General features: G+C 69.9%; 92 protein-coding genes and 6 pseudogenes (2 of these 98 cut by a window edge). 43 read left to right on the top strand and 55 right to left on the bottom strand.

Features of this window, described 5'->3' with window-relative positions:
- Window positions 1–1,141: the 3' portion of a glycoside hydrolase family 1 protein gene (locus ACWBNA_RS08930; protein ID WP_482703695.1), read on the top strand. It extends 62 nt beyond the left edge of the window; the window shows 1,141 of its 1,203 coding nt (coding positions 63–1,203); its start codon lies beyond the left edge, outside the window; its stop codon occupies window positions 1,139–1,141.
- Window positions 1,142–1,329: 188 nt separating this feature from the next.
- On the opposite strand, the gene ACWBNA_RS08925 is transcribed toward ACWBNA_RS08930, so the two are convergent.
- Window positions 1,330–1,977: an NAD(P)H-binding protein gene (locus tag ACWBNA_RS08925; protein ID WP_482703765.1), complete on the bottom strand. Its 648-nt coding sequence runs from the start codon at window positions 1,975–1,977 to the stop codon at window positions 1,330–1,332.
- A 51-nt stretch (window positions 1,978–2,028) separates the two neighbouring features.
- On the bottom strand, window positions 2,029–2,460 hold the full coding sequence (locus ACWBNA_RS08920; protein WP_482703694.1) for a VOC family protein: 432 nt from the start codon (window positions 2,458–2,460) through the stop codon (window positions 2,029–2,031).
- A gap of 127 nt (window positions 2,461–2,587) precedes the next feature.
- Between ACWBNA_RS08920 and ACWBNA_RS08915 the strand changes: the two genes are divergently transcribed.
- Together ACWBNA_RS08915 and ACWBNA_RS08910 are read left to right on the top strand one after the other, a co-directional pair.
- Window positions 2,588–3,256 (top strand): GntR family transcriptional regulator, encoded by a 669-nt coding sequence (locus ACWBNA_RS08915; protein WP_482703693.1) that lies wholly within the window; start codon window positions 2,588–2,590, stop codon window positions 3,254–3,256.
- An 82-nt stretch (window positions 3,257–3,338) separates the two neighbouring features.
- On the top strand, window positions 3,339–4,184 hold the full coding sequence (locus tag ACWBNA_RS08910; protein WP_482703692.1) for a phosphotransferase: 846 nt from the start codon (window positions 3,339–3,341) through the stop codon (window positions 4,182–4,184).
- Window positions 4,185–4,214: 30 nt separating this feature from the next.
- Here the strand turns inward: ACWBNA_RS08910 and ACWBNA_RS08905 are convergent, their stop codons facing one another.
- Window positions 4,215–4,481 carry a hypothetical protein gene (locus tag ACWBNA_RS08905; protein ID WP_482703691.1) on the bottom strand — a complete coding sequence of 89 codons (267 nt, stop codon included), beginning with the start codon at window positions 4,479–4,481 and terminating at the stop codon, window positions 4,215–4,217.
- A gap of 333 nt (window positions 4,482–4,814) precedes the next feature.
- Between ACWBNA_RS08905 and ACWBNA_RS08900 the strand changes: the two genes are divergently transcribed.
- Entirely contained in the window at window positions 4,815–5,726 is a 912-nt protein-coding gene (locus ACWBNA_RS08900) for an NAD-dependent protein deacetylase (protein WP_482703690.1), read from the top strand.
- Window positions 5,727–5,879: 153 nt separating this feature from the next.
- Here the strand turns inward: ACWBNA_RS08900 and ACWBNA_RS08895 are convergent, their stop codons facing one another.
- The 4 genes from ACWBNA_RS08895 to ACWBNA_RS08880 all read right to left on the bottom strand — a co-directional run bounded on the left by ACWBNA_RS08895 (window position 5,880) and on the right by ACWBNA_RS08880 (window position 9,443).
- On the bottom strand, window positions 5,880–6,665 hold the full coding sequence (locus tag ACWBNA_RS08895; RefSeq protein WP_482703689.1) for a sulfite exporter TauE/SafE family protein: 786 nt from the start codon (window positions 6,663–6,665) through the stop codon (window positions 5,880–5,882).
- 196 nt (window positions 6,666–6,861) lie between these two features.
- Complete coding sequence (locus tag ACWBNA_RS08890; protein ID WP_482703688.1) at window positions 6,862–7,314, bottom strand: GNAT family N-acetyltransferase; 453 nt, start codon at window positions 7,312–7,314, stop codon at window positions 6,862–6,864.
- A 54-nt stretch (window positions 7,315–7,368) separates the two neighbouring features.
- Window positions 7,369–7,899 carry an aspartate carbamoyltransferase gene (locus ACWBNA_RS08885; RefSeq protein WP_482703687.1) on the bottom strand — a complete coding sequence of 177 codons (531 nt, stop codon included), beginning with the start codon at window positions 7,897–7,899 and terminating at the stop codon, window positions 7,369–7,371.
- A 146-nt stretch (window positions 7,900–8,045) separates the two neighbouring features.
- Entirely contained in the window at window positions 8,046–9,443 is a 1,398-nt protein-coding gene (locus tag ACWBNA_RS08880; protein ID WP_482703686.1) for an MFS transporter, read from the bottom strand.
- A gap of 102 nt (window positions 9,444–9,545) precedes the next feature.
- On the opposite strand from ACWBNA_RS08880, the gene ACWBNA_RS08875 reads away from it, so the two are divergent.
- A complete protein-coding gene (locus ACWBNA_RS08875; protein WP_482703685.1) occupies window positions 9,546–10,154 on the top strand; it encodes a TetR/AcrR family transcriptional regulator in 609 nt (202 codons plus the stop codon).
- Between the two features lie 1,353 nt (window positions 10,155–11,507).
- On the opposite strand, the gene ACWBNA_RS08870 is transcribed toward ACWBNA_RS08875, so the two are convergent.
- Window positions 11,508–11,933 (bottom strand): peptidoglycan-binding domain-containing protein, encoded by a 426-nt coding sequence (locus ACWBNA_RS08870; RefSeq protein ID WP_482703684.1) that lies wholly within the window; start codon window positions 11,931–11,933, stop codon window positions 11,508–11,510.
- Window positions 11,934–12,867: 934 nt separating this feature from the next.
- Here ACWBNA_RS08870 and ctaC point away from each other — a divergent pair.
- Window positions 12,868–13,842, top strand: coding sequence for an aa3-type cytochrome oxidase subunit II (gene ctaC, locus ACWBNA_RS08865; RefSeq protein ID WP_482703683.1), 975 nt, complete (start codon window positions 12,868–12,870; stop codon window positions 13,840–13,842).
- A 183-nt stretch (window positions 13,843–14,025) separates the two neighbouring features.
- On the opposite strand, the gene ACWBNA_RS08860 is transcribed toward ctaC, so the two are convergent.
- Entirely contained in the window at window positions 14,026–14,364 is a 339-nt protein-coding gene (locus ACWBNA_RS08860; RefSeq protein ID WP_482703682.1) for a MerR family transcriptional regulator, read from the bottom strand.
- Between the two features lie 1,350 nt (window positions 14,365–15,714).
- Between ACWBNA_RS08860 and ACWBNA_RS08855 the strand changes: the two genes are divergently transcribed.
- The 3 genes from ACWBNA_RS08855 to ACWBNA_RS08845 are packed head-to-tail and all read left to right on the top strand — an operon-like array spanning window position 15,715 to window position 16,596.
- Window positions 15,715–15,861, top strand: a complete 147-nt coding sequence (locus ACWBNA_RS08855; protein ID WP_482703681.1) for a hypothetical protein — start codon at window positions 15,715–15,717, stop codon at window positions 15,859–15,861.
- A 19-nt stretch (window positions 15,862–15,880) separates the two neighbouring features.
- Window positions 15,881–16,165: an NAD(P)-binding domain-containing protein gene (locus tag ACWBNA_RS08850; protein ID WP_482703680.1), complete on the top strand. Its 285-nt coding sequence runs from the start codon at window positions 15,881–15,883 to the stop codon at window positions 16,163–16,165.
- Window positions 16,072–16,596, top strand: coding sequence for an NADPH-dependent F420 reductase (locus ACWBNA_RS08845; RefSeq protein ID WP_482703679.1), 525 nt, complete (start codon window positions 16,072–16,074; stop codon window positions 16,594–16,596). The genes ACWBNA_RS08850 and ACWBNA_RS08845 overlap by 94 nt, the downstream gene beginning before the upstream one ends.
- 180 nt (window positions 16,597–16,776) lie before the next feature.
- Here ACWBNA_RS08845 and hpaD read toward each other — a convergent pair whose 3' ends face one another.
- The 5 genes from hpaD to ACWBNA_RS08820 form a co-directional block, all read right to left on the bottom strand.
- Window positions 16,777–17,772 carry a 3,4-dihydroxyphenylacetate 2,3-dioxygenase gene (gene hpaD / locus ACWBNA_RS08840; RefSeq protein WP_482703678.1) on the bottom strand — a complete coding sequence of 332 codons (996 nt, stop codon included), beginning with the start codon at window positions 17,770–17,772 and terminating at the stop codon, window positions 16,777–16,779.
- Window positions 17,769–19,250 (bottom strand): 5-carboxymethyl-2-hydroxymuconate semialdehyde dehydrogenase, encoded by a 1,482-nt coding sequence (gene hpaE, locus ACWBNA_RS08835; protein ID WP_482703677.1) that lies wholly within the window; start codon window positions 19,248–19,250, stop codon window positions 17,769–17,771. The genes hpaD and hpaE overlap by 4 nt, the downstream gene beginning before the upstream one ends.
- 86 nt (window positions 19,251–19,336) lie before the next feature.
- On the bottom strand, window positions 19,337–20,269 hold the full coding sequence (gene dapA / locus ACWBNA_RS08830; protein ID WP_482703676.1) for a 4-hydroxy-tetrahydrodipicolinate synthase: 933 nt from the start codon (window positions 20,267–20,269) through the stop codon (window positions 19,337–19,339).
- Window positions 20,266–21,762, bottom strand: coding sequence for a fumarylacetoacetate hydrolase family protein (locus tag ACWBNA_RS08825; RefSeq protein WP_482703675.1), 1,497 nt, complete (start codon window positions 21,760–21,762; stop codon window positions 20,266–20,268). Before ACWBNA_RS08825 ends, dapA begins: the two co-directional genes overlap by 4 nt.
- Before the next feature lie 10 nt (window positions 21,763–21,772).
- Window positions 21,773–22,777, bottom strand: a complete 1,005-nt coding sequence (locus ACWBNA_RS08820; protein WP_482703674.1) for a ketopantoate reductase family protein — start codon at window positions 22,775–22,777, stop codon at window positions 21,773–21,775.
- Window positions 22,778–23,029: 252 nt separating this feature from the next.
- Between ACWBNA_RS08820 and ACWBNA_RS08815 the strand changes: the two genes are divergently transcribed.
- The 4 genes and pseudogenes from ACWBNA_RS08815 to ACWBNA_RS08800 all read left to right on the top strand — a co-directional run bounded on the left by ACWBNA_RS08815 (window position 23,030) and on the right by ACWBNA_RS08800 (window position 28,125).
- Window positions 23,030–24,667, top strand: coding sequence for a PucR family transcriptional regulator (locus ACWBNA_RS08815; protein ID WP_482703673.1), 1,638 nt, complete (start codon window positions 23,030–23,032; stop codon window positions 24,665–24,667).
- A 186-nt stretch (window positions 24,668–24,853) separates the two neighbouring features.
- Window positions 24,854–25,633, top strand: a complete 780-nt coding sequence (locus ACWBNA_RS08810; RefSeq protein WP_482703672.1) for a class II aldolase/adducin family protein — start codon at window positions 24,854–24,856, stop codon at window positions 25,631–25,633.
- Window positions 25,634–25,689: 56 nt separating this feature from the next.
- Window positions 25,690–26,940, top strand: a pseudogene (locus ACWBNA_RS08805) (MFS transporter); the annotation flags it as partial.
- Window positions 26,926–28,125 (top strand): MBL fold metallo-hydrolase, encoded by a 1,200-nt coding sequence (locus tag ACWBNA_RS08800; RefSeq protein WP_482703764.1) that lies wholly within the window; start codon window positions 26,926–26,928, stop codon window positions 28,123–28,125. The pseudogene ACWBNA_RS08805 and the gene ACWBNA_RS08800, both read left to right, overlap by 15 nt.
- A 190-nt stretch (window positions 28,126–28,315) precedes the next feature.
- Here the strand turns inward: ACWBNA_RS08800 and ACWBNA_RS08795 are convergent.
- Window positions 28,316–28,753: pseudogene (locus ACWBNA_RS08795) on the bottom strand (pirin-like C-terminal cupin domain-containing protein); the annotation flags it as partial.
- A gap of 124 nt (window positions 28,754–28,877) precedes the next feature.
- On the opposite strand from ACWBNA_RS08795, the gene ACWBNA_RS08790 reads away from it, so the two are divergent.
- Window positions 28,878–29,327: a carboxymuconolactone decarboxylase family protein gene (locus tag ACWBNA_RS08790; protein WP_482703671.1), complete on the top strand. Its 450-nt coding sequence runs from the start codon at window positions 28,878–28,880 to the stop codon at window positions 29,325–29,327.
- Window positions 29,328–29,408: 81 nt separating this feature from the next.
- Here ACWBNA_RS08790 and ACWBNA_RS08785 read toward each other — a convergent pair whose 3' ends face one another.
- Together ACWBNA_RS08785 and ACWBNA_RS08780 are read right to left on the bottom strand one after the other, a co-directional pair.
- Entirely contained in the window at window positions 29,409–30,137 is a 729-nt protein-coding gene (locus ACWBNA_RS08785) for a hypothetical protein (protein WP_482703670.1), read from the bottom strand.
- 318 nt (window positions 30,138–30,455) lie between these two features.
- Window positions 30,456–31,514 (bottom strand): vWA domain-containing protein, encoded by a 1,059-nt coding sequence (locus ACWBNA_RS08780; RefSeq protein WP_482703669.1) that lies wholly within the window; start codon window positions 31,512–31,514, stop codon window positions 30,456–30,458.
- A gap of 494 nt (window positions 31,515–32,008) precedes the next feature.
- Here ACWBNA_RS08780 and ACWBNA_RS08775 point away from each other — a divergent pair, with 494 nt between their 5' ends.
- Window positions 32,009–33,295 (top strand): MFS transporter, encoded by a 1,287-nt coding sequence (locus tag ACWBNA_RS08775; protein ID WP_482703668.1) that lies wholly within the window; start codon window positions 32,009–32,011, stop codon window positions 33,293–33,295.
- Entirely contained in the window at window positions 33,255–44,282 is an 11,028-nt protein-coding gene (locus ACWBNA_RS08770; protein WP_482703667.1) for an amino acid adenylation domain-containing protein, read from the top strand. The genes ACWBNA_RS08775 and ACWBNA_RS08770 overlap by 41 nt, the downstream gene beginning before the upstream one ends.
- Before the next feature lie 52 nt (window positions 44,283–44,334).
- Here the strand turns inward: ACWBNA_RS08770 and ACWBNA_RS08765 are convergent, their stop codons facing one another.
- Complete coding sequence (locus tag ACWBNA_RS08765; protein WP_482703666.1) at window positions 44,335–45,195, bottom strand: DUF1963 domain-containing protein; 861 nt, start codon at window positions 45,193–45,195, stop codon at window positions 44,335–44,337.
- Between the two features lie 134 nt (window positions 45,196–45,329).
- Window positions 45,330–45,779, bottom strand: coding sequence for a ribosomal maturation YjgA family protein (locus tag ACWBNA_RS08760; RefSeq protein WP_482703665.1), 450 nt, complete (start codon window positions 45,777–45,779; stop codon window positions 45,330–45,332).
- Window positions 45,780–46,201: 422 nt separating this feature from the next.
- Between ACWBNA_RS08760 and ACWBNA_RS08755 the strand changes: the two genes are divergently transcribed.
- Complete coding sequence (locus ACWBNA_RS08755) at window positions 46,202–48,178, top strand: M20/M25/M40 family metallo-hydrolase (protein ID WP_482703664.1); 1,977 nt, start codon at window positions 46,202–46,204, stop codon at window positions 48,176–48,178.
- Window positions 48,179–48,373: 195 nt separating this feature from the next.
- Here the strand turns inward: ACWBNA_RS08755 and ACWBNA_RS08750 are convergent, their stop codons facing one another.
- Entirely contained in the window at window positions 48,374–49,606 is a 1,233-nt protein-coding gene (locus tag ACWBNA_RS08750) for an MFS transporter (RefSeq protein ID WP_482703663.1), read from the bottom strand.
- A gap of 136 nt (window positions 49,607–49,742) precedes the next feature.
- On the opposite strand from ACWBNA_RS08750, the gene ACWBNA_RS08745 reads away from it, so the two are divergent.
- The 3 genes from ACWBNA_RS08745 (at window position 49,743) to ACWBNA_RS08735 (ending at window position 51,726) form a co-directional block, all read left to right on the top strand.
- Window positions 49,743–49,994, top strand: coding sequence for a hypothetical protein (locus ACWBNA_RS08745; RefSeq protein WP_482703662.1), 252 nt, complete (start codon window positions 49,743–49,745; stop codon window positions 49,992–49,994).
- Window positions 49,991–50,437, top strand: a complete 447-nt coding sequence (locus tag ACWBNA_RS08740; protein WP_482703660.1) for a DUF6086 family protein — start codon at window positions 49,991–49,993, stop codon at window positions 50,435–50,437. The genes ACWBNA_RS08745 and ACWBNA_RS08740 overlap by 4 nt, the downstream gene beginning before the upstream one ends.
- Before the next feature lie 824 nt (window positions 50,438–51,261).
- Entirely contained in the window at window positions 51,262–51,726 is a 465-nt protein-coding gene (locus ACWBNA_RS08735; protein ID WP_482703659.1) for an ATP-binding protein, read from the top strand.
- Window positions 51,727–52,187: 461 nt separating this feature from the next.
- Here the strand turns inward: ACWBNA_RS08735 and ACWBNA_RS08730 are convergent, their stop codons facing one another.
- The 3 genes from ACWBNA_RS08730 to ACWBNA_RS08720 form a co-directional block, all read right to left on the bottom strand.
- Window positions 52,188–52,577 (bottom strand): hypothetical protein, encoded by a 390-nt coding sequence (locus ACWBNA_RS08730; protein ID WP_482703658.1) that lies wholly within the window; start codon window positions 52,575–52,577, stop codon window positions 52,188–52,190.
- A 1,077-nt stretch (window positions 52,578–53,654) separates the two neighbouring features.
- Window positions 53,655–54,530 (bottom strand): PhzF family phenazine biosynthesis protein, encoded by an 876-nt coding sequence (locus ACWBNA_RS08725; RefSeq protein WP_482703657.1) that lies wholly within the window; start codon window positions 54,528–54,530, stop codon window positions 53,655–53,657.
- 364 nt (window positions 54,531–54,894) lie between these two features.
- The gene (locus ACWBNA_RS08720; RefSeq protein WP_482703656.1) at window positions 54,895–55,569 is read right to left on the bottom strand and encodes a hypothetical protein; all 675 of its coding nucleotides are present in this window, start codon (window positions 55,567–55,569) and stop codon (window positions 54,895–54,897) included.
- A 491-nt stretch (window positions 55,570–56,060) separates the two neighbouring features.
- Here ACWBNA_RS08720 and ACWBNA_RS08715 point away from each other — a divergent pair, with 491 nt between their 5' ends.
- Window positions 56,061–56,975, top strand: coding sequence for an oxidoreductase (locus ACWBNA_RS08715; protein ID WP_482703655.1), 915 nt, complete (start codon window positions 56,061–56,063; stop codon window positions 56,973–56,975).
- 91 nt (window positions 56,976–57,066) lie between these two features.
- Here ACWBNA_RS08715 and sigJ read toward each other — a convergent pair whose 3' ends face one another.
- Window positions 57,067–57,984, bottom strand: coding sequence for an RNA polymerase sigma factor SigJ (gene sigJ / locus ACWBNA_RS08710; protein WP_482703654.1), 918 nt, complete (start codon window positions 57,982–57,984; stop codon window positions 57,067–57,069).
- Window positions 57,985–58,085: 101 nt separating this feature from the next.
- Between sigJ and ACWBNA_RS08705 the strand changes: the two genes are divergently transcribed.
- The gene (locus tag ACWBNA_RS08705; RefSeq protein ID WP_482703653.1) at window positions 58,086–58,460 is read left to right on the top strand and encodes a hypothetical protein; all 375 of its coding nucleotides are present in this window, start codon (window positions 58,086–58,088) and stop codon (window positions 58,458–58,460) included.
- A 396-nt stretch (window positions 58,461–58,856) separates the two neighbouring features.
- Here ACWBNA_RS08705 and ACWBNA_RS08700 read toward each other — a convergent pair whose 3' ends face one another.
- On the bottom strand, window positions 58,857–59,345 hold the full coding sequence (locus ACWBNA_RS08700; RefSeq protein ID WP_482703763.1) for an ATP-binding protein: 489 nt from the start codon (window positions 59,343–59,345) through the stop codon (window positions 58,857–58,859).
- On the opposite strand from ACWBNA_RS08700, the pseudogene ACWBNA_RS08695 reads away from it, so the two are divergent.
- Window positions 59,245–59,793: pseudogene (locus ACWBNA_RS08695) on the top strand (STAS domain-containing protein); the annotation flags it as partial. The gene ACWBNA_RS08700 and the pseudogene ACWBNA_RS08695 overlap by 101 nt on opposite strands.
- Before the next feature lie 378 nt (window positions 59,794–60,171).
- Here the strand turns inward: ACWBNA_RS08695 and ACWBNA_RS08690 are convergent.
- Window positions 60,172–61,386: a PP2C family protein-serine/threonine phosphatase gene (locus tag ACWBNA_RS08690; RefSeq protein WP_482703652.1), complete on the bottom strand. Its 1,215-nt coding sequence runs from the start codon at window positions 61,384–61,386 to the stop codon at window positions 60,172–60,174.
- 917 nt (window positions 61,387–62,303) lie between these two features.
- On the opposite strand from ACWBNA_RS08690, the gene ACWBNA_RS08685 reads away from it, so the two are divergent.
- Window positions 62,304–63,227, top strand: coding sequence for a hypothetical protein (locus ACWBNA_RS08685; RefSeq protein WP_482703651.1), 924 nt, complete (start codon window positions 62,304–62,306; stop codon window positions 63,225–63,227).
- Window positions 63,228–63,466: 239 nt separating this feature from the next.
- Window positions 63,467–63,946 carry an HIT family protein gene (locus ACWBNA_RS08680; RefSeq protein WP_482703650.1) on the top strand — a complete coding sequence of 160 codons (480 nt, stop codon included), beginning with the start codon at window positions 63,467–63,469 and terminating at the stop codon, window positions 63,944–63,946.
- A 414-nt stretch (window positions 63,947–64,360) separates the two neighbouring features.
- Here the strand turns inward: ACWBNA_RS08680 and ACWBNA_RS08675 are convergent, their stop codons facing one another.
- The 4 genes from ACWBNA_RS08675 to ACWBNA_RS08660 form a co-directional block, all read right to left on the bottom strand.
- Window positions 64,361–65,038 carry a class I SAM-dependent methyltransferase gene (locus ACWBNA_RS08675; protein ID WP_482703649.1) on the bottom strand — a complete coding sequence of 226 codons (678 nt, stop codon included), beginning with the start codon at window positions 65,036–65,038 and terminating at the stop codon, window positions 64,361–64,363.
- Between the two features lie 323 nt (window positions 65,039–65,361).
- Window positions 65,362–65,817 (bottom strand): carboxypeptidase regulatory-like domain-containing protein, encoded by a 456-nt coding sequence (locus ACWBNA_RS08670; RefSeq protein WP_482703648.1) that lies wholly within the window; start codon window positions 65,815–65,817, stop codon window positions 65,362–65,364.
- 325 nt (window positions 65,818–66,142) lie between these two features.
- Window positions 66,143–66,814, bottom strand: coding sequence for a class I SAM-dependent methyltransferase (locus ACWBNA_RS08665; protein ID WP_482703647.1), 672 nt, complete (start codon window positions 66,812–66,814; stop codon window positions 66,143–66,145).
- 196 nt (window positions 66,815–67,010) lie between these two features.
- Complete coding sequence (locus ACWBNA_RS08660) at window positions 67,011–67,868, bottom strand: caspase family protein (protein WP_482703646.1); 858 nt, start codon at window positions 67,866–67,868, stop codon at window positions 67,011–67,013.
- A 345-nt stretch (window positions 67,869–68,213) separates the two neighbouring features.
- Here ACWBNA_RS08660 and ACWBNA_RS08655 point away from each other — a divergent pair, with 345 nt between their 5' ends.
- The 3 genes from ACWBNA_RS08655 (at window position 68,214) to ACWBNA_RS08645 (ending at window position 73,312) form a co-directional block, all read left to right on the top strand.
- A complete protein-coding gene (locus ACWBNA_RS08655) occupies window positions 68,214–69,077 on the top strand; it encodes a leishmanolysin-related zinc metalloendopeptidase (protein WP_482703645.1) in 864 nt (287 codons plus the stop codon).
- A gap of 346 nt (window positions 69,078–69,423) precedes the next feature.
- A complete protein-coding gene (locus ACWBNA_RS08650) occupies window positions 69,424–71,277 on the top strand; it encodes a peroxidase family protein (protein ID WP_482703644.1) in 1,854 nt (617 codons plus the stop codon).
- 1 nt (window position 71,278) lies between these two features.
- Window positions 71,279–73,312: a trypsin-like serine peptidase gene (locus ACWBNA_RS08645; protein ID WP_482703643.1), complete on the top strand. Its 2,034-nt coding sequence runs from the start codon at window positions 71,279–71,281 to the stop codon at window positions 73,310–73,312.
- 195 nt (window positions 73,313–73,507) lie between these two features.
- Here ACWBNA_RS08645 and ACWBNA_RS08640 read toward each other — a convergent pair whose 3' ends face one another.
- On the bottom strand, window positions 73,508–74,215 hold the full coding sequence (locus tag ACWBNA_RS08640; RefSeq protein ID WP_482703642.1) for a DNA alkylation repair protein: 708 nt from the start codon (window positions 74,213–74,215) through the stop codon (window positions 73,508–73,510).
- 140 nt (window positions 74,216–74,355) lie between these two features.
- On the bottom strand, window positions 74,356–75,351 hold the full coding sequence (locus ACWBNA_RS08635) for a helix-turn-helix domain-containing protein (protein ID WP_482703641.1): 996 nt from the start codon (window positions 75,349–75,351) through the stop codon (window positions 74,356–74,358).
- 255 nt (window positions 75,352–75,606) lie between these two features.
- Here ACWBNA_RS08635 and ACWBNA_RS08630 point away from each other — a divergent pair, with 255 nt between their 5' ends.
- Together ACWBNA_RS08630 and ACWBNA_RS08625 are read left to right on the top strand one after the other, a co-directional pair.
- Window positions 75,607–76,749, top strand: coding sequence for a sulfite oxidase (locus tag ACWBNA_RS08630; RefSeq protein WP_482703640.1), 1,143 nt, complete (start codon window positions 75,607–75,609; stop codon window positions 76,747–76,749).
- 514 nt (window positions 76,750–77,263) lie between these two features.
- The gene (locus ACWBNA_RS08625) at window positions 77,264–78,814 is read left to right on the top strand and encodes a pectate lyase family protein (protein ID WP_482703639.1); all 1,551 of its coding nucleotides are present in this window, start codon (window positions 77,264–77,266) and stop codon (window positions 78,812–78,814) included.
- Between the two features lie 312 nt (window positions 78,815–79,126).
- Here ACWBNA_RS08625 and ACWBNA_RS08620 read toward each other — a convergent pair whose 3' ends face one another.
- The 3 genes from ACWBNA_RS08620 to ACWBNA_RS08610 form a co-directional block, all read right to left on the bottom strand.
- Window positions 79,127–79,849 (bottom strand): DUF4232 domain-containing protein, encoded by a 723-nt coding sequence (locus ACWBNA_RS08620; protein ID WP_482703638.1) that lies wholly within the window; start codon window positions 79,847–79,849, stop codon window positions 79,127–79,129.
- Between the two features lie 345 nt (window positions 79,850–80,194).
- Window positions 80,195–80,653 (bottom strand): nuclear transport factor 2 family protein, encoded by a 459-nt coding sequence (locus ACWBNA_RS08615; protein ID WP_482703637.1) that lies wholly within the window; start codon window positions 80,651–80,653, stop codon window positions 80,195–80,197.
- A 218-nt stretch (window positions 80,654–80,871) separates the two neighbouring features.
- Window positions 80,872–81,702 (bottom strand): transglutaminase-like domain-containing protein, encoded by an 831-nt coding sequence (locus tag ACWBNA_RS08610; protein ID WP_482703636.1) that lies wholly within the window; start codon window positions 81,700–81,702, stop codon window positions 80,872–80,874.
- Window positions 81,703–81,772: 70 nt separating this feature from the next.
- Here ACWBNA_RS08610 and ACWBNA_RS08605 point away from each other — a divergent pair, with 70 nt between their 5' ends.
- The 4 genes from ACWBNA_RS08605 (at window position 81,773) to ACWBNA_RS08590 (ending at window position 86,508) form a co-directional block, all read left to right on the top strand.
- Window positions 81,773–82,561, top strand: coding sequence for an N-acetyltransferase (locus ACWBNA_RS08605; protein WP_482703635.1), 789 nt, complete (start codon window positions 81,773–81,775; stop codon window positions 82,559–82,561).
- A gap of 419 nt (window positions 82,562–82,980) precedes the next feature.
- The gene (locus tag ACWBNA_RS08600; protein ID WP_482703634.1) at window positions 82,981–83,691 is read left to right on the top strand and encodes a ThuA domain-containing protein; all 711 of its coding nucleotides are present in this window, start codon (window positions 82,981–82,983) and stop codon (window positions 83,689–83,691) included.
- Window positions 83,661–84,779 (top strand): Gfo/Idh/MocA family protein, encoded by a 1,119-nt coding sequence (locus tag ACWBNA_RS08595; RefSeq protein ID WP_482703633.1) that lies wholly within the window; start codon window positions 83,661–83,663, stop codon window positions 84,777–84,779. Before ACWBNA_RS08600 ends, ACWBNA_RS08595 begins: the two co-directional genes overlap by 31 nt.
- 199 nt (window positions 84,780–84,978) lie before the next feature.
- Window positions 84,979–86,508: an APC family permease gene (locus ACWBNA_RS08590; RefSeq protein ID WP_482703632.1), complete on the top strand. Its 1,530-nt coding sequence runs from the start codon at window positions 84,979–84,981 to the stop codon at window positions 86,506–86,508.
- Between the two features lie 87 nt (window positions 86,509–86,595).
- On the opposite strand, the gene ACWBNA_RS08585 is transcribed toward ACWBNA_RS08590, so the two are convergent.
- The 4 genes from ACWBNA_RS08585 to ACWBNA_RS08570 form a co-directional block, all read right to left on the bottom strand.
- Complete coding sequence (locus tag ACWBNA_RS08585) at window positions 86,596–88,056, bottom strand: GH1 family beta-glucosidase (RefSeq protein ID WP_482703631.1); 1,461 nt, start codon at window positions 88,054–88,056, stop codon at window positions 86,596–86,598.
- A 91-nt stretch (window positions 88,057–88,147) separates the two neighbouring features.
- Complete coding sequence (locus ACWBNA_RS08580; protein WP_482703630.1) at window positions 88,148–89,089, bottom strand: carbohydrate ABC transporter permease; 942 nt, start codon at window positions 89,087–89,089, stop codon at window positions 88,148–88,150.
- Between the two features lie 13 nt (window positions 89,090–89,102).
- Window positions 89,103–90,098 (bottom strand): carbohydrate ABC transporter permease, encoded by a 996-nt coding sequence (locus ACWBNA_RS08575; RefSeq protein WP_482703628.1) that lies wholly within the window; start codon window positions 90,096–90,098, stop codon window positions 89,103–89,105.
- A 110-nt stretch (window positions 90,099–90,208) separates the two neighbouring features.
- Window positions 90,209–91,519, bottom strand: a complete 1,311-nt coding sequence (locus tag ACWBNA_RS08570) for an extracellular solute-binding protein (RefSeq protein WP_482703627.1) — start codon at window positions 91,517–91,519, stop codon at window positions 90,209–90,211.
- Window positions 91,520–91,804: 285 nt separating this feature from the next.
- On the opposite strand from ACWBNA_RS08570, the gene ACWBNA_RS08565 reads away from it, so the two are divergent.
- A complete protein-coding gene (locus ACWBNA_RS08565) occupies window positions 91,805–92,821 on the top strand; it encodes a LacI family DNA-binding transcriptional regulator (RefSeq protein ID WP_482703626.1) in 1,017 nt (338 codons plus the stop codon).
- 90 nt (window positions 92,822–92,911) lie between these two features.
- Here the strand turns inward: ACWBNA_RS08565 and ACWBNA_RS08560 are convergent, their stop codons facing one another.
- Window positions 92,912–93,451 carry an HAD domain-containing protein gene (locus ACWBNA_RS08560; RefSeq protein ID WP_482703762.1) on the bottom strand — a complete coding sequence of 180 codons (540 nt, stop codon included), beginning with the start codon at window positions 93,449–93,451 and terminating at the stop codon, window positions 92,912–92,914.
- A gap of 284 nt (window positions 93,452–93,735) precedes the next feature.
- Here ACWBNA_RS08560 and ACWBNA_RS08555 point away from each other — a divergent pair.
- Window positions 93,736–94,417: pseudogene (locus tag ACWBNA_RS08555) on the top strand (HAD-IA family hydrolase).
- Between the two features lie 156 nt (window positions 94,418–94,573).
- Here ACWBNA_RS08555 and ACWBNA_RS08550 read toward each other — a convergent pair.
- A complete protein-coding gene (locus ACWBNA_RS08550) occupies window positions 94,574–95,719 on the bottom strand; it encodes an RNA polymerase sigma factor (RefSeq protein WP_482703761.1) in 1,146 nt (381 codons plus the stop codon).
- Between the two features lie 17 nt (window positions 95,720–95,736).
- Entirely contained in the window at window positions 95,737–96,144 is a 408-nt protein-coding gene (locus tag ACWBNA_RS08545) for a YciI family protein (protein WP_482703625.1), read from the bottom strand.
- A gap of 273 nt (window positions 96,145–96,417) precedes the next feature.
- Between ACWBNA_RS08545 and ACWBNA_RS08540 the strand changes: the two genes are divergently transcribed.
- Window positions 96,418–96,768, top strand: coding sequence for a hypothetical protein (locus ACWBNA_RS08540; protein WP_482703624.1), 351 nt, complete (start codon window positions 96,418–96,420; stop codon window positions 96,766–96,768).
- A 106-nt stretch (window positions 96,769–96,874) separates the two neighbouring features.
- Here the strand turns inward: ACWBNA_RS08540 and ACWBNA_RS08535 are convergent, their stop codons facing one another.
- From ACWBNA_RS08535 to ACWBNA_RS08520, 4 genes are all read right to left on the bottom strand, one after another.
- Window positions 96,875–97,459: a DUF488 domain-containing protein gene (locus ACWBNA_RS08535; protein ID WP_482703623.1), complete on the bottom strand. Its 585-nt coding sequence runs from the start codon at window positions 97,457–97,459 to the stop codon at window positions 96,875–96,877.
- A gap of 74 nt (window positions 97,460–97,533) precedes the next feature.
- Entirely contained in the window at window positions 97,534–98,085 is a 552-nt protein-coding gene (gene folE / locus ACWBNA_RS08530) for a GTP cyclohydrolase I FolE (protein ID WP_482703760.1), read from the bottom strand.
- Window positions 98,086–98,191: 106 nt separating this feature from the next.
- The gene (locus ACWBNA_RS08525; protein ID WP_482703622.1) at window positions 98,192–98,614 is read right to left on the bottom strand and encodes a hypothetical protein; all 423 of its coding nucleotides are present in this window, start codon (window positions 98,612–98,614) and stop codon (window positions 98,192–98,194) included.
- A gap of 61 nt (window positions 98,615–98,675) precedes the next feature.
- Window positions 98,676–99,215 carry a DUF2231 domain-containing protein gene (locus ACWBNA_RS08520; RefSeq protein WP_482703621.1) on the bottom strand — a complete coding sequence of 180 codons (540 nt, stop codon included), beginning with the start codon at window positions 99,213–99,215 and terminating at the stop codon, window positions 98,676–98,678.
- Window positions 99,216–99,341: 126 nt separating this feature from the next.
- Here ACWBNA_RS08520 and ACWBNA_RS08515 point away from each other — a divergent pair, with 126 nt between their 5' ends.
- The 3 genes from ACWBNA_RS08515 to ACWBNA_RS08505 all read left to right on the top strand — a co-directional run bounded on the left by ACWBNA_RS08515 (window position 99,342) and on the right by ACWBNA_RS08505 (window position 102,663).
- The gene (locus ACWBNA_RS08515; protein WP_482703620.1) at window positions 99,342–100,151 is read left to right on the top strand and encodes a helix-turn-helix transcriptional regulator; all 810 of its coding nucleotides are present in this window, start codon (window positions 99,342–99,344) and stop codon (window positions 100,149–100,151) included.
- 35 nt (window positions 100,152–100,186) lie between these two features.
- A complete protein-coding gene (tal, locus tag ACWBNA_RS08510; RefSeq protein WP_482703619.1) occupies window positions 100,187–101,302 on the top strand; it encodes a transaldolase in 1,116 nt (371 codons plus the stop codon).
- A gap of 110 nt (window positions 101,303–101,412) precedes the next feature.
- The gene (locus tag ACWBNA_RS08505) at window positions 101,413–102,663 is read left to right on the top strand and encodes an NAD(P)/FAD-dependent oxidoreductase (RefSeq protein WP_482703618.1); all 1,251 of its coding nucleotides are present in this window, start codon (window positions 101,413–101,415) and stop codon (window positions 102,661–102,663) included.
- A gap of 7 nt (window positions 102,664–102,670) precedes the next feature.
- On the opposite strand, the pseudogene ACWBNA_RS08500 reads toward ACWBNA_RS08505, so the two are convergent.
- The 3 genes and pseudogenes from ACWBNA_RS08500 to ACWBNA_RS08490 form a co-directional block, all read right to left on the bottom strand.
- A pseudogene (locus tag ACWBNA_RS08500) lies at window positions 102,671–103,006 on the bottom strand (hypothetical protein); the annotation flags it as partial.
- Window positions 103,007–103,041: 35 nt separating this feature from the next.
- Window positions 103,042–103,629: pseudogene (locus ACWBNA_RS08495) on the bottom strand (fumarylacetoacetate hydrolase family protein); the annotation flags it as partial.
- Window positions 103,630–103,961: 332 nt separating this feature from the next.
- Complete coding sequence (locus ACWBNA_RS08490; protein WP_482703617.1) at window positions 103,962–104,876, bottom strand: VOC family protein; 915 nt, start codon at window positions 104,874–104,876, stop codon at window positions 103,962–103,964.
- Window positions 104,877–105,098: 222 nt separating this feature from the next.
- On the opposite strand from ACWBNA_RS08490, the gene ACWBNA_RS08485 reads away from it, so the two are divergent.
- Both ACWBNA_RS08485 and ACWBNA_RS08480 read left to right on the top strand, forming a co-directional pair.
- The gene (locus ACWBNA_RS08485) at window positions 105,099–105,989 is read left to right on the top strand and encodes a fumarylacetoacetate hydrolase family protein (protein ID WP_482703616.1); all 891 of its coding nucleotides are present in this window, start codon (window positions 105,099–105,101) and stop codon (window positions 105,987–105,989) included.
- The gene (locus tag ACWBNA_RS08480; protein ID WP_482703615.1) at window positions 105,986–107,101 is read left to right on the top strand and encodes a zinc-binding dehydrogenase; all 1,116 of its coding nucleotides are present in this window, start codon (window positions 105,986–105,988) and stop codon (window positions 107,099–107,101) included. Before ACWBNA_RS08485 ends, ACWBNA_RS08480 begins: the two co-directional genes overlap by 4 nt.
- 118 nt (window positions 107,102–107,219) lie before the next feature.
- Here the strand turns inward: ACWBNA_RS08480 and ACWBNA_RS08475 are convergent, their stop codons facing one another.
- From ACWBNA_RS08475 to ACWBNA_RS08460, 4 genes are all read right to left on the bottom strand, one after another.
- On the bottom strand, window positions 107,220–108,020 hold the full coding sequence (locus ACWBNA_RS08475; protein ID WP_482703614.1) for a GntR family transcriptional regulator: 801 nt from the start codon (window positions 108,018–108,020) through the stop codon (window positions 107,220–107,222).
- A gap of 176 nt (window positions 108,021–108,196) precedes the next feature.
- Complete coding sequence (locus ACWBNA_RS08470; protein WP_482703613.1) at window positions 108,197–109,438, bottom strand: FAD-dependent monooxygenase; 1,242 nt, start codon at window positions 109,436–109,438, stop codon at window positions 108,197–108,199.
- Window positions 109,435–110,385: a dioxygenase family protein gene (locus tag ACWBNA_RS08465; RefSeq protein WP_482703612.1), complete on the bottom strand. Its 951-nt coding sequence runs from the start codon at window positions 110,383–110,385 to the stop codon at window positions 109,435–109,437. The genes ACWBNA_RS08470 and ACWBNA_RS08465 overlap by 4 nt, the downstream gene beginning before the upstream one ends.
- Window position 110,386: 1 nt before the next feature.
- Complete coding sequence (locus ACWBNA_RS08460; RefSeq protein ID WP_482703759.1) at window positions 110,387–111,466, bottom strand: maleylacetate reductase; 1,080 nt, start codon at window positions 111,464–111,466, stop codon at window positions 110,387–110,389.
- A gap of 228 nt (window positions 111,467–111,694) precedes the next feature.
- Between ACWBNA_RS08460 and ACWBNA_RS08455 the strand changes: the two genes are divergently transcribed.
- Window positions 111,695–112,498: an IclR family transcriptional regulator gene (locus ACWBNA_RS08455; RefSeq protein ID WP_482703611.1), complete on the top strand. Its 804-nt coding sequence runs from the start codon at window positions 111,695–111,697 to the stop codon at window positions 112,496–112,498.
- Between the two features lie 115 nt (window positions 112,499–112,613).
- Here ACWBNA_RS08455 and ACWBNA_RS08450 read toward each other — a convergent pair whose 3' ends face one another.
- Both ACWBNA_RS08450 and ACWBNA_RS08445 read right to left on the bottom strand, forming a co-directional pair.
- On the bottom strand, window positions 112,614–113,999 hold the full coding sequence (locus ACWBNA_RS08450) for an MFS transporter (protein ID WP_482703610.1): 1,386 nt from the start codon (window positions 113,997–113,999) through the stop codon (window positions 112,614–112,616).
- A gap of 166 nt (window positions 114,000–114,165) precedes the next feature.
- A protein-coding gene (locus ACWBNA_RS08445) for an ABC transporter substrate-binding protein (RefSeq protein WP_482703609.1) crosses the window boundary here: on the bottom strand, window positions 114,166–114,457 show its 3' end. Its footprint extends 548 nt past the window's final position; 292 of the gene's 840 nt are visible here — the last part of the coding sequence; the start codon falls outside the window, past its right edge; its stop codon occupies window positions 114,166–114,168.

Genomic DNA, 114,457 nt, shown 5'->3' with positions numbered 1-114,457 from the left:
CGCCCACCAGATCGAGGGCAACAACGTCAACAGCGACTGGTGGCACATGGAACACAGCGGCGGCTCCATCGCCGAGCCCAGCGGGGATGCGGCCGACAGCTATCACCGGTGGCGCGAGGACATGGACCTGCTCGCCGAACTCGGCTTCACCGACTACCGCTTCAGCATCGAATGGGCTCGCATCGAACCCGCACCCGGCCACTTCTCCCGGGCCGAGATCGCCCACTACCGGCGCATGGTCGACGGCGCCCTCGAACGCGGCCTGCGTCCGATGGTCACCCTGCACCACTTCACCGTGCCGCGCTGGTTCGCCGACCGGGGAGGCTGGACCGCTGACGGCGCCGCCGGCCTGTTCGAGCGGTACGTGCGGGCGACCGCGCCGATCATCGGCACCGGCGTGCGGCATGTGTGCACCATCAACGAGCCCAACATGATCGCGGTGGCCGGAGCCATCCGTGAACTGGGCACCGAAGCGCCTCCTGCCGCGGGACTCGTGCTGCCCGACAAGGCCACCACCGACGCCCTGATCCAGGCGCACCACCGTGCGACAGCCGCCGTCAAGGCGATCTCCGCCGACATCCTGGCCGGCTGGTCCATCGCCAACCAGGTCTACCAGGCCCTGCCCGGCGCCGAAGCCGCCACCGCCGCCTACAGCCACCCCCGCGAAGACGTCTTCATCGAGGCCGCCCGCGACGACGACTGGATCGGCGTCCAGTCCTACACCCGCACCAGGATCACCACCGACGGTCCCATCTCCGCCCCCGACGACGCCGAACTCACCCTCACCGGCTGGGAGTACTACCCGCGAGCCATCGGACACGCCCTGCGCCGCACCGCCGAGATCGTCGGCGACGTCCCCCTGATCGTCACCGAGAACGGCATCGCCACCGACAACGACAGCCGCCGCATCGACTACACCACCGGAGCACTCCAGGAAGTCGCCGCCGCCCTCGAGGACGGCCTCGACGTCCGCGGCTACCTCCATTGGAGCGCGCTCGACAACTACGAATGGGGCTCCTACAAACCCACCTTCGGCCTCATCGCCGTCGACCCCGAGACCTTCGAACGCACCCCCAAGCCCTCCGCGGCCTGGCTCGGCGGCCTCGCACGCGGGGGCGTACTGCCCCGGGCCACCTCCTGACGGACTCGTGCGGCTCTGCCCCGCAAAGGGACGGCCCTGTACGCCACGCGCCCGGCTGAGGCCCCTGTCGTCCGGCCGCGGCATCTTCATCGACGGCTCGCTGACCACGGGAACCGGGGTCGAGCCCCTCACCTCACTAGGGACCCACCGTCATCTTCGCTGCGGGGACCGTATCGCCGGGCGGGGACTCAGGCGGCCGCGAGGCGGGCGACAGCGTCCGAGACCGGGGTTTCGCCGGAGGTGAGCTCGACAATCACGCGGCTCAGGCGCGGCTCGTGGAGGGCGGCGTCGAGGAAAGCGGCGACGTCGTCGCGGTGCACATCGCCGTATTCGACGGCGGCGCCCGCCGTGACACGGCCGGTGCCGGGGGTGTCCAGGAGCGTGCCGGGGCGGACGATCAGCCAGTCGAGATCCGTTCGCGTCAGGTACACGTCGGCGGTCTTCTTGACCTTGATGTAGTGCTCGAAGCCCTCGCCTGCCTCGCCACCGCGCAGCGCGTCCGGGAACACGGAGACGAGCACGAACCGCGGTACCCCGGCGAGCGCAGCCGCGGCGGCGGCCTTCCGAAGGCCCTCGCCGTCGATGAGGGTCGTCTTGTCGACGCCGGTGCCGTGCGCGCCGGCCGAGAAGACGACGGCGTCGTGGCCGCGCATCTTCCGGGCCAGGTCGTCGACCGAGTCGGCGATGAGATCACCGACCACCGGGAGCCCGCCGGCCTCCCGTACGGTCCCGCCTTGCGCGGGTCCTCGGTGCATGCCGGTGACCGAGTCTCCGCGGGTGGTGAGGAGTTGCGTGAGGCGGCGACCGACTCCTCCGGCGGCGCCGATCTGGAACACCTTCAAGATCTCGTCCTGTCTTTCGTGTGAGCGGAGGGTGGTGTCCGCCGGTCAGGCGACGAACACCTGGGAGTCGTCGGCGAACGCCTTGAACTCCAGTGCGTTGCCTGCCGGGTCGAGGAGGAACATCGTCCGCTGTTCGCCCTGCTGGCCCTCGAAGCGCACGTAGGGCTCGATGACGAACTCGACGCCTGCCTCGCGCAGCCGCTCGGCGAGCGTGCGGAATTCCGCGATGGTCAGGATCAGCCCGAAATGCGGCACCGGGACGTCGTGCCCGTCGACCGGGTTGTGGATGCGCTGCGCGCGCTCCGGTGCGAGATGGGTGACGAACTGGTGGCCGTGCAGGTTCCAGTCCACCCAGGTGTCCGCACTGCGGCCCTCCTGCAGGCCCAGCACGCCGCCGTAGAAGCGTCGCGCGGCGGTCAGGTCGTCCACCGGCATGGCCAGGTGGAATCGCGGGATCGGAGAGTCGAGGACGGTCATGACACTGCCTTCCGGTCGGGAACAGAGCGGGTTCGGGGGCGGTCCCGCACCATTGTCCTAATGTAGACATCAAGGCAACGATGGAATGTTAACATCAGGACATTGCGTGAGGAGGAAGCACCCGGACATGAAAGACCAAGGCAAGGTGTCCCCGGCTCGCCGTCGAGGCCTGGCCGACGAGGTCGCGGACCGTATCCGCGAAGCCATCTTCAACGGGGCCTACGCCCCCGGCGAGCAGCTGCGTGAGGTGGAGCTCTCCGGCGAGATGGACGTCAGCCGCGGCCCGGTGCGCGAAGCGCTGCGGCTGCTGGAACGCGAAGGCCTGGTCCACTGTGCGTGGCACCGGGGCACGACGGTGACGACCCTGTCCGCCGAGGACGTGGCTGAGCTCGACAGTCTGCGCGGCGCCCTGGAAGACCTCGCCGTCCGCCAGGTGATCGCTCGCGCTTCGGACGAGGACCTCGCGTCCGTCGCGAAGACCGCCGACATGATGGAGCGGGCCGTGGACGCGCACGAGATGGTGCGCTGCGACATCGCCTTCCACGACACGGTGTTCGCCGCCGCGGGGCACCAGCGCCTCGTTGACGCGTGGGACGGCATCCGGTGCCAGGTCCACCTGTTCCTGCTGACCCGGATCGGCCTCACCACCGAGGGCTATCTCGACCGCATCCCGCACGAACACCGTGAGCTCGTCGCCGCGCTGCGCGCCCGCGACACCGAGGCCGCCCTGGAACTGTTCGCCGCGCACCGCCGCCACGCCGTCGACGTGGTCACCCGTACCACCGGCCCGAGCTGACCGTGAGGCTGTCGCGAGGACATCAGAGGCCTCGGTGTTGTCCTCAGGCGTGTAGGTGAACTCATCAACGAGGAAGGACGGCATGGAGCCGTTGGAACTCCGTCGCGCGGTGGAGGCAGGACGGGCGACCGCTTCACAGCTGGGCCTTCAGGTCGACGAGGTGGTGGTCATCCACGACTCGGATCGCGTCGCGTTGCGCCTGCTCCCTTGCGATGTTCTGGCTCGGGTCGCGCCTCTGGGGCATCTGGCCGCTTCCGAGTTCGAAGTGGAGGTTGCTCGCCGCCTCGCCGACGTCGACGCTCCGGTGGCCGAACTCGACCCTCGGGTCGCCCCCCGAGTCTCTTCTAGCGATGCAACCTTCGCCATCTCGCTCTGGACCTACTACGAACCTGCGAAATCAGAGATCCCGCCGGCCGACTACGCAGACGCGCTCCAGCGGCACCATGCCGCCCTGCGTCAGATCGATCTGGCCGCGCCGCACTTCAGCGATCGAGTCGCCGCGGCACTCAGCGAGGTGAACGACCGGGAGCAGTCCCCCGAGCTGCCCGATGCCGACCGGGACCTTCTCAGCGGCACACTCGGCGGACTGAGCGCCGCGATCACCCGCGAGAAACCCAGCGAGCAGCTGTTGCACGGCGAGCCTCATCCGGGCAACCTCCTCAACACGAGGAGAGGGCCGCTTTTCGTAGACCTCGCCACGTGCTGCCGCGGGCCGATCGAGTTCGACCTCGCCCATGCGCCCGAAGAAGTGGCACAGCACTATGCGGGGGCCGACCCCGCCCTGATTCACCGGTGCCGCGCCCTGAACTGGGCGATGTTCTCGGCCTGGCGCTGGCGCCGAAACGATCAAATGCCTGACCGGGACTACTGGAGAAGGGCGGGGCTGAACCGGGTTCGTGCTGCACTCGATCGCTGCGGCCTGGGCTGAACTTGAGACAGGTGACGCGATGCGACGTCGTCAGCCGCGCCGGACGGCGAACAGGCGCGCCGCTACAGCCAGCACCAGCCCGGCCGCGATGAGATACAGGCCAAGACGTTCTTGGGGCACTGCCTGTGACCACACCCGCCAGGCCGACGGGGTGTAGCTGTCGGCCGCCAAGAAGGCTGCGTAGGTCCTGGGGGGCGCGCTGGTCTCGCCGCGCACCCACAGCAGGGCACCTATGGCGGCGCAGGTCGCGGACACCGCATACAGGACCGTGGCACTGCGCGGGGTCGTGCTCTTCACGGGTTCTCCCCCATCGTCCGTCATTGGTCTGTGGATTCTCCCTGCCCGTGCCGATCGCCTCCGAGCCGGGGGCATCGATGCGACTGCCCGTGCGTAGTCGACCCGGTCGTCCCGGTCGTCGGAGCCAGGCGGCGGCCGCGCCTCTGGCTCGACCCGCAACAACGCCGCACCCTCCTGTTCCTGCACGGCACAGCCGGCACACCGGAGAAAGCGCTGCCGCACGGTCCGCAGAGCACCGCTCCCCCACCGCAGGTCGGGCACGTCAAGATCCGGGCCGACGACGCCATCGCCGCGGAAACGCGTGGCGGCAGCCTGTTCCGTACCCTGGCGTGCATGCGCATGCGCCCCACCCTGAGCTGGACCCCTACTGCGGACCTGCCGCCGGGCACCACGGATCTGGAGCCGGTCGCCGGTGTGCTGAGCACTGGTGGTGTGCTGGTGCTCAGCGGGGCGGGCATCTCCACGGAGTCGGGCATCCCCGACTACCGGGGCCAGGGCGGGAGCCTGAGCCGGCACACCCCGATGACCTACCAGGACTTCACCGCCAGCGCCCAGGCCCGTCGCCGGTACTGGGCGCGCAGCCACCTCGGCTGGCGCACCTTCGGCCGTGCCCGCCCCAACGCCGGGCACCGGGCCGTTGCCGCGTTCACACGGCACGGCCTGCTCTCGGGCGTGATCACCCAGAACGTCGACGGCCTGCACCAGGCCGCCGGCAGCGAGGGCGTCGTGGAACTCCACGGAAGCCTGGCTCAGGTCGTCTGCCTTTCCTGCGGCGCCTTCAGTCCGCGCCGCGAACTCGCCCGGCGGCTCGAAGAGGCCAACGCGGGTTTCGAACCGGTGGCCACCGCGATCAACCCAGACGGTGACGCCGACCTCACCGACGAACAGGTCGGGGACTTTCGCGTGGTCCCCTGCACGGTCTGCGGGGGCATCCTCAAACCGGACGTGGTGTTCTTCGGCGAAGCAGTTCCGCCGCCACGGGTCGAGCAGTGCCGCAAACTGGTCGGTGAGGCGGCTTCGCTGCTGGTCCTGGGCTCCTCACTGACGGTGATGTCCGGGCTCCGGTTCGTCCGCCAGGCCGCCGAGGCCGGGAAGCCGGTGCTGATCGTCAACCGGGACCCGACCCGGGGCGACCGCCACGCCATCACCCGGGTCGCACTACCCCTGGGCACAGCCCTCACCACCGTGGCCGGCCGACTGGGCATCCCCGTCGATGACGAGACGACGGCCACGGCGCACGAGTGACCATGACGGGGCGTCACCCGAGTGCGTTCCGTCAACCCTTGATCCAAACCCCGGAAACGAGGGAGAGAGCGGCGCGCCGCCTTTCCTCGACAAGGCCGAGAGCCGCGCGGGAACTTGATGGTCTCCGTCGTAGGTCCCTCGACCGGCATGCGTTCAGTCAAGGGTCTGGGCGGTGTACAGGGCGCCCAGGGCTGCGGCGAGGGTGCCGAGCAGGAGCCGTAGGGCTCGTTCGGGCAGGCGGGGTTGGAGGCGGGCGCCGAGGTAGCCGCCGACCAGTCCGCCGGCGCCGCAGGCGAGCCCGAGCCACCAGTGAGGAGCGACGTCTTCGGAGCTCACGAGCGACAACAGCGCGTAGGCGGCGGCGCCGACGAGAGAGGTGGCGAACGTGGCGGCGAGCGCGGCCGGGGCGACGCGTGCGACGGGCAGGCCGCGTCCGGCGAGGATCGGTCCGAGGAGGGAGCCGCCGCCGATGCCGTAGATGCCGCCGAGCACTCCGACCGCCAGGGCGAGGCCGGTGAGCGTACGTGGGGTCAACTCGCCTGCGGGCGGCGGACGGTGGCGTGCCGGGACGAGGGTACGAAGGCTCAGCCACAGGCCGAGCGGCAGTAGCAGGGCGGCGATCAGAAGCCGGAAGACGCTCGGGCCCGGGAGTGCGAAGACCCGGATGGCGGCCCCGAGCACGACACCAGGCAGGGTGCCCAGTACCAGGCGCCGGGCGAGGTCTCCGCGCAGGGCGCCGTCGCGGCGGTAGCGCCACAGGGCTCCGGGTCCGGCGACGACGTTGAACAGCAGGTTGGTCGGGGTGACCGCGGGGTTGGGCACACCGAAGACGCTCACCTGGACCGGAAGGAGGAACACCGCACCGGACACACCCACGGGGGCGGTCACGGTCGCGATCAGCAGGCCGACGGCCAGCCCTCCCGCCAGTGTCCAGTCCACCGCTGCCCCCGCTTGCCGATCGCCTGGTCAGTATCGGCGCCATGGCGGTGGTGAGGGCGGCCTGCAACGAGATGTTCATGAGCAGCGGGCACGGCCGGGCCCCCGACCCCCACGCGTCCGCGTCGTCGTTCACCGGGGCGTTCGTGGGTGCGGCGTCATGAGCAGCCGCCCTTCGCAGCCGCGTCGCGGCAGCCGCCTACCGCGCCGCCCGCCGGCCGCCGGCCCCGCCCAACACGCGGTACATACCGATCGATTCGTGCGCGGCGGTGTCGGCGAAGCCGAACTTCTCGTACAGGAAGCGCGCGGGGCCGTCCGCGATCAGCGAGACGTAGGCGGTCGCGGGCGCCCGGCGCTCCAGTTCCTCGGTGAGTGCGGCCATGATGCGTGTGCCGAGGCCGCGTCCCTGGTGTGCGGGATGTACGCACAGGTCGACGATCTGGAACGCGGTACCGCCGTCCCCGATGACGCGGCCCATGCCAATCGGCTCACCTTGGTGGTGGACGACCACCCCGTGCCAGGTGTTGGGCAGGGCGAGGGCAACCGCCTCGGGGGTCTTGTCGGAGAGGGCGGCATCGGTGCGCAAGCGGCGGAAGACCTCGACGGAGGGTACGCCTGCGCTCAACTCGTAAGGATCGCTCAAGTCATCCACTTCCGATCGTGCGATGTACGCGGTGATGGGCCTGCGTGCTGCCCGGCTCGTTGGTCAGTGGCCGGTTTCGGCGTGGTCCCCGTGGTCACTGAGCTGCGCCTCGAACCAGTTGTGCAGCGCGTCGACCAGCGCGGGTTCGGCGGTGGCGTAGGTGAGGGTGGCTCCCTCGGGCCGTTCCCGGTAGCGCACGTCGATGCGTTTGTAGCCTTCTTGCAGTCCCTTCAGGCCCGGCATGCTGTCGCCGTGTATCTGGGCGGGGTCGCCGAAGTCTCCCCGGCTGAACGCTTTGGCTTCCTGCTGGAGATGGGTGCGTATGAGGCCGATCTGATTGGTGTCGTCGGGCTGGTCGGCGACGACGTCCTGGACTCCGCCCGTCTCGGTGGGCGTGAAGTGGTGGGTGGTCTGTTCGAGGTCGAAGGGCATCACGGTCCGACCGCGTTCGGCCACCCTTTCCTGCCGGTCGGTCCGCCGGTCGTCACCATCCGGCTGCGCATTCCCGATCAACAGGACTGCGGCCAGGGCCGCGCCGACACCCCCCGCGGTGATGCCGGCCATCAAGAGTCGGCGCTTGCTGTTGTTGGGCATTCAGTGCCTCCGTGAGCGGTTCGAGCGCGTGCGCTACGCCCGCTCGTTCCGGGGCGGCGGCGCCGGTGGGTGCTTCAGGATCAGCGGATCGCTTCGCTCGCGTGGCCAACGCCTGGCGGCCGGCACGGGCCTACTGCGGCACGGGCCTACTCGTTCTTGGCCGGGATCAGCCCCACGGCGATGACGGCGGAAAGTGCGGCCACGCCCGTGGCTACGCCGAACGCGTCGTCGAAGCCCGAGTCGGCCTGGGCGTCGGTGCGGGCGGCGATACTCGCGGCTGCGGCGCTGGAGACGACCGCGGCGCCGACCGAGGCACCGAACTCGTGGAAAGTGCTGACGATTCCGGAGGCCACACCCGCCTCCTGAGGGGCGACGCTGCTGAGCGCGGTGGCCGCGGCGACGACGAACAGCGCGCCCATCCCTGCCGCGGCAATGCTCACGCCGGTGACCATGGCGGCCGTTCCGGACCAGAGCACGGGCACGAGGAATCCGGCGGCTGCGACTGCCAGGGCGACCACAGCCAGCAACCGTGCCCCCAGACGGCCGATCACGCGGCCGGCGGCAGTGGCGGCGGCCATGGTCAGCAGTGCCACCGGCAGGAACAGCACGCCGGTCATCAGGGCACCGTGGCCCTGCTGGTTCTGGAGGTAGAAAGAGCCGAGGAAGAAGGCCCCCACCATCAGCGCCGTGGTGACGGCGATCACGAAGATGCCCGCCACCACCGGGCGCCGGCCGAGCAGGTGAAGGTCCATCAGCGGAGCGACCGCCCGGCGCTGCCACGCGGCGAAGGCGGCGTAGGCCGCTGCCGAGGCCGCGACCAGGACGACGGTGACGGCGTCGAACCAGCCGTGGTCGCCGGCACGGATCAGGGCGTAGATGAGAGTGCCGGTCGCCGCGGCCACCAGAGCGGCGCCCGGCGCGTCGAGGGAGCCGGTCGCCACGCGGGGCAGGCGGGGCAGGATCCGGGCCAGGGAGACGAGGACGATCAGGCCGACGGGGACGTTGACGAAGAAGACCCAGGACCAACCCGGACCTGCCGTGATCAGCCCGCCCAGCAGGACACCGAGAGCGGCACCCCCGCCGCCGAGCGCCGACCAGATGCCCAGCGCGCGGTTGCGCTCGTCACCGTCGAAGAGCCGCACCACCACGGACAGAGCGGCAGGCGAGAGCATCGCGGCGCCCACCCCCTGGGCGATCCGGGCACCGAGCAGCAGCGGGGCGCCGGTGGCGAGCCCGGCAGCCAGCGAAGCGGCGGTGAACACGGCGAGCCCGGCGAGGACGACCCGCTTGGCGCCGAACAGGTCCGCGGCCCGACCGCCGAGCAGCATCAGACTGCCGAAGGTGAGGGCGTATCCGCTGACCACCCAGGTCAGTGCGGCGCGGTCCAGGTCCAGTTCGGCGCCCATGTGGGGCAGTGCGATCGCCACCACGGTGATGTCGAGGATCAGCATCAGCTGGGCCAGCCCCAGCAGTCCGAGGACCGGCCAGCGCAGCGGATGAGGTGCACCCGGTGCGTGTGTGGTCGTGGTTCCCGCATCGCTCATGACGCTCACCCCTCACGTGAAGTCGTACAGGTGTGTTCACGTTATACGCCATCGACGTATAACGCGAACATCGCTGTACGCTTTATCGGGTACTGTGGGCGCATGGGCAGTAAGAACACCACCAAGCGCGCCGACGCCCTGCGGAGCATCGAGGCGATCGAGCACGCAGCGGCCAAGTGTCTCGGACGCAACCCTGAGGCGAGCATGAGCGAGATCGCGCGCGCCGCGGGTGTGGGCCGGGTGACGCTGTATGCGCACTTCACCTCCCGGGCGGAGGTCGTCGACGCGGCGATGAGCCGCGCCATCGACCGGGGCAACGAGGCACTGGACACCGTCGACCTGACCGGTGATCCGCTGTTCGCCCTGGCGCGTTATGTCGAGGCCGGCTGGCATCTGGTGGACCAGGCACGGGCACTGCTCGTCGCCGCCCAGAAGGAACTCTCCGCGGGACGCATCCGAGAGCTGCACAGCGGGCCCGCCGCCCGGGTCGAGACACTGATCGCCCGAGGTCGCGCCGAGGGCGTCTTCCGTACCGACCTGCCGATCACGTGGCTGATCAATGTCCTGCACACGATCATGCACAGCGCCGCGGAGGAGATCCGCGCCGGGCGTCTCACCTCCGACCGCGCCGCCGACCACATCACGGCCACGGTCCTCGCCGCCTTCACGCCACCGGGCAAGGCGGTACCGGAAACCGGCGGCGCAACCTGACACCGACGGCTCTCGAGAAGGACGCAGCGCAGCCAAGGCCGCGCTGCACGCCTTACTGCTCAACGGCTCCCCCGGCGAGGACAGCCCTTTTGTCCGTCACCACGGCCCGCCGATCTGCCGGGAGTCGGGGTGGAAGACGCGGACACCCCTCACCGCCGAGCGAGGCGGATGACGCGCTCGCCGCGGGAGGCGGGGACAGCGGCGTGGCCGCCCGCGGGGTTCGCCGGCCCGGAGGAAGTACTCCAGTCCCACCTCGTCGGCCGGCGTGCCGACCTCAATCACCTCGCGGATGGCCTGTGCGGTGGCCCGCGGCGGCTGTCGGGCAGGCGCGGGGTGGTGCCGAGGAGGAGACACCGAGTTCGAAGGCCATGGCGGGGTTCTGGCTCAGTTGCTGATGGCGGGCATGGCTCGCCGGTAGCGGGTGTCCGTGAACTGGGAGACGAGGAAGGCGGCGATGTCGGCGCGGCTCATGGCGGACCCGACCTTTCGCGGCCGAGGAAGCCGGAGCGGACACTGCCGTTGGCAGGCTTGTCGGTGGGGTTGGTGATGCGGGCGATGGTGTAGTCAAGGCCGGAACCGGTCGGTCATGCCCTTCAGTTCGGCCAGCGCGGTGGGGAACATCAGCCCCGGCGACGCCGCCCCCGACACCGGGCGTCGCCTCGTCGCCTCGTCGCCCACATGATCCGCTCCTACGCCGCACCCGGCGCGCCGATCCCCCCGAAGCGCCGCCGCCCTCCGCCCTCTACCGCGCCATGGTCCGTCTCGCCCGGGGCAGCAGCGTTTGAGCCTCAGAGCCACGGCCCACCGGGCATACCGGTTGGCCGTGGGTGGTGGGATACCTGCACGTCTGCTGCATGTCTGGTCGTTGACCTGATCGCGGGAAAGGCAGTCGCGGCCCGTGCGCCATACAGCGAGCAACGGACGTTGCCCTGATCTGGTGTCAGCCTGCCTCTGCGTACAGCAACTACGCACCGGCTACGCGCCGGAGTCCGCCGTCGGACAGTAGCGTGACGGTGCCGGCGGCACCGCGTTCTGGTTGACGCCGGGACAGCTACGGCACCGTGGACAGCGCGATGCGGAGAGGGGACGGACCGTCACTTGTGAGTGCTGAGGTCGACTCGGCCGGCGAGTGTGGTGGCCCATGGCGTTGTCGATGCTGCCGTTCCAACGTGTCGAGGTATTCCTGGGGTACCTCGCTGCCGGCCGGCGCCAAGGGCGCAGGCGAATTTCGGCGGCGGCTGCGCGGGCGGGTGCGGCCCGCGGAGCCAGAGCCCGAGTTGCCCAGCCGTGAGACGCCGAAACAGGCCCCGACACCGACATCACGCCCTGGTACGGGAGTTGAGCCCGGGCCCGTCAGCAGAAGGGAGCGCCTGGCGCATTGGCCCAGAAGGAAAGGAACGACCAAGTCTGGGCTCCGATGCGCCCGTCGACGACGATGCCCGCACACCGCTGGAAGTCCCGTGTTGCGGATTGTGTGACCCGGCCGAAGTCTCCGTCCTCTTCCAGGCCGGCGTTTATGGCTTGATTCAGGTAGCACTGGGCTTGTTGGGCTGCGGGCCCGGAGGCCCCTAGGCTAAGGCTCGGTCGACTATCGGTGTAGTTGCATACGTCGTCCGGTCCTTGGGTCACGAAGTTTGTTGGACTCTTCAACTTGTGTGCGGGCTGAGTGCTGGTCACTGCAGCGGTCACGGAATTGCTGGGCGATGCCGCTACAGCCGGTGCTCCTGCCAGGGAAATGGGAAGAGCCAGTGCCGCCGCAGCGGTGAGCAGACGTCGCATCCTGATCACCTCCAGGGAGGGTGCCCTTTTCTCATCGTGCGCTTCCCTCGCCCGGGCTGCATCTCGGGGAGGTCGGCGAGGTCGCCGTGCGAGCCCACGGGATTCGGATGCGGCCCAACTCGTGTCCGAGGCAATGGTGTTGAGAGCTGCTCAAGCTTTGATGCGGTGCGGTGTACCGACGCGCTCTGGCCAGGACGACCCAGCGGAGGGCGGAGGGCGGAGGGTGGCGGTGCATACCGCTCCAGATGACGCCCCCGAGGCTCCTCCACGCGCCGCAGCAGCGTGGGCAACTGATCCAGGAGCAGGAAGAACCGGTTGACCGTCTGAGGGCCGGCTCCCAACGGACTACTCGGGCACGAGCGGGCCTTGCTCCTGATGCTCCCGCTTGGCCTGCTCTGCTTGGCGTTCAGCGGTGACGGCCTGCTCCCCGGACGCGAGGGGCCCTGGTCGACGGCGAAGCGTCATGCGGTTGCCGACCGGCTGTGTCACTGGAGAGAGTCACTTCGAGCCGACTCCTGCCGCCGCTGGTACTGCGCATTCCAGAGGTCGGCGAGCTCCCCAAGTGCGCTTTGGCACGACCGCGTTCCCAGAGCAGGTAGACGCTGGTTCCGGCGAACGGGATCCACTCGCCCTCGATGAACGGAACCGTCCCACCCCTCCCTTCCGTGCTCGGCCATCAACTCGTTCACCAGTCCCAGTGCCGCCAGCTCTCGCCCTCACCGTCCTGGACGTACTGGGCGGCGCAGCCCGAAGAAGACTTCCGCGCCCGGGACATCGGCGGCGCGTTGGGCACTCTCCCGGTGTGAGCTTCAGTAGTGTTTTGTCCGCATAAAGGAGCCAATCTCAATCTCCGGCCCGCGTCAGGCAGTGACCGACCGATGAGGCGGCCTCGCCGACCTCCGACCCGCGGGCCATACCCTCAGGAAGGCGCTACGTGAGTCCCAACGGCCGTGACCGCTCCCCGCGGCGTTCGATCCGGCAAAGGCTGCTGCAGGCGATGACTGCGGGCCTCGTCCTGGCGACCGCTTCCGGTTGCACGTACACCTGGGAGGACTTCCCCCGCCTCGGGATGCCCACCCCGGTCACGGAAGAGGCGCCGAGGATCCTTTCCCTGTGGCAGGGCTCGTGGGCCGCGGCACTCACCGTGGGCGCGCTGGTGTGGGGGCTGATCCTGTGGGCGGCCATCTTTCACCGGCGCACCCGGACCAAGGTCGAGGTTCCCCCGCAGACCCGGTACAACATGCCCATCGAGGCCCTGTACACCGTCGTTCCGCTGATCATCGTGTCGGTGCTCTTCTACTTCACCGCCCGAGACGAGGCCAAGCTCCTCGACCTCGCAGAAAAGCCCGCCCACACCATCGGTGTGGTCGGCTTCCAGTGGAGTTGGGGGTTCAACTACATCGAGGACGTGGACGGCAGAAGCGGCACCGGTGACGCGAAAGCCGATCCGGACCTGGGAATCGTTCCGGACCGGTACAGCAGGGCCTTCCCCGCGGGCGCCGAGGGCGTCTACGACGTCGGCACCCCCGCCACCCGCAACCCTCAGACCGGCAACCCGGGCCCGACACTCTGGCTGCCCAAGGGGGAAAAGGTCCGCTTCGTTTTGTCCTCCCGGGACGTCATCCACTCCTTCTGGGTACTGCCGTTCCTGATGAAGCAGGATGTCTTCCCGGGCCACAACGTCAACGCCTTCGACGTCACCCCCAGTCGTGAGGGCACCTTCCGGGGAAAGTGCGCCGAACTCTGCGGCGTCGACCACGCCCGAATGCTGTTCAACGTCAAGGTCGTCTCCCCAGGCCGCTACCAGCAGCACCTGAAGGAACTGGCCGCGAAGGGGCAGACCGGCTTCATCCCGGCGGGCATCGAGATCACCGACCCGGCCAGAAACTCCGAGCCACGCAAACTGTGAGGGCATGTCGCCCGGCGTCCCCTCCCTGCCGTTGCGCGAGCCCTCGGGACGGGCGAGGCATGCGCCCGCCCCGCCATGCCCATGCACCACAACACGCCGGCTGCCCGGGACGCGTTGCGTCCCGGGCAGCCGGCGTGGGCGGAAGCCACGAAGCTCTGGGAGGTGTTGTGGGTCTCAGCCGTCTCAGGCCGCGGCCGTCGGGTTCGCCGATTGGGCGGCGTGGCGGTACTCGGCGTTGATGCGCTGGGCTTCTTCGAGTTGGTCTTCGAGAATGATGATCCGGCAGGCTGCCTCGATGGGGGTGCCGTGGTCGACGAGTTCCCGGGCGCGGGCGGCGATGCGCAGCTGGTAGCGGGAGTAGCGGCGGTGTCCGCCCGCGGATCGCAGCGGGGTGATGAGGCGGGCCTCGCCGATGGCACGCAGGAAGCCCTGGGTGGTGCCGAGCATGTCGGCGGCGCGGCCCATGGTGTAGGCGGGGTAGTCGTCGTCGTCGAGTCGGCCGTAGGAGTCGTCTGCTGTCATCTGCACCTCTGTGTGGAACGAGTGGAGGGGCCCCGGTGCCATTGGCACCAGGGCCCCGAAGGAACTGCTACACCATCTGCCGGCCCCGGTACTGCGCCGGCCTTCTGTTTCCGCAGACCCGACCGGAATGCTGTCGGGGCTGCCGGGATCGCGGTTGCTTGACCGGAGACCACCTCACTATCGATGTCCTGCGGTACCCGGGCTCAAGGCTTCCGCCCGGGCGATCCTGATGGCGCTCGGCTCCTCCGTTCTTCCCTCGGTGATCAACTGCTTGCCAAACGGGGGGATTGCGTACTGCTGGTACTGCTCTACTGCGTACTGCTGGTGATGCGAACTGCTGAGCGACCTGTGACAGCGCCACTCTCCGGCAGCCAGCCCCGTCGCCCGTCCTGCGTCTGCTCTGGCTTGGAACCCCACTGCCGAACCTCCCGGAACGCGCGCCCGCAGCCGACGCCTTCACCGAGGTACTGCTCACTGACTTCACTGCTGGATCCTGCGAACTGCACTTGCGGGTACTGCCACTGCGTCAATCGCAGTCCTGCTCACGGCGGCCCCTGATCACTGCGGGCCACCCGGTCCGGTCGTCAGTCCCGTCGCCGTCCTGCAATCGCTCTGGCTTCGCAACTCCACCACCGCACCGTCCTGCGCACTGCAACTTCCCATACTGCTGACCGGCAGTTCGTGTCTGCCAGGCCCTGCTGTCTCTCTGGCTACGAGGGAAACCATAACCACACCACCACCCAATGTCTACTTCAGCCAACACAGATTTCTGCGTGTTCGGTGGTGAAGTTATCGGCCCCGAGCAGGAATGAAGGCGGCGCCGGACCGAGTCCCCACTACGACCACCAGGCGGAAACGCTCGCCGAGTCAGGCCATGGACAAGAGGCTGTTGAGCTCAACGTCAGGATGATGGCCCACCTCACGGCCAAGATGGAGATACCGGTCATCCTGGGCACGCCGGGCCAACGGCGGCGCGCTCGGCCTGTGGGCCTGAATCCGCCCGACCTCGGGGTGTTGGCCGGAGACCTGAGGCCCCAAGACGACGTTGATCGCGGACTACCGGTTCTGTCATCGGAGGCAGCCCGGAACGCTTCGCGCCCTACCTCGACCTCTACCAGCGCGCCACCGACAAGTTCGGCACCACCGCCCACCCCGTGGGCATGCACTCGCCGGGCTTTCATCGCCGACACGGACGAGGAGGCCCGGGAGCTGCACTGGCCGCACTACAAGGTCATCCGTGACCGCATCGGCGCGCTGCGCGGCTGGCAGCCGATCCCCAGGGAGGAGTACGAGAACGAGATCGAGCACGGCTCCCTGTATATCGGCTCCCCCCAGACGGTGGCCCGCAAGATGACCCGCGCCATCAAGGCGCTCGGCGTCGGCCGGTTCGACCTCATCTACACCACCGGGGCGCAGCCGATCAGCGCCCGGCTGCGTGCCGTCGAGCTGTACGGCACCAAGGTCCTCCCGATGGTCCGCGACCTCCTCGCCGACTGACACCCCGAACGGAGCAGGCATGGCCACCACCGGCATAGAAACCGTCGGCATCCTGGGCGCGGGGAAGGTCGGCACCGTGCTCGCGCGACTGGCCCGCACGGCCGGCCACCGCGTGCTCATCGCCGGTTCGGGCGATCCCGCCGAGATCGCCCTCACCGTCGAGGTCCTCACCCCGGCAGGGTCCCGGTCACCGCGGCTCAGGCGGCCGCGGTGGCGGATGTCGTCGTCCTGGCCCTCCCCCTCGGCAAGTACCGGAGCATTCCGGCGAAGGCTCTGGAGGGCAAACTCGTCATCGACGCGATGAACTACTGGTGGGAGGTCGACGGCATTCGGGCGGACCTCACCGACCCGCGCACCTCCTCCAGCGAGATCGTGCAGGAGTTCCTGTCCGGCGCACGCGTGGTCAAACCCTTCAACCACATGGGCTACCACGACTTCGAGGACGGGGCCCGGCCCGCCGGAATCCCTGGCCGCAAGGCCATCGCCATCGCCGGTGACGACCCCGAGGACCTCCTCACCGTCTCCCGCCTCGTCGACGACCTCGGCTTCGACCCCGTCGTCGCGGGCCCGCCGGCCTCAGGCGTGCGGCTGGAGCCGGGCACCGAGCCCTTCGGCGCCAGCGTCGATGCCGGGGCGCTGCGCACGATGCTCAGCCGCTTCCCCGAGTCGGAGCGCGGACGGGCCGTCGCCGCCGCGCGGGACGTCCTTCTGGAACCGGCGCCCGAGCCGTCGTAGGCGTTCGGGACGTCGCATCCGCACTCACCCCCGTCTCTCTCCTTGAGGCTCATCCGTATTCGTTGCCCGAGTCCTCGGGGTCGTTGAGCGGCCGATCTCCGCGTCAGCATCGTGCCAAGAACGCTGACCGTGATGACGGTCGTGCTGGCCTGCATGGGCGGCCGAGATCGTCGGACGGTGTCAGCCGAGGCCGTCGGCTCCCACGGTCACGGCGGATTCGTCGAGGAGGGCGTCGGTGACGGGCTGCGGGCGGCCGTGCAGGTCGAGGACCGGGGTGGCCTCCTTGTACCAGGACTTTATGACGGCGTTGCCCCAGAAGTCGCGGCGGCGGTCGTCGTGCACGTTCCAGCGGTAGGTCTCGTGATCCGGGTCGCCGGTGTAGTAGTCGGAGGTGTAGATCTCAACGCGGTGACCGTCCGGGTCGCGCAGGTAGAGGTAGAAGGCGTTGGAGACGCCGTGCCGTCCCGGGCCCCGCTCTATGTGGTGCTCCTTGCGGATCGATCCGAACAGGTCGGCGCAGCGCAGCACTTGGTGCGACTCGTGGGTGGCGACGCCCAGGTGGTGCAGGCGCGGGCCGGCGCCCCCGGTGAAGGCGACGTCGTGGACGGTCTGCTTGCGGTACATCCAGGCCGCGTACAGCTCGTGCTCGTCGTCCTCGATGGTCTCCGAGCAGCCGAAGCCGAGCGACTGGTAATGGGCGTAGGCGGCGGGGATGTCGGGGGTGCAGATGTTGAAGTGGTCCAGGCGGGCGATCTCGGCGCCGTGGCGGAGGTCGTAGCGCTGGATGAGGCGCTCGGCGCGCTCGATCTCGTGGAAGAACTCGACGGGGAAGCCCAGGGGGTCCACCACCCGTACCGCGTCGCCGATGCCCGGGGTGCCCTGACCCTTGCCTATGCGCCGGACCGGGCGGCCGAGCTCGGTGAAGAACTTCTCCGCCTTGTCGACGTCCTCGGGAGTGCGTACGCGGTAGGCGATGTGGTCCAGGGCGGCGAGGTCGCCTCGGCGCAGGACCAGGGAGTGATGGGTGAGCTCGTCGGTGCCGCGCAGACAGAGGGTGTCGGTGTCCTCGTACTGGATGTGGAAGCCGAGCATGTCGACCCAGAACCAGCGGGCCGCGGCGAGGTCGGTGACGGCGAGCTGGGCGTAGGCGGAACGGACGACGTCCGGTGCGTTCATGAGACGGCTCCGAAGCGGGGGGTGTGCACCTCGTCGAGGGCGACGTGGACGATCTTCGATTCGGTGTAGAAGTCGATGCTGTGGGCGCCGCCCTCGCGGCCGACCCCGGACGCCTTGACTCCGCCGAAGGGTGTGCGCAGGTCGCGGACGTTGTGGGAGTTGATCCAGACCATGCCGGATTCGACGGCGTGCGCGATGCGGTGGCCGCGCTTGAGGTCCGAGGTCCAGACGTAGGCGGCCAGGCCGAACTGGGTGGCGTTGGCCAGCTCGATCGCCTCGGCCTCGTCGTCGAAGGGTGCGACGGCGACCACAGGTCCGAAGATCTCCTCCTGGAAGATACGGGCGTCGCGCTCGACGTCGGCGAAGACGGTGGGCTGAAGGTAGTTGCCCTCGGCCAGGTGATCCGGGCGGCCGCCACCCGCGACCAGCCGGGCTTCCTCCCTGCCGATCTCGACGTAGTTCAGCACGCGTGCGTAGTGCTCCGGGTGGACGAGCGCTCCCACCTCGGTGGCCGGGTCCGACGGCAGTCCTACGCGGACGTTGGCGGCCCGCTCGGCGAGACGGCGGGTGAACTCCTCGTACAGCGGCCGCTCCACGAGCAGCCGGGAACCGGCCGTGCAGCGCTCGCCGTTGAGCGAGAACACCCCGAAGACGACCGAGTCCAGGGCGGCCTCGAGGTCGGCGTCGGCGAAGACGACGGCGGGAGACTTGCCGCCCAGCTCCATCGACACCGTCTTGAGGTGCTGGGCGGAGGACCGGATGATGTGCCGGCCCGTCTCGGAGGAGCCGGTGAAGGAGATCAGCGGCACGTCCGGGTGATCGACCAGGGCCTGGCCGGCCTCCTCGCCGATGCCGTGGACGATGTTCACCACCCCGGCGGGCACGCCTGCCTCGTCGAAGATCTCCGGCCACAGCGACGCGGACAGCGGGGTCCACTCGGCCGGCTTCAGGATCAGCGTGCAGCCGGACGCCAGCGCCGGTGCCAGCTTCCAGCTCTCCAGCATGAACGGGGTGTTCCACGGCGTGATCAGCCCCGCCACTCCGACGGGGGCACGGACGACGTAGCTGAACTGGTCGTCCCCCTGCCGGAACGCCTCCTCGCCGAGGGCGACGACGACGTCCGCGAAGTAGCGGAAGTTCTCCGCCGCCCGGCGGGCCTGGCCGCGTGCCTGGGTGATGGGGAGCCCGGTGTCGTACGTCTCGAAGGCCGCAAGCTGTTCGTGGCGGGCCTCGACCGCGTCCGCGATCCGGTTCAGGACGTTCGCCCGTGCCCGGTTGCCGAGCGCCGACCAGGACGGGAAGGCGGCTTGAGCGGCGACCACGGCCAGGTCCACGTCCGCCGCCGAGCCGCGCGCGGCCTGCGCGTACGGCGAGTTGGACACCGGATCGGCCACCGGGAACGTCCGGCCGTCGGCGCTGTCGAGGAGTTCTCCGCCGATCCAGTGCCGAATGACGGACGGCCGGTTTTCCACGGTCATGTTCTCCACGGTCACGGTCTGCAGGGGCGTGTTCTGTACGGCCGTGCTTTGTACGGCCGTGCTTTGTACAGCCGTGTTCTGTACGTTCACCTTCCGGCTCCGATCTGCTGGGTGAGGTCGCCGCCCTCGGCGAGCAGCGCGCGGATCCTCGTCAGGCCCGTGTCGGTCGGACCGGTCAGCGGCGGGCGGACGTACGGCGAGGAGATACGGCCCTGCTGGGCGAGCACCCACTTGGCGGGGGCCGGGTTGGTCTCGACGAACAGCAGGTCCACCAGCGGGTGGAGGCGGTAGTGCAGGTCGCGGGCGGCCTCGAAGTCGCCCGCCTCCCACAGCTCGTACATCCGCGCCACCGCGGTCGGCGCCAGATTGGCGACCGCGGAGACGAATCCGGCTCCGCCGAGGGCCAGCAGCGGCAGGCACAGCAGCTCGATCCCCGACCACACCAGCAGTGACCGTCCGCAGGCGTGCAGCACCCGCGAGAAGTGCTCGAAGTCCTTCGTCGTCTCCTTCACCCCGACGAAGTTGTCGAAATCGGAGAAGAGCCGCCTGACCGTCTCCGGCGCGATGTCCACGGCCGTGCGCGAGGGCACGTTGTAGGCGACGATCGGCAGGTCGGGGAACTCCCGGGCCACCGTCGCGTACCAGGTGTACAGCGCCTCCTGGGTGGGACGGGCGTAGTACGGCGTGATGACCAGCGCCGCGTCGGCGCCCAACTCCCGTGCGGCAGCGGTCATTTCGAGGGTCTCGTCGAGCTTGTGGGAGCCGGTGCCGGGCAGGAACGGCACCCGGTCGCCGATCTCCTCGACCGCCGTACGCATCCCCGCGATCCGCTCGGCCACGCTCTGCGCGCTGGGCTCCCCGGTGGAGCCGCCGAGCGAGATGCCGTGCGAGCCCGAGTCGAGCTGGAAGTGAATCAGCTCCCGCAGGCTGTCGTGGTCGACGGCGCCGTCCGCGGTGAACGGCGTGATGACGGGGGCGATGGACCCGCGGATGGTGGACGGGTCGCTGCGGAACTTCACGCCTGCTCTCCTTCGACGTCGTTCATGGCGGTGTTCGTGGCGGTGTCCATGCCGGTGTTCTCGGAGGTGTTCTCGGCGCACCAAGTGCGGTACTGCTCACGCCAGGCCGGCCCCAGCGGGTACAGGCCGTCGATACTCGCCCCGGCCCGCACCTGTTCGGTGATGAACCGCTCCTGCCGCTCCTGTTCCTGGCAGTCGGCGATCAGCTCGCCCGCCAGGTCGGGCGGTACGACGACCACCCCGTCGTCGTCGCCGACGATCAGGTCGCCAGGCTGGACGAGCGCCCCGCCACAGGCGATGGGCACCCCCGTGTCCCAGGGGACGTGGCGGCGGCCGAGCACCGACGGGTGGGCTCCGCCGTGGAACACCGGCAGCCCGAGATCGGTGACGGCCGCGCTGTCCCGCAGCCCTCCGTCGGTGACGACCCCGGCCGCGCCGCGCTGCTGGGCGCGCAGGGCGAGGATGTCGCCGAGGGTGCCGGCGCTGGTGTCGCGCCGGGCGTCCATCACCAGCACGTGTCCCGGCCGCAGCTCCTCGATCGCCCGTTTCTGGGCGTTCATGCCGGTGCCGTACTTCTCGAACAGGTCCTCGCGCAGGGGCAGATAGCGCAGGGTGTGGGCGACGCCCACCATGCGGGTGCCGGCGGTCGCCGGGTGAACGCCGTCGATGGACATGTGCGGCAGACCGCGCCTGCGCAACTGTGCGCTGATCGTCGCCACGGCCGACGAGCGCAGACCATCGGCGAGGCGCTGGTCGAGCAGGGGGCGGGGTACGTACGCGGCCCCGTACGCGGCCTCCTGTTCGGCGCGGTCCGTTCTGGGCTGCGCACCCCACGGCTCCAGGTCGTGCTCGGCGTCGGCGACCGGGTTGCGCAGCACTCCGGTACTCAACCGGCCGTCGCCGACCTCCACTTCGACCACGCCCCCGAGTGCGACCACCGAGGCCCCGGCGGGGGTGCCGGTGAGGATCACGTCCCCCGCCTCCAGGGTGACCAGCCGCGACAGGTCCGCGATCAGTCGGCCGAACGGGAAGAGCAAGGTGTCGGTCATGTCGTCCTGGACCAGCTCGCCGTTCACCCAGGTCCGCAACCGCAGCGCGCCGGGGTCGAGTTCGGCGGCGTCCAGCAGCCGGGGCCCGAGTGGGGTGAAGCCGTCGGCTCCCTTGGAACGGAGGTTGGAGCCCCGGTCGGCGTGACGCAGGTCGCACACGCCCGCGTCGTTGGCGGCCGTCACCCACCGCACGTGCCGCCAGCCGTCCTCCGGGCGGACCCGACTGGCCCGCGAACCGATGACGAGGGCGATCTCGCCCTCGAACCCGAGGAGTTCGCAGCCGCGCGGCCGGACGATCGTGTCCTGGGTGCCGGCCAGCGAGGACGGTGGTTTGAGGAAGTACGACGGGTGGGCGGGGGTCCGTCCGCGCTCCTTGGCCCGGCTGCGGAAGTTGAGGTGGACGGCGATGATTTTCGATGGGGTGGTCCCCAAGGGGTGTGGCACCGGGGCTCCTTCACCTGGTGGGCGTCTCGCCGCCGTGGCGGACGCGTTCGCGGAGGGCGAGCAGTGCGTGCACCGCGTCGAGCGAGGGGGACGGGACGCCGGTGCGGCGCGCCAGTTCACGGACCGCGCCGACGATGGCGTCGAGCTCCAGGGGCCTGCCCCGGTCCGCGTCCTGCAGCATGGACGTGCGGAACGCGCCGAGTCGGCGGGCGATGGCGAGCCGCTCGTCGGCGGTCATGGACGTCTCGATGCCCAGCGCGGCGCCGACGGCCGCCGTCTCCTCGAACATGGCCGCGCAGAGCCGCCGTACGGCCGGGTCGTCGAGGATGGCCAGGACGGTGGCGCCGGTCAGCGCGCTGACGGGGTTGAGGTTGACGTTGCCCAGGAGCTTCTCCCAGACGGCCCGGCGGATGTCGGCGTCGGGTTCCGGGCTGAGAGGGCCCGCGGACAGGCTTGTGGCACACCATGTGACGCGGTCGGAGATGCCACCGGTCGGCTCTCCGATGATCAGCCCGACGCCGCTGACGTGTGTCACCCGGCCCGGCCCGTCCACCGCACTGCTGAAGTGCGCCACGCCGGACATCACCCGCTCCGCGGGCAGCAGGCGCAACAACTCCCCTTCCGGGTCGACCGATCGCAGGACGGGCTCGCCCCCGGTGCTCTTGACGGTGGACGGCAGCCACCAGGGCACTCCGTTGGCCACGACGAGCACCTCGACTCCGCGGTCGATCCACGAGCGGATGCTCCGGGCCGCCGAGGGGAGGTGCCCGCTCTTGACGCAGACGACGGCCAGGTCGGGAACGGGAAGCCCGGTGGTGTCGTGTGCCGTGGGGAACCGGTGGCGGACCTCCGCTCCCGTCTGCGAGCTGCGCAGAGCGAGACCCCGCGCGGCGATCGCGTCGAGGTGAGGGCCTTTCCTGCCGAGCAGGGAGACCTCGGCACCGGACGCGGCGAAGGCCCCGGCGAGGGTGGCGCCGACGGCGCCCGGTCCCACGATGGTGATGCGCTGTCCCATGGCCGTCGCGCCTCCTTCTGAAGAGCCGGGGATGTGTCCGGCGGATGTGTCCGTAGGCCCGAGGCCGAGGCCTGCGCGGGTGGCGGGTGCCGCTGTGGCCGTCGGCCCGTGTGACCGTCGGCAGCGAGCATGCGCCGTGGCCGCGGCCCGCGGCAATGTCGGCACCTACACTCAGGCGCACCGGGCACTGTAGACATCGACATGCCGCGCAGCCCTCGACATCCCGCGTACCCTCGTGACGGAAGGCGCCACATGACCGCGATGCTCCTCGCGCACCTGACGGAAGCCCTGCAGGACGGCGTGATCAGTGTGCTGGCCGAAGGGGCTGGCGACGAACCGCGCGTCAGCGGGGTAGAGCTGTTGGACGGCCCGGAGGCCATCCGTTCCGCCCCGCCCGGGCAGCTCCTGCTCGGTGTCGGCCTGGACGTCGCCAACCGCAGGGCGGTGGCCGCCGCCCTGGGTACGGCAGCGCGCAGCTCGGCCGCCCTCGCGGTCAAGTGCGCCACTCCCCCGCCACCGGACCTGGTGGCGCAGGTCCGCGAGAGCGGGGTCCCGGTCCTGGCCGTCAACCCCGAGGTGCCGTGGACCCGCGTCCAGCGGCTGGTGACGACCATGCTGGCCGCACGCGCGGCGGACAGCGAACCCGGCGGCGGGCTGGCGGGCGGTGACCTGTTCTCCCTGGCCAACGCGGTGGCGGGAATCGTCGGAGGCGCTGTTGCGATCATGGATACGCAGCAGGTCATGGTCGCCTACTCCAACCTGCCCGACCAGCCCATCGACGAGACCCGGCGGCGCGGGATCCTGGGCCGGCGCGTTCCCGAGGACGCGCTCGCCGACCACCTGGACCGGGAGGTGTGGGTCAGCGACACGGTCGTACCCCGGCACCGGCCCGGGGATCTGCCGCGCATGGCCGTGGTCGTCAGGGCGGGCGCGGAGGTGCTCGGTTCGCTGTGGGTCGCCTTCCCCGACGAGGCGGCAGTCACCGACTGCGGGGCCACGCTGCAGGAGGCGGCCCGGGTGGCGGCGTTGCACATGCTGGCGTTGCGCCGCCAGCTCGACGCGGAGCAGGAACGTCACGACCGCGCCCTGCGCGCGGTATTGGAAGGGCAGGCATGGGAAGGGCGGGCCTTGGAGGGGCGGCAGCGGGACGACGCCGTTCGCCTGCCTGCCGTACTCGTCGGGCTGGCCGAGGTCGCACAGGAGCCGGAGGGCGGCCGGCCCGCCGACCCGGGCGGTGAAGCACGGCGCCGCGCCGCCCTGACCCGGATGCTGGACCTGGCCGTCCTGGACGGCCGCTCGCTCGGGCACGAGCCGGCGGCGGCGCTGCTCGGCGAGCGCCTCTATGTGCTGCTGCCTGCGGCCGGCCCCGGCTCCGTGTCCGCCGACGTCCTGCTGGAGCACCTCCTGGACCGGGCCGGACACAGTCTGCACCGGTCGTTCACCGCGGTCCGCTCGCCGGTCGTCACCACGGCGTCCGCGCTGCTCGCGGCCCGCCGCGATGTCGACACCGCACTCGACCATCTCCAGGAGCGCCGCGCGGTCCCCGGCGCCCACCGCACGGACGACCTGCGGCCGGAGCTGGTGCTGCGGCGGCTTCTCGAGGCCGTCCGGGGCGACGCGGACCTGCGGACCGGCCTCGCGGAACGCCTGCGGGCGCACGACACCGAGCAGGGCACCGACTACTGCGCCACGCTGCTGACGTATCTGCGGCACTTCGGCGATGTCGCCGCGGCCAGTGCCGACCTGCACATCCACCAGAACACGCTGCGACTGCGGCTGCGCCGGGCCGAGCAGCTCTTCGGGGTGTCGCTCGCCGACCCCACGCGCCGTCTTGTGCTGACGCTCGAACTGACCTCTCTCGACGAGCCGTTCGCGGTGCGGAACGAGTGATCGGCTCCCTGTCGACCGGCTGTGCGTCTCCTTGAGCAGCCATGCTGGCGAATCACACATCGATCCCGCCCATTCGATGTCAACCTCGACATTGGCCCGGAGTCGCCCTGCACCCATGCTCCTGAAACACCGGCGGGCGCCCACCCCGTACGGCGATGCCCGATGGAGCACTCAAGGAGCAAGGCAGTGACGGTTCTTGACACCCCGACGAGTACGGCGAAGCCGGCGCACATGAGCGACGCGGAATGGCGGGCTCGGCTCGAACTGGCCGCGTGCTACCGGATCTTCGATCACCTCGGATGGGTCGAGATGATCTTCAACCACATCACCGTACGGGTACCCGGCGAGGACGGGCACCTGCTGATCAACCCGTTCGGCCTGACGTACGACGAGGTCACCGCCTCGAATCTGGTGAAGATCGACCTCGACGGGAACATCCTGTCGGACTCGGACTGGCCGGTGAACGAAGCCGGCCTGCTGATCCACTCGGTGATCCACGCCAACCGGCCCGACGCGCACTGCATCATGCACACCCACACCACCGCGGGCACCGGAGTCGCCTGCCTGCGCGACGGACTGGACCCGGACAACTTCTACTCCGCCCAGCTGCACGACATGGTCGCCTACCACGACTTCGAGGGCATCACCGTCGCCCCCGAGGAGAAGCCACGGCTGGTGGCCGACCTCGGCGACCGCACTCTCATGATCCTGCGCAACCACGGCCTGCTGGCGCTCGGGCCGACCCTGCCCGCCGCGTTCGCCGCCCTGTGGACGCTGCAACGGGCCTGCGAGATCCAGCTCGCCGCCCAGTCGTCCGGACAACCGCTGATGCCGGTGAGCCAGGAGGCGGCGGCGCTCTCGACGAGGGAGTCCTTCCAGCTGGGCGACCGCACCGCAGCGGGCCGGACACTGTTCGACGCGCTGCGCCGCAGGATCGACCGCATCGCACCCCACTACGCGGTCTGACACCAGTCTTCGTTCTCCCCCGGGTCAACGACGACCCGACGACGATCGGACTCCCCATGTCCCAGTCCCGCCCCTCCCCGACATCCGGCAGCAAGCACCGCACGGTCGCGCTCGCCGCCATGGCAGGCACCACCATCGAGTGGTACGACTTCTTCATCTACGCCCTGTGCACCGGCCTGGTCTTCAACAGCCAGTTCTTCGACGGGCTGGGCGAGGACTCCCTGGTGATCTCCTTCGCGACCATCGGGATCAGCTTCTTCTTCCGCCCGGTCGGAGCCGCCCTCGCCGGGCACCTCGGGGACCGGCTCGGGCGCCGCGCGATGCTCATCGCCACCCTGCTGCTCATGGGCGTCTCCACGACGCTGATCGGCCTCGTACCGTCGTCCAACGCCATCGGGGCGAGTGCCCCGGCGATCCTGGTCCTCCTGCGGATCCTGCAAGGGCTGTCCGCCGGTGGCTAGTGGGGCGGAGCCGCGCTGATCTCCGTCGAACACGCGCCGACCGGACGGCGTGGCCGGTTCGGGGCCTACCCCCAACTCGGCGCGCCGCTGGGCCTGCTCCTTGCCAACGGAGCCCTCGCCGCCGTCACCGGCCTCACCACGGACGAGCAGTTCCTCTCCTGGGGCTGGCGCATCCCCTTCCTGCTCAGTGTCGTCCTCATCGCCGCCGGGTTCGTCATCCGCCGCAAAGTCGAGGAGAGCCCCGTCTACGAGGAGCTGAAGCAGTCCGGCAACCGCTCGCGCACCCCGATCGCCGCACTGCTGCGGCACCACTGGCCGCTCGTCGTCGCCGGAGCCCTGCTCTTCGCCGCCAACAACGCCGTCGGCTACATGACCACCGGCGGCTACGTCCAGAGCTACGCCGTCAACCACCTGGACATGGATCCCACCCAGATCCTGATCGGCGTGGTGGCCGCCGCCGTGGGCTGGCTGGCCAGCACCATGGCCGGGGGCGTGCTGTCGGACCGGATCGGCCGCCTGCGCGTCTACCGCATCGGCTTCTTCATCCAACTCGCCTGGATCTTCCCGTTCTTCGCCCTGCTCAACACGGCGAACATCGCACTGGTCGTCGTGGCGCTCCTGCTCTACAGCGTCGGTCTCGGACTCACCTACGGACCCCAGGCCGCCCTCTTCACGGAGCTGTTCCCCGCCGCCGTCCGCTACAGCGGTGCGGCCCTGTCGTACGCCATTGGGGCCGTCCTCGGCGGCGCGTTCGCCCCCATGATCGCCGAAGCACTCGAGTCCAGCACCCACACCGTGTACTCCGTCGCCGTCTACCTGGCGGCGGTCACCATGGTCGGACTCGCGGTCACCTTCGTCCTCCGCGACCGCAGGGACGTCCCGCTCAGCGAGGCCGAGGGCAGCGAGCAGGACAGGAACGCGGCGCTGACGGCCAGAGCACGAGGCTTTCCGATCCCCACCCCCACGAGGAACCCCCCACACAAAGGAGTCGTACATATGGCACTCTCCCGTCGCCGCTTCTGGCAGCTCGGCGCCGCCACGGCTGTCACCGCCGGCGCTGCCTCCCTGCTCACGCAACAGGGCGCCGAGGCATCGGCCGCCCCGGACAGGACCGCGCAGTACTACTTCGACCGAGCCGCAGAACTGGCCGGCGACGATCCGGTCCTGAAGAGCATCGTCGGCGCGCTCACCGCCGGTTACACCCCTCCGCGCCCGCCCGCCGTCGCGCCCTTGCGGATATTCGACAACGTGGCGGTGGTGAGCGTCGGCTTCGTCTCGGCGACGGCGATTTTCACGTCGCGCGGCATCATCCTCATCGACGCCCTCAACTCACCGGACGAGGTCGAGCAGTACATCGTCCCGGGGCTGACCTCACTCGGCGCCGACCCGTCGACGATCAAGTACGTCGTGGTCACCCACGCCCACGGTGACCACTTCGGCGGCGCGCGGCATCTCGCCGACCAGTTCGGAACCCGCGTCATGATGGCCCCGGCCGACTGGGAGCTGCTCGCCACCACCGCACCGGCCAACGCGCCCACTCGCGATCTGGACATCACCGACGGCCAGAAACTGACCCTGGGCGACACCACGGTGACCCTGCACCACACGCCGGGTCACACGCCAGGATCGGTCTCGCCGATCTACCCCGCACGGTGGCAGGGCCGCGAACACGCCGCGATGCTGTGGGGCGGCACCAACCCGCCCGCGGCCACGGCGGCCAAGGAGACCTACCTCTCCTCGATCCTCACCTTCGCCTCCCGGATGCGGCGGGCCGGGGTCGACGCCGAAGTGAGCAACCACGCGTTCGCCGACTACGGCCTGGAGCGCATGGACCAGCTGCGCAGCGCGTCCGACGGCGCCAAGAACCCGTTCCTCCTGGGAACTTCGGGGGCCCAGCGCTTCATGAAGGTCATGGAGAACATGCTGCGGGGCCGCATCGCCGCGGACCAGGAGGCAGCCACCGGTACGACGACGGCGGCGGCCCCGGCCACGACGACCGCCCTTACGTCACACGCCTGTTGCGGCCACTGACGCCACCGACCAGGGAACCTGACCGCCTGCTCGCGCTCACCGCGCCACCGGGTCACGCCGTCGCCGGCGTCTGCGTCGGCGGCAGCCTGGCCGCACACGCCGCCGGGGATTAACCGGTCGGCGCGAAGGCTGTGGCGGTACTGCCTGCCGTAAGTCAACAAGCTGCTCCAGCAAGAGGTTCTGACGGAGGTCAGCGACGGGGTGGGTTGCGGCGCGGCCTGATGGTGGCGTTGGGCAGGGTGGGCGCGGGAAGCCGGCCCCCGGGAAATCCCTCGATCGTGCCGAAGCGGTCGGAGGACGCCTCCCAGTCCTCGCGGGCCGTGACGATGTCCTCGTGGGTGCGGCCGATGAAGTTCCACCACATGACGATCTCCTCCTCGAACGGGGTGCCGCCGAGCAGAATCGTCCGCGCCGGACCGTCCGACTCGTTCGTCAGCGTCAACGTGTCGGCACCCGGGGGGAGATAGCCCAGCTCCGCCCGGTGCAGCAGGGTGTCGGCCACACGGACGTCCCCGCTGTCCACGAGGACGCCGTGCTCGAAGTCGGTGTCCACGCAGAGGGTGAGCGTCATACCCGGTTCGAGGATGATCTCGGCGCCGAGCAGCGGTGTGAACGTCCGCACCGGAGACACCGCCGACTCGGCTTCCACGGTGCTCACCGAGACCACCTCCCATGGAATTTGGTTGTTGCATCAACTATCATGTCATGATCATAGAGTGAAGGCCACGGCAAACAGACAACGAGCGGGAGACATGCGGATCTTCATCGACAAACAGAGTCCCAAGGCCTTCCACGCCCTGGTGCAGACCTCGGAAGCGGTACGCGCGGTCGCCGCCGAGGCCGGGCTCGACCGCACCGTCGTGGAGCTGATCAACCTCCGCGTGTCGCAGATCAACGGCTGCGCCTACTGCCTCGACACCCACACCAAGGCGGCCCTGCGCGGGGGTGAGTCGGCGCAGCGGCTCGGAGTGCTGGCCGCGTGGCGGGACACCGAGGTGTACTCCCCCACGGAACGTGCGGCCCTCGGTCTGGCCGAGGCCACGACCGATCCCACCGATGCCGTCGCACAGGAATCCGCCTACGAGGCCGCCCGGCACGTGCTCACCGATGACCAGATCTCCGCTGCGATCTGGGTGGCGATCACCATCAACGCGTTCAACCGGGTCTCGATCATGAGCAAGCATCCAGTGCGGGCAAACTAGAGGACTCCATGCGAGGGAATCGTGGAAAACAATCCCGCACACAGCGCTTGGCCAGCGGGCTCTCAGTCGTCCACGGTGGACTCAGTCCACTCTGTCGCCGGGCGCCACCAGATGCGCCTCCAGCTCCGCAGCAGCCAGCAGTTCCGCGATCAGTTCCGGGGATCCGCCGACGTAGGTGCTCACCAAGTCCACGTCACCGCCCACGCACCAGGCACGGTCCTGCGGCCACCACAGGTCGGGCAGCTCGGCGTACTCGTCCAAAGACACGGGCGAGAGGGCATCGGCCAGCGCCCCTTCGAGCAGCACTTCGTCGCGGCCGGGAGTCTCGAAGGAAGGCACGTGGTCGAAGTCCCATCGCCCGTAGCCGTTCCACAAACCGAACCAGCAGCGCTCCCGGGTGCGGGTGTGCCGGGCCAGGAGGGGAATCAGGGCCTGGGCGACAGCGGGCGGAGTCGGGCCCTGCGACGGATGCTCGTCCCACACACCAGGCACACCGTACGCGCAGGCGTTGAGATAGTCGCGGTCCATCCCGATCAGCTCATGCCAGTTGGTGCCGGGTGTCACCTCACGCCCATACGCCGCAGCCACCGCCGCCCACCGCACCGGCCTCTCCCTCAGGGAAGCCGGATGCAAAACCCGCGCGTAGGCGGCGAACCCCGGTGCGGCAACCCCCGCCACCGTCCCGAAACCGGCAAACCCCTGGGCACCCTCGGTGAGCCAGCGCGCCGGCCCGAGATCGGAAGTCTGCACGCGCAGACGTCCGTACCATTGCGGAGCAGGTTCCCGGTCCACCGGGCGATAGTCGTTCACCCCACACAGTCTGCCCGCTCCGCTGCCGACCGGACGACGGTCCGATCGCCGGTGCGGCGACGGTCGGCACCCGCGCGATGTCCACGACCACCACACGTGTCCCCGCACCAGCAACTGACGGGCCTGGAGCGGGAGCCACGGGTCAAGGCGGCCGATGACGCGGCACGCGCCGTCAGCCCCGGCGTTCGCGCCGCCTCGCCCAGCCCCATGCCACCCCGTGCCGCCGGTGATCGCACGGGGCGACATCTGTTGCTCACGGAGGTGTCGGGCAAGGGGGGCAGACCGCCCCCGGCCCACCCCGCTCCCCGCTCGCTGATCTCAGAGCATGATGAGCAGACGTGTCTTCGGCTTGAGCTTCCTGTTCACCGAACGACTTTGCACGTACACCTCCAACTTGGGGTTGTTCCCCGCCTTCACGGAGACGGTCCCCTGGACATCGGTGCCGAACAAGAGGCTGCGCGCCGCGTCGCCCGTATAGGCGCGGTCGGTGTCCTTCTCGACCACGATGACTTCCTTGTTCAGCTGCACCTGAGCCCGCGCGCCCAACTGGTAGTAACACGCGCCACGTTCGTACGTCACGCCCGGATGCGAATTGACGAAGGGGCGTATCTCGACCTCCTTGTCGACCTTCAGCAGCCGGTACTTGTCCGCCGGAATCGGTTCGAGGTTCGCCCGCACCTCGTCAACCGATATGTCCTGACCGACGGCGAACAGGTTCTTCGTGCCGCGTACCCCCTGCTCTCGCCCGCGGAGGAAGCTGGTGGCGGCAGCGCGCACGGTGCCGATCGCCTCCTCGACGCCCTTCTGCGAGTCCGCATCCCAGATGGCGATGTTCCCCGCCGGGAAGCCGTAGTTCTGGGCGGTCCGCTTGGCCAGGGAGTTCGGGACGAGGATCGCTGATGTCCAGTGGCCCGGAAGCCCGCTCATCTTCGCCGTGATCCTGTCGAGCCAGGGGCCGAGGATGGCCATGTCGCCGTCGTGCCGCCTGTCACCGCCGGAGGCGTTCTCCTCGCCGTCCGTCACGACGATCTGGAGGAAGCTGTGCTCGCCGTACTCCTCCCAAATGTGGCCCAGGTCGTCCAGGGACTTCAGTGAGGCCTCGATCAGGGCCGTAGCCCCATTGTTGACCTGGTACAGCCCCCGCATGGACGGCAGATGCTTCACGTCCATGTCCCAGACCAGGTTCTCCACCCTGTGGTCGAAGGAGTAGAGACTGATCCGGGTCTCGTGGCCGAGGCTGTCCGACTCGGCCTTCAAACCCGCCACGAACTCGTCCACGACCCGGATGAGTTGACTCTGGTGCGGACGCATCGACCCCGAACAGTCCACGACCAGCGCGACGTGATTCACCTTGTGCTGGATCCTGTTTGCGGACACGTTTGAACTCCCCCTCCGAGGCTCCCCGAGTGATGTCTTCACTCTATGGCGAGGCACTGACAACGGCCTTTGACGCCCCATCACCTGCCTGCAGCCGGTGCTGTGTCCTCATTGCCTCCCGCCAGATGGTCGGTTGGTCGACTGGACGGCTGGGCCGGCTGGGCGGGCTGGGCGGGCTGGGCGGCCACGGCGCGCGCCACAGCTCCGCCATCTCCACCACCGCGTTCCCAGGCCGGCATCCGGCAGCCCATGAGCGCGCGGGGCAGTAGCGAGAACGCTGCCTTTTGTCGCGGCAGGAGTAAGCGGCAGGCGGAGGCCCACGGACGGCCTCGTGCCAGATGATGCTCGGACGGAACGGGGAGGGCACCGGGACGAGCAGCAGCCTTGGGCCGGAGCTGACGGGGATGGTGCCTGAGCTCACTACCTAGTGAAGTGTCTTCGACTGATCGGTGAGGAGCACAGTGGGGGGAGTGGACCGGCGGTTTCGTGCCCTTGTGGCAGCACACGCCGTGTCCGCCTACGGCAACTATCTCAACCTGATCGCCCTGAGCCTGTTCTCGTACGAGGTCACCGGTACCGCCTTCGGTGTGGGCGTGGTGATGGCGTTACGGCTGTTGTCCGGTGTCGTGGCCGGTCTCACCGCCGGGGCGCTGTCGACCAGGGTCACGCGCCGGACCGTGATGGTCGGCACGGATGTCGCCCAAGCCGCCGCCATGACCGTGCTGGCGCTCTGTGCCGCACGTACGCCGCTGTGGCTGCTCCTCGGCGCCGTTGTGGTTCTGGGCGCGGGGAACACGTTCTTCACCGTCGCCCTGCGCAGCGCGGTTCCGGTCATGGTGGGTCAGGAGGACCGAGGCCGGGCGAACGGGGTGCTTGTCACGGCACGGTCCTTCGCCACGGTGCTCGGCTTCGCCTCGGCGGCGCCGATCATCGGTTTCGGTGGCCATGCCGCCGCGTTCGCCGTCAATGCCGCGAGCTTCGTGGCGTCCGCCGTGGCGGTGTTGGTGCTGCGGCCGCACACGGACGACGCGGTGAGCGACGTACAAGGCGACGCACATGCGCGATCCGACGGCCGCGGGAGCGACGTGCATCCGCCTCGTCCGCCACGCGGCGCGCGCCTGCGGCCCCGGGTTGCGGGCGTCTCCGGTCTCGTGCTCGGCATGATCATGCTCCGGGGCGTCGACGCCCTGGCGTCCTCGTCGCACAACGTTGCCCTGCCCGTGGTCGCGCACGCGAGCGCGCCGTCCGATCCGGCGGTGTTCATGACCCGGTTCTGGGTGGCGTGGGCTGTAGGCACCCTCCTCGCCCATCAGGTGCTCAAACGCAGGCGGGGAAAGGCGGTGCGGGGCGAGCACCTGTTCGCGGCCGGCACCTGCGTGATGTCGCTCTGCTTCGTGACGGCGTTCGCGGGACTGCCCGCCGCGGCGCTGATGGCGGCGGCCTTGGCGGCGGGCTTCGCGGACGGCTGCACCGAGATCGTCTACATCTCACGCCTGCAGGAGGCTCCCGACCGGCAGCGGGGCCGACTGTTCGGCCTGTCCGCCACAGCGGAGACGACAGGTTTCGCGCTGGGCACGGTGGCTGCCGCGGCGGCTCTCGAGGCACTGCCCGCCCTGGCCGTCGTGGCCGCCTTCCACGGTGCCGCCATGTGCGGGGCAGTGCTGCTGTTGCTGTTCACCACAGTCCGCGGCGACACGGGCGCGCGGTCATCCACCAGGGAAAACGAGAGAGGGGACACGCATGGAACTCGTACGGGGGCAGGCCCTCTGCAGGGGTCCTGAGCCGGAGTACACCGATGACGATCCGCGTGACGCGGTGCAGGCGCTGCTGCGGGCCGCGGACTCCGCCTCCGGAGCCGCCGTCATCACGGTGAACCCGGACGGATCCACGGTCTCTCGGTCGTATCCCGAGCTGTTGTCACAGGCTCGGCGGCTGCTTACGGGGCTGCGGGAGCACGGGCTGCGCACCGGCGACACGGTGGTGCTGTGCGGGCTGCCGCTGGACGAGTTCTTCCCCTCCTTCTGGGCCTGTGTCCTCGGTGGCGCCCGGCCCGTGGCCGTCGCGGAGCACCCCGCCCCGGGCTCCCCGGCGCTGGAACGCCTGCGCCACGCCTGCGCGTTGCTGGACCGGCCGCTGGTACTCAGCGACGCGGCCGGTGCCAAGGCGCTGACGGGGACCGTGCCCGAGCTGCGGGTCGTGGTCGCACAGGACTGCGTGGCCGCCACGCCCGCGGACGGCCACGCCGAGCCGGCCGGATCCGACACCGCGCTGCTGATGCTGTCCTCCGGCAGCACGGGCGTCCCGAAAGCCGCCCGGCTGACGCACGCCGGTCTGGCGGACTTCGCCGCGAGCACCCGGCGGATCCTGGACGTGCGCCCGGACGACACCATGGTGAACTGGCTGCCGGTCGACCACAGCGGCGCGTTCCTGCTGTATCACCTGCTCGCGGTCTTCGCCGGATGCACCAACGTGCACGCACCGACCGAGCTGGTTCTGGCCGATCCCCTGCGCTGGCTCGACCTCCTCGACGAGCACCGGGCCCAGCACAGTTGGGCGCCGACCTTCGCCTACCGGCTCGTCGTGGACGCTCTCGCCGAGCGGTCGGGCCGTTCCTGGGACCTCAGCGGCGTCAAGTCCCTGCTGTGCGGGGGCGAACAGATCGTGCTGCCGGTGCTGCGCCGCTTTCTCGACGCGACCGGCCCGTACGGGATCGAGGAGGGGCACATCGTTCCCGTTTGGGGCATGGCCGAGACGGTCACGGCGGTCACATACGGCCGGCTCGACCGGCCGGGCACCGTGCACCGCCTGCTCAAGAGCAGCTTGAGCGGTGACCTCACCCGCGCCGACGAGCGGACACCGGAAGACGAGTGCGTCACCTTCGTCGCGGCCGGAGCGCCGGCGCACGGAGTGACCCTGCGCATCGTGGACGACCGGGGAGAACTCGCGGCCGATGGCAAGATCGGCCGGCTCCAGGTGCACTCGCCCGCCCGCCTCACCCCCGGCTACGTGAACAACCCGGAGGCGGACGCCGCCGCCTTCCCCACCGAGAGGGACTGGCTGGACACCGGTGATCTGGCCTTCCTCGACAGCGGCCAGGTCGTGATCACCGGCCGACGCAAAGACGTGATCATTCTCAACGGGCTGAACGTCTACTGCCACGAGGTGGAGGAGGCCGCCACTGCCGTCGTCGGCGTCCGACAGGGGGAGGTGGCCGCCTGCGGCATACCGGATTCCGACAGCGGCACCGAGGGACTGGCCGTGTTCTTCGTGAGCCGCGGCGCGGACGACGACGCGCGCATCGCGCGGGAAGTGAGGGCCGCCCTGTACGCCCGACTCCGCCTGACCGCCGCACACGTCCTGCCCGTCCCGCACCAGGATTTCCCGAGGACTCCCGCGGGCAAGGTGCGCCGTACCGAACTCCGGGACCGGCTGATCGGCGGCAGGTTCACCGAGGAAGCCGCCCCGCGCGCCGACGTCGACGAAGTGACGCGAGCGGCGAGGGAGCAGGAGATGACGCGGGTGGTGCGGCAGGAGACGGCCGCCGTGCTGGGGCGTCCGGCAGACCCGCACGTGCCCTTCTACGAACTCGGCCTGACCTCCCTGCTCCTCGTACGCCTGCGCACTCGCCTGGAGGAGCGGCTCCGGACACGGATCGCCCAGACCGCGTTCTTCGAACATCCCACGGCCGCCGCGCTCGCCGCACAGCTGTCCGCCAGGGCACAGGAAGAGCCCGCGCCCGCCGACACACGCCCGGTGGACATCACCTCCGGACCCCCGACCGATCAGCGCATCGCGATCATCGGCATGTCGCTGCGCTTCCCGGGCGCGGACTCAGAGGAACGGTTCTGGGCCAACCTGCGCGACGGCGTGGACAGCGTCCGGGTCTTCGGTGAGGAAGAGCTCGCGGCGGCGGGCCTGTCCCCGGAGCAGCGACGCGCGCCCGGCCTCGTCCCCGTTGGCGGAGTCCTCGACGGGGACGACGAGTTCGACGCGGACTTCTTCGGGATGAGCCTCAGCGAGGCGCGGCTCACCCACCCCGCGCACCGGTTGTTCCTGGAATGCTGTCACCAGGCGCTGGAGGACGGCGGCCATGCGCTGGCCGAACCGGGCACCAAGGTCGGGGTGTTCGCCGGAACGGGCATGAACCTGTATGACCACCAGCATCCGGGCGCGGCCGGTGCGCCCTACGACGGCACGGACCCGGCCACCGCCATGCAGACCGCGATCGGGCAGCAGCCGGACTTCCTCGCCACCCGGGTCGCCTACCGGCTCGGGCTCACCGGCCCGGCCATCGGCGTGCAGACGGCTTGCTCCACCTCGCTGGTGGCCGTGCACCTCGCGGCCCAGGCCCTGCTGAGCGGCGACGCCGACCTGGCCCTGGCGGGCGCCGCGGCCGTGCACCTCCCCCAGGCGACCGGCTACCGCAGCCACCCCGGGTCCATCCTGTCGCCCACCGGCCGCTGCCGGGCCTTCGACGCCGAGGCCGACGGCACCGTCGGCGGCAACGGCGTGGCCGCCGTCCTGCTCAAGCGCCTCGACCGCGCACTGGCCGACGGCGACACGGTACACGCGGTGATCCTCGGCTCCGCCGTCAACAACGACGGCGCGGGCAAGGTCGGCTTCAGCGCGCCCGGTGTCGCGGGGCAGGTCGAGGTCGTACGCCAGGCGCTGCGCAGGGCGGCCGTACCGGCCGACACCATCTCGTACGTGGAGGCGCACGGGACCGGCACGCGCCTCGGCGATCCGGTGGAACTGGAAGCTCTCGGCAGGGCTCTCGGCGAGGACACCCCGCACACCGGCTTCTGCACGGTCGGCTCCGTGAAGCCGAACATCGGGCACCTCGACAGCTGCGCCGGAATGGCGGGACTGATCAAGACAGTCCTCATGCTGCGGCACCGCACCCTGGTACCGACGCCACACCTGACCCGCGCCAATCCCGAACTCTCCCTCGAGGGCGGCCCGCTGACACTGGCCACCGAGCTGAAGCCGTGGCATACACCGGACGGCGTGCCGCGCCGGGCCGGGGTGAGTGCCCTCGGTGTCGGCGGCACCAATGCCCACGTGGTGCTGGAGGAAGCGCCGCCCACGCCGCTCCGGCCCGCACCCCAACTGCCCGTCCTGATCCCGGTGTCGGCCCGCGACCCCCAGGCACTGGACGAACTCACGGACCGGCTCCGCGACCAGCTGCGGCAGCGGCCGGAACTCGCGGCCGCGGACGTGGCCGCCACCCTGGCGTTCGGCAGGCCCCACCGTACGGCTCGGACCACGGCCGTCGGCCGCACGGCCGAGGAACTCGCCCAGACCCTGGAGGACACCCGCACCCCGGAGGAGCAGCCGCCCGCGCCGCTCGGTCCACTCGCGTTCGCCTTCCCGGGCCAGGGGAGCGCCCGCCCCGGCATGGCGAGCGGCATCTACGCGGCGTATCCCGCCGCCCGACGGGTGCTCGACCGGTGCGAGGACCTCTACGCCACCGAGTTCGGCGGCACCCTGCTCCCACTCCTGCTGGACGAGCCGGATGACGCGCGGGCCGAGCGCCTTGAGGTCGCCGAGGGCCTTCTCGGCGGCGACGCGGTGCGGCCCGGCGCCGGTGTGGGCGGTGTGGGCGACCAGGCATCCGGCGACGGCGGTCCGGACGAGCCCGACTCCGCACCCGGCATCTGGCCCACCGAGACCGCCCAGGCCGCCCTGTTCGCCCATCAGTCGGCGCTCGCCGAGGTATGGCGCGCCGCCGGCATACGTCCCGCGCTGCTGCTCGGCCACAGCGTCGGCGAGTTCGCGGCCCTGTACGCGGCCGGAGCCCTGACGCTCGACGACGGGCTGCGGCTCACCGCGTGGCGCGGGCGCCTCATGCACGAAGCCTGCCCACCCGGCGGCATGCTCGCCCTGCGCGCCGACACGAGGACCGCACAGCGCATCGCCAAGGCCGCCGGGGCCGAGCCGGCCGCGGTGAACGGACCGCGTGCCCAGGTGATCTCCGGCCCACCCCAGGCCCTGGAAGAGGCGGCTCGTCTGCTCGACCGCGAGGGCATACGGTGGCAGGCGTTGCCGGTCGACCGGGCGTTCCACTCGGCCTCGATCGAGCCGGCGTTGCGGGAATTCCGTTCCCATGCCGAGAAGGTGGCCTACAGGCCGCTGCACACCCCGTTGGTGACCACGGTCGACGGCGAACTGCGCCCCGCGGGCTGGACCATCGACGTCGACCATCTCTGCCGCCAGGCGCGGCAGCCGGTTCGCTTCGACCTCGCCGTGGCCGCCGCGTCGGAGCATGGCTGCGAGGACTTCCTGGAGATCGGCACCGGCGGCATCCTCACCGGCCTCGGTCGGCACTGCGCGCCCGCGAGCCGCTGGCTGAACGGGCAAGGTACGGGAACCCGGGCAGCCGACCAGGTACACGGGCTCCTGACAGCACTCGGTTCGCTCTACCGCAGGGGAGCCGAGCCGGAGTGGCATGCGGTCAACACCAGCCAGGGAGGCAGGGTGCCGCTGCCGGGGCATCCGCTGCGGCGGCGTCCGGTGGCCTTCAGCGCCACGCGGTCTCCCGATCCCAAGCCCGGGCCCAAGCCCGAGTCCGTGCCCGTGCCCGTGCCGGGCCGTCTGGCAGCTCCGGAAGCGTCGGTCATGCCGGAGGCATTCCTCGACGTTGTCAGGGAGTTGACGGCCCAGAAGCTCGGCGGCGAGGCCACTGACGTCGCTCCTGACCGCTCCTTCTTCGAACTGGGCGCGGACTCGCTCTCCCTCATGGGCATGACGACGGAGCTCCAGCAGCGGTACGGCGTCCGCATTCCGGTCCGGGACCTGTTCGACGCGGCCGACACGCCGCGCAAGCTGGCCGAGCACCTGGCGCGCACACGGAGTACTACGCACGAGCTCGCGGATCCGACACCGGTCCGGCCACCGGAAGCGGCGTCGGCTCCGACCATGACCTCGGCACCGAAGCCGGCACAAGCCCTCGCACCAGCGCCCGTAGGGACGCCGACGGCCGAAGGGACGCCGACGGCCGAAGGGACGCCGACGGCCGAAGGGGCACCGACAGCCGAAGGGGCACCGACAGCCGAAGAACCCCCCGCACTCCACGAGCTGTTCGGGCAGCAGCTGAGGCTGGCGCAGCACCTCGTCGACCAGGTGACCGGGGTGATCTCCCGCCAGCTCGATGTTCTCGGGCACAACGCCCGGCCGTCCGCCGCCCCGGCACCGACGCAGTCCCCCGCAACGTCCCCCACACCGGTGCCGGCCGTGACACCGGCTCCGGCTCCGACTCCGACTCCCGTACCGGCGACCTTCAAGCCCGGTGCGCCGGCGCCTGCTGCCGGATGCGACTTCAGCCTGTACTTCTTCGGCGACTACCCCGACGACACGGGCGCCGACAAGTACGGATTGATCATGGAGGCGGCGGAGTTCGCCGACCAGCACGCCTTCCATGCGCTGTGGTTCCCGGAGCGCCACTTCAACTCGTTCGGCGCGCTCTTCCCCAACCCGTCCGTGCTCGCCGCGGCCCTGGCGGCCAGGACCAGTCGTATCCGCTTGCACGCGGGGTCCGTCGTACTGCCGCTGCACCATCCCGTCCGGGTCGCCGAGGAGTGGTCGGTCGTCGACAACATCTCCGGCGGCAGGGCCGGCCTCTGTGTCGCGAGCGGCTGGCACGCCACCGACTTCGCGCTCGCCCCGCAGAACTTCGGCCGCCATCGGGAGGTGATGTACGACCAGTTGAACACCGTGCGCCGACTCTGGTCGGGGCAGTCTCTCGCGACAACCGCGGGTGATGGTCAGCCGGTCGAGATACGGCTGCAACCCCGTCCCGTGCAGGAGCAACTCCCGCTGTACGCGGCCGTGGTGGGCAATCCGGACAGCTACCGTCGGGCGGCCGCCGAGGACCTGGGTGTGGTCACCAACCTGATGACGCAAACCGTCGAGCAGCTTGCGGAGAACATCGCGCTGTACCGGCGCACCCGCGCCGAACACGGACTCGACCCTGCGGCGGGCCGAGTGGTGGTCCTGGTGCACACCTATCTCGGCGACGACGCCGAGCGTGCGCGGGCCGACGCGTACCGGCCGTTCGTGTCGTACCTGCGTTCCTCACTGTCCCTCTTCGACCAGGTCACCAACAGCCTGGGGTTCGAGGTCGACTTGGACAACACCCCCGACGACGACGTGGAGTTCCTGCTCAGTCGGGCATACGACCGCTACTGCGCCTCACGTGCCCTGATCGGCGACGAGGACACGGCCGCCGAGACCGTGCGCCGTCTGGTGGAGGCCGGAGCGGACGAGATCGCCAGCTTCGTGGACTTCGGTGTGCCCGCGGACAAGGTCCTGGCCGGGCTGCCGGTGCTCGACCGCCTCCGCCGCCGCGCGCAGGACGGGACGACGCCTCGGCAGGCACCCCCCGTCCCGCGGCGGATGCCGCTGTCGCCCGCGCAGCGCCGCATCTGGTTCCTTGAGCGACTGACGCCGGGAACCAGCATGTACCACGAGCCCAAGGCCATCCGACTCGACGGCGCCCTCGACGTGCCCGCGCTCCAGCGGGCGCTGCAGTACGTCGCAGACCGGCATCCGGCACTGCGCACCGTGTTCGGCGACCAGGACGGAGAGCCGTACCAGGAGATACACGACCGCGTACCGATCGACTGTCCGGTCGAAGACCACACCGGTGCGACGGAGGAAGAGGCGCTGCGCGCCGCGCTCAAGACCGAGGGGCGCCGGATTTTCGACCTGAGCACCGGGCCGCTGGTCACGGCCCGGCTGCTCCGCCTGTCCGAGGAACGGCATCTGCTCTTCCTGCTGGCCCACCACATCGTCTTCGACTCCTCCTCCACGGCCGTGCTGGCCCGTGACCTCGCCGCCTGCTACCGCGCCCGGCCGCAGGGCGACCCCGTGCTGCCGCCCCTGCGCCAACTGGCCCCGGCCGACGAGTCGGATGCCGCCGAAGTCTCCGCCTCCCTCGACTTCTGGCGGCTTGAGCTCGAGGGCGCTGCGGACATCGACCTGCCCACCGACCGGCCTCGCCCACCCGTCAGGTCGGGAGCGGGAGCGAGTCTGACCCACGAACTGGACGGCGAACTCACCAGCAGGTTGCGCACGTTCGCCGCCGCGCAGCGCGCCACTCTCTTCATGGCGCTGACGGGTGCCGTCGGAGCGGTGCTCGGCCGGTTCGCCGGACAGGAAGACGTGGTGCTCGGCACCGCGGTCGCCGCCCGCCCCGCCGGCGCCGACCATCACGTCGGCCTCTTCCTCGACACCGTGCCGCTACGCCTCGACCTCACCGGCGACCCCACCTTCCCGGCGCTGCTGCGCCGAGTGCGCGACGGCAGCACGGCGGCGTACGAGCACCGCGGCGTACCCTTCGACGAACTGGTGGGCGCGCTGAACCCGCGACGGGACCCGGGCCGCAACCCGCTGTTCCAGGTGATGGTGGAGTACGAGAACGAGGGCGAGGTGGACTTCGACCCGCCCCGGCTGACAGCCGCGCTGCTCGACGTGCCGAGCGCTCGCGCCCCCTTCGACCTCAGTGTCTATCTGACACACCACCGCGACGGCATTCGGTTCATGGTCGAGTACGACACGGCCCTCTTCGACGAGAGCACCGTGCGTCGCCTCGTGGAGTACGTGGAGCAGGTGCTGCGCCGCGTCCTCGACGCACCCGACACGCCACTCGGCCAACTGACCGCCGTCACCGACGCCGACCGCACGGACCTGGCCGGGCTGGGCCACCTGGACGAGCCGCCGACGGCCGACGCACCGGACACTCTGCACGGGCTGTTCGAGCGGCAGGCGCTCCGGACACCGGACGCCGTAGCGCTTGTGGCCGGGGAACAGCACGTCACCTACGTGGAGTTGAACTCGCGGGCGAACCGGCTGGCCCGCCAACTGAACTCCCGGGGCGCTGCACGCGGAGAACGCGTGGCGGTGCTGCTGCCGCGCGGCCCTGAGCTGATCAACGCCCTGCTGGGTGTGCTCAAGAGCGGGGCCGCCTACCTGCCCCTCGACCCGGGCCTGCCCACCCCCCGGCTCGCTGCGCTCATCGACGACGCCGGCCCCATGCTGCTGCTCACCTCCGAGTCGGCTCTCGCGCGCCATCCGGCACTCGGGCGACGCCTGCCCGTGCAGTTGGCGGATCAGGTCGACGACACCCCCTCCGCCTCTCCCCTTCACCACGGGGCACGACCGGAAGACCCCGCGTACTGCATCTACACGTCGGGATCGACCGGCCGCCCCAAGGGCGTCGTCGTGCCTCACCGGGGCCCGGCCAACCTCGTCCGCGCGCACCTGGAGCGGCATCCGGCGCTGCGTACCCTGCAGTGGACCTCACCCGCGTTCGATGTCAGCGTGCAGGAGATCTTCACCACGCTGGCTTCCGGGGCCGCACTCGTACTGATCGACGACGCGGTACGACACGATCCCGCGGCCGTCGCACAGACGGTGCGCCGCTACGCGGTGGAGCGCATGTTCATGCCCTGCACCCCGCTGAAGTACCTGATCGAGACCATCCCCGAACTGCCCTCCCTGCGCGAGCTCTTCTCAGCCGGCGAGGCCCTTCAGCTCACTGACGCCTTCCGCCACTTCCTGGCCGCCCACCCGCGGTGCACGCTGTACAACCAGTACGGGCCCACGGAGACCTCGATCATCGTCACCTCGCACCGCGTCGACCCCGGCGGCGAGGAGTGGCCGCCGATCGGCACCCCGGTCCCGGGGGCACGGATCCTGCTGCTGGACGATGCCGGGCAGGAGGTGCCGAGAGGCGCTGTCGGCACCATCCATGTGGGCGGCGTTCCCGTCGCGTCCGGCTACCACGCCCGGCCCGCGGAGACGGCCGCCGCCTTCCTCGACGACGGCACGGGGACGGCGGTGTACCGGACAGGGGACCTGGGACGCTGGCGCACGGACGGCACCCTCCAGTACTGCGGTCGCGCCGACGACCAGGTCAAGATCCGCGGCCACCGGGTCGAACCCACCGAGGTCCAGACGGCGTTGATCGGGCTCCCCGGGGTCCGCGACGCAGCCGTCGTACCCCGCCGTGACCCGCACGGCGATGCGGAACTCGTCGCCTACGTGGTCCCCGCGACAACGGAGTTGGACGTGCGGGCACTGCGCACCGAGCTGTCCGCCGAACTTCCGGACCACCTGGTGCCTCGCCGCTGGGTGCGCCTGGAACGGCTCCCCGTGAGTTCCTCCGGCAAGCTGGACCGGAACCAGCTGCCCGAACCCGCACCCGACGAGACCGGGGAGGCGGACGCCCCGCCCGCAAGCCGGCTGGAGAAGTCGCTGCACGAACTGTGGTGCGACGAACTCGGCGCGCACCATTTGCCCGTGAACAGGTCCTTCTTCGAACTGGGCGGCCACTCCCTGAGCGCGATCCGGCTGCTGCACCTGATGGTCGATCGCCTCGACGTCGAACTCTCCATGGCCGACTTCTTCCTCGATCCGACCATCCGGGGCGTCGCAGCACGCTGCGAACGGTCGTCAGCCACGGACCGGGTGGTGGACACCGTGCCCATGACCTCCACACTGCGGCGCCTGTGGCAACGCCACCACGAGCGCGCCGACCCGAGCGTCTACAACGTCGCCCACCGCATCGACCTGCGCGGCGACCTCAACCCCGACATCCTGGCGCGTGCCCTGAAAGACCTGGTGGACCGCCATCACGCGCTGCGCAGCAGGGCGGTACGCCGTGACGGGCAGTACCTCGTCGAGGTCCTGGCCGAGGTGCCCGTGGACCTCCCGGTCACGGATCTGTCCGAACACCCTGACGACGACGCGTTCGTCGAGCGGTGGTGCCGGGACCACGCATCCCGCGCCTTCGCCCTGGACCGCGCGCCGCTGTTCCGCTTCCGACTGGCACGGCTCGGCCCGGACCGCTGGGTGCTGGTGACCGTGTTCCACCACGCGGTCTGCGACGGCTGGTCCATGGGCGTCATCCGGCGTGAACTCCAGGAGCTCTACAACGTCCGGCACAAGGGCACCGGCACCGGCACTGTGCCTCCGCCGCCCGCCGTGCAGTTCACCGACTGTGCACGCGCGGAACACCAACTGAGCGGCGAACGCCGGGAGCGGCTCGAGCGGTTCTGGCGCACCGAACTCGACGGCGCACCACTGCGCCCCGCACTGCCTTATGACCGGCCGCGACCAGAGGCACTCTCCGGCCGCGGGGCCTTGCACACCTGGGTCATCGACGGCGACATACCCCGTCGGGTCGCGGACGTCGCCGTCCGCCTGGGCGCCACCCGATACACCGTGCTGGCCGCCGCCTTCGCCACCTGGCTGGCCGGTGTGTGTGGCGAGCCCTCGGAGGTGGTACTGGCCGCGTCCAGCGCCAACCGCATGCGCGCCGAGCGATCCGAGGTGGTGGGCCTGCTGGGTGACGCCCTACTGCTACGCGTCCGGCTCGACAAGGCCGACACCTTCGCCGAGGTTGTGGCGCAGCTGGCCTCGACACTCTTCACCGCGCTCGATCACCAGGAACTGCCGCTGACAGAAGTGGCCGAGCTGGTCTCTCCCCGAACCGGAGACGCGTTGTTCCCCACCGTGCTGTTCACCGTGGTCACCACGCCTCCGCCCGTTCTGGACCTGCGGTCGGTGGCGGCCTCGGTACGCGCTCTGCCCACGTCCGGCGTGGCACGCAACGAGCTGTACGTCGTCCTGGAACCCCGGGACGAGGCCATCACCGTCACCTTCGAGTACTCCACGGACCTGTTCACCCCTGCCACCGTCGAAGAATGGGGCAGGGACTTCACGCGACTCCTGGCACAGGCCACCAAGGATCCGGAGCACCCCTGACAAAGCCGAAGCCGACAGGATCCGGCGGCACCGCGGCCGCCGGATCTCACCATCAGGGGTTCCAGAAAACCGAGGTGAACGCGCGGTCGAAGCGCCGTGCGGCCAGGTCCTCGCGCTGGATCACCCAGTGGACGGTGGCGCTCTCCCAGCCCTGCACGTCCATGCCGGCATGCCAGTCGGCCAGGAGTACCCAGTCCGCGACGTCACCCGAAACCGGCCCGTCCCACCCGCCCCCTTCCGCCGCTCTCACCGCACGGGACACGGCAACGGCGACCGGATCGGTGTAGACGGCCTCCTCATCGGCGTACCCCCCGATCTGCAGCGGCGCCGCGGGGACGATGGCCTCGTGGGTGCCCTGCCAGACCTTGACGAGTTGCTCGGAGCGTGGATGCCCCGGAAGCGGGCCGCTCCCCGGCTCCCCGAGGAATTCGACCGCGTGGTGGTAGGGCAGCGACACGCCGGCCGTCGCCCGCAGCGAGCCCTGGGGGAACGCCTCGAACATCGCCTGATAGTCCTCGAAGTCGAAGGAGTTCCAGGCGTTCTTGTCCCGTTCCGTCACAGCCGTGTCGGCGGGGACGTACACCACGCTGCCCATGGTTTCGTAGTCGTCGGCGGTCTCGGGGAAGGCGAACAGCAGCAGATGGCCGTCGGGAGGCAGGGGCAGGTCCGTCGCGTCGGCGGGCAGGGCCGCGAGGTCGAGGGAGGCGACGAAGGGGTGGGCCGGGTCCGGGACATCGGCCGGAAGCAGCAGCGGACCACCGAACCGGCCCACGACCGGGCCGTCCCCGTCCCGCGTCAGCGCCGCGCAAGGGCGAGCGGTGCCCAGCCACCGCTCCACGTCGTCGACGGGTATGTCCCGCGCGATCGCCTCCTCACGGAACGGACGTAACAGGAGCCACATCTCAGGAGTCATGGGCACACCCTAGGCACAGTCCGGGACGACTCAGACGTTGATCACGCCGAACTGCAAATGATGCGTACATCGCGTGTCCGGCCGGCTCGTAGGCAGCGCAGTCCTGCGGATCGCCCCAGCGAGGAAAGAGGGCTTCAGTCGCGCGCCGTCGGACGGCCTGACAGGAAGGAGCCCACCGCGGTGTGGACGAGCCAGCCCGCCGCCGCGCCCACTCCGTACCAGAACAGGTCGGGTGGATTGAAGGTGGAACCGAGCACGAGGCGGGCGACAGAGCTGCGCTCGGCGAGCTCCGCCGGCACGTCGCTGAGCTGAAGGAACTCGACCACCCAACTGACCGCCAGCGCGCTTCCGGCGGCCGTCACAGGCCTTACGCGTGGCACGATCAGAACAACAAGCGTATGGACCAGGACGGTGTACAGCGCGTCTCCGCCGTACTTCGCCACGTCACCTGCCGCCACCGCTCGGAGCCCCAGGCCCACACCGACGGTCACCACCGCAGCCGCGGCAGCCACCAGACGGGTCCGTACTGGATCGGCGACGGCGGCGCCGACGCCACGGTCGCCGGTTCCGCGGATGAGGGTCATCAGGTCATCCTGCCGGATGTCCGGTGGCCGGCGGGAGCGGTCCGGTACGGCCCACCACATCCTGAAGCTCCATGCGAGCGCCGGCTGAAGGCGGCGAATGTTTTCCTCGCGGGCGCAGACATCCACGCCCTGACCGCCGCGCGACCGCGGACAGCTCTCCAGGCTCGTATTTCCTTCAACTTTCGGAAGTTGATCGGCATTCGCCTGTTGATCCCGGGATGCGAACGCGCATCCGCAGGCGGACGATGGAGTGACCGGGAGCCCGTGCCAGGAGTGAAGTCCGTGGGGGCGGCCGGCCTGCGCGGGACCGTTCACGGTTCCCCTCTCGCGGTTCCCCTCGTTCTCGAACGGCCGTTGCCGCCCTGGACGTTCACTCGGTCACCTGCCGATTCCGGACCGGTTCACTTCGTGGAGGCACCCCGATGCCCGTGCTCTTCTTCGACATAGGAGCGACCCTGGCGGATGCCCGGGAGGAGGCGGACGGTTCGCTGGTGTTGCTGCCGCGACCTCGCGTCCTCGCCGTGCTCGACGCCTTCCTCGACGTACGCAAGGGAGTCATCTCCAACCCGGGCTCAAGTGCAGGTGCCGCGGAGCGGGCCGCGTCAGCCCTGCGGCAGTCGTTCCCCGGCCGGTTCACGGACGACGCGCTCATCCAATGGGGCCCCAAGAACAGCCGGGCGATCTTCGACGAGGCGGTCGCCGGCACGGCGGGCGAAGGGATGCCTGCCTCCGCAGCCGGCGAGTGCGTCTTCGTGGGCGAGGACCACCAGGAGCGCGCGTTCGCCCGACAAGCCGGACTGCGTACGGCGGCCCACCCCGTGTTCACCGGCGCCGCCCTGGAGAACCGTCCCGTCCTCTGGGCGCGGATCGAGCTGCCCGAGGACCGAGGGCTGCCCGCACTGGAGACGGTCGCGAACCAGAACGAGGTCGTTCCCGTCCACATCGCCTCGCCGCGGCTCGTGCTGGCCATGGCGAGCATGCGCGGGGCCGCTGCACTCGAACAGGCCGGGTTCACGGTCGACCTGCGGGGGCCGGTGGAGGACACGGCGGCCTTCCTGATCCGTGACGACCGCCCCCTCGCCTCCGGCCTGGGCTTCGCGGGGGCCCCGGACAGGGCGACGACACGCGCCACGTCCGCTTTCGGCGTCGTCGCCGACGAACTCGCCGGCTTCACGGCCCCGCCGCTCCTCCCCCTGGGCGCCGCGCCGGGCGGTGTCTACGTCGCCGCGCCCGCCGGCGCCCCGATCGAGGACGTCCACCTGCCGGGCGCGAAGCCCGGCCACACCGAGCGTCTGCTTCCGGACCCGGCGCTCCTCTCCCGCCCCGGAGACGCACGGGCGCAAGGACTCGCCACACGCCCTACGGAAGGTCCGGCGGAGCCGGGCCCGCGCGCGTCGGCAGCCGATGACGGCCGTCCCTCCCCGGAGACGATCGCCGCGATACGGGCGGCCGTGACCCCCCAGGTACTGCGCGGCCATGTCGCGCGCATCTCCGGTGTCGAACCGCTCAGAGACGGCGAAGGGCTGCTGGTGCGCAGCCGTGACGCGTCCGCCGCGGACAACCCCCGAGTCGTCGAGGCGCTCGCGGACCGCTTCCTGAACCTCGACCTGCAGGTACGACTGCACCGGTTCCGGTGGCGCGGACGCCAGTTGTTCAACGTGGAGGCCGAGCACCGCGTGGCCGGGGCGGACTCCACCGTTCTCATCACCGCGCACATGGATTCCACTGCCTCCAGCGGTGAATTCGTCGACGAGAACGGCGACCCGCGCCCCTACGACCCCACCGTGGACCCCGCACCGGGCGCCGACGACGACGGCAGCGGAACCGCCGCCGTCATGGCCGCGGCCGAGTGCCTGCACCACGTGCTCGCCCAGGGCAGGACACCGACCCGGAACGTGCGCTTCGTGCTCTTCAACGCCGAGGAACAGGGCCTGGTCGGCAGCAAGTTCTACGCACGGGCCGCCGCCGCGGCGGACGACCGCATCGCCGGTGTCTTCCAGATGGACATGATCGCGGGTCGGCGGCAGGGCAGCGCCCCCACGCTCGAGATCCACGCCGGTTCCTCGGTGCCGGGGCCGGTCGTCGTCGCATCCGACACGCTGGGCGCGCTCGTCGCGGACACCGTTCCCGCCATCGACCCCGCGGTGACGGTCCAACAGCTCACGGGCCCCTCCGATCCGGCGGTCGGACGGAGCGACCACACCAGCTTCCACGAGCGGGGGTGGGCGGCCGTCGCCGTCACCGAGGACATTTTCGCTCCGGACGGCGGGCCCGGTACGGGCACCAGGCAGTACCACACCCCGGGAGACACCCTCACCGACGAGGATCACAACCCGGAGTTCGCGGCCACGGTGGCCCGCACCGTCACGGCGACCGCTCTCACCCTCGCGGGCCTGTGACCCACAAGGCAATCGTCATGACACCACGGCGTGGGGTAGTCGGCGAGGCCGACCGCGCTGGGAACGAACGACCAGGGACGACCGTCGCGGCGGGCGGTGACAGAGATGCCCGGCTGTGGCGGCACAACGATGCTGCCCAGGACGCTTCCTCATCGAGGACCGTTCCGTGATCGAGGAGGGTTCGTAGCGCACCGCTCAACTCGCGGCCACGGCCTTGGCCTCGGCCAGCGGGGGCAGGTGCCGGATGGTGCGGCTCAACGTGGCGCCCAAAGCCACGACCGCCATGACGGACGCGATCGACAGCAGGGCGGCCGTCACTCCCCAGCGGTCCAGGATCAGCCCCGAGGCGAGCGGCCCGATTGGGGTCACCGCGCTGCCGATGAGGGCGAGGCTGCTGATCACTCGGCCCTGCAAGTGGTCGGGGGTGATGGTCATCTGATACGTGTACAAGATCGCGTTCGCCGCCGGGGCCAGGAAGAATGCCACGGCCAGCAGCGGTCCGATGGCCCGGGCGGTGGGATGGACGGTCATCGCGGGGATGGCCGCGGCGGCCACCCAGAACATCGCCAGGACGACTGACGCCGGATTGCGCCGCTGCAGACGAGGTGCGGCCAGCGCGCCCAGTAGCCCCCCGGCGCCGGAGACGGCCATCATCAGGCCGACATCGGCCGGTGCGGCGCCGTTCTGCCGGGCGGCGACGATCACGGTGAAGGTCAGCGCGGAGAACACCAAGCTGAAGCCCGCGGCCGTCACCAGCAGGACGCGCAGGAACCGCTGCCGCCAGGTCCAGCGCAGGCCCTCCACGATGTCACGAAGGAGAGTGCGCGACCCGTCAGCGACCGCGGTGGTGGCAGGCGTCGGGGATTTGATGGCCAGGACGGCGGCGAAGGACAGCAGATGGGCCAGGAACTCTCCGGCGAGAGGGACCGTTCTGCCCAGGTTGAACAGCAGGCCGCCCAGCGGAGGGCCGACGATCGAGGCCCCGTACTGACGGGCTTCGTTGTGTGCGAAGGCCTGTGGCAGGTGTTCGGCGGGAACCACGCGCCGTAGCAGCGCCGTCTCCGCAGGCTGGAAGAACACCCCGCAGGCGCCACTGATCACAGCCGCGGCCAACAGCATCCGCCAGTCGAGCAACCGGAGCAGCGAACCGGCGACGGTGACGGCGAGAAGAGCGGCTCGCACGAGATCGCAGACGAGCATCGTGCGCCGCCGATCCCACCGGTCGACCAAGGCGCCCGCCGGCAGGCGCAGCGCTATGCCGACGGCCATTGCGGCGGAGCCGATCAGCCCGGCATGCACGGCCGAACCGGTCAGTTCCAGCGCCAGCAGCGGGTACGCGACGGAGGCGACCTGGGACCCCAACGTCGAGGCCAAGGCAGCGCTCCAGAGCAGGACGAAGTCACGGTTGCGGCGCAGTGGTTCACTCATGATCGCGATTATGTACATTCTTTAAAGAAGGTACAATATTGAGGGATGAGGAACTGGTGCTGGACTGAGCAGACCTCAATGCCGAGGCAGCGCTTCCTTCGCCCAGACGCACCCGTCTGGCCGAGCTGATGGGCCGGTGGCTTACGACAGCGAGCGGATCGCGCTCAGCCGCCACGGCAAGCCGGTGGTCGCTCTGGTGTCGATCGCCGATCCGGCAAGGCGTCAGGCGATGGACAACACCGGCGCTGAGCAGGTCATCACCTGGGGCGGTCGTCCCATGCCGGAGCATCGAACCTTGCCCTGCAAGGCACCGTCATACCCAGGCGCCTACCACCGGCCCGATCTTCTACCCTGTGACGGGGCGACTGAGCAGGGGGATCGGAAATGAGCATGTACTTCGACGTCGGTGACGAGACGCTGTGGAACCCGTCGAACGGTGCCGGCCGCCTCTTCCTACGGCAGGCCGAGGTCTTCGAGGCGGAGCTCAGGCTGACCTCGGGAATCGGTCAGGGCAAGCATGAGGGCGACCCGGACACACTCGAGATCGACCCGGCCGTGTACGCAGAGTTCACACGCCGCCTGGTCGCCTGGCACTGCCAGACGGAGCACAGCGTGATCCTCGCGCTCTCCGAGGGGTTCGTGGCCGCTGCGGTCGCGCTCGCACGACGCGCCGGAATCGAGGTGGAGACTCCCGAACCAGGATCCGACCACATGTCTGGTGGCCTCCAGCGCGACGTGCAGGTTCCCGGCAATCCTCGGACCACGTCAGCCGCTGTCGTCACCGCGCTGGGCAACCGGGCACGGGAAATGGACCGTTGGATGGCCCGCTGAGCCGGCGCACGCGAGGCGGGAATCCGTCGGGCGACCCCCTCCCCCAGCCCGAACGACAGGTCGTCGGGAGATCGACGGAGTCCATACCCCATGGGTGCGGTTTGTGGTGACCGGACCGGTTGTTCCTGTTGTCGAGCGATTGCCGGGCTGCCAAATGCAGGACCGCTGCCGCTCGTACTCGTAGCGGAGACTGCCTGACCTCGACCGGCGAAACCGGCCGGGGTGACACATACAGCGCCCGATGCGCTGTAACGGGTAAGCCGTCCCTACGGCCCGCAATGCCCGTTCCCCCCGTGCGGGTCATTGCTACCGGGGCGGGCAGGCGCATTCCCCCCGTCGCCTGCCCGCCCCGCACTGCCTTTCCTGCCAGTACGGCAAGCTGGCCCGTCCGATGTGGTCGCTGCGTCGGGTGCGGACCTTCTGAACCACGTCGCGCAGCTTGCTATGTGGCGCCGGGAGATGCGGCCCAGCATGTCGTAGGCGTAATTCCTCGCCGAAGATGAGGGCGACCGGACCGTCCCCTCTCGGTCCGTGGCGGTGCAGAGTAGGGGGCTGCCAGCCGGCCCGCCGTCGGTTCGACATTGGCCTGACCTGGCCTTGGCCACGCCTCGGGGTGCTTTGCCGTAGTCCCGGACGCGCAGTACCCACTCATCGTCGCTGTTGATCCATTCAACCGTCCAGCCGGCAACGATCGCTCGTCCCGACGGGGCGCCACCTGCACGGAGGCGGGCTTACCAGTTGCCGGAGCGGGTAGACGCGGCGTCAGGGCGCGCACAAGGGGTACCGGACAAGGCGCTCTGATCTACCAAAGAGGGGCACCACGTATGACCATCCCGCTTATGCAGCAGGCGTCGGATGGGCACCACCGCTCGGACCACCGCGATCCTCTGCCTCGGCGCCTGACCTGGCACGACGGTGCGGCGACGAGCGCGGCAGCCCGTCAGGCAGCCCTCGCGTTCCTTGACGAAGCCCGATCCGCGGGCTGGGCCCGACCGACGGACTGCGCCACCGACTCGGTCCAGCTGGTCGTCAGCGAACTGGTGACCAACGCCCGCCAGCACGCGCCGGGGCCCTGCGGCCTGCACCTGGAACTGGAACGGTCCGCCGCAGGCCGCCTGGCCCGGGTCACAGTGTGGGACACCTCTCCCCGACCGCCCGCTCCCCAGCCCCCCGACCCACAGCGGATCGGCGGACAAGGCTTGAGGATCGTCCAAGCCGTCAGCCGATGCCTCACCGTAGACACCCACCCGGCAGGCAAACGCGTCCGGGCAGAGATCGAGCTCACTTGAGTGCACGAACCACAGCGCTCCGACCGCGGCCCGCGACCTGCTCGAACAGGACCCGTCACAGGCCGGCATTGATGCTGGACGAGGCGCGAGGCCCGTTTTGCACGACCGCAGAACAACGATCGGCTTGCCGGCCACCGGAGTTCCTCTCCTGATCACAGGCGGATCCTGGCTTCTGCTGAGGGAACACGCGGGCAAGAGCGCCGCCGTCTTGGCTGTCGGTTTCGGTTTTGCGTTGGTCTGCTTCTCGCAAGCGATGCGGATGCTCGCCAAGCGACGATAGACATCCGGAGCCGTCTGACTCGCGCACCTGTGAGGCACTGGCCGGGCCGCTCTCAGGACGAAGAGCCAGTGGGCGTCGTACTGAGACGGTACTGACCTACCGTTCCAGCTCATGTGGACGGCCGCCGCCATGGTCGTCTCGCCGCGACGACCGCAGCCGCAGCAGCGCTCGGCGCGGAGCCTCAGGTCCTCTGTCTTCTCACCGCCCAGCCGATGACGAATCCGAGCCCCAACAAGGGCAGGACCATCACCGCGAAAAGCACGGCCACCGCGATGAGGAACGCCGCTTCACCCAAAGTCCAACGGGCGTCGGCTCCCAGACTCTGGACAGCGCATGTCGCCGTCGTGGCGACGGTCGCCAGCGTGGCCGAGGTCGCGGCTTCCCGCCCGGCGCCCAGGCGGCCGAGGCCGATGCCCAGGGGGAAGCCCAGGACGCCGACCACGACGAAGCTGACCAGCAGCGGGAGCGCCGTGAGGTCACCGGTCGCGAGGGCCCTCGCCGCCCAGAGACTCGCCACAGCGGCGACGACCCAGACAGCGGAGGGCAGCCAGACCTTTGCCATGCCTGTCATCGCCTCTCTCGTTCCGCTACGACCGTGCGGGCCAGTCGCCGAACGTTCGACCTCCGGATCGGACAGGGGCCCTCATCGCCTACTGTCTTAGGCGCAGACGAATTCGACCCTCTCGACCTGCCACCGCTCAAGGGCAGGTCCGGGCGCGGCGCTTAGCCTGCAAGCCCCGTCAGCACCGGGCTACCTACACCCGATACGACGGGGTGATACACATGCTCGCCGCCCTCGAACTGGCCATCCGCAGATCTACTACAGGATCCCGGAAGCATAAGCGGTGGCGAAAGTTCCGCGGCCTGCTCACGTCCCTGCACTCGACGTCGAACTGGACTTTCTGCCGACCTACGGATTCCGGATCCCGGCTGAACCGGATCGAGTCGCAGTTCGCGGCCCCGCGCTACGCCGCCCTCAACGACTCCGGGATGCCTTGTCCGACAACGGCCGCATCCCCCGGACGGCCAGGAGGAACGCTTCGGTTCCCTCGTCGCTCAGATCGCCGGCACCAGCGGACTGAACACGCAGCCAGGGCAGTTGAGCGAGCAAGGATCTGAGCCGAGCCGCTGGACGATGACAACGAGTCTCCCCGGCGATTTCGCCGTAGTCGTCGCCAGCTTCTCAACTGGCCTCGGCAAAGGGAGTGTCTGAGCTCACAGAGGCTGTCGGCATGGGGCACGGAACAACCGAGGTTGGTTGTCCGTTCACCTATACGTGGCTGCGGAGGGGACAGTGTCCCCGGGCCTCACCCCCTGCCCGTGGGGAAGATCGTTCGGCTGAAGCCCCACGGAGCCTTTCGCCGCGAGGCGACCGCCCTCCGCATGTCACCGCGTGCGGCCCCGGCTGGCCTCCCCCGTCCAGCCGGGGCTTCTCGTATCGCGATGTGCGATCACGCTGAGCAGGAATAGTGGCCCGGTGGCGCCCAGGGCGTCAGGGCGCGCACGGGGTCTCTCGGTCGGTCGTAGGGAGAGCGATGCGTCAGCGTGGCGCCCGTCAACCGGAATTGACGGGTGGGGTGGCCTCGCCATTGAGTGACCAGACGGACCATGTCCGCGATCAGGTGCCGCTTGCGGGGCGCCTTGCTCTTCAGCTGATGCGAGCTCCTGCGCCGCTGACGCGGACGCGCGAGTCACCTGCGCGCAGTGTCACCGTGAGCTCCCCGGGACGGCCCAGGTCCTCGCCCTGATGCAGGGTGAGGACGGCGTCCTCGGGGACCAGGCCGAGCTCACGGGCGTACGCACCGAACGCGACGGCCGCAGCGCCGGTCGCCGGGTCCTCGACGACGCCTCCGACGGGGAACGGGTCACGGACGTGGAAGACGGTGGCCGACTCCCGCCACACCAACTGGACCGTGGTCAGGTCCAAGCGATGCATCAGGGTCTCGAGGCGCGCGAAGTCATACGCGAGATCTGCGAGACGAGCGCGCGTCGCCGCCGCGAGAACGAGATGGCGGGCCCCGGCGAACGCGATCCGGGGCGGAAAGGCCGGGTCGAGTTCGGCAGCCGGCCAGTCGAGCGCGACGAGCGCCTCCGCCAGGTCGACGTCGGCGATCTCCTCGACGTGCGGCTCGACGCTGGTGAGCGTGGCCCTGACCGTCCCGCCCTCCTCGACCACCTCTACCGGCACGGTGCCGGCGCGCGTCGCGAACACCAGCTCTCCGGGGCCTATCCGCTCGGCGAGCGCGACGGCGGTCGCGACGGTGGCGTGCCCGCAGAACGGCACCTCGGCCTTCGGGCTGAAGTAACGGATGGTGTACGCGCGCCCCTCTTGACCGCCAATGCCCTCCGGGGGCGCGGTCAGGAACGCGGACTCCGAGTATCCGAGGTCGGCGGCGATGGCCAGCATGTCGCTGTCGTCCAGGGCGGTGGCGTCCAGAACGACGCCGGCGGGGTTTCCGCCGTCGGGGGCGCTGGAGAAGGCGGTGTATCGCAGTACCTCGGGCCGCGGCGCATTCGTCGTCATGTTCGCGGCAACGCTGGGCGGGCCCACGGCTATTCCTGGAACGGTTGGGGGCGGAGAGGGGCGCACCCGGCGGATCCATGCGGTCCGCCGTTCATCGATACTCCCTGCCCTTCCGCACTGCCTGCCCTTCTGGCCTGCCTGCCCTTCCGCACTGGGCTGATGCGCGGACGGATGGCTTGGCGGGCGTCGCCTCGGGCGGTGGAGCCGGCGATGGATGGTCCAGAACCGTCGGACGCCTGGCCCCGGCCGGCCTCCCCCGTCCAGCCGGGGCTTGTACGCAGGGGCGAAGGGCGCGTGCCCCGCCGAGAGACGCCGGGCCGCGCCGGCCGGTACGGTGCGGTGCGGCGGGCCCCAGCCGTCCCTTTCAGGCGAGGTGGAGGACGCTCAGGGCCGTGGTCCAGTCGGTGACCATGGCCTTCTGCGCGGCGGCGAGGGTGACGGTGCCTTTGCAGACCGCTGTGTGCAGCTTCGTCTCCACCGGGTCCTTCTTGTTGTTGACGCCGGCCCCTGACCGATGGCCGGGGTCGGCGGGCTCCACCCACAGGTTGCGGTAGTCGTTGGGGTCGCCGCCGAGTTGCAGGCTGATCAAATGGTCGTATTCGGCATCCCCCATACGGCCGGTGTAGCCGTAGGAGGCGGCGTTGAGTCTCTTCTCCTTGCCGGTGACCGAGGTGGACGGGCGGATGCCGGAGGTGTAGCCACCCTTCCGGCAGATCGTCGACGCGAGATTCGACTGGGTGACCGCCGGGGAGATCGCGCCCGGCGTGCACGTCGGATCCTCCAACGGCTCCCCGTTCTCGTAGCGGTAGTGGCAGCTGCCCGCGGCCGGTTGCTGCTGCACTGTGTACGTCTTCTGCGGGCCGGCTCCCACCGCGATGTGGGATCCGGTGGTTGCGCCCGGTGCCGCCGCCCCCGAGTGATCCGCCGCCGGAGCTCCGGTCCCGGACACCACCGAGCCGCCGAGCGCGGTCGGCGAGCAGCCCGCCAACAGCAGACAGGCGAGCACCGCGCACGCAGCGGCACCGCGGGTTGAGCGCATGACGACCCCTCACGATCGGGAAACGGCTGAGCCGATGGTGCCCCACCGGGTCGGCGGCCTGTCACGCGGGGTACGGCGCGGAGGTGCACGGTCCGCAAACGGTAGGCGGCAAACTCCACAGCACAGTGGGCCCCACCCCGCGCACCCTGGCGATCGACAGCCACGGCGCCCGCGCGCCTCCGCCGACCACGTACGCCCGTTTGGCACCGGACGGCACCGCACGCCCTCCGCGCCGGGGCCGTAGCCGGGCCCCCCTCTCCTCACCGGCGGCCGTCCACGCGGCTCAGCCGGTGCGCAGGCCCTTCAGCAGGCTGCTGAAGAAGGTGGCAGGGAAGCTCTTCCATCGTCCCCGATATCGGCGCCGTCATCTTTCGCAGGCAGGCTCCGCCAGCCGCGCAGGCACCCCCGCCCGCACAGGAACCGTCACCCCAGTAGACGTCGACATCATTGTAGGCGTTGACAGCATTGTTGCCGTCGTCTACATTGAGGCCATGGCAGCTGACGAGAACAAGGCATGGAACGCGACGCTCCTTCCCGACCTGGCTGGTCGCACCGCCGTCGTCACCGGCGCCAACAGCGGCATCGGTCTGAGGGCCGCGGAGGCGCTGGCCGGGGCCGGTGCGCATGTGGTGTTCGCCGTACGGGACGTGGACCGGGGCCGCGCGGCGGCAGCCACGGTGAAGGGCAGCACGGAGGTTCGTCGTCTCGACCTGGCGGACCTGTCCTCCGTACGGGACTTCGGCGAGGCCTGGGAGGACCGACCCCTGGCGCTGCTGATCAACAACGCCGGCGTGATGATGCTCCCGCGGCAACGCACGCGGGACGGCTTCGAGATGCAGTTCGGAACCAACCACCTCGGCCACTTCGCCCTGACGAACCTCCTCCTGCCCCACATCACCGACCGTGTCGTCACCGTCGCCTCGGGCGCCCACCGCTGGGGCGACGCCACGATCCGCTTCGACGACCTGAACCTGGACGCGGACTACACCCCGCGAGGCGCCTACGCCCAGTCCAAGCTGGCCAACCTGCTGTTCACCCTGGAACTGCAGCGCCGCCTGACCGAGTCCGGTTCCTCTGTCCGCGCCCTGGCCGCCCACCCCGGTTACGCGGCCACCAACCTCCAAAGCCACGCGGGGAGCCCCGTCACCCGCGCGGCGATGCGGCTCACCAACAGGCTCTTCGCCCAGGACGACCGGGCGGGCGCGCTGCCCACCCTGTACGCGGCAACGCAGGACCTGCCCGGTGCGAGCTACGTCGGCCCGGACGGGATGGCGGAGATGCGGGGCGGGCCGACGCTGGTCGGACGTACCGCGGCGGCGAGCGATCCGGCAGCGGCACGCCGGCTGTGGACGGTGTCGGAGGAGTTGACGAAGGTCGGCTTTCCGACAGCGCAGGCAGGGCTTTAACAAGCCGACGACGCCTGCGAGGCCCAGTACGACCTGCGGCAGGAACGACGCGGGCACCCACGCCGGGGGTCTCGAGGGCGCGCCATGTCTGCTAGCCCTCCCGCGCCCACGGCCGCAGCTTCTCCGGGTTGCGGACCGCCCAGATCCGGGTGACGCGCCCGTCGGAGACGTCGAACGAGGCTACGGTCATGACGACGCCGGCACGGCAAGCCACCAGGCCCGGCGCACCGTTGACCGACCGCTCCAGGAGTTCGAGCCCCGGAGCCTTGTCGGCAATGGCGACCATGTACTGGGCGATGCGCGCTCCGCCCTCGACCGGGCGCAGGACGGTGCCGACCATGCCGCCGCCGTCGGCGGTCATCACGGCGGCCGGGTTGAGGAGACCGATGAGGGCTGCGATGTCCTTGGTCTCCCACGCCTCCTTGACGTGCCTCACCACGTCGACCTGGCCGTTCGCCGCCACCGGCTCGCGCGCGACGCTCACCCGCCGCCGGGCGGAGGCCGCCAACTGCTTGCAGGCCGCAGGGGTCCGGGCGAGAACGTCGGCGATCTCGGCGAACGGGTACCGGAAGACGTCGTGCAGGACGAACGCCACCCGCTCGGCGGGCGTCATCGACTCCAGGACGACGAGGAAGGCCATGGTCACCGACTCGTCGAGGACGATCTGGTCGGCGGGGTCCGCAGGGCCGACGGGGGCGGCGCCCCTCGCGTGGTCCCACTCCGTGCGGTCGGGCAGCGGCTCCGGCAACCACACGCCGACATAGCGTTCACGGCGAGCCCGCGCCGAGCCGAGCAGGTCCAGGCAGATGCGACCGGTCACCGTCGTCAGCCAGGCGCCGGGGGAGACAATCTCCTCCTGGCGACTTCGTGACAGCCCGTACCAGCGTGCGTAGGCATCCTGTACCGCGTCCTCGGCCTCGGTCACCGAACCGAGCAACCGGTAAGCGACATTGATCAGTTGGCGTCGCTCGCCGACCAGCTCATCCCTACCGGTCCCGACAGTCCCCATGCTTCCGGCCGCCCCCTCGCCTTACCTTTCGCATGCCCGCGTCGTCGGGCTGGTGAGACCTTATCGATCCACTGCCCGAGGGCGGAAAAGGGGACTGCGACATGGCCACTCATGTGACGGCGACGGCGAACGCACAGCGCGGCTCCTCATTCCTGCAGATCGCGATCGCCCTGCAGACCCTGACCATCTTCCTCCAGGCGGTCTCCGCCGGACTGTTGCTGACGTCATCCTTCGGAGAGACGCTGCACGATGTCGGAGCCCGTGTGATGTACGGGGCGTCGATGCTGTACGTGCTCGCGGCGGTGCTGGCGTGGAAGCCGGGGGGCGGATCGCCCCGGCCTGTCTGGCACGCGTCAGGTTTCCTCGTACTCGCCTCGGCCCAGGTCGTGCTCGGCATCGCGCACGTCACCTCGGTCCATCTCCCCCTGGGTGTCCTGATGTTCGGTCTGAGCGTGCTGGCGCTGGCCCGTCGCTGAGGTCCGACTGAGACGGACGGGTCGCTGAGCAGACCGCGCCAAGGAGCCCTCTCCCCCGGCTGGAGCGAGCTCCCTCGCGCGCGGGATCTTCCCGGTTCGGCCGGCCGACGTACTGAGACGATCGGTGCCGCCTCGGCAGCCCTGCCGGGCCTGGCCGCCGTACCTGCGCAAGCCGCGGTCCGGGCCCGGCAGGGTCCGGGCAGGGGCCGACGACAGCGACCATCCCTCGGAGGAGGCGACGTCGACGTCGCCCGTGACGCTGCCGGCCGGTGGGCGCCGCCCCGCACGCTGACACCGTGCGGAGCCCGACCCCTCCCCGCCGACATCGCCCGCCGGTGCCCGCTCCTGCACGGCACGCCGGAATGGCCGTGGTGGGCCAAAGGTGAGCGCCGGCTGCTACTGCGGGCGGAGTCCGCCGGCATCCCCGCCCGGGTCGTCGGGCAGGGCGATGCGCGCGGTGATGCGTTTGCCGACCGGCTCCCGCTGGACCTCGAAGCCCTGGGCGACGGCCATGACGATCTCCAGGCCGTGCTGCCCGACTCTGCCCGCATCAGCTGCCCGGGCCACCGGCAGCACCGGCTCGCTGTCCCACACGACCACTTCCACCACGGCGCCGGAAATGCGCAGCTCCATCAACACCGGCCCGGAAGCGTACTTGCGGGCGTTGGTCACCAGCTCACTGACCACCAGCTGGGTCAGGTCCATCGCGCGGGCCGACACCGGGATGCCGTGTTCAACCCTGACCCGGGTGAGGAAGTCAGCCGCACGGTGGCGTGCCTCGGCGATGACGTGCCCACCACCGTCCAGGGCGATGGTGTCCTGTATCGGATGGGCACCAGGTACCACGCTGCCCTCACCATCGGGGATTGATTCCGCCGGGTCCACCTTGGTTCCCCCGTTCACACGTCCGCGCGTACCCGGCACCGTGCCTCCCATGCCCCTTGAACTCCGGATAAAATACCGAACGATTGTTCGTCGTACCATCGGTGTCGGGCAGGCTGTCGACACAATATCGTCGGGGCCGAGCCCCCCCCCATCAGCGAGCACAGTCGAGGACACGGTGACAGACACCCACGGAGCAGCACGGTCCGGCCAGTTGGCGGTCGAGCACACCGCCGTCGACGACATCAGGGTGGTCACTCTGCGCGGCGAGATCGACCACACCGTCCAGAACGTGCTCAGCGAGGCCCTGCTGCCTGACGCTGGCGCGACGCCACCGCGGACCGTGGTGGACCTCAGCGGCGTGACGTTCATGGACTCAAGCGGCATCAACGTCTTCGTCGCCGCCCATCAGGCGGTGAGTGACGCTCAGGGTTGGCTGCGTATCGCCGGTGCCCAGGGATCGGTGCTGCGGGTCCTTCAGCTCGTCGGCCTGGACGAGGTCATCCCCCTGCCATCCCAGCGTCGAGCAGGCTCTGACCGTCTGACTCGCTCCCGGCCCTCTGTGGTGTCAGCCACCCAGCGCGGGGAAGATGCCCCCGCGTCCGCGGTCTGTTGGAGGCCGGGAACAAGGCCGGCCCGGGGAAAGCACCCGGCTGCGGCAGCCCGCGCCGAACTGGGCAGGGGCGCATCTCGGACCGAACCGAACACCCGGTCGACCCGTGATCGGGGCGAACCGTGGCCCGGCCGCGCGACGGGCCCAGAAGCGCTGAGCGCGGCCGACCGGAGCCGGAGACCGGTTGGCGCACATGCCATTGCCGGTGCCGAGGAATCAGGAGAAGCCGCTGTGGCTCATCGCAGCGGGCCCGCTCTGGGTGTCGGCCGATCGGCGACGATCACCGTGCCAGTCCAGTATCAGGACTGTGGCGTCGTCCTTGAGGTTGCCATGGCAGGCATCAAGCACCGCGGCGGTCAGGCCTCGGACGGCTTCTCTTGGATGCAGCGCGCGGGTGTCGCGTACGACCGACGCCAGGTCGGCTGCCGCGGCCCCGCGCTCCTGCATTCCGTCGGTGAGCAGGATCAGGCGGTCTCCGGGACGAAGTTGCAGCTCCTGTACGCGGTAGGAGGCGGGCGCCACCACACCGAACGGCAGGTCGACGGCGAGTCTGACCTCTTCGACGACATCGTCACGCAGCCGCAGTGGCCAGGGATGGCCGGCGTTGACCAGTTCACACAGACCCGTGTCGAGGTCGACGCACAGCAACTGTCCGGTGGCGAGGCCGCGGCTGTGGCTCAGCAGGGCCTGGTGGGCCAGGCGGGCTTGCTTGAGGGCGTCACAGCCGCTGCGGCGTGCCCGCCGCAGTGCGCCGACCAGCAACGTGGCCAGCAGAGCGGAGTTCGTGTCGTGGCCCATGGCGTCGGTGATGGACAGGTGCAGGGTGTCGCGATCGAGGGTGTAGTCGTAGGTGTCGCCACCGATGTCGTCAGCCGGCACCAGCCCGGCGGCGAGGGTGAACTGGGCCGCCTCGCAACAGGGGGCCGAGGGAAGCAGTTGGTGTTGGATCTCCGCGGCCAGGCTGGTCTCGGTGGTGCGCCGGCCCAGGTGGTACAGATCGGTGAAGCGGCGGTCGGTGACGATGATGTAGGCCAGCGCGTGTGCCGCATCCCGGACCTGTCGGAGCACGGTGTCGTCGGCGGACTGCAGGGTCGCCTCCAGGACGCCGATGCAGTCGCCGCGGTTGGTGACCGGCGTGATGACGCGCCGTCCGCCCTGGCCGTCCGGTTCCACATGCTGGCCCTGGCTCCGCAGAACGCTGTCGTAGACGCTGCCCTGCAGATCGATCGGCCCGGCATGGTCCGCGACATCACCACTGGCCGCGGCGAGCCGTACCAGCCGCTGACCAATGAGGTCGACGAACAGGAAGGACACACGCTCCGCCCCGAATCGCTTTTGCAGGTCGTGTGCCACCACATCGACAGACTCACCGGGCGGGGCCGCCTCCGCAGCGGCCAGCAACTCACCCAATTCGAGATCTCCACCCTCCACGACAACCTCCCATCGGTTGCCGCAACTTCTTCCCCGAGTCTCCGCAACATCACCTGATGAGCCCAACCTGCCTGGTCACGACAGCGGGTCAGGTCGGTGCGAGCAGGTCCCGGATCCGTCAGGCGGCGTCCACGGGGTCCGTTCGGCCGTGTCGGGGCGTGCGTCGGCTCTCCGCTACGGCGGGCCTGTCCCTGGGAGCCAACCGGCTGATGACTCACCCTCACCGGTGGCATGGGCTCCACTCACACGGTCGGGGGCATGCGTCAGCATCACGGCTGTCTGCCAGCGAAGGAAGGCGATCGCCTCTGCCAACTGGTCTCGCAGGCACACGCCCGCATCGAACCCGGCTGCTCCTGTGGTCGAGCCCGGCCCGTCCGAGCCGTTCGGACCACGCGTCTCTGCATCTTTCAAGCGAGCCGGTCCGTAACCGCAAGCAGCACAGCAGCCGCAACCATCACGGCTGAGTAGATGACCATCACGGCCCGGCTCCAGCCGCCGTCACGCTCGATGTCGGCTTCCAGGTCATCGTGCTCGGGCTGGGGGCCAGTAGGCCCGACCGGTGCTGCGTACGGCGCAGGGTCGTCCACGGGAGGATTCACGTCCGGACCAACGCGTGAACAAGACTTTCGACACAGCGCAACCGCCGTCACCACTCTTTCAGCCCAGACCGTCCCCACTCGGGATGGCACTTTTTCCCCGCCTGCCGCCATGGGCTCATCAGGGACAGCAGGCGACAGGGGATGAAGCGTCCCAACCGGTCATGGCCGCATGGACGCGAACGGGCCCAGCCTCCCGGCGATCTTGCCCGGTGTCCCAGAGGATGGCCTCCGTGGCCCGGCCGCGGGAATGGCCGATGGGCAGCTGTTTCCCCCTGCGCGGCCGGCTGGACCGGCCGCCTGACCCCCAGGAGCACACCGATGACAGTGATGACGGACGCGCTCGTACCGGCGTTGGAGGATGCTCGCGAGGCGCATGAGGCGGTCGTCGCGCGGTTCAAGGCCGATGTGACCATCATGCCGCCCGGCCCCTACCGGCAGATGCTCGAAGGCCAGGTGGCCGACGTACAGCACCAGCTTCAGCGAATCGAGCACCATGTGCGTAAGCTGCGGCCCCGCGGCGGGCTTGTCGGGGACAGCGTCGATGTCGCGCGGTCCATCTCGCGCGGCGCCGTGCGGACCGTCATGCTGCCGCTGACCATCGGATCCACGCTCGTGACGGACCTGCTGCGCGGCGGGCGTCCTGCCGACGAGCGACGACTGCTCAGCAACGCCGAGGACGAGTACGCGGTCACAGCCCGGGCGCTGGCGTCCTGCCGGGCCGGCCAGAGCATCGCGGAAGCAATCCATGACCAGGCCACCGCCGACCTGCTCGGCGCGCTGCGCCGCGAGGACGAGGAACTACTCGAAAGGCTGGAGGACAGCGTCGCCTATCACGCGCGGGCCGTGGCGGCCGCGTCCAACGGCTTCGTCCGAGAGAACGGCGGCGGCCTGGCCGACGCGGCGGCCCGCACACTGCGGATGGCCGCCGACCGGGTGAAGGATGTCGCTCAGACGGGCGGACGCTGGGTCAGGGACGCGGCCGAGGACGCGGTGCGGGAGATGCCTGAGTCGACCCGCATGACCGAAGGAGTCCGGGGCGCGGTGGCCCGGGAGGAGCAGCTGCCGATCGCCCGCTTCAGCCAGCTCGGCGTCGACGAGATCAAGCAGCAGCTGCACCCGCTGTCCCCGTCGGACCTGACGGTCATCGAGGAATACGAACGCACCCACTCCAACCGCCCCCCGGTCCTGGACGCCATCGAGCAGCTTCGCAGCAGCGAACGTCGCCCGGTGACGGCATCCTGAACCAGGACAAGATCACCGACCAGCTGCGGTCCCCCTCCCCGGTCGCCCACCCGGGCCTGTGTGAACGGGAGCCACCGTCGGCGTCAGGAGACTTTCTCCGCCGCCGGTACATGCCCGGGCGGGCGTCCTCCACTGGGACGGCGGTCTCAAAGTCCTGCCGGATGATGTCGCCGAAGCCCTGCATCGGCTTCGGGCGTCCTGTCCGGGGGATCTCGATCATCTGGCGGTAGGTTCGGGCCATGACTGGTGACTGGCGGACGGACCGGATCGGTTCTGCTCTGCGGGGCGAGAATCCGACCGTGCTGCGGCGGCTCGAGGCGGGGTTCGCAGTGATCGGCGACGTCCAGTTCCTGCCGGGCTACTCGGTTCTCCTCGTGGATGAACCGCATGTTCAGCGGCTGACTGACCTGCCGAGGGCCAAGCGGCTGTCGTTTCTGTCCGACATGGACCAACTGGGAGAAGCGGTTGAGCGCGCCTGCCGGCGGCTGGACCCCGACTTCCGCCGGGTCAACCTGGAGATCCTGGGCAACACGGACCCGTTCTTGCACGCCCATGTCTGGCCTCGGTTCGAGTGGGAGCCGGCCGAGCTGGTAGGCAAACCGGTGTGGCTTTATCCGCATGAACGGTGGAGCGACGAACGGTTCAGGCTCGGTCCGCAACACGAGGCGCTGCGGGACGCCATCGGCAGTGAACTGGACCGGTTGCGCTCGATGGACTGACCAGACGGGCCCGCCGACCATCCAGGTCGGCGGGCCCGACCGTCAGATCCGCGGGCCCGGTTGAGCAGAAGCCGGCCCCTGCGGGCCCTGCTCCGTCACGTGCGGAGCAGGACCCGCAGGCACCCGCGGCCTCCACGACATCACGGCGGAAGCCCGGACTCTGGCCGTGCGCGACCCGTCGGCGGCCGACAAGGTCATGGGCCCGCGCACCTGGGCGGACACCGCCGCAGCCCGGGGCTACCTCAACCCGCTGGACGCGGACCGGTTCGTGGCGCAGTTCGACGATGCCGTGCGCGCAGGCCGCTTTACCTACACCGTCACGTCTTCCTCACCGCGGGCACGCCGGCCTTGCCAGCGTGATGGCCGGCGTGTGAGGGAAACGGGCGTCCTGGGGCATGCCGGCGGGTCACCGCGTCACCGCGTCCGCGTCACCGGTGTGCCGGGGCGGCGGGCGTAACAGAACAGGTGCTCCTCGGGGACGGCGAGTTCACCGGCCGGCACGAACCCCGAAACGGCGTGGTGCAGGACCGTCAGCCCGCACTCCTCCCGGAGTATCCGGAGGTAGTCGTCCGCCGCGAAGCTGGACACGCAAACCGGCCGGCCCATGAACTCGATGTGCACGCCCTCGACATCGGCCGGCACGGTGGCCGTCACGAGGTAGCCACCCGGGGTCAGCCAGCCGGCCATCCGCCGCAACGCCGCCGTGGCCTGCGCCCGCGTCATCATCAGCAGCGGGAAGAACGCGCAGACCGCCTCGAAACCGCCCTCTGGGGTGAACTCCCGTACGTCGCACTGCTCGAACCGGGCGCCCGGCACCTGTTCCTGGGCCAAGGCCACCATCACCGGTGACACGTCGATACCGGTCACCGCGCAGCCCGCCGCCACCAGCCGCTCGGCGACCGGACGCCCGGTGCCGCTGCCGACATCCAGCACCCGGGCCCCCGGCGGCAGCCGCCCGGCCAGCCACTCGACCGCCTCCCGCTGGGCCGGCAGCCGGCCGAACGCCTCCTCGTACGCGAGCCCCAGCCCGTCGAACAACTCGGCCGCCGACACGCTCCCGTCCCCGCCCGCCCTGCGATCCGTACCCGCCATGTCGTCCACGGCACCCCCTGTCCGCCGGCCCGGGACCACCCGCGGGCCACCACCAGCCCTACCCCACCCGCAGGGCCCGCTATCCGCACAGTGGATTCCGCCCCGCCGCCAGCCCCGGGGGGAAGGAAGACCACATCGACGAAGAACGTCCGGTCCTGAAAATCGCCGGGCACGGCTAGGAAGACGGCATGCACAGGACCGAAGGAGTCTTCGGGCTGTCGCCCGTCACCCTGGCGGACAACGGAGCCAGGCCGTGCGACCCCTCCAGGACAGCCACGAAGAAGTTCGGCAAGGTGACCACCGGCCGGGTCGGGCACGGCCCATCAGACGTCGGTCTGCTCCGTGAAGTGCTGGAGGAGGACTGCCTGGATGTGCTGGAGGAACAGGCTGTTCTGCTTGATCTGCGACAGCCGGGTCGTGGTGGGGGTGGCGTACTCCGGTCCTTCCACGGCCGAGGCCAGGAGGAAGGCGGCGAGTACGTCGATGCCGCGCGCCGTTTCCGCGAACTGGCCCACGGGGACCAGACGGCGGTCGAGCGGGACGGCGTCGTCGGCGACCACGTCGGTGACCAGCGACGGCTGCCAGCTGTCCGCGTTGTTGAGCGAGGGATGGGTGTCGAACCGGACGGTGACCGTCTCACCGGCGGGCACGTCGACGCTGTACGAGCCGTCGTCGTTGGTGTAGGCACGGTCGATGAGCGTGAGGTCGGAGCGGTAGACGCTGACCTTGATCATGAAGATCGGCTTGTCCCCGGCGATGGTTCGCACATGCCCGTGCATGAGAGTCTCCTCTCGGGCGCGGCCGGGATTCTCGTCGAGGACGTGCGGGCGCGGCCGAAGTCGACGAACGCCGGTCTGATTGCAATACGCACTTCTGAGGGGCCGTTCAGCGCCCCTGATTCCAGGTTCACCCTGTGCGCAGACCGTGTCAATTTCGGTCTGGACGGGCGTCCGTGCCGCGCAGGGCCTCCGGCCGTACGTCCATGACGTCGAGGAGCACGCGGGTGGCCGGGCTGGATTGGAACGGCTCCAGGCCAGGTACTCGACCCAGTAGCGCGGAATGCATCGGTTCAACGATCGACCGCGTCCTTGCCGGCCGCTGGAGTTACGTCTGAACTCCCGCTCGTTCAGGCTTCCGAGCCAGAAAGGTGGCGGCAGTCCTCTTGGCGCCTTGGCCAGGCGGCTGCACGAGTTGCGCGGTGATGGCGAGTCCGGCTCTGTCCAACAGCCCGGCGATCCGATTCGGCGGCAGCAGGTGGGACTCGTAGGACACCGGGTGGCCGCCATACGCCTGCGTCGGACGCAACCGCTCGTCGTCTCCCACATGGCCGGCCACCATCAGATGGCCGCCGGGCGCAAGCGTGCGATGGAATTCGGCGAACACGACCGGCAGAAGCTCCGGCGGCGTGTGGTGGGTGGAGTAGTAGGCCAGGATGCCACCGAGCTCGTTGTCCCGGATCGCCAGCGCGGTCATCGACCCCACCGTGAAATTCAGGCTCGGATGAGCCCGCCGGGCCAGCTCGATCATCTTCGGAGACAGGTCGATGCCGAACGCGGGCACCCCCAGGTCTGCCAGATGAGCCGTGACCTTGCCGGGCCCGCATCCCAGATCTGCGACCTGCCCGAGGTCGGCTGCCTGAACGGCTTCCGCGAATGCGGCCAGCATCGCGCGGGACAACGGATCCAACTCCGACGGATTCTTGACGAGTTGAGCGTAGTCAGCGGCAACGGTGTCGTATGACTCCCGGACCGCCGCAAGGTAGGAGGGCTCGGTCACCTGGGCGACTCTAGAGCAGGGCACGGACAGGCGGACGCTGGGTCCCAGGACCGGTTGTTCGTCGGGGATCCCCCCTCCCAGCCGGTACAGCCTCCCGTGACCGAGCACTCGTTGCGAAGGCTCGATGGGCGAGACGAAACAGTCAGCGAACCAAATCGCCGAGATGACAAGCGAGTCGGGGACCTGAAGACGGACCCTAGACGGTGAAGGGCCGCTGCCGCAGGAACGGGTCGTTGGCCCGACCGGTGACGAACAGGCCGGGGCTCTGGTTGGGCGGCATCCTGCGGAGGATCTCGCGGTGGAACGACTTGTGTCCGCCGGTGAACTTGCCTTCGCTCCAGACCTCGCGGAGTGTCCCGGTGAAGAGCCCGTTTTCCCAGCCGTCGGCGGCCAGTTGGTTGTCCGCGCAGGCGGAGATGAGCAGGACGCTGGCCGGTAGGTCGAGAGTGTCCTTCGGCTGCAGGTTGCGCTGGATCGTGTCGTAGAGGGTCTTGTCCCGGTCGTACGCCTCGCGCTGCGTGTCCGGCGGCATGACCCGGGAGGTGACCTCGATCTGGTCCGGGTCGCGGGTCTGGTACTGCTCCTCCATCGCGTCCGGGGTGAGGAGTCTGCGCACCGCCCTGACGGCTGTTTCGCTGTGGCAGCAGTCGAAGTAGGCGGAGATGCGAACTCCTTCGGCGAACGCCTCGAATTCCTTGTAGAGCTCGTCGTCGATGAACTCGCGGTCGTAGAGGACCAGGGTCTCGTCGAGGCGGTCGGGCTCGTCCTCGGGCCCGTTCCTGTCCGGTACCTGGCCGCCGTGACCCGAGTAGGTGAGGAGCAGGATGTCGCCGGACGTCAGGACCCTCGCCGCCTTGCGGAGCTCGGCGGTCACGTTGTCGACCGTCGCGTCTGCCGTGAACAGCGTCGTGCGGTCGTCGAAGCCGGCGTCCCTGGCGATCTGTTCCATGTCGCGGGCGTCGTTTTCGCACGCGTTGAGCTTGCCGTCCCACCCGCCGTACTGGGCGGGGTCGACGCGATTGAGCCCGATGTGGAGTGACATGCCGTGGGCCATGGGATGGCCTCCTTCCATGCGGACGGGATGCGTCCGGAGTGGACCCCCCGAGCTTGGGACGATCACCCATTCAGCCCAATAATACCGAATAGTCACTTATGTGGCCTGTCCTCAGGCAAGTCGTCCGACAGCATCACCCCGCAGTGGTGAAACCAACGGTGGATGCGTCAACTGGCGAAGCGATGATGCTGCCCGGGCAGCACGGTTGCGGACCCCCGGGAGTCCCGCGCTCCGACCGGGCAGCCAAGCGACCAGAGGCGGGGCGTCGACGCGCGCCGGTCACCCGTTCGACCTAGCCTGTGAAAGGGGGTGACTCTCATCGGATGCGAGGCAAGGAGATCCGCGATGAGCAAAGTCACCACTGGCACCTTCAAGACGTATCGAGCGGTGGCCGACTTCCAACGCGCCAAGGAAATCGCCAACACCACGTCCCCGTTCACCATCGAAGTCCGCTTCCTCGGCGGACTGACGGCACATCAGCAGGACGCCTTCGCGGCAGCCGCCGATCGCTGGGCCCAGGTCATCGTCGGGGACCTCGACACCGCTGTCGTCGGCGATGACATCATCGACGATCTGCTGATCGAGGCGGAAGGCGTCACGATCGACGGTCCTGGCGGCATTCTGGGCATGGCTGGACCCACCGACTTCCGTGACGGCACCGCCCAGTCCGGTCCGCGGCTTCCCGCGAAGGGCGTGATGAGGTTCGACTCCTCGGATCTGGCGAAGATGGAGACTGACGGCACGCTCGTCGACGTCATCACCCACGAGATGGGGCACGTACTGGGCATCGGGACCCTGTGGAAGCCCTTCGGCCTCCTCACGGGAGCCGGCGGCCAGGACCCTACTTTCACCGGCCCTGGCGCCCAGGCGGAGTTCGCCGCACTCGTCTCGGAGGCCCAGCCGGTACCGGTACCGGTCGCCAACTTCGGCGGACCGGGCACCAGGGACAGCCACTGGCGAGAAGCGGTGTTCGTGAACGAACTCATGTCACCGTTCATCTCGGGCAGCAACAACCCCTTGAGCCGGATGACCGCGGCGAGCCTCGGTGATCTGGGCTACCAGGTCGACCTCGACGGCGCCGAGCCGTACACACTCCCGGACCTGCTCCAAGTCGCCCGGTCCGGTGGACTCGTACCGCACACCGCGCCAGTCGGCGACGGCATCATGCTGCCCGCCGTGCCCACTCAGCTGCCTGCCACAACGCCCTGACGGACAGCTGCTCGCCGCCCGAGCGGAGGTGATCCGGGCCGGCCTCGCCGGGAGTGAGAATGGCGTTCTCCACTTGCTCAACTTGCTCCATTGCTCCATTGCTCCACTTGCTCGATGTGGCGGAAGGGCGGCGGCCCCTCGGCCGTCGACGAGCGGTCGACAGACCTTCGGCAGGGCGTCGACAGCAGGTTCCGGGTGCGCGGAGTGGTCCGCTGGTCCGGCTGCCCAGATCGTCGACGCCTTGGTCTTCCCCTCCCCGTTTTCACGGTCCTTCGTCGCCACCCCCTCCACCTGATCAGCGAGAAAGCGGGCGACGGTTCCTCACAACCGCCCAAGGAGTACCGCGATGAGCAAGCTACGACACGCCGCACCACGTTCCGCGAACGGATACCGTACGTCGCTGCCCTGGCGAGTCGTCACCGCCGGCGCCGAATACGTGGACCGGCGCATCGGCTGGGACAGACTGCCCGTCATACCTGGCCTGCTGACACTCCTCGGCCTGCGCGTGAAACTCCGGCAGAAGAACCTCCACGACACCGGCCACCTGCCCTCCGCCAACCTGCCCGATCCCGCACCCCACTCCGAGGCCCACAAGGTCAACCGGACCCCCGACGGCAGCCACAACGACCTCGACGAGCCTCGGATGGGCATGGCCGGCACCCGCTTCGGCCGGAACATCCCGCTGGACCGGATCGCTGCGGCCACGCCCGAGGACGTGCTGTCCACGCCGAACCCCCGTGAGGTCAGCCGCGCCCTGTTCACCCGCGACGAGCTCACCCCGGCCGAATCGGTCAACTCGCTGGTCGCCGCGTGGCTTCAGTTCATGGTCCGCGACTGGTTCAGCCACGGGACCGGCCCCACGGAACGGCCCTGGGAAGTACCCCTCGTGGACGACGACCCGTGGCCGGAACACCCCATGCGGATCATGCGGACACCGGACGACCCGACCCGCGACCCGCAGGCACCCGCCGGGACGCCCGACACCCGGGTCAACGTGTCCTCCCACTGGTGGGACGCGTCGCAGATCTACGGCACGAACGAGTCCGAACAGCGCCTGATCCGCGCCGGCGAGCTGGGCAAGCTGCACGTGTGGGACGACGAGCGATCCCCGTTCCCCTCGGACCCGTCCCGTGACCCCTCACGCATCCCCGGCTTCTGGCTGGGTCTCGCCATGATGCACGACCTGTTCGCTCGTGAGCACAACGCGATCTGCGACCACCTGCACGGCGCGTACCCGTCCTGGAACGACGAGGAGCTTTTCCAACGAGCCCGACTCGTCAACGCCGCGCTCCTCGCCAAGATCCACACCGTGGAGTGGACACCGGCCGTGATCAGCCACCCCACCACCGTCAAGGCACTGCGCGCCAACTGGTGGGGCCTCGCCGGCGAGCGCGTCCACAACCTCTTCGGCCGGATCAGCGACAGCGAGGTCGTCAGCGGCATCCCCGGCGGCGAAACGGACCACTACGGCGTCCCGTACTCCCTCACCGAGGAATTCGTGGCCGTCTACCGCATGCACCCGCTCATCCGCGACGAGTGGCATCTGCGTTCCGCCGCCGACGACACCACGCTGCGCCACTGCACCCTGCGCGACATCTCGGGCCCCGGGGCGCTGAAGGCCCTGGAGACCACCGAGATGACCGATCTGCTCTACAGCTTCGGCACGCTCCACCCCGGACTGGTCAGCCTGCACAACTTCCCCAAGTTCCTCCAGGAGTTCGAGCGCCCGGACGGACATCTGCAGGACCTCGCCGCCACCGACATCCTGCGCACCCGGGAACTCGGCGTCCCCCGCTACAACGACTTCCGGCGGCTGCTGCGGCTGAAGCCCGCGGCGAACTTCCTGGAACTGACGGAGAACCGCGCGTGGGCCGAGCAGATCCGGGAGCTCTACGACGGCGACATCGAGAAGGTCGACCTTTTGGTCGGGCTGTACGCGGAGAAGCTGCCGGCCGGATTCGCCTTCAGCGACACGGCGTTCCGCATCTTCATCCTGATGGCCTCACGCCGGCTGAACAGCGACCGCTTCTTCACCGACTACTACACCCCCGAGGTGTATTCCAAGGCCGGTATGGCCTGGATCGACGACAACAGCATGATCACGGTACTGCTGCGTCACCACCCGGAGCTGCGCACGGCTCTCGCGGGGCTGACGAACGCCTTCGTGCCGTGGCACACCGCCGGAAGGAAGGTGACCTGACATGGCAGCCACGGAGAGGTCCCGCGAGGAACGGGAGCGCCAGGCCGCGGCGGCCGCCGCGCGGTACGACGAGACCGGCGACCAGCGACGTGCGGTCGAGCAGCGGCAGGACGCCGGCGTCTCCTTCCCGGATTCGCAGGAAGCGCTCGCGGCGCGCGCGGCCCGACTGCTGGACCGGCATGCGGTGCCCGCCGCCATGGTGGTGGAGGCCGTCCGGGCGGAACCACTGGCTCCGCCTGCCGCGTACGAACGCATCCTCGGGGTGTCCAAGGATCTGCAGGCGTGGAGCTTCCTGCCGCGCGGCGCCCGGGCGGCCCGTACCGTCGCCCGGATCTCGGTGCGGGAGAACGGCCGCGAGGTGCCCCTCGGCACCGGCTTCCTGGTCTCTCCTGGCCTGCTGATGACCAACCATCACGTGCTCACCGACGCGGAGGCCGCCCGGCAGTGCTTCGTGGAGTTCGAGGCCCAGGTCACCGTCGACAACACACCGCAGCCGGTGACGCGACTCGAACTCGACCCCGACGCGTTCTTCGTCGCGGACGCACGCCTCGACTTCGCTCTGGTGCTGGTCGCCCCCGGCCCGGACCAGCGGCCGCCGGGAGAGACGTTCGGCTGGAACCGGCTCAGCGCCCAGACGGGAAAGCTGGTGATCGGCGAGCCCGTCAACGTCATCGGCCACCCGATGGGGCGCCTGAAGGAGATCGCCCTGCGCGACAACATGCTTCAGGTGCGTCTCGACGACTTCCTCCACTACAGGACGGACACCGAGCCCGGCAACTCAGGCTCTCCCGTCTTCAACGACCAGTGGGAGGTCGTCGCGCTCCACCACAGTGGTGTGCCCAGGACCGACGACCAGGGCCGCATCCTGCGCCGTGACGGACAGGTCTGGCAGCCCGGTGACGGCGACGACGCCATCGACTGGGTGTCCAACGAAGGCGTACGCATCAGCTCCATCCTGAAGCACCTTGCCGCCTTGCCCCTCACCTCCCGGCAGCAGGCGCTGCTGGCCGAGATGGGCCCGGAGTCCGGGCTGCGCCTCGCGGAGGCCGCCGCCGGTCCGGTGACGGCTGTCGCTCCCGCCGCCGCAACGCCACACCCGGCCTCCGAAAGGGCCACCGCGCGCGTGGGCCTACGCGCCCGGGACGGCGCGTTCGGCGGCAGACGGCATCTGGTCTTCCTGCACGGTCGCTCCCAAGAAGGCCAGGAGCCCGAGAAACTGCGCCGGAAATGGGCGGCCGGTCTCAACCAGGGACTCGTCCACGCCGGGCTCCCCCCGGTCGACCCGGCGGACGTCTGGTTCCCCTACTACGGCGACAGACTGGTGCAGTCCCTGACCGCGCACGAGGCCGTCCCCCACGTCGTCGAGGCGCCGACCGCCACGGCGGCGGAGGTGGTCGCGCCCGCCACCCCCAGCGGTCGCGCGGTGTACGAGGAGATCCTCGGCGAGGCGGCCACGAAGTGGAACATGCCGTACGAGAGCCAACTGGCCACCGAACGGATCGGCCTGGGCGACGTGGTCGGAGCCCTGCAGAAGCGGCTCAGCTGGCTGGCCGCCAGGAGCGACCTCGACGCATGGGCCATCGCCCTGGTCTTCCGCGACGTGGCCGCCTACCTCGACGACCGGCGCATCCGGGACGAGGTCCTGGACTGCGTACTGGAGACCATGCCGGACTCGGGAGACGTGGTCCTCGTCAGTCACAGCCTCGGCACGGTCGTCGGCCTGGACCTCACCACCAGGCTGTCCCCCGGTGTGAACCTCGTCCATCTGACCACGGTGGGGAGTCCCCTCGGCCTGGACAGCGTGTACAACAGGCTGCTCGTCGGCGGGCCGAAGCGTCCGGACATCGTGGCGGACTGGCTCAACGCCTGGTGCCCGACCGACGCGGTGGCCATCGGATGCCCGCTGGGCGACGACTGGGCTGACGGACTGACCGACCTCGCCGTCATCAACGCCCGCGACCGGGCGCACAGCATCGTCGAGTACCTCGCACACGCCGAGGTCGCCCGGTCGATCGCCGGCCACCTCAGCGGCTGAACCTGCACCACCGAGTTCCCTGACGGCTTCAAGGCTTCGCTGTCTTGGGGCCGTCCGGTTCCAGGTCAGTGGGCGGCCGTCCCACGTCCGACAGCGTCTCGCGGACTCGGGCGTCGACGAACCGGGTCACGAGATGCTGGGCAGCGCCCAAAATGGCCCCCCATCGCTCTGGAACGGACAGCCAACAGGCGCACGTCAAGAACGGCTGTCGAACAACCGGGCCCGCCGGTCCGGCGCCAGGCGCTCGGTCGCGTACCGCACAGTGGTCCGCGGCAGTTCGGCGAGATTCCGGTCGAGGAAATCGACCATCACCTGCTCGTCCCGGCGGCCGATCTCCCTCAGCATCCACCCCAGTGCCTTGTGGATCAGCGGCTCCGGATCCCGGCGCAGCCTGAGCACCAGTCGGAAGGTCGGCTCGAAGCGGCCGGCTCGGATCAGTGCCAGCGTGGCCAGCACGGCGATCCTGCGGTCCCACAGCCGCGATGACCCAGCCAGCTCGTCCAGTACGTCCAGTACGTCCGGCGGTCCTGCCAGCAGCCACGGCCCCAGCACGACATGCGCGGAACCATCGACCAGATCCCAGTTGTCCACGCAGTTTGTGCGTGCCAGATAGAAATCGACCAGCGCCTTCAGGTCGGCACCCCGCGCACCGCGCACCTTCTCGGCGAGGACCAGCAGACCGGCGAACCGCTCCTCGTGCACCCGGCTGTGCAGCAGGACGTCCACGTCCTCCAGTGACAACGCCCCGTACTGCCGGGCCAGTCCGCGCATCACCGGAACACGTACGCCGAGCAACTCGTCGTCGTCCACGGGGGTGAGCACCCGCACCAGCTGCGCCCGGACTTGGGGCTCCGCACGATTCCTCAGCTCGGACCGCAATGCGCTCAGGGTGCCAGTCGTCATGCTGACGGACGCTATCGCCCGAAGTCCGTACTCGCAGCCCCGTCCCGGCCGACGGGACACGGGATCTGCTGCAGGCTGGGCATCCCGGGCCTTGGGGAAGGAACGAGGCGGCAGCAGTCGGACAATCCACGGTCGCTCGCTCAGCGGTAGCGTTCCCCGGCCTTCCCGCCACCGTCGGCGTCCGTTCGGCGAAGCTCGCTCGGCGGGATGCCGTAGACGGTGCGGAACGCTCGCGTGAAGTCGGGCGGGCGGGGAAAACCCCAGCGGGCGGCGACGGTATGGATCGGCATCGCACGCAGGGCAGGGTCGGCGAGGTCGCGGCGGGCGTTTCCCAGCCGCTGGTCCCGTATGTACGCGGCCACACTGACGCCCTCGGCCTGGAAGAGGCGGTACAGATGGCTGCGCGAGATGTTGTGCGCGGCGGCGATCCGGGCGGGTGTCAGTTCCGGGTCTCCCAGATGCCGGCGGATGAACGCCTTGATACGCAGGACCAGCGTCCGGCTGTGGGTCTCTGGAGGCATCAGGAGGTCGGCGTCGAGGGTGTGGGCGAAGAGGGCGGTGACCAGATCAGCGACGACGGCTCCCAGTCGGGGCGCGTCCTGCGGCTGATACGAGCCGGTGTCCGAGACAAGCTGGAGGAGGAATTGCGACAGCAGCCCGCCGACTCCCTCACGGCCCGATATCTGGCGCCCGACCGCCTGATCGGCCCGGCCCGCAGGCAGAGCCAAGAGCACCCGGGGGAGCTCCACTCCGACGATGGTCACCGGTTCGGAGCCGGTGAACACCTCGAACGACCGTGACGAGGTGCTGATGTGGATGTCGCGGTTCCGGTACGTGACCTCCTGTCTGCCCCAGGTGGCCCCGCCCTCTCCCCGCAGCAGGAGGGAGAGGTGGTAGACCTCGGGATCGGACTGGCGGACGAGCTTCGGCGTCCGGCGGAAGACCAGGGAATCGAAGGTCGCCGGCCACACTGTGACATCACCGAGCTGGATCAGGCGCTGGTGTCCGCGGTAGTCCGCCGCACGCTCACTGGACAGGTGCATGGGAGCGTGCGTCCGGCCCATTCGCTGTGTCCACGCCTCGAACCGCTCCCCCGCGGGCAGATCCTTGGTGCGGAATACCGACTCGTGCAGCATCGCCGCAGTCAATCACAGCGAACAGGCACGGTCGCGCGGGGAGTTCGACATTGGAGGACACCTCTCTCGTACCGTCTTCGCACACCGCCAGGACCAGTGGCACGCCTTCCAACGGAACCGTGCTTCCGACGGCGGGTCACGTCACGGTACTGCTCACCTACCGGCGGCGCCCGCGCCACCCGGCCCGGCTCGGGTCGGAAACCGGACCACAACCCAGAGGGTGCCCGGCTCGGCCGCCGGGAGCACCATGGAGCCATGGACAGTCGCACGGGCCAGGCGGACGCACATGGATCACTGGACGACGTCAGCACGCCGGGGCGCGTCGCCGACCCCGCCGAGGGCATCAGTCACGAGGAACTCGCCCTCGCGGCCCGCAACCACGGCCTTCCCCTGGAGGCCTTGCGCTACGACGTCACGCCCGCCGGGCTGCACTACATCCTGACCCATTACGACATCCCGGTCCTGGACGCCGCCACATGGACGCTGACCGTACGCGGCCGAGTCCGTACGCCCCTGACGCTGGACCTGGCGGCTCTCCGGTCCTTCCCGTCCGTCACCCACCGGGTGACCATGGAGTGCGCAGGCAACGGACGGGCCCAACTCACCCCGCGTCCCGTGAGCCAGCCCTGGCTGGTCGAGGCGGTCGGCACCGCCGACTGGACCGGCGTACCGCTGCGGACCCTGCTCGACGAGGCCGGCGTGGGACAGGAGGCCGTGGAGGCGGTCTTCACGGGAGCCGACCACGGCGTGGAGCGCGGCGTGGAACAGGACTACCAGCGCAGCCTGTCCCTCGCGGACGCCACGGCCACGGCCCCGGAAGTCCTGGTCGCGTACGAGATGAACGGCGCTCCGCTCCCCCCACAGCACGGGCACCCCGTGCGCCTGGTGGTCCCCGGCTGGTACGGCATGGCCCATGTGAAGTGGCTGCGCGACATCACCCTCACCGACACGCCGTTCGCGGGCTTCCAGCAGACGGTGGCGTACCGCTACCGACAGTCCCCCGACGAGCCGGGCACCCCCGTCACCCGGATCGCGCCCCGGGCGCTGATGATCCCGCCCGGCTTCCCGGACTTCATGTCCCGCACCCGGGTCGTACGTTCCGGCGCGGTGCGCCTGGAAGGCCGCGCCTGGTCCGGCCGTGCTCCCGTCACCAGGGTCGAGGTCAGCACGGACGACGGCCACAGTTGGCGCGACGCGGAACTCGCCCCACCGGACAGCCACTCCTGGTCCTGGCGGCACTGGCACGCGCCCTGGACGGCCGTCCCCGGCACCCACGTCCTGACCGCCCGCGCCACGGATGCCGAGGGCGACACCCAGCCGGTCAACCAGCCCTGGAACCGCGGCGGCTTCGGCAACAACGCGGTGCAGCGCATCGCGGTGCTCTGCGTACCTCGATGACCTCAACGGCGTCGATGGCCTCGCCGTGTGGCGGTGACAAGTGCGCGTCTCGTCGTCTGCCGAGCGGTCTCCGATGCGGCAGGTGAGAGCCGCCAGGGCAGCCGCCACCCCACTCTGTCGCGTTCATGTTCATGAATAAGAATCAAGTACACGTCTATTGACGTGTCCGCAGCAAGCGCTTAGCTTCCAAAGAAAGCGCTTGCTCCCGCCGCGAAGCGGCATCCCACCGTCCGGGCCGTTCACGTTCTCGAACCGACCGCATCGTCGCACTCAGAGGCCGCCACAGAAACCAGAAAGGGGTAGCCACACACCTCACGGTGGCTTCGCGGCGGCGCTGAAGGACCTCGACGGCCGGGCGACAGCGCACCACCGACGCGCTCACGTCGAGCGAAGCACGCACTTTTGGCCGATCAGCGAACAGCCCAGCGGTAGTTCGGCGATCTCGACGGCCCGCCGAACGATCACGGTACGTAGCAGCGACACCCGGCATGCGAAGACGAATGGGGAGGCGAGGATGAGACGTTCAGTCGCACTGCGACTCTATGCGGCGCTGGCCACGACGGCCGTTGCGGCCGCGACCGGTGCGGTGCTGTCGATACCGGAGGCATCGGCAGCGACCGGCAGCGCCACCGGCTACGCGACCCAGAACGGCGGCACCACCGGCGGTGCGGGTGGGCAGACGGTGCGGGCCACCACGGGGACCGCGATCCATGCGGCACTGTGCGGCCGGGCAAGCAGCAGCACCCCGATCACCATCGAGGTCGAGGGGACCATCAACCACGGCAACACCAGCAAGGTGTCGGGGAACAGCTGCAACACCGCCGCCGGTGTGATCGAACTCAAGGAGATCAGCAACGTCACGATCATCGGGGTCGGCAGCGGAGCCGTCTTCGACCAGTTGGGCATCCACATTCGCGACGCCAGCAACATCGTCATCCAGAACGTGACCGTCCGGAACGTCAAGAAGTCCGGCTCGCCCACGTCCAACGGCGGTGACGCCATCGGCATGGAGAGCAACGTCCGCAACGTCTGGGTCGATCACACCACCCTGGAGGCGTCGGGCGGCGAGTCGGAGGGGTTCGACGGCCTCTTCGACATGAAGGACAACACCCAGTACGTGACCCTGTCCTACAGCATCCTGCGCAACTCCGGCCGCGGTGGCCTGGTCGGGTCCAGTGAGAGCGACCTCTCGAACGGCTTCATCACGTACCACCACAACCTGTACGAGAACATCGACTCCCGCACGCCCCTGCTGCGAGGCGGCACAGCCCACATCTACAACAACTACTACGTGGGCCTCAACGAGTCCGGCATCAACTCCCGCGCAGGGGCCCGCGCCAAGGTGGACAACAACTATTTCAAGGACTCCAAGGACGTCCTGGGCACCTTCTACACCGACGCGGCCGGCTACTGGCAGGTCAGCGGCAACACCTTCGACAACGTGACCTGGTCCAGCCCCGGCAGCGAGAACAACCCCGCCGGCCCCAATCCGCAGTCCAACACCACGGTCAGCATCCCTTACGCGTACAGCCTCGATGGTGTCGCCTGCGTTCCGGCCATCGTGGGCCAGACGGCAGGCGCCAACAAGGGTCTGCAGGTGTCGAACGGCAGCTGCTCGCCACAAACACCGACACCGAGTCCGACCGCGACAGCAACCGCGACACCGAGCCCGACCACGCCGGGACCGACCCAGCCCAGCGGGACCAATCTCAGCATCGGGGCCGGCTCCGACGGCTCCAGCAAGGCGGACGGGACGAGCTACGGCAACGTGCGGGACGGTGATCTGGGCACCTACTGGTCGCCGGCCGGCTCGACCGGCTCCATCTCGATCAAGTGGGGCTCCTCCACAACAGTCTCCGCGATCAACATCCGAGAGGCGGCAGGCTCGGCAGGCAGCATCGGCTCCTGGAGGGTCGTCAACGCCGACACCGGCGCCGTCCTCACCTCCGGCAGCGGGGCGGGAGCCATCACCTTCCCTCGGACCTCGCTGCAAAAGATCTCCTTCGAGATCACCAGCTCGACCGGCACGCCGAAGGTCGCCGAGTACGAGACCTACGCCGGGTAGCAGCGCGGCGGTCCCGCTGCCGCCCGGGGCCGGCATCCCCTTGGATCGCCGGCCCCGGGCGGCAAACGATCACCGGGGAAGGGTTCCGCATCCCCGCCTCCGTCACCTCCCGATGTACGCCGGGTACCAAGAGTCGACGACGTTGCAGGAAGCGGGAGCTGAGCACTTTCCGGAGCTCGGGCCGTTCCGCGCGGACGGTGACCTCGCCGGCGCGCCCGCCACCTGCTCGTGCGTGAGCGGCGAGCCGCCACCGGTGTACCGCATCGGCATCTCTGCGAACCCCCAGCCCTCGGAAGGTCACATCAACGTCCGTCACTTCGACATGATGAAGTCCAGGGCATAGCCGGAGGCAGTCGTCCAGTAGGTGACAAGTTGACCGTCGTCCGCGTACAACGTGTCGACGGGCATGGGGACGTCGATCGGCTCGCCGGCCTTGGTGCCGAGCTTGCTGCCGTGGAGGGTGAGCGTGATGCTCTTCGCCTCGTATTCATCCCTGGCGCCGCCGGCGACGAGCAGAGCGGCGTGTGCTTCCTCACCCGGAGCGATGGTCGTGGGCTCCCCCGGGTCCGTGGTGCTGTCCTTGATCACGGGGGTCGGGGCCTGGGCGTCACCGAGCTCTATGTAGGGATAGTGGTAGACGTTGCACTTCTTGTCACCGACGTTCTGGACGGTGATGAGGAGGTGCTTGGCGTCCTTGCTGTCCGCGGGCTCCGTGGTGGCGGAGACCCCGAGGTGGTCCGCGGTGCAGGCGGCGATGGTGCCACTGTTCTCGTTCCCGCCGCCGTTGTCGTCGCTTCCGCCGGTGTCACCCGTAGCGCCGTCCGGCTTCGCCGAGGCCGTCCCGGTCGCGGTCTCAGCCGGCTTCGACGAACTCGTCGTGCTGGGCCGGTCCGAGGGTTTGGCGTCGTCCGAGCCCTCGGCCGCGCCCGGCTCGCACGCCGTGGACGCGAGCAGGGCGGCCACTGCCGCGGCCCCGAGGACGTAGGACTTCCAGCCCCTGGGGCTCTTGTGGTTCCTGCGGGCAGCAGCATTCATGATGTTCCCCCGTTGTCGGCCGTACGCGGCCACTGTCGACGCTCGATGCGAACAGGAGTCTGCACCAGGAATCACCCTCAACGCGTTGCCCCGTAAGTCTGTTACCGATCACGTACACGGAGGGGGCGGTTCCGTCAGAAGGTCACAGACATGGCCGACTGGACTGCTCAGACTCGGCCGACGGAACTGCTCCATGGGCAACAAGGTCGTTGTTGATGGCGTCGACGGGACCGTCCCCGCGGGGAGAACCGCTGGTGGGGCGCGAACCGCTGGGCGGGGTCGGGGAGTTCCTCACATTGCTCCGGCGTCGTCGCCGGGGCACTCGGCGCGCGGCCACCCGCGCCCTCACGGGGCGCAGGCCTCGGCGATCGAGAGGCTGTTCTCGTAGAGGTGGTGCCGGGTGATTCGGCCGTCCTCGACGGTGAGACGCAGCGCGAACGGGCCCTCGAAGGACTTCCCCGTCGCACGTACGGTCCCCGACAGGTGCCCCATCAGGACGGCGTCGGTGCCGTCGACGAGGAAGGTGTCGACGGAGGCGCGCGCGTCCTCGGGCACGGTGTGCTCCATCAGCTCCGTGAACTGAGCGGCGCATTCGGCAGCGGTGGACCGCGGGCGGATCCACGGGACGGCGGGGTTCTCGGCGAGCTGCCAGTCGACCTCGTCGGCGAAGAGCGCGACGAGCCGCCCGGTGTCCCCGGCCACCCTTGCGGCAAGGAACTCCCGCACAACGGACCGGGTGGCCTCGGCGACGGAAGCCGCGGCGAGGGTCGACCTCGCCGGGTTCGTGGACGACTTGACGGACATGGCGCTCTCCTCGCGACTGCGGCTGGATCCCGGCGGGGGCCCCGCCGATGTGCCTGATCCTGCCCGGGGGAAGGAGGAACGGTCGATTACCCCGGAGGTAAGGGCGTGCATCCGGTGCGTTGAAGTCGGTGAGGCAGGCGGCAGAACAGGCTGCCACGACCTGAGCAGCCGGGGACTGGCGCGGGCGCCGGCGCTCCGCTGCCGGTCCCCGGTTCGGCTCATCCGCCCATGCCCAGAGGAACGGCCAACTCCTCCCGGGCGAACAGTCGGGTCAGAGTCGGCGGATCGTCTGTGGAGCAGGCATCGGCGACCTCGTCGATGAGCTGGTCGTAGTCGGGACCTGTCTTGTCCTCATAGGCGTCAGTCATACGGCCCCATTCATCCCAGTTGAGCATTTCCCGCTTGCAGAGCGCCGCGAGGTCGCGGACGGCGTTGCCGCTGATCTCGGCCGGTCCCCAGGCGAAGTCGACACCGGCCACCCCGAACTTCTGGCCGTCGACCAAACCCTGGCGGTACTGAACCCATGCCTCGCCGCCGGTCAGGAACTCACCCACAGCGAGATCCTCGGGATGCTCGACATATGTCTTGCCGAGGTGTTCGGTGTCGACGCGCACCCAACGCCGCTGGTCGGCGTTCCAGTACTCGGTGATCCAGTGGTCGACGCCGCAGCCCTCCAGGAAGTAGGTCCCGAAGCCGCACCGGGCCCGCGAGGGGATGCCCCTCGCACGCAGGAATGCGCATGCGACGGTGGCGAAGTGTCGGCACGTGCCGATCACCCGTGTCCTGGGGGTGCGAGCCTGGTGCAGCGGAGACGGATCGATGGCGGTCAGAGCGGCGATCAGCTCGCTGACCGGCCGGATGTTCTTCTCCGCGAGCCGTACCCCGGGGATCCCCACCGCGATGGCGTCCGCGGGCTGAATGACCAGGCCCTGCGCGGCGGCACAGATACCGACGGGGTCGTCCGGCAGGCTCTCGATGAGCTGGAGTTGCGTCGCGTCCAGGCTCGTGAAGGGCCCGGGATGGGAGTAGTTGAGCACGTCATCGGCCATAACCGGGCATGGTATTCGGCGGGACAAAATCCGTGGCCGCGATGTTGCCGTTGTGGCAGCGTGCACCGCCGTGACAGATACCGACAGCATCCGGATAACGCCACTCGCCGAGCGTCCGTCGTTGATCGCCCGGATCTATGAGATCGCCGACATCTGGCCCGCCTTCACACCCCACGATCCGGTCGCCTCCGCCTTGTTGGGCCGGGTGGCCGAGGACTTCCCGCAGTACTGCGTGGTGGCTACGGACGGCGACCGAGTCGTCGCACGCGGACTCGGCGTGCCCTTCAACGCAAGGATCGACGACCGCGAGGAGATGCCGGACCAAGGCTGGGACCGGGTGCTGGTGTGGGCGTTTCGGGACCAGCACCGCGGGCAACCGCCGACGATCGCCAGTGCACTCGAGATCACGGTGGACACCGAGTACCTCGGCCGCGGCCTGTCCTACCGGATGCTCGCCGCGCTGTGTGAAGCATGCGGCCGCCAAGGCCACGACGTGCTGCTGGCACCGGTCCGCCCAACAGCCAAGCACGTGCATCCTCGCGTTCCCATGGCCGACTACATCCGCCAACGGCGTGACGACGGGCTGCCGACCGACCCGTGGCTGCGGGTGCACGTCAAAGCAGGCGGCACCATCGAGAAGATCGCTCCCACGTCAATGACGGTCAGCGGTTCCCTGGCCCAGTGGCGGCAGTGGACGGGCCTGCCCTTCGACCGGGACGGGGACATCGAGGTACCCGGCGCCCTGGTCCCGGTGCACTGCGACACCACACACGACCACGCCGTCTACGTCGAACCCAACGTATGGATCCGGCACCGCGCGCACCAGACAGCCAAAGGCCTGCCGGCCCTCACAGACTGACGGCACTCATTCTCACCCGAGCAGCTCGACCAACCGAACCCACCGACACAGGCCAGCGAGACCGTCGTCGACCGCGCAGCCGACATCGTCGGCGAGGTCATGCCCCTCAAACGCCTCGCAGAGCAGGGCAGTCGGCCGGGACAGGCCGTTCCCCGGCCGTCGAGAGGATCCGAGGACAGTGGGCAGGGACCTCTCGCTGGCGGCTCCGCCTGCCGTCGGCACCGCCAGCGGGTCTGCACCGGCATCGAGTCGGCACCGCTCGGCCATGAGCGGTGTGGATGACAGCCGAGGTTCGCAGCTGCCCGAGAGCCGAAACTTTCGTGTAGCCGGCAACCCTTTCCCGCGCGGGGGTGACTGACGCATTCTCAAGGCGAGCACCTCCGACCCAGACCGGGGCGACGGCCCCATGAAGGAAGCAGATGACGCGGAAGAACGCCCTGGTGGTCCGAGGCGGATGGGAGGGACACCAGCCGGTCGAGGCCACGGAGCTGTTCCTGCCCTTCCTCGAGAGCAACGGCTTCGACATCCGGATCGAGGAGTCGACCGACGTCTACGCCGACGCCGCCGAGATGGCCGGCACCGATCTCGTCGTGCAGTGCGTCACGATGTCGGAGATCACCACCGAGCAACTGTCGGGACTGAGCGCGGCGGTCGTGGCCGGGACCGGCTTCACCGGCTGGCACGGTGGCATCGCCGACTCGTTCCGCGCCTCCTCCGACTATCTCCACCTGGTGGGGGGCCAGTTCGCGACGCACCCGGGCAAGGAGCCGTGTGAGCGTCAGGGGGACGCGGCGGACAACTTCCTGCCGCACGTCGTCGGCATCACCGAGCTCGGCCGCGAGCACCCCGTCACCGCGGGCATCGAGGACTTCGAGCTGTACACCGAGCAGTACTGGGTGCTCCACGACGACCTCATCGACGTCCTGGCCACCACCACCCATCCCACCCGGCCATGGCAGCCCTGGCACCGGCCGGTCACCTCGCCGGCCGTCTGGACCCGTCGGTGGGGGGCCGGTCGCATCGTGGTGACGACGCCGGGTCACAGCCTCGACGTGCTCGAGGTCCCCCAGGTCCGCGCGATCATCGAGAGGGGCATGCTGTGGGCGACGCGCACCGCATCGGCGTCGTAGGTCTCGGGGTCATCTCCCGCGCCTACCTGGACACGCTGCGCGGCCATCCCGCCGTGCGCGTCACGGCGGTCGCCGACCTCGACGCCTCCCGGTCGGCCGCCGTCGCCGCCGAACTGCCCGGCGTCGAGGCGCTGACGGTCGAGGAGTTGCTGAGCAGCCCGGACGTGGACACGGTGCTCAACCTCACCGTGCCCGCGGCGCACGCCGAGATCGCCCTCGGCGCCATCGGGCACGGCAAGAACGTCTACGGCGAGAAGCCGCTGGCCGCCACCCTCTCGGATGCCCACGGCATCATGGAGGCCGCAGCGAAGGCGGGAGTCGGTGTGGGGTGCGCGCCGGACACCGTCCTGGGCACCGGAATCCAGACGGCGCGGGCGGCGGTGGAGGCGGGGACCATCGGACGCCCGCTGTTCGCCTCGGCCGTGATGGTGACCCCAGGGCACGAACGCTGGCATCCCCACCCCGACTTCTACTACACCGCCGGGGGTGGCCCTTTGCTGGACATGGGGCCGTACTACCTGGCGTCCCTGGTCCACCTGTTGGGTCCGGTGCGTGCCGTGATCGGCGCGTCCAGCCGGCGGCGTGCCGAACGCGTCATCGGTTCCGGCCCGCGCGCGGGCGAGCGGATACCGGTCGAGGTGGACAGCCATGTCTCCGGTGTACTCGAGCACGTGGGCGGGTCCCTGACGACCATCACGACGAGCTTCGACGGCGTGACCACAACGGCGGCGCCGATCGAGGTCCACGGCGAGACGGGGACGCTCACGGTTCCGGATCCCAACCGCTTCGACGGCGACGTACGGCTCTTCGAACTCGGCGACACGCAGTGGCGCACCCTGCCGCCGTCGGCCGGCTACGTCGGCAGCGCACGGGGTATCGGTCTGCTCGACTTCGTCAGCGCCGACGGGCAGCGGGCGCCTCGGGCCAACGGCGACCTCGCCCTGCACGTGCTGGAGGCGATGAGCGCTCTCCTCCGTTCGTCGGCCGAGGGGCGGCGCATCGAGCTGACGACGTCGACGGCGCCGCCCGCGCCCGTTCCGCTGACAGCGGCCGAGGAGTGGAGCGGACGCTCCGCCCCCCGTCCCTGATCGCCGTGCAGGCGAGGGCTGCAATCGGCGTGCGGCGGGCTCGACCACCGGGTTCGCGCCAGCTCGCTTCGCACGGTTGTCGTGGCAACCAGACGGAGAAGTGATGGTCAAGACTTGCACATGAACGCTTGTGGGCCTTTGTGCGGCGGCAGATCATTGGCCGAATCCCGCCCGTTCCACGAGCACGCAGGAGCTCCCGGTGGCCGCTGGCCCAATAACGTCCGAGCATGCCGACGCGCCGACAGCGGCCCGGACGGAGCGGCAGAAGCTGCGCAAGCACTTCGGCCGCTTCGACATCCTCTTCTTCCTCCTGTGCACCATCGTCGGGGTGGACACCATCGGCACGGTGGCCTCCGATGGTGCGGAGGCGTTCACCTGGCTCATCGTGCTGGCCCTCGTGTTCTTCGTGCCCTCCGCGCTGCTGACCGCCGAACTCGGGGCCGCGTTCCCCGACGAGGGCGGCCCCTACATCTGGACCAGCCGCGCCTTCGGGCGTCTCGCCGGTGCCGTCAACAACTTCCTGTACTGGATCACCAATCCGGTGTGGCTCGGCGGCACGCTCTCCGTTTCCGCCGTCACGGCCTACACCACCTTCTTCAACGACGGAAAGGACCTGAGCACCCCGGGGTTCTACGTCTTCACCCTCGTGTTCGTCTGGGTGGGCGTGCTCGCCGCGATCCTCTCCTTCGACGTCGGCAAGTGGATTCCCACCATCGGCGCCTGGAGCCGGTTCGTCCTGCTCGGCCTGTTCACCGTCACCGTCGTGGCGTACGGCGTGAAGCACGGCCTGCACGGATTCGGCGTCGGGGACTTCTCCCCGACCTATGCGGGCTTCGTCCTCCTGGTGCCCGTCCTGATGTTCAACTACGTCGGTTTCGAGCTGCCCAACACCGCCGGCGAGGAGATGACCGACGCCCAGAAGGACGTTCCCTACGCCATCTTCCGCAGTGCCGGCCTCGCCGTTCTGCTGTACGCGCTGCCGATCCTCGGCATCCTCCTCGTCCTGCCGGTCAAGGCCATCACCGGCCTCGGCGGATTCATCGACGCGATCCGGCAGGTCTTCACCGTGTACGGCGGCCACGTCGGCGCCGACGGCACCGCCACGCTCAGCGGCGCGGGCAGCCTGCTCGGGGACCTCGCCGCGATCATGTTCATCCTCACCGTGCTCTCCTCCGGCGTCACCTGGGTCATGGGCTCCGACCGCGCCCTCGCCGTCTCCGGCTACGACGGCGCCGCGCCCCGCTTCCTCGGCGTCATCTCCAGCCGGTTCGGCACCCCGGTACGGGTCAACATCCTCAGCGGGCTGGTCTCCACCCTCGTCCTGGTCCTGGCCCACCAGCTGACCGACGGCAGCGCCGCCAAGCTCTTCGGCGCCGTCCTCGGCCTCGCCATCTCCACCACCCTCATCAGCTACCTGGGCATCTTCCCGGCCCTCGCGGTACTGCGCCGCAAGGCCCCGGACGTCCCGCGCCCCTACAAGGCGCCTTTCCCCCGCACCATCAGCGTGGTCCTCACCCTGCTCGTCCTGTTCGCCAGCGTGCAGCTGGTCGCCCCCGGGCTCGGCGACCACTGGTTCGGCTCCGACTACAGGCCGGACGGCTGGAGTTACGGCGAGCGCTGGCAGTACCTGCTGACGGAGGCCGTCCCGCTCGCCGGGTTCATGCTCCTCGGCGTGCTCTTCTGGGCTCTGGGCAAGCCCACGCGCACGGCATCCGCGGCCGACAAGTAGCGCGTCCCGCAACGCGCATCAGCGCGCACGGCCGACCGGCGAGCCAGGCTCGCCGGTCGGCCGGTCGGCCGTGCGGCTCCCCCTTCGTCACCGGTTCCCGCCCCTCCCCTCCTGCAGGGTGCCGGTGCGGGCCACGTCGGCGTACCACCGCGCGCTGGCCTTCGGGATGCGCTTGCCGGTCGGGTAGTCGACGTAGACGGCACCGAAACGCTTGCTGTAGCCGTAGCCCCACTCGAAGTTGTCCAGCAGGGACCACAGGAAGTAGCCCCGCACGTCGGCGCCGGCCACCATCGCCCGGTGCACGGCCGACAGATGGCCGTGGAGGTAGTCGATGCGTTCGGGGTCGGCCACCTCGCCCTCCGGGTTCACGTAGTCGTCGAACGCGGCCCCGTTCTCGGTGATCACCACAGGCAACGCGGGGAAATCCGCCTTGAGACGCATCAGCAGGTCGTACAGGCCGCTGGGGTCGACAACCCAGCCCATCGCGGTCGTACTGCCCGGCGGCCGGTGGAAGGCGACCTTGTCGGCGCCCGGCCAGGGGCTGTGCTCGCTCGCCCCATGGCCGTCGGAGCCGTGGCTGGCCTCGCCGGTGGCGGCGGAAACGAGTGTGGGTGAGTAGTAGTTGACGCCCAGGAAGTCCAGCGGCTGATGGATCGTGGCGGTGTCGCCGTCCCGTACGAAGGACCAGTCGGTCAGGCTCGCCGTGTCCTGGAAGAGTTCCTGCGGGTACTGGCCCTCCAGCACGGGGCCGGTGAAGATCCGGTTGGCCAGGGTGTCGATCCGGCGGGCCGCTTCGACATCCTCGGCGGACTCGGTCAGCGCGCGGACGTGGTGGATGTTGAGGGTGATGGACGCCTCGGCCCGGGACGGCAGTTCGGCACGCAGCGCCTGAACGGCCTTGCCGTGGGCGAGGTTGAGGTGGTGCGCCGCGCGCAGGGCAGCGACCGGGTCGGTCCGCCCGGGCGCGTGGACGCCCGAGCCGTATCCGAGGAAGGCGCTGCACCAGGGCTCGTTGAGGGTGATCCAGGTCTTCACCCGGTCCCCCAGCGCATGTGCCGCGAGCGACGCGTAGTCGGCGAACCGGTCCGCGGTGGCCCGCTCCGGCCAGCCGCCGGCGTCCTCCAGCTCCTGCGGCAGGTCCCAGTGGTACAGCGTGACGACGGGTTCGATGCCCTTCTCCAACAGCGCGTCGGCCAGAGCGCGATAGAAGTCGAGTCCCCTTTCGACGGCCGGACCACGGCCGGTCGGCTGCACGCGCGGCCACGACAGGGAGAACCGGTAGGCGCTCACGCCGAGGTCCGCCATGATCGCGACGTCCTCGCGCCAGCGGTGGTAGTGGTCGGTGGCGACGTCACCGGTGTCGCCGTTGCGCACCCTGCCGGGCGTGTGCGAGTACGTGTCCCAGATCGAAGGGGTACGTCCGTCCTCGGAGGCGGCGCCCTCGATCTGGTACGCGGCGGTCGCCGTGCCCCAGGTGAATCCCTGGGGGAACCTGAGGACGTTGGCGTTCTCCGGGGCGGGCGCGACACGTCGGGTTACGGTGGTCACGTGGGTCCTTCCAGATGTGCTGCGGGGCGGGAGAGGCGAAGCGGGGTGGCGGGCGCCGAAGGGTCGCGACAACGGGGGGACGGCAGCGGGCTCACCCCTTGACCGCTCCCTGCATGATTCCGCCGACGATCTGACGGCCGAAGACGACGAACATGGCGAGCAGGGGCAGCGTGCCGAGCAGAGCGCCCGCCATGATCAGCGACTGGTCGCGCACGTACCCCGCGCTGAGCTGGGTGAGAGCGACGGGCACCGTCGGGTTGGTCATGTCGAGCACGATGAAGGGCCAGAAGAAGTCGTTCCAGGCGTGCACGAACGTGATCATGAACAGCACGGCCATGGGAGGCCGGGCGATCGGCAGCACGATGCTCCAGAAGATGCGCAGGGAGTGCGCACCGTCCACCCGGCCGGCCTCGACGAGTTCGTCGGGCAGGGCCTCGGACAGGTACTGCCGCATGAAGAACACGCCGACGGCGCTGACGAGCGTGGGGAAGATGACGGCGGGCAGCTTCTGCCCCCAGCCCAGCTCGGTCATCATCATGAACAGCGGTACGACACCGAGTTGGGGCGGCACCATCATGGTGCCGATGACGAGCATCAACAGGATGTTGCGGCCCTTGAAGCGGAGTTTGGCGAAGGCGAAGCCGGCGAGGGTGGCGAACAGCACCGTGGACAGGGCGATCACGCCGGCCACGATCAGGCTGTTGAGCATGGCCTTGCCCAACGCGGCGTCCTGCCAGGCCTTGCCGAGGTTGTCCAGGAGGTGGGGTCCCGGCAGGAACGGCGGAGGTGTCTGGGTGACGCGCGTGTTGTCGGTCGACGCCGCCACCATCGTCCAGTAGAGCGGGAAGAGGGAGAACAGGGCCGCGAGCCCCAGCAGGATGTAGGCGACGGGACCCGCGTGGTGCTGGCGTCCGGCACCCGGGTGCCGGAACAGTCGCCGGGGCCGCCCACCGGACGGCGTGCCGTTCCGGGTCTTCCCCGCGGTCCCGGGGCGTGTGTCCGCCGTCTGGACCGGGATGCTGTCTGTGGTCATGGAAACCTCCCGGTCAGGCCTTGCGCGCGGTGACGCGCTTGACGACTCGTTGGACGACGAACACGAGAATGAGCAACAGGAACATCGCCCAGGCGACCGTGGCGGCACGGCCCATCTGGTAGTTCTTCCAGCCCTCCTCGTACAGCAGCAGTCCCAGCGTCTGGTACTGGTTGTCCGCTCCCCCGGTGATGCCGTTCGGGCCCTGGCCGAAGATCAGGGGCTCACCGAAGAGCTGGGTGGCGCCGATCGTGGACAGGACGATGGTGAACACGATGGTGGAACGGATGCCGGGAACGGTGACCTTCAGGAACTGCTGCCACCGCGAGGCGCCGTCGATGGCCGCGGCCTCGTACCGGTCGCGGGGGATCGCCTGCATCGCCGCGAGGTAGAGCAGGGCGTTGTAGCCGGTCCAGCGCCAGATGACGATCGAGGAAATCGCCGTCTGCGCGGCCCACTTGTTGTTCTCCCAGTCGATGTTGTCGACACCGACCAGGCTCAGCATCCAGTTGATCATGCCGAAGTCGCGTTCGAAGAGCATCGTGAACACCAGGGCCGCGGCGCCCACCGACGTGGCGTACGGCGTCAGCGCGGCGACGCGGAAGAACGTCGAGCCGCGCAGCCGGTAGTTGAGCAGGTGCGCCAGCCCGAGAGCCATGAACAGCTGCGGCACGGTCGACAGGACGCCGATGGTGATCGTGTTGAGCAGCGCGTTCCAGAAGCGTTCGTCGTCCCACAGCGCCGTGTAGTTGTCGAAGCCGACCCACTCCATCAGGTTCAGGGTCGACAGTTCGACGCGGTGCAGGGAGATCCACGAGGTGTAGATGAGCGGGTAGAAGCTGAAGGCGGCGAAGACGACGAAGAACGGGGCGATGAAGGCGTACGGCGCGCCGCGGAGGTCGAGGCGGTGCAGCAGCGTACGGCGCCGCTGACGGTCCCCGCCGGAGCCGGTCCCGGCCGGCAGGGCGGTGGCGGGCGCACCGTTTGGGGGTGTCGAGGTGGAGATGGCCACCGGAAGGCGTCCTTCCTGGAGGATGAGGGGGACGGGCAGGGGGCCCGGCGGCCCACACGGGCCGTGTGGGGCGCCGGGCTGCCGCGGAGGACGGGCAACGGGGCCCGAGGTCAGCCGGCGGCCTTCTCGATGCGCGTCTCAGTGGTCTTCCACGCCTCGTTCGGGCTCTTGTTCTGCGCCTCGATCAAGGTCAGGCCCTGCGAGAAGATGTCCTTGATGGTGCCGTCCTTGCGGCCGAGCACCTGCTCGTCGGGGATCTCCTGAGCCGCGGCGCTGAAGATCTTGCCGATGGGCGCGCCACTGAAGTAGTCCGACTTGGCATCGACCACTTCGGGCAGGGCCAACGCGGTCTGCGACGAGGGGAAGTTGCCGATCTCCTTGAAGAGGTAGGCCTGCTGCTCGGGGGCGGTGAGCCAGGCGACAAGCTCCTGCGCCTCCTTCTTGACAGGGCTCTTCTCCATCACGCCGAGGAACGCTCCGCCCCAGTTGGCGCCCTTGGGCGCCTTGGCGACGTCCCACTTGCCCTTGTTCGTGGGTCCCGCCTTCTCGCTGATGTGCGCGAGCATCCATGCCGGGCAGACGGTGGTGGCGAAGGTGCTGTTGGCCAGGCCGGGGTCCCAACCGGGCTGGAACTGGCGGAGCTTCGCGGTCAGATCGGACGTGGCCGCCTCGGAGGCCAGCTTCCACGCGTCCTTCACGACAGGGTTGGTGCCGTAGATCAGCTCGCCCTCCTTGTCGTAGAACTGCTGGGAGTCGCCGTAGATCATGGCGTTGAACAGCCCGCTGGAGCTGTCCATGAAGGCGACCTTGTCGGCCTTCGACTTCTGCTTGAACCGCTTGCCCGTGGCGACGTACTTCGACCAGTCGCCCTCCCACAGCTTGGCGACCTCGTCGCGGTCGGTGGGCAGGCCGGCCTGCTCGAAGAGGTCCTTGCGGTAACAGACAGCCATCGGGCCGATGTCGGTGCCGAGGCCGATGACCTTCTTGTCCGCGGTGGTGACCTGGCTCTGCTTCCACGGAAGGAAGTGGTCCGTCCCGGCCACACCGGCCAGGTCGACGAACTTGTCCTTCTGCGTGTCGGACAGTTCCTTGGCCCGACCGATCTCTATGCCCTGGATGTCCTTCAGACCGCTGCCGGCGGCCAAGTGGGTCTGCAGGGCGGTGTAGTAGGTCTGCTCGTCGCCCGCGACGTCCGCCTTGATGACGACGTTCGGGTGCTCCTTCATGTACTTGTCGAGCAGACCGGTCTCCTTGAAGCCCATGACGCCGAAGAGCCCCATGGTGATGGTGACCTTGCCGTCCTTCTTCCCGCCACCGGTCCCCCCGTCGCTGCCCCCGCAGCTCACGACCAGACCTAGAGCCGACACAGCCGACACGGCGGCCACGACTCTCGTACGCGACTTCCTTCGGAGCTTGTCCATTTGGTCCTCCTAGCGGCGGCGCTGACGCACCGGAGTTCGCGCCCCACGGTCCGCTCCGTAGGCACGATTTGTCCGGTGGGTACGTTCCCAAACTGCGATGGGAACGTTCCCACTCAGGAGCTCGAAGCCTGGCCGCCGCGAAAGGTGTCTGTCAAGAAGTCGAATCCACTTCGTTGCGGGAGGATTTCCTGCCTTCACGCTCGGACCCTGCGGACGCTCCGCGCCGTCTGACACAATGCGCGCAGGTGAGAGCCGTATGGGCACCGCAGAAGCGAGGGAGGCGTCATGGGTGGCAGGCAACGCCCGACCATCAAGACCGTGGCCGCGCGCGCCGGTGTCGGACGCACCACGGTTTCACGAGTCATCAACGGCTCGGAACTCGTCAGCGAGAAGGCCAGGGCCGCCGTGCTCGCCGCCATCGCCGAGCTGAACTACGTACCGAACTCGGTTGCCCGGGGGCTGGTGACGAGCAGGACGAACTCCGTGGCCCTGGTGATCCCCGAGTCGGCGAGCAGGCTTGGCTCGGAGCCCTACTTCTCCGCGGTCATCCGCGGGGTCAGCACCGCCCTCGCGGAAACCCGCACGCAACTCCAACTGGTGCTCGTACGCGACCAGGCCGAGCGGGACCAACTCACGGAGTCGGTGGCGGAGCGGCGGGTCGACGGCGTACTCCTGGTGTCGGTGCACGAACACGACCCGCTGCCGGGACTCCTGGAGGACATGGGGCTGCCCACCGTTCTCGCCGGGCGCCGCTCCCGCGACGAATCACTCAGTCACGTGCACTCCGACAACGCCGGCGGCGCCGCCGCGGCCGTCGGCCACCTGCTCGCCCGGGGGCGGCGGACCATCGCCACCATCAGCGGACCGCTCGACATGGACGTGGCGCGCAGCAGGCTCCAGGGCTGGCGCGAGACCCTCGAGAAGGCAGGCCACGAGGCCACGGACCGGCTCGTGGCCTCGGCGGACTTCACCGAGGAGGGCGGCGAGGCAGCGATGCGTTCACTCGTTGAACGAGTCCCCGAACTCGACGCCGTGTTCGTCGCCTCGGACGTCATGGCGGCGGGTGCGCTGGTGGAACTGCGCAGGCACGGCAGGCGCGTCCCGGACGACGTGGCCGTGATCGGATTCGACGACACCATCATCGCCCGGCACAGCAATCCGCCGCTCACCACCGTGCGTCAGCCCGTCGAGCAGATCGGCAGCATGATCGCCCACATCCTTCTGGAGGAGATCGGCGATCCCGAGGAACCGCGTCGGCACGTCACGCTTCCCACGGAGCTGGTCGTCCGCGAATCGTCTTGAGCCCATGGAGGGGCGGGCGCCGGCGGGGTCGGACGGGGCGCGTGCCACGACGCGCCTTCGCGCTCACGCCCGGTCAGGCGGGAAGCGGGATCATCTCGTGGGCTCTGTTCGCAGCCACTCCTCGAGAGCGAGGAAATCGGCGTCGGTGAGGCCCCGGGCGGGATCGACGCGATGGAGCAGGGCCTGCCCTTGATGGTGCGCCGAGACCCAGGCCCGATCCGTGTCGGTGATCTCGTCGTCGACCCAGACGAACGAGCGGCCGACTGCCCACCGGACGAGGCCGCGGGTCTTCCAGTGCAGACCGTCGCGCTCGTCCTGGTCGTCCTCGTCGCAGGGCTCGGGCCAGACCACCACGGCCAGCTCGGGCAGGCCGAGCCGCGGTGCGATGCTTTCGTTCGCCTCGGCCATCCACGTCGTGGCCCAGACCAACTCGCACGACAGGGCCGTCAGCCGTGGCCCCAGCCCGGGATTGATCCTGGCCACGAGCGGGTTCGCATCGGCCACCGCTGACGCGGGGTCCGCCTGATACGTCGGATACCCGTACGGATACAGGTCAGGCGCCGCCCCGAACGGAATCAGCGGTCCGTCGACATCAAGGAAGAGGAGCGGACGCTCTGCACAACCGGTCACGGCAGCACGATAGCGGCTTCGAGGGGACAGAAGTCTGCGCAGACCATGCGCGTTCATGACAGCAAAGCCGCCGTGCGGAGGGGTTCGGATCCGGACCGATCTGCCACTTGCCCCCACTTGAGGCGGCCGAATGCGAGACCTGCCATCTGGCCGGCCGGGAGAGTCCGCACATGCGTTGATCTTCCGGGCGGCGGCCAAGGCCGAAGCAGACGGTGCGAGCGACCCCGATGAGTTCCGGGTCGCCTGGCTGGCACACCCGTCATCGCCACACCGGAGATCACGCAATGACTATTCGGCAACCCATCACCTACGACGCGTTCGTCGAACTCGCCGCCGCCGATCCGGCCGTCGTCGGACTTGTCGTCAAGGGGTCGCAGGCCCACGAGGGCATGAGCACAGAGCACTCCGACCACGACCTGTACGTCGTCCTCGCCGATGGCGTGGCAACGCCCATTCACTCGGTTCACGGGGCATCGCACCCCGGACCTCGACCTCGTCGTCCTCACCCTCGACGAGTTCCGCGCCGTCGCCACACCCGGCTTCGAGCAGTACGCCCTCGCCCGCGCCCGGATCGTGCTCGACCGGCTCGACGGAGGCATCGCCCGGATCCTGGCCGGCATGGCAGGGCTCGACGCCGATGAAGCATTCCGCCAAGCGGGCCAGTGGCTCGATGCCTACGCCAACTCCCTCTACCGTGTCGCCCGGCAAGGGCTCGACGACCTCGCCGACACCGTGGTGAACACCTGCCGCGTCGGCGTCATCAAGCCTGATCCCCGCGTGTACCTCCTGGCCGCGGAACGCGTCGGTGCCCCGCTCCACCATTGCCTTTTCATCGACGACACCGCCGCCAAGGTCGTGGCAGCCGGCGAAGTGGGCATGACGGCCCTGCACTACCGGCAGATCGAAGATCTCCGCACAGCCCTGGTGCCCCTCTTCAGCACAGCACCGGAGGCCCGACGCACGTGAGGTGTCGTCGCGCCGCTGAACTTTGGCTTCCCCGCCGGCGACGCGTCGTGCGGATGGTCTCGATCCGGCTGCTCACAGTCCCGGCCACTCACATCGAGGTGACCGCTTCGGCCGCGGGCCGCGCCACGTGCCGCAGGAGGATCCGAGCGAGCCTCGTCAGCTGTACTTCCGGGCGTTGAGCCGGGCGGCCTGGCGCGTCAGGTGGTCGCGCTCGGCGAGGTTGGGGGCCTTGTGGGCCGCCTCGGCGTACAGGCGTGCCGCCGTGGTCAGGTCGCCGTCGCGCTCGTGGAGGTACGCCGCCACCGCGGTGTGGCGGGGCAGGGTGTCGTCCAGCGCCGCCAGGGCCGCCAGGCCGGCGCGTGGTCCGTCCGCCTCGCCGACGGCGACCGCGCGGTTGAGCCGGACGACGGGGCTGTCGGTCAGGCGGGCGAGTTCGTCGTACCACTCGACGATCTGCACCCAGTCGGTCTCCTCGGCGGTGGGCGCGTCGGCGTGGAGTGCCGCGATGGCGGCCTGGGCCTGGAACTCCCCCAGCCGGTCGCGGGCGAGGGCCGCCTGCAGGATCTCGACACCCTCGGCGATCGAGTTGGTGTCCCATCGGCCGCGGTCCTGCTCGGCGAGCGGGACCAGACTGCCGTCGGGTGCGGTCCGCGCGGCGCGCCGGGCGTGGTGGAGGAGCATGAGCGCGAGCAGCCCCGCCACCTCGGGGTGGTCGATGGCGGCAGCGAGTTGCCGGGTGAGCCGGATGGCCTCGGCGGCGAGGTCGACGTCGCCGGAGTAGCCCTCGTTGAAGACCAGGTAGAGGACGCGCAGCACGGTGGCGACGTCGCCGGGCTGGTCGAACCGCACGCCGTTGACGGTGCGCTTGGCGCGGCTGATGCGCTGTGCCATGGTCGCCTCGGGCACCAGGTAGGCCTGGGCGATCTGGCGGGTGGTCAGCCCGCCCACGGCACGCAGGGTGAGGGCGATCGCGGACGACGGCGTCAGCGACGGGTGTGCGCACAGGAAGTAGAGCTGGAGGGTGTCGTCCATGGCGGGCGCGGGCCCGGGCGTCGGCTCCTCGTCGACGCTCTCCTCACGCCGGCGGCGGGCGGTGTCCGCGCGGCTCGCGTCGAGGAACCGGCGCCAGGCCACGGTGACCAGCCAGCCCTTCGCATCGCGCGGCGGATCGGCCGGCCACACGCGGACCGCCTCGACCAGCGCGTCCTGCACGGCGTCCTCGGCCGCCGCGAAGTCGGCTCCGCGGCGGACGAGGATGGCCAGCACGTTCGGCGTGAGGCTCCGGAGCAGGACCTCGTTCATCGATGAGGTCACCGGTGTCACTCCGTGATGGTGGGCGACACGCCGTAGAACGGGCGCAGCTCGAGCCACTCGTGGATCGGCTTGCCGCCCGATCCGGGGGCGGCGGACAGTTCCCCGGCCAGCTCGACGGCGCGCTCGTAGCTGGCGACGTCGATCACCATCCAGCCGGCGATGAGGTCCTTGGTCTCGGCGAACGGGCCGTCGGTGACCGGCGGGCGACCCTCACCGTCGTACCGGACGAACGTCCCCTCGGGGGCGAGCGCCTGAGCGTCGACGAACTCGCCGGTCTGCTCGAGCCGGGCCGCGAAGTCGTTCATGTACCGCACGTGGGCCGAGATCTCCTCCGGCGTCCACTTGTCCATGGGCACGTCGTTGACCGCGGTCGGGGCGCCGCGGTAGTGCTTGAGCAGCAGGTACTTGGCCATCGTGGTTCTCCTCGGTGCTGATGCGGCCCATTCTGGTCGCGTTCACAGCGGGGACGGAGCCAGTCACGGGTTCTCGACATCACTGCCCGAATTTTTTTGGGCCTGGTGGATGAGCCTGCGATCCGCGTCCCGCGCTTGCGGTCTTCTTCCGGACTCTGCGGGTACAGCGGCAGTGCGGTGGCCACTTCGAAGCCGCCCTCCGCCCGGCGACCCGCATCCAGGTCACCGCCGACCGAGTGGGCGCGTTCGCGCATTCCGATGAGGCCGAAGCCGGTGCCCGGCACGGGTGTCGCCGGGGCGTTGGCGACGCCGTCGTCGGTGACCGTGATGTTCAGCCGGTCCTGGGCGTACCCGAGCCGTACGTGGACGGCTGCCGCGTCGGCGTGCGGTGGTGACGGTGACCTTGAGACCGGCGGATTCGACCGCGGCGACCAGATCGGGGAGCCGGGCGAGTCCGGGAGACGGATCCAGAGGCGTGTCGGGGTCGTTCGGCCGGCGCAGCAGGCCGACGGTGGCCTTCAGCTCGCGCAGCGCGGAGGAGGTGGTACCGGCGAGGTGGGCGAGCATCCGGTGCTCTCGCTGAAGATCGGCGTCGCGAGCCGCCCACAAGGCCGGCCCGCATGACCGTTGCTCGCGTGGTGCGTTCGTCCCGCGGGAGCCACCTGCCGGTGCGGACCTCGGGCATGGCGGGTGCACCTGGCCGACGAGCTGGGCACCTGCTGTCGGCTCGTCATCGCGGGGCCGAGCCGACGTCGTCGTACACAAGGAGTCCGTCACCGCGAAGACGCACGCCAGGCGTCGGAGCGTGAGGGATGAGACGTCCGTCGTGCATCAGGTGCTGGACGAACATGCCGCGGGCCAGGACGGCGAAGTCGGCGATGAGGCGTCGGTGGCATCGCCACCACACCGCTTCACTGCACATCACCGCGGTGCGCTGTTCTGCCGCTTGGCGCACGACCTGGTCGATCGCGGCCACGAAGTCGGGACTGCGGGTGTGAGCGGCGTAGCCGCGGAAGGAGGCGTTGCGCCATACCGTGTCGGGCGAGTCCGGCGGCGTTGTGCGGAAGCCGCCCAGGCGCGACTCCCACCGGTAGGCGATGCCCTCTTCGGGCATCCACTGGGCCAGGCGCTGCCGTGACAGGTTCGGGTCGCGGCGGCTGCCCGGAGCGGTCCTGACGTCCACGACGGCGGCAACGCCGGCTTCGCGAAGGAGTCTTGCCAGCGTTCCCCGCTCCGCGGTGCTGTGGCCGAGGGTGATCAGTTCGGGCCGGGGCGTCGGGAACGCGTCTGCGGGATCGGTCCGGTCTTGGTCCATATAGGGAGTGCAGCACCTCCTGGTCCGCGCGGCATCGTCCGATCCCGCCTCGCTCGGCTGTGCCGGTCAGCCGGTCAGCCGGGCAGGCCGGTCAGGGCCAGGAATTCGCTGCGGGAGCGGGCGTCGTCGCGCAGCAGACCGAGGAGCGTGGAGGTCATGGTCGTGGCTCCGGTGGCCTGGACGCCGCGCAGGGTCATGCAGGTGTGCTCGGCCTGGATGACGGCGCCGACGCCTTTGGGCTCCAGGTGGGCCTGGAGCCAGTCGGCGACCTGTTTGGTGAGCCGTTCCTGTACCTGGGGGCGGCAGGCGAAGTGCTCCAGGACCCGGGCGAGCTTGGACAGGCCCAGGATCCGCTGCCCTGGCAGGTAGCCGATGTGGGCGGTTCCGACGAACGGCAGAAGGTGGTGTTCACACACGCTGCGCAGCGGGATGCTGCGGGCGAGGACCAGTTCGTCGTATCCCTCGTCGTTGGGGAACGTGGTCAGGTCGAAGGGACGGGGGCTGAACAGTTCGGCGTAGGCGCGGGCCATACGGCCGGGGGTGCCGCGCAGGCTCTCGGATTCGGTGCCGATGCCCAGGGCCTGGAGGAACTGTGCCGCCGCGAGTTCGGCGGCCGACAGGTCCATCCCTTCCGCGTCGTGGGCCACGCTCAGGGCGGTGGGCGTCGTCGGTATCGGGTCGGGGGCGGTGGCAGCGGCGAGGTGCAGGGCGGAGTGAAGGTGCTGCGTCATGTCATTCACCCATCCCGAGTGCGGTGAGCAGGACCAGGACCAGTGTCACGACGGCGGCGAGTCCGTGTCCCGCGACGACGGGGACGGGGAAGTGGCGTTCGGCCGGCGCCGTCCGGTCGGGACCGGCCGGTGCGGCAGCGCGGTCGCGGTGGGCGGGGATCCAGCGGGCGAGCATCACGAAGCCGAGCAGGGCGACCGGCAGCAGGAGACCGAAGGCGGCCCAGGCCAGAGCGTCCTTGTCGGTGATCACGTAGAGGATCCACACGACGAGTCCGACCGCGGCGAGCGCGAAGTGGCCGAAGACGACCGGGACGGGCAGATGGCTGCTGCCGCCGCGGGCCCCGCCGCGGGAAAGCCAGATGCCGAGCATGTAGAAGCCACCGAGGGCGGTGACCACCCAGGCGAGCAGCGCGGCGATGTCCATGGGGAACTCCCTGAGCAGTAGGGGCTGAGGTGTACGTCGGATGCGCCGAAGGCGCTCCGGGTCAGGGGCGGGCCGAGTGCCGGCGGGAGGGGACGAAACCCTCGGCCTGGGTTGCCTCGTCGGCGACCCGGACGCCGTAGTGGTAGGCGAGCTTGCCGCCCAGGAACCCCGAGACGCCGAGCACGGCCAGCGTCACGGCGTTCAGTGCGAGCTGGCCGGCACCGACGCTTCCGGACGGTCCGCCGTCGGCGTGACGCCACAGGAAGCTGCCTGCGTACGCGGCGGTCACCAGCAGGTTCAGCGTCATGTGGATGAGGCCGATGCGGAAGGCGCCGGTGCCGGCGGGGATGGCGAACAGATCCAGGAAGCCGGCCATCGCGGCCGCCAGCGCCCCGATCACGCCCAGGGCGATGAGCCACATCGCACCGCGGGCGAGGAAGTCCGGATCGTCCACGAGGTGGGAGGCGATGTCGAAGACGAGGCTGCCCACCCATGCTCCGATCGGCACGGTGACCAGGATCGGATGGAACGGGTGCCCGTACGGGCCGGCGAGGGCGGCGCTGACCGGCTGTTTCGCCTGCTGGTGCAGTTCGCTGGGCATGGCATGGTCCTCTCGGAGGGTTTCACCAATCAGTATTGGACTTATTAACCGGAGAGGTCAAGTCACCAGCGGCGGGTTACACAGATGACCGGTTACGTGCACGCAGATTGGCGTTATTGTGGACGCATGACCTCTGACCTGACTCCGGCTTCACCCCAAGGCCCCGCCGCTTCGGGGGTGGAAGCCGTCTCGGTGCTCGCGGACGAGGTGCGCCGCAGGCTGTACGGCTTCATACGGCGCGCCCACCGGCCGGTGACCCGGGAGGAGGCCGCCGCGGATGCCGGGATCTCGGCGAAGCTGGCCGCCTTCCACCTGGACAAACTGGTCGCGGCCGAGCTGCTGACCTCCCGCTACGACAACCCGGGCGGCATCCGCAAAGTCGGCCGCAAGCCCAAGGTCTACGAGCCGGCGGACACCGAGATCCGCATCAGCATCCCCGAGCGCCGCCCCGACGTCCTGGCCGAGATCCTCGTCGACGCGGTCCTCGATCAGCAGGAGGGTGAGGACGCCCAGGTGGCGGCGCTGCGCACGGCCCGCCACCGGGGAGAGGAACTCGGAGCCGCGACCCGCGCCAGCAGCCGTCCCGGCCGTCTGGGACCCGAGCGGGCTCTCACGCTTTCCGAGTCCGTACTGGAGGAGCACGGCTTCGAACCCGACCGGCAGGCTCCGACCGAGGTACGACTGCTGAACTGCCCCTTCCACCCGTTGGCCGCCCGTTCGCCCGAGCTGGTGTGCGGGATCAACCACTCCTTCCTCGGCGGCTTCCTCACCGGGCTGCAGGCATCCGGGGTGGACGCGGTCCTCGCCCCTCACCCGGGACGTTGCTGTGTGGAACTGCGCGCCGCAGCCGGCGGGGCGAGCGGGTCCGGTCCTGCCACCGGGGCGTGTGTGAAGGACGTCGCTGTCCGGCCCGAAGAGGATCCGGACGGCCGGTAGACGGCATCCCGCGAGACGACCCGAGGAGAAAGATCATGAGTGAGAACCTGGACCGGCTGGCCGCCGAAGGCGTGGCGGTCTGGCTCGATGATCTGAGCCGGGAGCGGCTCGCCGGTGGCGGTCTGGCCGACCTGGTGCGGGACCGGCGCGTGGTGGGCATCACCAGCAATCCGACGATCTTCGCCAAGGCGATCCGCTCGGGCTCCCGCTACGACGCGCAGATCGGTGATCTCGCCCGGCGCGGGGTGCGGGTCGAGGAAGCCGTCAGGCTGCTGACGGCGTTCGACGTGCGCTGGGCGTGCGACATCCTGCGTCCGGTGTACGAGGCCAGTGACGGAGTCGACGGACGGGTGTCACTGGAGGTGGACCCGCGCGTCGCCCACGACACGGCGGCGACGATCGCCGAGGCACGGGCGCTGTGGTGGCTGGTGGACCGGCCGAACCTGTTCGTGAAGATCCCCGCCACCGAGAGGAGCCTCGAGGCGATCAGTACCGCGCTCGGGGAAGGCATCAGCGTCAACGTGACGCTGATCTTCTCCCTGGACCGCTACGACCAGGTCCTGCGCGCCTTCCTGCACGGCATGAACCGCGCCCGCGCGGCGGGGCGTGACCTGGCGTCCATCGCGTCGGTGGCGTCCTTCTTCGTCAGCCGGGTGGACACCGAGGTCGACAGCCGGCTGGACAAGCTCGGCACACCCGAGGCGCGGGCCCTGCGCGGGCGGGCCGCGATCGCCAACGCCCGTCTGGCCTACCAGCGCTTCGAGCAGGCCACCGCGTCCCCGGAATGGCAGACGCCGGCCGCGGCCGGAATGCGCCCCCAGCGCCCGCTGTGGGCCTCCACGGGGGTCAAGGACCCCTCCTACGCCGACACCCGCTACGTCGACGAACTGGTGGCGCCCGGGGTGGTCAACACCATGCCGGAGCAGACCCTGCGCTCGGTCGCCGACCACGGCCGCGTCCGAGGCGACACCATCCACGGCACGTACGCGGCATCCCAGCAGGTACTGGACGACCTGGAGGCTGTGGGCGTGTCCTACGACGACGTGGTGCGGGTGCTGGAGAACGAGGGCATAGCCAAGTTCACCGCCTCCGGCAACGAACTGTTCGAGCAACTGCGTTCCGAACTGCACGCCGAGCCCCTCGCCGCCTGACGCTGCCGGCCCCCGACCGGAGCGACCGCGTGCGACGACAGAGGGGACCGGCCCGCCGAGGCGAGCACCCTCGGCCTGCGGGGCGGAGCCCTTTCAGCAGAGGAGAGACCATGGCCGCGAACACGGCATTCGTGATCGTCGGAGCCGGCCTGGCCGGCGCGAAGGCAGCACAGACCCTCCGGGAAGAGGGCTTCGACGGACCGGTCGTGCTGCTCGGAGAAGAGAGCGAGCGCCCGTACGAGCGGCCGCCGCTCTCCAAGAGCTACCTGATGGGCAAGGAGGAGCGGGAAACGCTCTACGTCCACCCTTCCCAGTGGTACGCCGAACACGACGTCGACCTGCGACCGGGCACCACGGTCACCGCGATCGCCCCGGCCGCCCACGAGGTGACGCTCGCCGACGGCAGCCGCATCAGCTACGCGAAACTGCTCCTGACCACCGGTTCTTCACCGCGTCGCCTGCCCGCGCCGGGAGCCGACCTCGACGGAGTGCTCTACCTGCGCCGGCTCGCCGACAGCGACCGCATCAAGGAAGCCCTCACGTCCGCATCCCGCATCGCGGTGATCGGCGCCGGCTGGATCGGACTGGAGACCGCGGCCGCCGCCCGGGCAGCCGGCGTCGAGGTCACGGTGCTGGAGAGGTCGCCACTCCCGCTCCTGCGCGTGCTGGGCCGCGAAGTGGCCCAGGTCTTCGCCGACCTGCACGCCGATCACGGGACCGACCTGCGCTGCGGCGTACAGGTCGCGGAGATCACCGGCGCCGGCGGCCGGGCGAACGGCGTGCTGCTGACCGATGGCAGCCGCGTCGGCGCCGACGCGGTCGTCGTCGGGATCGGCATCACCCCCGACACCCGGCTCGCCGCAGCCGCCGGCCTGGAGGTCGACAACGGCATCCGCGTCGACGCCCACCTGCGCACGTCGCATCCGGACGTCCACGCCGCCGGAGACGTCGCGAACGCCTTCCACCCCCTGCTCGGCAAGCACATCCGCGTCGAGCACTGGGCCAACGCGCTCAACCAGCCCCAGGTCGCGGCCAGGGCGATGCTCGGGCAGGACGTGACGTACGACCGCGTTCCCTACTTCTTCACCGACCAGTACGACCTGGGCATGGAGTACACCGGCCACGTCGAGCCGGGCGCCTACGACCAGGTGGTCTTCCGCGGCCGGACCGACACCCGGGAGTTCATCGCGTTCTGGCTCGCCGGGGGCCGGGTGTCGGCAGGGATGAACGTCAACGTCTGGGACGTCACCGATCCAATCCGCGACCTCGTCACCTCCCGCCGAGCAGTCGACGCGGCCGAACTCGCCGATACCGACGTGCCTCTGACACACATCCTCGGACGCCCCGACGGGACCGGCTGATGCGGAGTCACGCCGATGCGTCACGCATGTTCCCCATGTGCAGTCTGTTCGGCCGACGGTCCAGGCCGGCGGTCTGGATCGGACCTGACGCGGGGGCGGGCGGGGTCCAGCGGTGGGTGCGGGGCAGGGTGGAGGAGAGGCCGTAGTCCTTCTTCAGCTGCTCCGGGATCGCGTAGTGCATGACCCGCCCGCGGGTGAGTGAGGACAGTTCGAGGACTGTGGTGAGGTGGCCGAGGCGGTCCAGGGCCCAGGCGCCGAGCGGGGAGCGGTCCTCGATGCTCTCCAGGACACCGAGCAGGTGGGGTACGGCTTTGACGACGGTGTCCCAGGCGGTGCGCGGGACGTTTCGTCGAAGCTCGTCTCGGTGGCCAGGTCGACGGCGTGCACGCACACTTCGCGCACCCGCATCCAGGCCACCTCCGAGGCGGGCACCTCCCGGCCCCGGGCCGTTGGGACGGTCGTGTCCCAGCACGCGTCCGGCAGTGTGGTGAGCGCCTCGACCAGGCGGGCGTCGGCCGCGAGCAGGTCGCCACGCAGTTCAACGACCGGCCGGCGGGCGCTCTGCTCGATCTCCTTCGCGCGTTTGGCCAGGTAGCGGGCCGGCCTGCGGGCATGGCCGACGCCGCCCGGAGTGCCGGTAGCGATCACGTCGCCGGGCACCAGCGTGACGATCTCGGACAGGTACGCGACGAGCGTGGCGGGGTCGAAGACGAGGTCACCGGTGTCGGCCTTCTGGACCGTGTCCCCGTCGACCTGGCACGTCAGGCTCAGGCCCTCGTCCGCGACCGCGGGGTCGTCGGCGGTCACCAGCCACGGCCCGATGGGGGTGGTGGCCTCGAAGGTCTTGCCCCGGTGCCACTGGGGGGTGCGGTACTGCCAGTCCCGGGCGGTGACGTCGTTGAGCACCGAGTACCCGGCGATCGCGGCGCGCGCCGGCGCTCGGCGATCGGCAGCAGCTCGGCCCACCGCCACAGGTGGGGGACCGCGGCTGGCCGGGGCGTCATCGGCATGAGGTCTGCGCGCTGCGTCCACAGCGGCATCAGGCCTGCGGTCTTCGAGATCTGCATACAGCTCGCGCAGGAGCTTCTGCTCAGCCTGCTCGCTCACTGAGTCGATCACGGCAACCTCCCGACTGCCCACTCAATAACCCGCTCAAAGTGTGCACAGTTTCGGGTCGGAAATGACATTACGCTGCTGCTTCCCTCACGGGAATCATCGATGGGACAGATTCTTGTTTGCGGAATCCCCGCCCGGTGAGCGAGGCCGCAACGCCCGTGGACCGCGACCGCCGTCGCGGGTCAGACCGGCTTCTCCTCCTGGTTGGTGATGAAGTCGGCCGGCATCTCGGGGCTCCATACGGCGGGCGGGCAGTCCCAGTCGTTCGGCTTCCAGTTCTCGGTGATGCAGTCCATGTCTCCGGAGTACTCGATCCAGCTGCCCCACGGGTCCTGGATGTAGTGGAAGAGGTTAGAGCCGAGAGTGTGGCGCCCCAGGCCCCAGCCCTTCGCATGGCCGGCGGCCGCCATGGTCTGCGCACCCCTGGCGATCTGGTCGATGTCCGCCACCATCCAGCTGGAGTGGTGCAGGCCGGGGTGTGTGCCCGGGACGAATCCGAAGACGTGGTGATCGCCGGGCCCGGAGTTCATGAAGGTGGCCATCCCGCGGATGCGGTCCGACAGGTGCAGCCCGAGAGTGCGGGCGTAGAAGGTCTCGGAGGCGTCCAGATCGGTACTGAAGATCAGCATGTGCCCGAGACGCTGCGGGCGGGCCTCCTCGCTCGCGGTCAGCCAGCGGGCCTGGTCGACACGGCGGACGCGGTCGCCGACATTGGCGTCCTGCGAGTCCGTGGTACCGAAGTCGCGCCAGGGGGCGATCTCCTCGTCGCGGAGGTTGATCAGGTTGTCCTCGTGATCGCGCAGCCACAGCCCTCCGGGAACCTGGGCCGGCGCGTCGAGCAACTTCAGGCCCAGCCCTTCCAGGCGGCGCTGCCATTCGGGCAGCGAATCCGGCTCCACGGCGAAGGCCACATGGTGCAGCCGCTTGGCCGGCCCTTCCATCAGCACCGTCTGGTCCTGCGCCCGGCCGTCGCAGCGGATCACCACCGCGTCACCTCGCTCCGACGTCTCCAGCCCGAAGGAGCTGTAGAAGCTCTCACCCGCGTCCAGCGAGGGCACTTGGAGGCCGTAGTGCAGAAGACCTGTGACACGCAGCATGCTCACTCCTCATGGTCCGGACGGGTCCGCGTTCCTCACAAGCCCATCCTCACCAAGTGTGTACACCTTTTTCGGCTGACGTCCAGACCCTGTCGGGAGACATTGCCGATTCTTCGAGTAATCGACCGTCACGCCTCTCGCGGCCCCCGCTTCACACCCCAATGTGTATCCACTATGGTTCAGCTGCCCTCAGTGAGCCGCCTGTCGGAGGAACCCATGAGAATGCCTGAATGGTCGCTGGTGCAGTACCGGGTCGACGACTCGGAGAAGGTCGCCGTCGGCGTGAGTGCCCACGGGACCGTGTCGGAAGGGCCGCCCGAGATCGGGGGCCTCACGTTGATGGACGTGCTGGGCCGTTGGGACTCGCTCGCGCCACTGCTGCGCGAGTGGACCCCGGCCGCGTCCGACGCCGTCATCGGCGCCCGCCTCGCTCCCCCGCTGACGTACCCGGGCAAGGTGCTCTGCGCGGGCGCCAACTACTGGGACCACATCGCCGAGATGGGTGTCACGCGCCCTGACAAGCCGGGCGAGCCGTTCTTCTTCCTCAAACCGCCGACGACGACCGTGACGGGACCGGGAGACCCGGTACCGCTGCCCGCTTACGAAGGCGCCCGCGTCGACTGGGAGGCCGAACTCGCCGTCGTCATCGGCCGCGCCGGCCGCGACCTCGCACCGGACAAGGCCCTCGCCCACGTGGCCGGCTACCTCGCGGCGAACGACATCTCGGCCCGGGACCGGCTCACCGCGGCGGCACCCGTCGCCGATCCGTTCGCCTACGACTGGCTCGGCCACAAAGGGCAGGACGGCTTCTGCCCGCTGGGCCCCGGACTCGTACCCGCCTGGCAGGTTCCCGACCCGCAGAACCTGCGGATCCGGCTCAGCGTCAACGGTGTGGTGAAGCAGGACTCCTCCACAGGGCAGATGATGGTTCCGGTACACGAGGTGGTCGCGGCGGCCAGCCGCCTCACCCGGCTCGAACCCGGGGACGTCATCCTCACCGGCACACCCGCCGGCTGCGGCGTACCGCGCGGGGAGTTCCTCGCCGCCGGGGACGACGTCGTCGTCGAGATCGAACGGATCGGCCGCCTGGAGAACAAGGTGGTGGCGTCATGAACGGGCCCACGACCACCGCGGAACCGTCCTGGCCGGTACCGGTGCCCGTGCCGGAAACCATGCGGGCCATGGTGTTCCGCCGCTTCGGCCCCCCGGACGTCCTGGAACAGGCCACGATCGGCACACCCCGGCCCGCCCCGGGCGAGGTGCTCGTGCAGGTGGCGGCGGTCGGCATCGGCCGGCTGCTCGACCTCACGGCACGCGCGAGCCGCCACCCCTATGCCCGCTTCCAACTGCCCCACGTCCTGGGCGCGGACCACTCCGGCGTCGTCGCGGCGCTGGGCGACGGAGTGCACTCCGTCCGGGTCGGAGACCGGGTCGCGGTGTTTCCCGCGGTCGCGTGCGGCAGTTGCTCCCACTGCGCGGAGGGCCGCGAAGAAGCCTGCGCGGGCCTGTCCCTGATCGGCACTCACCGCCCCGGTGCCTACGCGCAGTTCTGCGCGGTGCCCGCGCGCAACGTGCATCAGGTCCCGGACGGCACGCCACCCGCGATGGCCGCCTCCCTGGCGCTTGTCGGCCCCGTGGCCGCCAACCAGCTCGCCCAGGCAGGGCTGCGCCCCGGACACTGGGTGCTCGTCCAGGGCGCGGCATCCGCCCTCGGCTCCACCACGGCCGCCCTCGCCCAGCACCTCGGCGCGAGGATCATCGCCACCTCCCGGTCGCCGGAGAAGCGCAAGGCACTGGCCGCGGCGGGCGCCGAGGTCGTGCTCGACGCCACTGCTCCGGACTTCGCCGATCGGGTGCGCGAGGCCACCGGCGGTCACGGCGTCGACATCGCCGTCGACAACCTCGGGGACCCGGACCTCTGGGACGCCACCCTGGACACCCTGGCCCGCGGCGGGACCGTGGTCACCTCCGGCGCCTTCCTGGGCGGCAAGGTCCAGGTCGATCTGCTCCGCCTGTACTCCAACTGCCACCGCATCCTCGGCGTACGCACCGGGAACACGGCCTCGGTGAAGGCCCTGTGGACGCAGGCGGAGCACGGGTTCCGTGCCGTCGTCGACCGCACGTTCCCGATCGCCCGCGCCTGCGACGCCCACCGCTACATGGAGGACGACAACAGCATCGGGCGCGTGGCCCTGACGTTGCGGCCGCAGGACTGGGAGGACTGAGGACCGTCTGTGGTCAGTGGTGCCCCGCACGGTGACGCCGGGCGGGGCATGGCTCTGTCGAGGTGGGCTCGCCACGACCGCGCCGCGAACGGGCTGGCCGCCGCCCGGGCGCCCCGAGTCAGGGCTGACCGCCGACGATCCCCAGCGCGGTCCGCGTGGCCATGGGCTCGTACTCCGGGGCGATGTCGGCCAGCACGCTCAGGGCGGTGCGCGCGAGATGACGGGCGATCACGCTCGCGGCCTCGGCCGGGCTGCTGGTCCGCAGGGCCTCCAGCAGTGCTTCGTGCTCCTTGTGCGCCCGGGCCCACGAAGCGGGCAGGCCGAGCTGCGCGAGCCGGATGTAGCGCTCGCTCTGCTCGGCCAACGAGGCGAGCATGCGCTGCAGATGCGGTCCCACCGCGCGGGTCGCGATGCCGTGGAACTCCTTGTGCGCGGCGTACCACTCCTCCGGCCTGTCGCCGCCCGCGAGTTCCTGCATGCGCACCAGGACATCGGCCAAACCCTCGACGTCCTCGGCGGTGAGCGACCTGGCCGTCATGCTGACGGCCAGTGTCTCCAGCATGATGCGAGCTCCGTACACACCGTCGAGTTCCGCGGGATCCACGCCTCGCACCCGCGCCCGCTGGTCGGGGCTCGCGTCGATGAGCCCTTCTTCCTGGAGCAGCCGGAACGCCTCGCGCATCGGCGTACGGCTGACGCCCAGCTTCCGGGCCATCTCGGCCTGGAGCAGCACCGACCCCGGGGGCAGCGCGCCATTGAGGATCATGGTGCGCAGCCGTCCGTGCACATCCAGGGCGAGACGGCGTCCGCCCACGGCGACCCCGGGGGTGTCGTCCGGCGGCACGGACGGCACCTCGCCGGCGCCGCTGTCCACGGCCGCCACCTGGTCATCGAGAGACTCGCTCTTACTCCTGGTCACGCCGGGAGTCTACCCAGAGTGTATGCAGCCGGTACGGCAAACAGCGTGGGCCGGGCGACAGCGGGTCGGCAGGCCAGCGGCCAGGCCCGCGCCGGCCGCGGGACTGTATCCACTCTGCCGCACGCATCAGGGCGATCAGGAAGCCGGAGAACGGGATCGGGCGGATCCCTGCCGGCTCAACGGCCCACCGGCGATTCCCGCAGAGCCAGCTCGGCGTCATAACCGTAGAGCCACTCGTTGTGCGCCAGAGGGTCCTCACTCGTGAACGAGGTGTCCCTGGCCTGCTGAGCGGGCCCGTCGGGCAGGTGGTTGCTCACCGCCCTGCCCCGGCTCAGCCGCTGCACCCGGGTGGCGCGCGGGCGGCGGATGTTCTCGTAGCGGAGCAGCGCGGCAGGCGGGTCGTCCGGCCGGTCGGCGAGGCAGCCGGCCAGGACGGCGGCGTCCTCCATCGCCTGCGCCGCTCCCTGGGCGAAGAAGGGGAACATCGGATGCGCCGCATCGCCCAGCAGCGCGACGGGCCCGTTCGTCCAGCGGGGCAGCGGATCCCGGTCGAGCAGGGCCCAACGCCCGGTACCCTCCGCAGCCGCGAGCAGCGCCCCCAGGTCGTCCGACCACCCGGCGAACTCGGCGCGCAGGTCCTCGATCCGTCCCTGGGCCGACCACGATTCCGTCGTCCAGTCGTGTGCGGGCCCGAACGCGACGATGTTGATCTGCGTACCCGCGGAGATCGGGTAGTGGACCAGGTGACGGTCGGGGCCGAGCCACAGCGTCTGGACCGGACGGCGCGCGAACGCCGGCGCTCTGTGTGCCGGTACGAGGGATCGCCAGGCGCACATTCCCGAGAACCGCGGCGAGCCCGTTTCCGTCACGTACCGCCCCACGGTGGTGTGTACGCCGTCGGCGCCGACGACCACGTCGGCGACCTCCCGTGATCCGTCGGTGAAGGTCAGCTCCACGCCCTCGTCCAGTCGGCGCAGGCCGGCCAGACGGGTCCCCAGCCGTATCGACGACTCGGGAACCGCCGCCCTCACCGCGGCGAGGAGGTCGGCGCGGTGCGCGACATAGCTCTGCTCACCGAAACGGCGTTCGCATTCCTCGCCGAGTTCCTGGGAGAACAGCACGCGCCCGTCCTCCCAACGCCGGAACTCCCACCCGACCTGCAACGGCACCGCGCGTTCGCGTAGGCGGTCGAGCCGGCCGAGGGCCCGCAGCAGGCACACGGCGTTCGGGGAGACGACCAGGCCGGCACCGACCTCGGTCAGGGCGGGCGCCTGCTCGTACACGGTCGCCTCGATCCCGGCCCGATGCAGGAACGCCGAGGTGGCGAGACCGCCGATTCCGCCGCCGACCACGGCCACGCGCAGGTCACGCGCAAGGCGCTTGTCCCCGTCGCTCATTCGCTTGTCCCCGGTGTTCATTCACTGGCTCCTGTCGGCCGAAGGAATACCTCTGCCGGCCGCGGTGTGCGCGGAGCGAGGACGATGTCGAAGCGCACGCCGGCCCAGGAGCGGCCCGCGAGATCGCGTCCGTCGGGGGTGGGGGTGCCCGCGGGATGCTGCACGAAGTCGTGGACGAGTGAGTCCCTGACCCCGAACACGGCATCGCGGGTGAGGAGTTCGTCGCCGCGGACGAAGATGTGGGTGATGAGGGTGCGCCTGCCGTCGGCGCGGACGTCGAAGTGCAGGTGCGAGGCGCGCATGGGGGAACGGCCCACGGCGGCGAGGAGGGCGCCGACGGGACCGTCGTGCGGGATCGGGTACGGCGTGGGGGTGATGGCCCAGAACCGGTAGTGGCCCCGCTCGTCGGTGAAGAGGTGACCGCGCGCTGCCGTACGGTCGTCGTCGTACTGCACGTCGTAGAAGCCGTCCTCGTCGGCCTCCCACACCTCGATGCGGGCGCCCGCCACCGGTTCGCCGTCGGTTCCGGTGACCGTGCCCTCGACCCAGCACGGCTGCCCGGCGGCATCGCCGGTGATGTCCCCGCCCAGCGGGATCCCGGGTGAGCCCTCGACGAAGAACGGTCCGAGTACCGTCGCCTCGGTCGCGTTCGCGTACGCCTCGTTGTTGATCGCGACGGTCTGCATGGACGCCCCGAGCACGTCCGACAGCAAGATGAACTCCTGCCGTTTGTCGTCGGTGATGTGTCCGGCCGCGGTGAGGAACTCGATCGCGGACTCCCACTCCTCCTCGGTCAGGCGCACCTCGCGCAGGAACGCGTGCAGGTGGCGGGTCAGCGCCCGCATCACCTGCCGCAGCCTCGGGTCCTTCGCGTGGTCGAACGAGGCCACGACCTGGTCCACCAGGGCCTGCTCGCGTGCCTGCTGCTCGGCGGCCACCTGTACGGCGGCCCCGCTGGGCTCACTCATGTCAGCTCTCCTCTTCCTCGGTCATCGGTCGCGGGTCCGTGCCCCGCCACGCCGAACGCAGCAGGCGCCGCACATCGCTGGCTGTCACCGGGCGCGGATTGCCGTCCGGCACCACGTCCAGGACGGCCTGTGCGGCGTCGTCGATGTCGGCCTCTTCGAAGCCGTAGTCGCGCAGTGCCTTCGGCGCGGCCACGGTGTGCCGGAGCCGTTGCAGAGCGCCGATCGCCGAACCGGTACCGAGCGCGGTCGCGATCCGCTCCTCGGCCTCCGGGGCCGCGGGTGCGTTGAACGCCAGGACGTAGGGCAGGACCACCGCGTGGGTCTCGGCGTGCGGCAGGTCGTACGAGCCGCCCAGCACATGGCAGATCTTGTGGTGCAGGCCCGAACCCGCCGACGAGAACGCCACCGCCGACAGATAGGCCCCGTACAACATGCGCTCACGCCCCGGAAGGCCGGCCGGGTCGGCCACCACCGCCGGCAGTCCGGCAGCCAGTGCGCGGATCCCCTCCCCCGCCAGCGCCCGGTCGACGGGGTCGGCGCGAGGCCCCCACATCGCGTCCACGCAGTGCGCCAGCGCGTTCAGACCCGACGCGACACTCATCGGCACCGGCAAGGACACGGTCAACGTCGCGTCGTACACGACCGAGCGCGGCAGGACCCGCGCGTCCACCCCGGTGCTCTTGTGCGCCTTCTCGGTCAGGCCCCACACGTTCGTGGCCTCCGAGCCCGCGTACGTCGTGGGAACGGACACGATCGGCACGCCGGTGGTCAACGCGACCGCCTTCGCCAGGCCGGTGGGGGAACCACCCCCGACGCAGACCACGAGGTCCACCTCGGCCGCGCTCGCGGCGAAGCGGGCTCGCTCGGCCACCTCGAGGGGAACGTGCATCACCACCTCGTCCCACCGGAGCACGACCGGCAGTCCTGCGGTCACCCGCTCCGCGAGTCCGGACTCGGCAGGCGCCGCGATCACCATCACGCGCGAAGCGCCCAGTCGCTCCCCCTCGGCCCGCACCATCGCCGCCGCCTCACCCGAGGCGAACAGCACCCGCTGGGGCAGACTCTCGTGTTCGAAGCGCAGCAACGCGCTCCTTCGCGCATCGGCGTCGAGGCCGACGCCGGTTCGCCACGTTCCGGGCATGTGCATTCCCGATTCCTCTCAACCGTAGGCAGGACTGGATCAGCGGCGACGTCCGTGTCGGGCGGCGTCGGCATCCACGAGAGACCTTCCGGGACCGGCCGTACCAAGGTCAGTACGGTGTCCGGTGAATGGACACCTTCTGCGTGCGGTACCGCGGTCGGCGGGACAATGACGCAGGCGGGAGGTCCGCCGGCGACGAGGAAGGGAACGGAGACGGCCAACAGCGGCGACCGTGGGCGCACGGTCATCTCCCGGGCTCTGGCGATCCTGGACGCGTTCACGCCGGGACGCCCGGAGCTGACCCTCGCCCAGATCTGCCGGCTCACCGGCCTGAGTCACGCCACCGCCCACCGGCTGGTCGGTGAACTGGCGCGGTGGGGAGCGCTGGAACGCGTCCCGAGCGGGGCGTACGTCATCGGCCTGCGGCTGTGGGAGCTGGGCACGCTCAACCCGCGCGGACTGCCGCTGCGCGTCCGGGCGATGCCCGTCATGGAAGACCTGCACGCCGCCACGCAGCAGCACGTGCAGCTGGCCGTCCTCGACGGCACCGACGCCCTCGTCGTCGAGCGGATCTCCACGACCCGAGCGGTCCCGGTGGTGTCCCAGGTCGGCGGGCGGCTGCCCCTGCACGCGTCCGCCGTCGGCAAGGTGCTGCTGGCCCATGCGGGCGAGGACCTTTTCGCCGAGGTGGTACGGAACGGCCTGGTCGGCTTCACGCGGGACACCATCACCGACCCCGCGGCGCTGCGTCTCGCGCTGGCGGAATGCCGGCGGACCGGTGTCGCCGTCGTGCGCGAGGAAATGAGCCCGGGTGCCTATTCGGTGGCCACGCCGGTCACCGACTCGAAGGACCGCGTGGTCGCGGCCCTGTCGGTGGTGGGGTCCGATGCCGCGACCCACTTGCTGGTACCCGCCGTCGTACTGGCGGGTCGTGGTATCTCCCGGGGGCTGACTTTCGGCACCTCGCCCTGACGCATCGCGCCCCGACGGGCTCGCCGCCGTATGCGGCCGCCGCCCTCGGCTGTCGGCCAGGAGCGGCGGCGGATGGCAGTCGGCAGTCGGCAGTCGGCTGTCGGCTGTCGGAGGATCAGCCGTGTTCCAGCACAGGGCGCGCCGACCCGCCCGCGCCCCCCTGCTTCGCGGGGGCCGGCGTTCCCGGCGGGCGGGGTACCAGCCCGATCAGGACGGCCCCGAGGATGCCGGGCACGGCGAGGGCGTAGAAGTTCCACTGGAGCGCCAGCCCGGCGCCGATGATCAGTCCGAGCAGGGGCGGCGCGAGCATCGAGCCGAGACGGCCGAATCCCAGCGTCCAGCCCATCGCCGTGGCACACATCCGCACGGGATAGTGCTTGGAGACGTAGGCGAGGATGAACGACTGCGTTCCGATCGTCCCCACGCCTCCCAGCGCGACGGCCGGGTACAGCGCCGCCGTGGGCAGCCGCAGGCTGAGCACGATCACGGTTGCCGCCGCCAGGAGAAAGGTCGTGCCGATGACCGGCTTCGAGCCGAGCCGGTCCGCCACCAGGGCGATGATGATCGTGCCGACGACGGCACCGATGTTGAACACGAGGAGGAATCCGAGCGCGGAGCCGGAGGAGTAGCCCGCCCGGCGCATGATCTCCGGGAGCCAGGTGTTGAGTCCGTAGATCATGAACAGGCACAGGAACGTCATGGCCAGGAAGCAGGCCGTCGCCAGGAAGTAGTTGCGCGAGAAGAGGGCCTTGACCGAGGACATGCTGCCCGAGTCGCGTCCCGTCAGCTGCTTGTCGGGAGCCGATACGTCTACTTGGACGTCGTCCAGCGGAATCTGCCAACGGTCGGCTGTCTTCTCGGCCTCCGCGTTTCGGCCCTTCGCCTGGAGAAACGCGATCGACTCGGGCAGATACCTGACAGCCAGGGGCACGACGAGGAGAAGCGGCAGGAGACCGAGCAGGAACATCGTGTGCCAGCCGAACCGCGGAATGACGAAGATGCCGGTGAGGGCGGCGATGATGCCTCCGACCGGAAAGCCGCTGAACACGATCGCGTAGACCAGGTTGCGCGTTTTCGGGTGCGAGTACTCACCGGTGAGGGCGGTGGCTGTCGGCAGCACACCGCCGAGTCCGAGACCGGCGAGGAAGCGGAACAGGCCGAAAACCTCCGGGGAGGGCGCGAGCGCGCACAGGCCCGTCATCACCGAGAACCAGGCCAGGCACCCGATGAGCATCCTGCGCCGCCCCAGCGTGTCGGTGAGCGTGCCGACGGTCAGGGATCCCAGGAGCATGCCGATCAGGGCCACGGAACCGATCAGACCGGCACCGGCCGGAGTCAGGTTCCAGCCCGGCTCATGAAGGAGGGAAGGAATCACGGCGCCGAATATGACCACGTCGTACCCGTCGCAGACGACGGTCATCCCACAGATGGCGAGCACCAGCAGAGTCACCGGCCGCCAGGTGGCGTTGCCAGGACTTGTTTCGCGACTGTCGTCGTGCATGACGTTTTCCTCTCACATTGCTTTGTCGGGGAGGCGTGTCTCGCCGTTGATGCGGCGTGGGGTGAGCGGTGTGCCGTGGCCGCCGACCGGCCGGCGCTTCACGGCACGCAGGCGGAATCAGCCTGTTCACGGATCGGGGCTGTTTTCGGTGGCGGGTGCGGGCCCGTCAATGTCCCTGCTCGGGCCCGATCAGGGACTGGAGCGGGCCTGCGGGCCGCCAGGCAGGATCGAAGCGGCGGCGCAGTTCTGCCACCGCCTCCAGCCCGCGCAGGGTCACCTCGGGCGAGGTCGACAGGCCGGCGGGGCCCAGAAGACCGGGGACGGCGGCCTGGGCGGTGGCCGGGGGCCAACCGTGCCCGACCAGGGCTGCCTCGATGGCCGGTGCACCGGAGGTCAGGAGTTGCGACGTGCTGGCGCCGCAGACTTTGAGGTAGTCGCGGATGTACCAGGTGGTGGCG

This window comes from Streptomyces sp. Q2 (assembly GCF_056820935.1).
The sequence above is the reverse complement of the archived record's forward strand: the minus strand, read 5'-3'. Positions and strand labels throughout refer to the sequence as shown.

What these genes read in the sequence shown, in the direction of transcription:
- tal (WP_482703619.1), top strand. Translation starts at nt 100,187, where the DNA reads ATGAGTGAGAACCTGGACCGGCTGGCCGCCGAAGGCGTGGCGGTCTGG.
- ACWBNA_RS08910 (WP_482703692.1), top strand. Translation starts at nt 3,339, where the DNA reads ATGGAGCCGTTGGAACTCCGTCGCGCGGTGGAGGCAGGACGGGCGACC.
- ACWBNA_RS08660 (WP_482703646.1), bottom strand. Translation starts at nt 67,868, where the DNA reads ATGGCCCACGGCATGTCACTCCACATCGGGCTCAATCGCGTCGACCCC.
- ACWBNA_RS08615 (WP_482703637.1), bottom strand. Translation starts at nt 80,653, where the DNA reads ATGTCCGTCAAGTCGTCCACGAACCCGGCGAGGTCGACCCTCGCCGCG.
- hpaE (WP_482703677.1), bottom strand. Translation starts at nt 19,250, where the DNA reads ATGACCGTGGAAAACCGGCCGTCCGTCATTCGGCACTGGATCGGCGGA.
- ACWBNA_RS08485 (WP_482703616.1), top strand. Translation starts at nt 105,099, where the DNA reads ATGCCTGAATGGTCGCTGGTGCAGTACCGGGTCGACGACTCGGAGAAG.
- ACWBNA_RS08570 (WP_482703627.1), bottom strand. Translation starts at nt 91,519, where the DNA reads ATGGACAAGCTCCGAAGGAAGTCGCGTACGAGAGTCGTGGCCGCCGTG.
- ACWBNA_RS08480 (WP_482703615.1), top strand. Translation starts at nt 105,986, where the DNA reads ATGAACGGGCCCACGACCACCGCGGAACCGTCCTGGCCGGTACCGGTG.
- ACWBNA_RS08860 (WP_482703682.1), bottom strand. Translation starts at nt 14,364, where the DNA reads ATGACAGCAGACGACTCCTACGGCCGACTCGACGACGACGACTACCCC.
- ACWBNA_RS08465 (WP_482703612.1), bottom strand. Translation starts at nt 110,385, where the DNA reads ATGAGTGAGCCCAGCGGGGCCGCCGTACAGGTGGCCGCCGAGCAGCAG.
- ACWBNA_RS08735 (WP_482703659.1), top strand. Translation starts at nt 51,262, where the DNA reads ATGACCATCCCGCTTATGCAGCAGGCGTCGGATGGGCACCACCGCTCG.
- ACWBNA_RS08850 (WP_482703680.1), top strand. Translation starts at nt 15,881, where the DNA reads ATGGCCACCACCGGCATAGAAACCGTCGGCATCCTGGGCGCGGGGAAG.
- ACWBNA_RS08725 (WP_482703657.1), bottom strand. Translation starts at nt 54,530, where the DNA reads ATGACGACGAATGCGCCGCGGCCCGAGGTACTGCGATACACCGCCTTC.
- ACWBNA_RS08470 (WP_482703613.1), bottom strand. Translation starts at nt 109,438, where the DNA reads ATGAACACCGGGGACAAGCGAATGAGCGACGGGGACAAGCGCCTTGCG.
- ACWBNA_RS08565 (WP_482703626.1), top strand. Translation starts at nt 91,805, where the DNA reads ATGGGTGGCAGGCAACGCCCGACCATCAAGACCGTGGCCGCGCGCGCC.
- ACWBNA_RS08880 (WP_482703686.1), bottom strand. Translation starts at nt 9,443, where the DNA reads ATGAGCGATGCGGGAACCACGACCACACACGCACCGGGTGCACCTCAT.
- ACWBNA_RS08670 (WP_482703648.1), bottom strand. Translation starts at nt 65,817, where the DNA reads ATGCACGGGCATGTGCGAACCATCGCCGGGGACAAGCCGATCTTCATG.
- ACWBNA_RS08535 (WP_482703623.1), bottom strand. Translation starts at nt 97,459, where the DNA reads ATGGACCAAGACCGGACCGATCCCGCAGACGCGTTCCCGACGCCCCGG.
- ACWBNA_RS08685 (WP_482703651.1), top strand. Translation starts at nt 62,304, where the DNA reads ATGACAGTGATGACGGACGCGCTCGTACCGGCGTTGGAGGATGCTCGC.
- hpaD (WP_482703678.1), bottom strand. Translation starts at nt 17,772, where the DNA reads ATGAACGCACCGGACGTCGTCCGTTCCGCCTACGCCCAGCTCGCCGTC.
- ACWBNA_RS08720 (WP_482703656.1), bottom strand. Translation starts at nt 55,569, where the DNA reads ATGCGCTCAACCCGCGGTGCCGCTGCGTGCGCGGTGCTCGCCTGTCTG.
- ACWBNA_RS08730 (WP_482703658.1), bottom strand. Translation starts at nt 52,577, where the DNA reads ATGACAGGCATGGCAAAGGTCTGGCTGCCCTCCGCTGTCTGGGTCGTC.
- ACWBNA_RS08915 (WP_482703693.1), top strand. Translation starts at nt 2,588, where the DNA reads ATGAAAGACCAAGGCAAGGTGTCCCCGGCTCGCCGTCGAGGCCTGGCC.
- ACWBNA_RS08545 (WP_482703625.1), bottom strand. Translation starts at nt 96,144, where the DNA reads ATGGCCAAGTACCTGCTGCTCAAGCACTACCGCGGCGCCCCGACCGCG.
- ACWBNA_RS08715 (WP_482703655.1), top strand. Translation starts at nt 56,061, where the DNA reads ATGGCAGCTGACGAGAACAAGGCATGGAACGCGACGCTCCTTCCCGAC.
- ACWBNA_RS08750 (WP_482703663.1), bottom strand. Translation starts at nt 49,606, where the DNA reads ATGAGTGAACCACTGCGCCGCAACCGTGACTTCGTCCTGCTCTGGAGC.
- ACWBNA_RS08600 (WP_482703634.1), top strand. Translation starts at nt 82,981, where the DNA reads ATGACGCGGAAGAACGCCCTGGTGGTCCGAGGCGGATGGGAGGGACAC.
- ACWBNA_RS08740 (WP_482703660.1), top strand. Translation starts at nt 49,991, where the DNA reads ATGAGCATGTACTTCGACGTCGGTGACGAGACGCTGTGGAACCCGTCG.
- ACWBNA_RS08640 (WP_482703642.1), bottom strand. Translation starts at nt 74,215, where the DNA reads ATGACGACTGGCACCCTGAGCGCATTGCGGTCCGAGCTGAGGAATCGT.
- ACWBNA_RS08630 (WP_482703640.1), top strand. Translation starts at nt 75,607, where the DNA reads ATGGACAGTCGCACGGGCCAGGCGGACGCACATGGATCACTGGACGAC.
- ACWBNA_RS08655 (WP_482703645.1), top strand. Translation starts at nt 68,214, where the DNA reads ATGAGCAAAGTCACCACTGGCACCTTCAAGACGTATCGAGCGGTGGCC.
- ACWBNA_RS08625 (WP_482703639.1), top strand. Translation starts at nt 77,264, where the DNA reads ATGAGACGTTCAGTCGCACTGCGACTCTATGCGGCGCTGGCCACGACG.
- ACWBNA_RS08450 (WP_482703610.1), bottom strand. Translation starts at nt 113,999, where the DNA reads ATGCACGACGACAGTCGCGAAACAAGTCCTGGCAACGCCACCTGGCGG.
- ACWBNA_RS08550 (WP_482703761.1), bottom strand. Translation starts at nt 95,719, where the DNA reads ATGAACGAGGTCCTGCTCCGGAGCCTCACGCCGAACGTGCTGGCCATC.
- ACWBNA_RS08515 (WP_482703620.1), top strand. Translation starts at nt 99,342, where the DNA reads ATGACCTCTGACCTGACTCCGGCTTCACCCCAAGGCCCCGCCGCTTCG.
- ACWBNA_RS08705 (WP_482703653.1), top strand. Translation starts at nt 58,086, where the DNA reads ATGGCCACTCATGTGACGGCGACGGCGAACGCACAGCGCGGCTCCTCA.
- ACWBNA_RS08900 (WP_482703690.1), top strand. Translation starts at nt 4,815, where the DNA reads ATGCGCATGCGCCCCACCCTGAGCTGGACCCCTACTGCGGACCTGCCG.
- ACWBNA_RS08580 (WP_482703630.1), bottom strand. Translation starts at nt 89,089, where the DNA reads ATGACCACAGACAGCATCCCGGTCCAGACGGCGGACACACGCCCCGGG.
- ACWBNA_RS08815 (WP_482703673.1), top strand. Translation starts at nt 23,030, where the DNA reads ATGACCGCGATGCTCCTCGCGCACCTGACGGAAGCCCTGCAGGACGGC.
- ACWBNA_RS08680 (WP_482703650.1), top strand. Translation starts at nt 63,467, where the DNA reads ATGACTGGTGACTGGCGGACGGACCGGATCGGTTCTGCTCTGCGGGGC.
- ACWBNA_RS08610 (WP_482703636.1), bottom strand. Translation starts at nt 81,702, where the DNA reads ATGGCCGATGACGTGCTCAACTACTCCCATCCCGGGCCCTTCACGAGC.
- ACWBNA_RS08765 (WP_482703666.1), bottom strand. Translation starts at nt 45,195, where the DNA reads ATGACTCCTGAGATGTGGCTCCTGTTACGTCCGTTCCGTGAGGAGGCG.
- ACWBNA_RS08800 (WP_482703764.1), top strand. Translation starts at nt 26,926, where the DNA reads ATGGTCGGACTCGCGGTCACCTTCGTCCTCCGCGACCGCAGGGACGTC.
- ACWBNA_RS08855 (WP_482703681.1), top strand. Translation starts at nt 15,715, where the DNA reads ATGACCCGCGCCATCAAGGCGCTCGGCGTCGGCCGGTTCGACCTCATC.
- ACWBNA_RS08760 (WP_482703665.1), bottom strand. Translation starts at nt 45,779, where the DNA reads ATGACCCTCATCCGCGGAACCGGCGACCGTGGCGTCGGCGCCGCCGTC.
- ACWBNA_RS08645 (WP_482703643.1), top strand. Translation starts at nt 71,279, where the DNA reads ATGGCAGCCACGGAGAGGTCCCGCGAGGAACGGGAGCGCCAGGCCGCG.
- ACWBNA_RS08675 (WP_482703649.1), bottom strand. Translation starts at nt 65,038, where the DNA reads ATGGCGGGTACGGATCGCAGGGCGGGCGGGGACGGGAGCGTGTCGGCG.
- ACWBNA_RS08770 (WP_482703667.1), top strand. Translation starts at nt 33,255, where the DNA reads ATGGAACTCGTACGGGGGCAGGCCCTCTGCAGGGGTCCTGAGCCGGAG.
- ACWBNA_RS08490 (WP_482703617.1), bottom strand. Translation starts at nt 104,876, where the DNA reads ATGCTGCGTGTCACAGGTCTTCTGCACTACGGCCTCCAAGTGCCCTCG.
- ACWBNA_RS08650 (WP_482703644.1), top strand. Translation starts at nt 69,424, where the DNA reads ATGAGCAAGCTACGACACGCCGCACCACGTTCCGCGAACGGATACCGT.
- ACWBNA_RS08755 (WP_482703664.1), top strand. Translation starts at nt 46,202, where the DNA reads ATGCCCGTGCTCTTCTTCGACATAGGAGCGACCCTGGCGGATGCCCGG.
- ACWBNA_RS08870 (WP_482703684.1), bottom strand. Translation starts at nt 11,933, where the DNA reads ATGCGACGTCTGCTCACCGCTGCGGCGGCACTGGCTCTTCCCATTTCC.
- ACWBNA_RS08620 (WP_482703638.1), bottom strand. Translation starts at nt 79,849, where the DNA reads ATGAATGCTGCTGCCCGCAGGAACCACAAGAGCCCCAGGGGCTGGAAG.
- ACWBNA_RS08455 (WP_482703611.1), top strand. Translation starts at nt 111,695, where the DNA reads ATGACGCAGGCGGGAGGTCCGCCGGCGACGAGGAAGGGAACGGAGACG.
- ACWBNA_RS08790 (WP_482703671.1), top strand. Translation starts at nt 28,878, where the DNA reads ATGCGGATCTTCATCGACAAACAGAGTCCCAAGGCCTTCCACGCCCTG.
- ACWBNA_RS08520 (WP_482703621.1), bottom strand. Translation starts at nt 99,215, where the DNA reads ATGCCCAGCGAACTGCACCAGCAGGCGAAACAGCCGGTCAGCGCCGCC.
- ACWBNA_RS08505 (WP_482703618.1), top strand. Translation starts at nt 101,413, where the DNA reads ATGGCCGCGAACACGGCATTCGTGATCGTCGGAGCCGGCCTGGCCGGC.
- ACWBNA_RS08820 (WP_482703674.1), bottom strand. Translation starts at nt 22,777, where the DNA reads ATGGGACAGCGCATCACCATCGTGGGACCGGGCGCCGTCGGCGCCACC.
- ACWBNA_RS08885 (WP_482703687.1), bottom strand. Translation starts at nt 7,899, where the DNA reads ATGCCCAACAACAGCAAGCGCCGACTCTTGATGGCCGGCATCACCGCG.
- ACWBNA_RS08920 (WP_482703694.1), bottom strand. Translation starts at nt 2,460, where the DNA reads ATGACCGTCCTCGACTCTCCGATCCCGCGATTCCACCTGGCCATGCCG.
- sigJ (WP_482703654.1), bottom strand. Translation starts at nt 57,984, where the DNA reads ATGGGGACTGTCGGGACCGGTAGGGATGAGCTGGTCGGCGAGCGACGC.
- ACWBNA_RS08525 (WP_482703622.1), bottom strand. Translation starts at nt 98,614, where the DNA reads ATGGACATCGCCGCGCTGCTCGCCTGGGTGGTCACCGCCCTCGGTGGC.
- ACWBNA_RS08635 (WP_482703641.1), bottom strand. Translation starts at nt 75,351, where the DNA reads ATGCTGCACGAGTCGGTATTCCGCACCAAGGATCTGCCCGCGGGGGAG.
- folE (WP_482703760.1), bottom strand. Translation starts at nt 98,085, where the DNA reads ATGGACCTGTCGGCCGCCGAACTCGCGGCGGCACAGTTCCTCCAGGCC.
- ACWBNA_RS08875 (WP_482703685.1), top strand. Translation starts at nt 9,546, where the DNA reads ATGGGCAGTAAGAACACCACCAAGCGCGCCGACGCCCTGCGGAGCATC.